General features: G+C 70.1%; 116 protein-coding genes and 2 tRNA genes (2 of these 118 cut by a window edge). 63 read left to right on the top strand and 55 right to left on the bottom strand.

Annotated features, from left to right (window positions below; genetic code table 11):
* Nucleotides 1–190, top strand: the end of a protein-coding gene (locus tag P9K36_RS04860) for a hypothetical protein (protein WP_236961565.1). Its footprint begins 524 nt before the window's first position; only the last 190 of its 714 coding nucleotides appear in the window; the start codon falls outside the window, past its left edge; the stop codon is at nt 188–190.
* Nucleotides 191–657: 467 nt separating this feature from the next.
* The gene (locus P9K36_RS04855) at nt 658–936 is read left to right on the top strand and encodes a hypothetical protein (protein WP_043755794.1); all 279 of its coding nucleotides are present in this window, start codon (nt 658–660) and stop codon (nt 934–936) included.
* On the opposite strand, the gene P9K36_RS04850 is transcribed toward P9K36_RS04855, so the two are convergent.
* Nucleotides 887–1,093, bottom strand: a complete 207-nt coding sequence (locus P9K36_RS04850; RefSeq protein ID WP_100793908.1) for a hypothetical protein — start codon at nt 1,091–1,093, stop codon at nt 887–889. The genes P9K36_RS04855 and P9K36_RS04850 overlap by 50 nt on opposite strands.
* A gap of 92 nt (nt 1,094–1,185) precedes the next feature.
* On the opposite strand from P9K36_RS04850, the gene P9K36_RS04845 reads away from it, so the two are divergent.
* From P9K36_RS04845 to P9K36_RS04835, 3 genes are all read left to right on the top strand, one after another.
* Nucleotides 1,186–1,521 carry a hypothetical protein gene (locus P9K36_RS04845; RefSeq protein WP_148311215.1) on the top strand — a complete coding sequence of 112 codons (336 nt, stop codon included), beginning with the start codon at nt 1,186–1,188 and terminating at the stop codon, nt 1,519–1,521.
* A 93-nt stretch (nt 1,522–1,614) separates the two neighbouring features.
* Complete coding sequence (locus P9K36_RS04840) at nt 1,615–1,986, top strand: hypothetical protein (RefSeq protein WP_043351972.1); 372 nt, start codon at nt 1,615–1,617, stop codon at nt 1,984–1,986.
* 140 nt (nt 1,987–2,126) lie between these two features.
* The gene (locus P9K36_RS04835; protein WP_043351974.1) at nt 2,127–2,324 is read left to right on the top strand and encodes a hypothetical protein; all 198 of its coding nucleotides are present in this window, start codon (nt 2,127–2,129) and stop codon (nt 2,322–2,324) included.
* 8 nt (nt 2,325–2,332) lie between these two features.
* On the opposite strand, the gene P9K36_RS04830 is transcribed toward P9K36_RS04835, so the two are convergent.
* Nucleotides 2,333–2,749 carry a hypothetical protein gene (locus tag P9K36_RS04830; protein WP_043755792.1) on the bottom strand — a complete coding sequence of 139 codons (417 nt, stop codon included), beginning with the start codon at nt 2,747–2,749 and terminating at the stop codon, nt 2,333–2,335.
* 346 nt (nt 2,750–3,095) lie between these two features.
* Here P9K36_RS04830 and P9K36_RS04825 point away from each other — a divergent pair, with 346 nt between their 5' ends.
* A complete protein-coding gene (locus P9K36_RS04825) occupies nt 3,096–3,566 on the top strand; it encodes a hypothetical protein (protein ID WP_043755790.1) in 471 nt (156 codons plus the stop codon).
* Between the two features lie 112 nt (nt 3,567–3,678).
* Here the strand turns inward: P9K36_RS04825 and P9K36_RS04820 are convergent, their stop codons facing one another.
* The 4 genes from P9K36_RS04820 to P9K36_RS04805 all read right to left on the bottom strand — a co-directional run bounded on the left by P9K36_RS04820 (nt 3,679) and on the right by P9K36_RS04805 (nt 7,928).
* On the bottom strand, nt 3,679–5,157 hold the full coding sequence (locus tag P9K36_RS04820) for a PAS domain-containing methyl-accepting chemotaxis protein (RefSeq protein WP_043755788.1): 1,479 nt from the start codon (nt 5,155–5,157) through the stop codon (nt 3,679–3,681).
* An 808-nt stretch (nt 5,158–5,965) separates the two neighbouring features.
* Nucleotides 5,966–6,041 (bottom strand) — tRNA-Thr (locus P9K36_RS04815).
* Nucleotides 6,042–6,151: 110 nt separating this feature from the next.
* Entirely contained in the window at nt 6,152–7,297 is a 1,146-nt protein-coding gene (gene aroB, locus P9K36_RS04810; protein WP_111474209.1) for a 3-dehydroquinate synthase, read from the bottom strand.
* Nucleotides 7,298–7,316: 19 nt separating this feature from the next.
* Nucleotides 7,317–7,928, bottom strand: coding sequence for a shikimate kinase (locus tag P9K36_RS04805; RefSeq protein WP_051044824.1), 612 nt, complete (start codon nt 7,926–7,928; stop codon nt 7,317–7,319).
* Nucleotides 7,929–8,183: 255 nt separating this feature from the next.
* On the opposite strand from P9K36_RS04805, the gene P9K36_RS04800 reads away from it, so the two are divergent.
* The 3 genes from P9K36_RS04800 (at nt 8,184) to P9K36_RS04790 (ending at nt 9,924) form a co-directional block, all read left to right on the top strand.
* Nucleotides 8,184–8,336 carry a hypothetical protein gene (locus P9K36_RS04800; RefSeq protein ID WP_043351982.1) on the top strand — a complete coding sequence of 51 codons (153 nt, stop codon included), beginning with the start codon at nt 8,184–8,186 and terminating at the stop codon, nt 8,334–8,336.
* Between the two features lie 65 nt (nt 8,337–8,401).
* Nucleotides 8,402–9,277, top strand: coding sequence for a site-specific tyrosine recombinase XerD (locus tag P9K36_RS04795; RefSeq protein WP_051044825.1), 876 nt, complete (start codon nt 8,402–8,404; stop codon nt 9,275–9,277).
* Nucleotides 9,278–9,405: 128 nt separating this feature from the next.
* Nucleotides 9,406–9,924, top strand: a complete 519-nt coding sequence (locus P9K36_RS04790) for a MarR family transcriptional regulator (protein WP_043383865.1) — start codon at nt 9,406–9,408, stop codon at nt 9,922–9,924.
* Between the two features lie 66 nt (nt 9,925–9,990).
* Here P9K36_RS04790 and P9K36_RS04785 read toward each other — a convergent pair whose 3' ends face one another.
* Together P9K36_RS04785 and P9K36_RS04780 are read right to left on the bottom strand one after the other, a co-directional pair.
* Nucleotides 9,991–10,356, bottom strand: coding sequence for a cytochrome c family protein (locus P9K36_RS04785; protein WP_024831013.1), 366 nt, complete (start codon nt 10,354–10,356; stop codon nt 9,991–9,993).
* A 246-nt stretch (nt 10,357–10,602) separates the two neighbouring features.
* Nucleotides 10,603–11,619: an NAD-dependent epimerase gene (locus tag P9K36_RS04780; RefSeq protein ID WP_111474210.1), complete on the bottom strand. Its 1,017-nt coding sequence runs from the start codon at nt 11,617–11,619 to the stop codon at nt 10,603–10,605.
* Nucleotides 11,620–12,158: 539 nt separating this feature from the next.
* Here P9K36_RS04780 and P9K36_RS04775 point away from each other — a divergent pair.
* The 6 genes from P9K36_RS04775 (at nt 12,159) to xseA (ending at nt 17,797) form a co-directional block, all read left to right on the top strand.
* Nucleotides 12,159–12,422, top strand: coding sequence for a hypothetical protein (locus tag P9K36_RS04775; RefSeq protein WP_043351989.1), 264 nt, complete (start codon nt 12,159–12,161; stop codon nt 12,420–12,422).
* Between the two features lie 109 nt (nt 12,423–12,531).
* Entirely contained in the window at nt 12,532–12,789 is a 258-nt protein-coding gene (locus tag P9K36_RS04770; RefSeq protein ID WP_043351991.1) for a hypothetical protein, read from the top strand.
* 67 nt (nt 12,790–12,856) lie between these two features.
* Complete coding sequence (locus P9K36_RS04765) at nt 12,857–13,063, top strand: hypothetical protein (protein WP_043755776.1); 207 nt, start codon at nt 12,857–12,859, stop codon at nt 13,061–13,063.
* Nucleotides 13,063–14,379, top strand: coding sequence for an MFS transporter (locus P9K36_RS04760; RefSeq protein WP_043383873.1), 1,317 nt, complete (start codon nt 13,063–13,065; stop codon nt 14,377–14,379). The genes P9K36_RS04765 and P9K36_RS04760 overlap by 1 nt, the downstream gene beginning before the upstream one ends.
* Before the next feature lie 164 nt (nt 14,380–14,543).
* Entirely contained in the window at nt 14,544–16,016 is a 1,473-nt protein-coding gene (locus P9K36_RS04755; protein ID WP_043351996.1) for an MDR family MFS transporter, read from the top strand.
* A gap of 80 nt (nt 16,017–16,096) precedes the next feature.
* Nucleotides 16,097–17,797, top strand: coding sequence for an exodeoxyribonuclease VII large subunit (xseA, locus tag P9K36_RS04750; RefSeq protein ID WP_111474213.1), 1,701 nt, complete (start codon nt 16,097–16,099; stop codon nt 17,795–17,797).
* Nucleotides 17,798–17,846: 49 nt separating this feature from the next.
* Here xseA and P9K36_RS04745 read toward each other — a convergent pair whose 3' ends face one another.
* Nucleotides 17,847–18,599, bottom strand: a complete 753-nt coding sequence (locus P9K36_RS04745; RefSeq protein ID WP_043755771.1) for a GNAT family N-acetyltransferase — start codon at nt 18,597–18,599, stop codon at nt 17,847–17,849.
* A gap of 125 nt (nt 18,600–18,724) precedes the next feature.
* On the opposite strand from P9K36_RS04745, the gene P9K36_RS04740 reads away from it, so the two are divergent.
* Nucleotides 18,725–20,152, top strand: a complete 1,428-nt coding sequence (locus P9K36_RS04740; protein ID WP_043755769.1) for an alpha/beta hydrolase — start codon at nt 18,725–18,727, stop codon at nt 20,150–20,152.
* Complete coding sequence (locus P9K36_RS04735) at nt 20,149–21,696, top strand: GMC family oxidoreductase (protein ID WP_043755767.1); 1,548 nt, start codon at nt 20,149–20,151, stop codon at nt 21,694–21,696. Before P9K36_RS04740 ends, P9K36_RS04735 begins: the two co-directional genes overlap by 4 nt.
* Before the next feature lie 7 nt (nt 21,697–21,703).
* On the opposite strand, the gene P9K36_RS04730 is transcribed toward P9K36_RS04735, so the two are convergent.
* Together P9K36_RS04730 and P9K36_RS04725 are read right to left on the bottom strand one after the other, a co-directional pair.
* Nucleotides 21,704–22,420: a GNAT family protein gene (locus tag P9K36_RS04730; protein WP_043755764.1), complete on the bottom strand. Its 717-nt coding sequence runs from the start codon at nt 22,418–22,420 to the stop codon at nt 21,704–21,706.
* Entirely contained in the window at nt 22,417–23,043 is a 627-nt protein-coding gene (locus P9K36_RS04725) for an FMN-binding negative transcriptional regulator (protein WP_043755763.1), read from the bottom strand. The genes P9K36_RS04730 and P9K36_RS04725 overlap by 4 nt, the downstream gene beginning before the upstream one ends.
* Nucleotides 23,044–23,141: 98 nt before the next feature.
* Here P9K36_RS04725 and P9K36_RS04720 point away from each other — a divergent pair, with 98 nt between their 5' ends.
* Nucleotides 23,142–24,647: a PLP-dependent aminotransferase family protein gene (locus P9K36_RS04720; protein ID WP_043755761.1), complete on the top strand. Its 1,506-nt coding sequence runs from the start codon at nt 23,142–23,144 to the stop codon at nt 24,645–24,647.
* Here the strand turns inward: P9K36_RS04720 and P9K36_RS04715 are convergent.
* The 10 genes from P9K36_RS04715 to P9K36_RS04670 all read right to left on the bottom strand — a co-directional run bounded on the left by P9K36_RS04715 (nt 24,622) and on the right by P9K36_RS04670 (nt 34,526).
* A complete protein-coding gene (locus P9K36_RS04715; protein ID WP_043755759.1) occupies nt 24,622–24,927 on the bottom strand; it encodes a hypothetical protein in 306 nt (101 codons plus the stop codon). The two genes, P9K36_RS04720 and P9K36_RS04715, sit on opposite strands and share 26 nt — an antisense overlap.
* Nucleotides 24,928–25,214: 287 nt before the next feature.
* Nucleotides 25,215–26,474 (bottom strand): hypothetical protein, encoded by a 1,260-nt coding sequence (locus tag P9K36_RS04710; protein ID WP_043755758.1) that lies wholly within the window; start codon nt 26,472–26,474, stop codon nt 25,215–25,217.
* Between the two features lie 88 nt (nt 26,475–26,562).
* Complete coding sequence (locus tag P9K36_RS04705) at nt 26,563–27,600, bottom strand: ABC transporter ATP-binding protein (protein ID WP_043351393.1); 1,038 nt, start codon at nt 27,598–27,600, stop codon at nt 26,563–26,565.
* An 8-nt stretch (nt 27,601–27,608) separates the two neighbouring features.
* Nucleotides 27,609–28,664 carry an ABC transporter ATP-binding protein gene (locus P9K36_RS04700; RefSeq protein ID WP_043755754.1) on the bottom strand — a complete coding sequence of 352 codons (1,056 nt, stop codon included), beginning with the start codon at nt 28,662–28,664 and terminating at the stop codon, nt 27,609–27,611.
* The gene (locus P9K36_RS04695; RefSeq protein WP_043351394.1) at nt 28,661–29,596 is read right to left on the bottom strand and encodes an ABC transporter permease; all 936 of its coding nucleotides are present in this window, start codon (nt 29,594–29,596) and stop codon (nt 28,661–28,663) included. The genes P9K36_RS04700 and P9K36_RS04695 overlap by 4 nt, the downstream gene beginning before the upstream one ends.
* Nucleotides 29,597–29,610: 14 nt before the next feature.
* On the bottom strand, nt 29,611–30,564 hold the full coding sequence (locus tag P9K36_RS04690) for an ABC transporter permease (RefSeq protein WP_043383901.1): 954 nt from the start codon (nt 30,562–30,564) through the stop codon (nt 29,611–29,613).
* 258 nt (nt 30,565–30,822) lie between these two features.
* Nucleotides 30,823–32,445: an ABC transporter substrate-binding protein gene (locus tag P9K36_RS04685; RefSeq protein WP_043755753.1), complete on the bottom strand. Its 1,623-nt coding sequence runs from the start codon at nt 32,443–32,445 to the stop codon at nt 30,823–30,825.
* A gap of 109 nt (nt 32,446–32,554) precedes the next feature.
* A complete protein-coding gene (hpxZ, locus tag P9K36_RS04680; protein WP_043351400.1) occupies nt 32,555–32,938 on the bottom strand; it encodes an oxalurate catabolism protein HpxZ in 384 nt (127 codons plus the stop codon).
* Entirely contained in the window at nt 32,938–34,335 is a 1,398-nt protein-coding gene (locus P9K36_RS04675) for an AtzE family amidohydrolase (RefSeq protein WP_043755752.1), read from the bottom strand. The genes hpxZ and P9K36_RS04675 overlap by 1 nt, the downstream gene beginning before the upstream one ends.
* On the bottom strand, nt 34,332–34,526 hold the full coding sequence (locus tag P9K36_RS04670; protein WP_043755751.1) for an AtzG-like protein: 195 nt from the start codon (nt 34,524–34,526) through the stop codon (nt 34,332–34,334). Before P9K36_RS04670 ends, P9K36_RS04675 begins: the two co-directional genes overlap by 4 nt.
* Nucleotides 34,527–35,355: 829 nt before the next feature.
* On the opposite strand from P9K36_RS04670, the gene P9K36_RS04665 reads away from it, so the two are divergent.
* The 3 genes from P9K36_RS04665 to P9K36_RS04655 all read left to right on the top strand — a co-directional run bounded on the left by P9K36_RS04665 (nt 35,356) and on the right by P9K36_RS04655 (nt 36,595).
* Entirely contained in the window at nt 35,356–35,736 is a 381-nt protein-coding gene (locus tag P9K36_RS04665) for a DUF6481 family protein (protein ID WP_043351405.1), read from the top strand.
* Between the two features lie 168 nt (nt 35,737–35,904).
* Nucleotides 35,905–36,198 (top strand): hypothetical protein, encoded by a 294-nt coding sequence (locus P9K36_RS04660; RefSeq protein WP_043351407.1) that lies wholly within the window; start codon nt 35,905–35,907, stop codon nt 36,196–36,198.
* A 109-nt stretch (nt 36,199–36,307) separates the two neighbouring features.
* Nucleotides 36,308–36,595 carry a hypothetical protein gene (locus P9K36_RS04655; RefSeq protein WP_043383910.1) on the top strand — a complete coding sequence of 96 codons (288 nt, stop codon included), beginning with the start codon at nt 36,308–36,310 and terminating at the stop codon, nt 36,593–36,595.
* A 15-nt stretch (nt 36,596–36,610) separates the two neighbouring features.
* Here P9K36_RS04655 and P9K36_RS04650 read toward each other — a convergent pair whose 3' ends face one another.
* The 4 genes from P9K36_RS04650 to P9K36_RS04635 form a co-directional block, all read right to left on the bottom strand.
* Nucleotides 36,611–36,817 carry a hypothetical protein gene (locus tag P9K36_RS04650; RefSeq protein ID WP_043351410.1) on the bottom strand — a complete coding sequence of 69 codons (207 nt, stop codon included), beginning with the start codon at nt 36,815–36,817 and terminating at the stop codon, nt 36,611–36,613.
* A 190-nt stretch (nt 36,818–37,007) separates the two neighbouring features.
* Nucleotides 37,008–37,673, bottom strand: coding sequence for an HAD family hydrolase (locus P9K36_RS04645; RefSeq protein WP_043755750.1), 666 nt, complete (start codon nt 37,671–37,673; stop codon nt 37,008–37,010).
* A gap of 169 nt (nt 37,674–37,842) precedes the next feature.
* Complete coding sequence (locus P9K36_RS04640; protein WP_043755748.1) at nt 37,843–38,250, bottom strand: DUF2934 domain-containing protein; 408 nt, start codon at nt 38,248–38,250, stop codon at nt 37,843–37,845.
* A 122-nt stretch (nt 38,251–38,372) separates the two neighbouring features.
* Entirely contained in the window at nt 38,373–38,831 is a 459-nt protein-coding gene (locus tag P9K36_RS04635) for an atp-dependent helicase (RefSeq protein ID WP_335633064.1), read from the bottom strand.
* Between the two features lie 186 nt (nt 38,832–39,017).
* Here P9K36_RS04635 and P9K36_RS04630 point away from each other — a divergent pair, with 186 nt between their 5' ends.
* The 4 genes from P9K36_RS04630 to P9K36_RS04615 all read left to right on the top strand — a co-directional run bounded on the left by P9K36_RS04630 (nt 39,018) and on the right by P9K36_RS04615 (nt 42,000).
* Nucleotides 39,018–39,584 (top strand): NifU family protein, encoded by a 567-nt coding sequence (locus P9K36_RS04630; RefSeq protein ID WP_043345741.1) that lies wholly within the window; start codon nt 39,018–39,020, stop codon nt 39,582–39,584.
* 355 nt (nt 39,585–39,939) lie between these two features.
* Nucleotides 39,940–40,614: a tRNA (adenosine(37)-N6)-threonylcarbamoyltransferase complex dimerization subunit type 1 TsaB gene (tsaB, locus tag P9K36_RS04625; RefSeq protein WP_043760775.1), complete on the top strand. Its 675-nt coding sequence runs from the start codon at nt 39,940–39,942 to the stop codon at nt 40,612–40,614.
* Nucleotides 40,611–41,126 (top strand): GNAT family N-acetyltransferase, encoded by a 516-nt coding sequence (locus tag P9K36_RS04620; RefSeq protein ID WP_043345740.1) that lies wholly within the window; start codon nt 40,611–40,613, stop codon nt 41,124–41,126. The genes tsaB and P9K36_RS04620 overlap by 4 nt, the downstream gene beginning before the upstream one ends.
* Before the next feature lie 4 nt (nt 41,127–41,130).
* On the top strand, nt 41,131–42,000 hold the full coding sequence (locus P9K36_RS04615; protein WP_043755745.1) for a lysophospholipid acyltransferase family protein: 870 nt from the start codon (nt 41,131–41,133) through the stop codon (nt 41,998–42,000).
* A gap of 123 nt (nt 42,001–42,123) precedes the next feature.
* Here the strand turns inward: P9K36_RS04615 and P9K36_RS04610 are convergent, their stop codons facing one another.
* Nucleotides 42,124–42,369: a pentapeptide MXKDX repeat protein gene (locus P9K36_RS04610; RefSeq protein WP_043755743.1), complete on the bottom strand. Its 246-nt coding sequence runs from the start codon at nt 42,367–42,369 to the stop codon at nt 42,124–42,126.
* A gap of 298 nt (nt 42,370–42,667) precedes the next feature.
* Between P9K36_RS04610 and P9K36_RS04605 the strand changes: the two genes are divergently transcribed.
* The 7 genes from P9K36_RS04605 (at nt 42,668) to P9K36_RS04575 (ending at nt 51,666) form a co-directional block, all read left to right on the top strand.
* Complete coding sequence (locus P9K36_RS04605) at nt 42,668–44,404, top strand: L-lactate permease (RefSeq protein ID WP_043383926.1); 1,737 nt, start codon at nt 42,668–42,670, stop codon at nt 44,402–44,404.
* A gap of 167 nt (nt 44,405–44,571) precedes the next feature.
* Entirely contained in the window at nt 44,572–45,909 is a 1,338-nt protein-coding gene (gene miaB / locus P9K36_RS04600; RefSeq protein ID WP_043755741.1) for a tRNA (N6-isopentenyl adenosine(37)-C2)-methylthiotransferase MiaB, read from the top strand.
* Nucleotides 45,910–46,006: 97 nt separating this feature from the next.
* Nucleotides 46,007–47,053: a PhoH family protein gene (locus P9K36_RS04595; protein WP_244447776.1), complete on the top strand. Its 1,047-nt coding sequence runs from the start codon at nt 46,007–46,009 to the stop codon at nt 47,051–47,053.
* Nucleotides 47,054–47,055: 2 nt separating this feature from the next.
* Nucleotides 47,056–47,535, top strand: a complete 480-nt coding sequence (gene ybeY / locus P9K36_RS04590; protein WP_043345720.1) for an rRNA maturation RNase YbeY — start codon at nt 47,056–47,058, stop codon at nt 47,533–47,535.
* Between the two features lie 36 nt (nt 47,536–47,571).
* Nucleotides 47,572–48,705 carry a hemolysin family protein gene (locus tag P9K36_RS04585; RefSeq protein ID WP_043383936.1) on the top strand — a complete coding sequence of 378 codons (1,134 nt, stop codon included), beginning with the start codon at nt 47,572–47,574 and terminating at the stop codon, nt 48,703–48,705.
* Nucleotides 48,706–48,769: 64 nt separating this feature from the next.
* Entirely contained in the window at nt 48,770–50,425 is a 1,656-nt protein-coding gene (gene lnt, locus P9K36_RS04580) for an apolipoprotein N-acyltransferase (protein WP_052083542.1), read from the top strand.
* The gene (locus tag P9K36_RS04575; protein ID WP_278306599.1) at nt 50,422–51,666 is read left to right on the top strand and encodes an MFS transporter; all 1,245 of its coding nucleotides are present in this window, start codon (nt 50,422–50,424) and stop codon (nt 51,664–51,666) included. Before lnt ends, P9K36_RS04575 begins: the two co-directional genes overlap by 4 nt.
* Here the strand turns inward: P9K36_RS04575 and P9K36_RS04570 are convergent.
* On the bottom strand, nt 51,618–52,094 hold the full coding sequence (locus P9K36_RS04570; protein ID WP_043755731.1) for a cupin domain-containing protein: 477 nt from the start codon (nt 52,092–52,094) through the stop codon (nt 51,618–51,620). The genes P9K36_RS04575 and P9K36_RS04570 overlap by 49 nt on opposite strands.
* 85 nt (nt 52,095–52,179) lie before the next feature.
* Nucleotides 52,180–53,769, bottom strand: a complete 1,590-nt coding sequence (locus tag P9K36_RS04565) for a catalase (protein ID WP_043356544.1) — start codon at nt 53,767–53,769, stop codon at nt 52,180–52,182.
* Between the two features lie 133 nt (nt 53,770–53,902).
* Between P9K36_RS04565 and P9K36_RS04560 the strand changes: the two genes are divergently transcribed.
* The 5 genes from P9K36_RS04560 to ilvA all read left to right on the top strand — a co-directional run bounded on the left by P9K36_RS04560 (nt 53,903) and on the right by ilvA (nt 59,552).
* Complete coding sequence (locus tag P9K36_RS04560) at nt 53,903–54,838, top strand: LysR substrate-binding domain-containing protein (protein ID WP_043755729.1); 936 nt, start codon at nt 53,903–53,905, stop codon at nt 54,836–54,838.
* Nucleotides 54,839–54,931: 93 nt separating this feature from the next.
* Nucleotides 54,932–56,422, top strand: a complete 1,491-nt coding sequence (locus P9K36_RS04555; protein ID WP_043755728.1) for an argininosuccinate lyase — start codon at nt 54,932–54,934, stop codon at nt 56,420–56,422.
* Between the two features lie 110 nt (nt 56,423–56,532).
* Nucleotides 56,533–57,591, top strand: a complete 1,059-nt coding sequence (locus P9K36_RS04550; RefSeq protein ID WP_043356540.1) for an AbrB family transcriptional regulator — start codon at nt 56,533–56,535, stop codon at nt 57,589–57,591.
* Nucleotides 57,588–57,935 carry a diacylglycerol kinase gene (locus tag P9K36_RS04545; RefSeq protein ID WP_043356538.1) on the top strand — a complete coding sequence of 116 codons (348 nt, stop codon included), beginning with the start codon at nt 57,588–57,590 and terminating at the stop codon, nt 57,933–57,935. The genes P9K36_RS04550 and P9K36_RS04545 overlap by 4 nt, the downstream gene beginning before the upstream one ends.
* Nucleotides 57,936–58,022: 87 nt before the next feature.
* Nucleotides 58,023–59,552: a threonine ammonia-lyase, biosynthetic gene (gene ilvA, locus P9K36_RS04540; protein ID WP_043383358.1), complete on the top strand. Its 1,530-nt coding sequence runs from the start codon at nt 58,023–58,025 to the stop codon at nt 59,550–59,552.
* A 93-nt stretch (nt 59,553–59,645) separates the two neighbouring features.
* Here the strand turns inward: ilvA and P9K36_RS04535 are convergent, their stop codons facing one another.
* From P9K36_RS04535 to P9K36_RS04525, 3 genes are all read right to left on the bottom strand, one after another.
* A complete protein-coding gene (locus P9K36_RS04535) occupies nt 59,646–60,305 on the bottom strand; it encodes an MgtC/SapB family protein (protein WP_083683302.1) in 660 nt (219 codons plus the stop codon).
* An 82-nt stretch (nt 60,306–60,387) separates the two neighbouring features.
* On the bottom strand, nt 60,388–61,326 hold the full coding sequence (locus P9K36_RS04530; protein WP_043356534.1) for an EcsC family protein: 939 nt from the start codon (nt 61,324–61,326) through the stop codon (nt 60,388–60,390).
* A gap of 25 nt (nt 61,327–61,351) precedes the next feature.
* On the bottom strand, nt 61,352–62,740 hold the full coding sequence (locus P9K36_RS04525; RefSeq protein WP_043383348.1) for an AmpG family muropeptide MFS transporter: 1,389 nt from the start codon (nt 62,738–62,740) through the stop codon (nt 61,352–61,354).
* Between the two features lie 276 nt (nt 62,741–63,016).
* On the opposite strand from P9K36_RS04525, the gene P9K36_RS04520 reads away from it, so the two are divergent.
* The gene (locus P9K36_RS04520; RefSeq protein WP_236952973.1) at nt 63,017–64,021 is read left to right on the top strand and encodes a histidine kinase dimerization/phosphoacceptor domain -containing protein; all 1,005 of its coding nucleotides are present in this window, start codon (nt 63,017–63,019) and stop codon (nt 64,019–64,021) included.
* Between the two features lie 57 nt (nt 64,022–64,078).
* Nucleotides 64,079–64,507, top strand: a complete 429-nt coding sequence (locus P9K36_RS04515) for a response regulator (RefSeq protein WP_043356529.1) — start codon at nt 64,079–64,081, stop codon at nt 64,505–64,507.
* A 37-nt stretch (nt 64,508–64,544) separates the two neighbouring features.
* Here the strand turns inward: P9K36_RS04515 and mutS are convergent, their stop codons facing one another.
* The 5 genes from mutS to P9K36_RS04490 form a co-directional block, all read right to left on the bottom strand.
* The gene (gene mutS, locus P9K36_RS04510) at nt 64,545–67,262 is read right to left on the bottom strand and encodes a DNA mismatch repair protein MutS (RefSeq protein ID WP_043356527.1); all 2,718 of its coding nucleotides are present in this window, start codon (nt 67,260–67,262) and stop codon (nt 64,545–64,547) included.
* A 130-nt stretch (nt 67,263–67,392) separates the two neighbouring features.
* Nucleotides 67,393–67,686, bottom strand: a complete 294-nt coding sequence (locus P9K36_RS04505) for a hypothetical protein (RefSeq protein WP_043755719.1) — start codon at nt 67,684–67,686, stop codon at nt 67,393–67,395.
* A gap of 262 nt (nt 67,687–67,948) precedes the next feature.
* Entirely contained in the window at nt 67,949–68,806 is an 858-nt protein-coding gene (locus P9K36_RS04500; RefSeq protein ID WP_111474220.1) for an alpha/beta hydrolase, read from the bottom strand.
* 70 nt (nt 68,807–68,876) lie between these two features.
* Nucleotides 68,877–69,080 carry a hypothetical protein gene (locus P9K36_RS04495; RefSeq protein WP_043356522.1) on the bottom strand — a complete coding sequence of 68 codons (204 nt, stop codon included), beginning with the start codon at nt 69,078–69,080 and terminating at the stop codon, nt 68,877–68,879.
* Between the two features lie 101 nt (nt 69,081–69,181).
* Complete coding sequence (locus P9K36_RS04490) at nt 69,182–70,915, bottom strand: patatin-like phospholipase family protein (protein ID WP_111474221.1); 1,734 nt, start codon at nt 70,913–70,915, stop codon at nt 69,182–69,184.
* Between the two features lie 217 nt (nt 70,916–71,132).
* On the opposite strand from P9K36_RS04490, the gene P9K36_RS04485 reads away from it, so the two are divergent.
* The 5 genes from P9K36_RS04485 (at nt 71,133) to mmsB (ending at nt 76,677) form a co-directional block, all read left to right on the top strand.
* A complete protein-coding gene (locus P9K36_RS04485; RefSeq protein WP_043356518.1) occupies nt 71,133–71,882 on the top strand; it encodes an SDR family oxidoreductase in 750 nt (249 codons plus the stop codon).
* Nucleotides 71,883–71,999: 117 nt separating this feature from the next.
* Entirely contained in the window at nt 72,000–72,224 is a 225-nt protein-coding gene (locus tag P9K36_RS04480; protein WP_043356509.1) for a hypothetical protein, read from the top strand.
* A 531-nt stretch (nt 72,225–72,755) separates the two neighbouring features.
* Nucleotides 72,756–73,817, top strand: coding sequence for a multiple monosaccharide ABC transporter substrate-binding protein (gene chvE, locus P9K36_RS04475; RefSeq protein ID WP_043760772.1), 1,062 nt, complete (start codon nt 72,756–72,758; stop codon nt 73,815–73,817).
* Between the two features lie 101 nt (nt 73,818–73,918).
* Nucleotides 73,919–75,454, top strand: a complete 1,536-nt coding sequence (gene mmsA / locus P9K36_RS04470; protein ID WP_043755711.1) for a multiple monosaccharide ABC transporter ATP-binding protein — start codon at nt 73,919–73,921, stop codon at nt 75,452–75,454.
* Nucleotides 75,455–75,549: 95 nt separating this feature from the next.
* Nucleotides 75,550–76,677, top strand: a complete 1,128-nt coding sequence (gene mmsB / locus P9K36_RS04465; protein WP_236962144.1) for a multiple monosaccharide ABC transporter permease — start codon at nt 75,550–75,552, stop codon at nt 76,675–76,677.
* A 298-nt stretch (nt 76,678–76,975) separates the two neighbouring features.
* On the opposite strand, the gene P9K36_RS04460 is transcribed toward mmsB, so the two are convergent.
* Nucleotides 76,976–77,947 (bottom strand): polyprenyl synthetase family protein, encoded by a 972-nt coding sequence (locus P9K36_RS04460; protein WP_043755707.1) that lies wholly within the window; start codon nt 77,945–77,947, stop codon nt 76,976–76,978.
* 160 nt (nt 77,948–78,107) lie between these two features.
* Between P9K36_RS04460 and mtgA the strand changes: the two genes are divergently transcribed.
* The gene (mtgA, locus tag P9K36_RS04455) at nt 78,108–78,752 is read left to right on the top strand and encodes a monofunctional biosynthetic peptidoglycan transglycosylase (protein ID WP_043356502.1); all 645 of its coding nucleotides are present in this window, start codon (nt 78,108–78,110) and stop codon (nt 78,750–78,752) included.
* Nucleotides 78,753–79,333: 581 nt separating this feature from the next.
* Here the strand turns inward: mtgA and P9K36_RS04450 are convergent.
* Nucleotides 79,334–79,567, bottom strand: a complete 234-nt coding sequence (locus tag P9K36_RS04450; protein ID WP_100793906.1) for an AbrB/MazE/SpoVT family DNA-binding domain-containing protein — start codon at nt 79,565–79,567, stop codon at nt 79,334–79,336.
* Nucleotides 79,568–79,722: 155 nt separating this feature from the next.
* Between P9K36_RS04450 and P9K36_RS04445 the strand changes: the two genes are divergently transcribed.
* Nucleotides 79,723–80,367: a hypothetical protein gene (locus P9K36_RS04445; protein WP_043356500.1), complete on the top strand. Its 645-nt coding sequence runs from the start codon at nt 79,723–79,725 to the stop codon at nt 80,365–80,367.
* 32 nt (nt 80,368–80,399) lie between these two features.
* On the opposite strand, the gene P9K36_RS04440 is transcribed toward P9K36_RS04445, so the two are convergent.
* Nucleotides 80,400–81,638: an argininosuccinate synthase gene (locus P9K36_RS04440; protein ID WP_043356498.1), complete on the bottom strand. Its 1,239-nt coding sequence runs from the start codon at nt 81,636–81,638 to the stop codon at nt 80,400–80,402.
* 201 nt (nt 81,639–81,839) lie between these two features.
* Between P9K36_RS04440 and P9K36_RS04435 the strand changes: the two genes are divergently transcribed.
* The 7 genes from P9K36_RS04435 (at nt 81,840) to P9K36_RS04405 (ending at nt 88,713) form a co-directional block, all read left to right on the top strand.
* The gene (locus P9K36_RS04435) at nt 81,840–82,466 is read left to right on the top strand and encodes a 2-hydroxychromene-2-carboxylate isomerase (protein ID WP_043755705.1); all 627 of its coding nucleotides are present in this window, start codon (nt 81,840–81,842) and stop codon (nt 82,464–82,466) included.
* A gap of 107 nt (nt 82,467–82,573) precedes the next feature.
* The gene (locus tag P9K36_RS04430; RefSeq protein ID WP_111474222.1) at nt 82,574–83,263 is read left to right on the top strand and encodes a DsbA family protein; all 690 of its coding nucleotides are present in this window, start codon (nt 82,574–82,576) and stop codon (nt 83,261–83,263) included.
* A gap of 217 nt (nt 83,264–83,480) precedes the next feature.
* Entirely contained in the window at nt 83,481–84,053 is a 573-nt protein-coding gene (locus P9K36_RS04425) for a F0F1 ATP synthase subunit delta (protein ID WP_043755699.1), read from the top strand.
* Nucleotides 84,054–84,107: 54 nt separating this feature from the next.
* Nucleotides 84,108–85,640, top strand: coding sequence for a F0F1 ATP synthase subunit alpha (gene atpA, locus P9K36_RS04420; protein WP_043383323.1), 1,533 nt, complete (start codon nt 84,108–84,110; stop codon nt 85,638–85,640).
* A gap of 134 nt (nt 85,641–85,774) precedes the next feature.
* A complete protein-coding gene (locus P9K36_RS04415; protein WP_043351709.1) occupies nt 85,775–86,665 on the top strand; it encodes a F0F1 ATP synthase subunit gamma in 891 nt (296 codons plus the stop codon).
* Nucleotides 86,666–86,707: 42 nt separating this feature from the next.
* Nucleotides 86,708–88,162 carry a F0F1 ATP synthase subunit beta gene (gene atpD / locus P9K36_RS04410; protein WP_043383320.1) on the top strand — a complete coding sequence of 485 codons (1,455 nt, stop codon included), beginning with the start codon at nt 86,708–86,710 and terminating at the stop codon, nt 88,160–88,162.
* 149 nt (nt 88,163–88,311) lie between these two features.
* Nucleotides 88,312–88,713 (top strand): F0F1 ATP synthase subunit epsilon, encoded by a 402-nt coding sequence (locus tag P9K36_RS04405; protein WP_043383318.1) that lies wholly within the window; start codon nt 88,312–88,314, stop codon nt 88,711–88,713.
* A gap of 7 nt (nt 88,714–88,720) precedes the next feature.
* Here P9K36_RS04405 and P9K36_RS04400 read toward each other — a convergent pair whose 3' ends face one another.
* The 7 genes from P9K36_RS04400 to hrpB form a co-directional block, all read right to left on the bottom strand.
* On the bottom strand, nt 88,721–89,959 hold the full coding sequence (locus P9K36_RS04400) for a CCA tRNA nucleotidyltransferase (protein WP_278306598.1): 1,239 nt from the start codon (nt 89,957–89,959) through the stop codon (nt 88,721–88,723).
* Nucleotides 89,956–90,213, bottom strand: a complete 258-nt coding sequence (locus P9K36_RS04395) for a DUF6111 family protein (protein ID WP_043755696.1) — start codon at nt 90,211–90,213, stop codon at nt 89,956–89,958. The genes P9K36_RS04400 and P9K36_RS04395 overlap by 4 nt, the downstream gene beginning before the upstream one ends.
* A 10-nt stretch (nt 90,214–90,223) precedes the next feature.
* Complete coding sequence (locus P9K36_RS04390; protein ID WP_278306597.1) at nt 90,224–90,895, bottom strand: CoA pyrophosphatase; 672 nt, start codon at nt 90,893–90,895, stop codon at nt 90,224–90,226.
* On the bottom strand, nt 90,892–91,476 hold the full coding sequence (locus P9K36_RS04385; RefSeq protein ID WP_043383315.1) for a DUF1285 domain-containing protein: 585 nt from the start codon (nt 91,474–91,476) through the stop codon (nt 90,892–90,894). The genes P9K36_RS04390 and P9K36_RS04385 overlap by 4 nt, the downstream gene beginning before the upstream one ends.
* A gap of 294 nt (nt 91,477–91,770) precedes the next feature.
* Nucleotides 91,771–92,988: an SMP-30/gluconolactonase/LRE family protein gene (locus P9K36_RS04380; RefSeq protein ID WP_278307259.1), complete on the bottom strand. Its 1,218-nt coding sequence runs from the start codon at nt 92,986–92,988 to the stop codon at nt 91,771–91,773.
* 79 nt (nt 92,989–93,067) lie between these two features.
* The gene (locus P9K36_RS04375) at nt 93,068–93,493 is read right to left on the bottom strand and encodes a PaaI family thioesterase (protein ID WP_278306596.1); all 426 of its coding nucleotides are present in this window, start codon (nt 93,491–93,493) and stop codon (nt 93,068–93,070) included.
* A gap of 47 nt (nt 93,494–93,540) precedes the next feature.
* Nucleotides 93,541–96,006 carry an ATP-dependent helicase HrpB gene (hrpB, locus tag P9K36_RS04370; RefSeq protein WP_278306595.1) on the bottom strand — a complete coding sequence of 822 codons (2,466 nt, stop codon included), beginning with the start codon at nt 96,004–96,006 and terminating at the stop codon, nt 93,541–93,543.
* 163 nt (nt 96,007–96,169) lie between these two features.
* On the opposite strand from hrpB, the gene P9K36_RS04365 reads away from it, so the two are divergent.
* The 4 genes from P9K36_RS04365 to P9K36_RS04350 all read left to right on the top strand — a co-directional run bounded on the left by P9K36_RS04365 (nt 96,170) and on the right by P9K36_RS04350 (nt 98,477).
* Nucleotides 96,170–96,805: a 4-carboxymuconolactone decarboxylase gene (locus P9K36_RS04365; protein WP_051976090.1), complete on the top strand. Its 636-nt coding sequence runs from the start codon at nt 96,170–96,172 to the stop codon at nt 96,803–96,805.
* Nucleotides 96,806–96,955: 150 nt separating this feature from the next.
* A complete protein-coding gene (locus tag P9K36_RS04360) occupies nt 96,956–97,189 on the top strand; it encodes a hypothetical protein (RefSeq protein WP_043755692.1) in 234 nt (77 codons plus the stop codon).
* Between the two features lie 106 nt (nt 97,190–97,295).
* Nucleotides 97,296–97,667, top strand: coding sequence for a hypothetical protein (locus tag P9K36_RS04355; protein WP_043755691.1), 372 nt, complete (start codon nt 97,296–97,298; stop codon nt 97,665–97,667).
* A gap of 111 nt (nt 97,668–97,778) precedes the next feature.
* Complete coding sequence (locus tag P9K36_RS04350; protein ID WP_043755689.1) at nt 97,779–98,477, top strand: YoaK family protein; 699 nt, start codon at nt 97,779–97,781, stop codon at nt 98,475–98,477.
* Here the strand turns inward: P9K36_RS04350 and P9K36_RS04345 are convergent.
* The 5 genes from P9K36_RS04345 to P9K36_RS04325 all read right to left on the bottom strand — a co-directional run bounded on the left by P9K36_RS04345 (nt 98,467) and on the right by P9K36_RS04325 (nt 100,673).
* The gene (locus P9K36_RS04345; RefSeq protein ID WP_043755687.1) at nt 98,467–98,715 is read right to left on the bottom strand and encodes a hypothetical protein; all 249 of its coding nucleotides are present in this window, start codon (nt 98,713–98,715) and stop codon (nt 98,467–98,469) included. The genes P9K36_RS04350 and P9K36_RS04345 overlap by 11 nt on opposite strands.
* 103 nt (nt 98,716–98,818) lie before the next feature.
* Nucleotides 98,819–99,037: a hypothetical protein gene (locus tag P9K36_RS04340; RefSeq protein ID WP_124263037.1), complete on the bottom strand. Its 219-nt coding sequence runs from the start codon at nt 99,035–99,037 to the stop codon at nt 98,819–98,821.
* Nucleotides 99,038–99,089: 52 nt separating this feature from the next.
* Nucleotides 99,090–99,176 (bottom strand) — tRNA-Leu (locus P9K36_RS04335).
* A 33-nt stretch (nt 99,177–99,209) separates the two neighbouring features.
* Entirely contained in the window at nt 99,210–100,403 is a 1,194-nt protein-coding gene (locus tag P9K36_RS04330) for an FAD-dependent monooxygenase (RefSeq protein WP_043755686.1), read from the bottom strand.
* 12 nt (nt 100,404–100,415) lie between these two features.
* Nucleotides 100,416–100,673, bottom strand: a complete 258-nt coding sequence (locus tag P9K36_RS04325) for a zinc-finger domain-containing protein (protein WP_043356067.1) — start codon at nt 100,671–100,673, stop codon at nt 100,416–100,418.
* A 199-nt stretch (nt 100,674–100,872) separates the two neighbouring features.
* Between P9K36_RS04325 and map the strand changes: the two genes are divergently transcribed.
* The 6 genes from map (at nt 100,873) to P9K36_RS04295 (ending at nt 106,642) form a co-directional block, all read left to right on the top strand.
* On the top strand, nt 100,873–101,700 hold the full coding sequence (map, locus tag P9K36_RS04320) for a type I methionyl aminopeptidase (RefSeq protein ID WP_043356063.1): 828 nt from the start codon (nt 100,873–100,875) through the stop codon (nt 101,698–101,700).
* A 6-nt stretch (nt 101,701–101,706) separates the two neighbouring features.
* Entirely contained in the window at nt 101,707–102,453 is a 747-nt protein-coding gene (gene radC, locus P9K36_RS04315) for a DNA repair protein RadC (protein WP_043356061.1), read from the top strand.
* Nucleotides 102,454–102,549: 96 nt separating this feature from the next.
* On the top strand, nt 102,550–103,983 hold the full coding sequence (locus P9K36_RS04310; protein ID WP_043383289.1) for a circularly permuted type 2 ATP-grasp protein: 1,434 nt from the start codon (nt 102,550–102,552) through the stop codon (nt 103,981–103,983).
* A 65-nt stretch (nt 103,984–104,048) separates the two neighbouring features.
* A complete protein-coding gene (locus P9K36_RS04305) occupies nt 104,049–104,996 on the top strand; it encodes an alpha-E domain-containing protein (RefSeq protein ID WP_043356057.1) in 948 nt (315 codons plus the stop codon).
* Between the two features lie 21 nt (nt 104,997–105,017).
* The gene (locus P9K36_RS04300; protein ID WP_278306594.1) at nt 105,018–105,845 is read left to right on the top strand and encodes a transglutaminase family protein; all 828 of its coding nucleotides are present in this window, start codon (nt 105,018–105,020) and stop codon (nt 105,843–105,845) included.
* Nucleotides 105,846–105,889: 44 nt separating this feature from the next.
* Nucleotides 105,890–106,642, top strand: coding sequence for a peptidase (locus P9K36_RS04295; RefSeq protein WP_043356054.1), 753 nt, complete (start codon nt 105,890–105,892; stop codon nt 106,640–106,642).
* Nucleotides 106,643–106,794: 152 nt separating this feature from the next.
* Here the strand turns inward: P9K36_RS04295 and P9K36_RS04290 are convergent, their stop codons facing one another.
* The 4 genes in view from P9K36_RS04290 to thiO are tightly spaced (at most 2 nt apart) and all read right to left on the bottom strand, a layout consistent with a single transcriptional unit that may run on beyond the window.
* Nucleotides 106,795–107,439 carry a thiamine phosphate synthase gene (locus P9K36_RS04290; RefSeq protein ID WP_278306593.1) on the bottom strand — a complete coding sequence of 215 codons (645 nt, stop codon included), beginning with the start codon at nt 107,437–107,439 and terminating at the stop codon, nt 106,795–106,797.
* Nucleotides 107,436–108,239, bottom strand: coding sequence for a thiazole synthase (locus P9K36_RS04285; protein WP_043383279.1), 804 nt, complete (start codon nt 108,237–108,239; stop codon nt 107,436–107,438). The genes P9K36_RS04290 and P9K36_RS04285 overlap by 4 nt, the downstream gene beginning before the upstream one ends.
* Before the next feature lie 2 nt (nt 108,240–108,241).
* Nucleotides 108,242–108,454 (bottom strand): sulfur carrier protein ThiS, encoded by a 213-nt coding sequence (gene thiS, locus P9K36_RS04280; protein ID WP_111474225.1) that lies wholly within the window; start codon nt 108,452–108,454, stop codon nt 108,242–108,244.
* Nucleotides 108,451–109,203: the 3' portion of a glycine oxidase ThiO gene (gene thiO / locus P9K36_RS04275; protein ID WP_278306592.1), read on the bottom strand. 471 nt of this gene lie beyond the right edge of the window; the window shows 753 of its 1,224 coding nt (coding positions 472–1,224); its start codon lies off the right edge, out of view; the stop codon is at nt 108,451–108,453. The genes thiS and thiO overlap by 4 nt, the downstream gene beginning before the upstream one ends.

Raw genomic sequence — 109,203 nt, 5'->3', positions numbered from 1 at the left:
CACGATGCAGCGGATGGTCGTGTTCGACGATGCGCGCGTCGGAGAGGGCCGCCTCGTCGCCCTGAACCGCCAGCTCACCGGGCGTGGAGCCGGGCTGCCGGACAGCTACGGTTTGGACCCCGACGCCCTCGCCGCTCTGCTCACGGCTTGGCGCCGTCGGGCGGTTCAGGACGAACCGATCGGACCGTGAGGAGTCTCCGCCGGAAACCGTCCGAGGGCATCGGAGCCAGCGCCGTGATCGACGCACTGTGCGCCTCACCGGATCCATCGTCGGCGCCGCCCGGACGGGCGGCGCGGGCCCGGCGCCGGTATCGCCGCGCCGATCCCGAGCATCGCCGATATCGAGCAGGCCCTCACGGCAGCGCTCCAGCCGCGGAACGCGATCAACATCGCGCCGAGGCGCAGGGCAACGACCGCTTCGCGCCGCGGATCCGGCTTTTCATCCCCCAGGGCGCGGATCCCGGAAGGGCCGCCCCGTCCGCGTTTATTCGTCAGCGATGATGCAGTGTGGTCATACGAGATAGGCGGTATTCGGCGATCCAGATCAATGCCGACCACGCATGACCGTGTAAAGGTGCGCCTATCGCTGGCAGATTGATTCGGGCGTCAGTGGCCGAGAGTAGAGCGTGCTCCCGCCCCTTTACTGTGGAGCGCCCCATGCCGCGGTACTTTTTCGATATCAGCAACCGAAGCTTCCATCGCGACGAGGAAGGCAGCGACTGCGCTAATTTTGAGGCGGCCCGCGCTCTCGCGATGCGAAGCCTGCCCGAGATCGCACGGTTCGCGATCCCGGGCGACGGGGACAACCAAGCCTTCGTTGTCCTGGTCCGCGATGAGGCTGGAACCGTCGTCTACACGGCGACGCTCACCTTCGCGGGAGTCCGGCTCAACGACGCCGCGAGTTCGCTCGGCCCTTGGCCTTCACCGGCGTCCTGATCTGTCCCACGGCGGCATCGAAATCGGTCTGATCCTCGCCGGCGCCAGCGTCACCCGCGGCTTCGATGCACCGGCGGCGCTGTAACTCGGGTGTCAGCGTCTTGGCCTCAAGCCGCTCGGCGTATGGGCATGGCTCATCGTTGGTGAGATCGGACACTCCCCCGTCCCGTGAGCAGATCGGGGCGGGGCCGCGCGGATCCTGACGGGATCGCCTTGGGGATCGGGCCATCGATCGTGAAGAGGACCGGGATGAGCTTCGCGCTCAACGTCCGATCTGTTCGCGAGCGGAAGCTGATGCGGCAGAGCTGTCACCAGCACACCGTCCGGCTCGGAAAATTCCACGACGAAGCGCGCACCATCATCATGCATGCTGACGATCGTGCCTTCCGTGCCCGCGGCGATGCGGTCGCCGTCATCGCTGATCGCGTCGACGCGCAGTACCACGTCATCGAGGTCCCGGAAGCTCGACGCAGGCTCGGTCTGCCGAGCACGATAGGCGTCCTCGAGCGACATCGACCAAATCTGGCGCACGAACGAGCCAAGCACAAACCACGCGATAAGCTCTTGTCAGAAGCTCAAGGTTAGCGCAGCGGCGCGATCACGACGTTCTTCTCCCTCCGTCTGCCATTCTCCGCCCGATGACGGTCTATTAAGTCTGCGCCCCTTAACCCGGCCGTCATGTCCGACCTCCCGCCCGCCGTCGCGTCCTGGCGCGACCAGATCGAGCGCCTGTCCGAGCACGCCTCGCCGTGCCGGTATCTCCTGCCGGCGAAGTGGGCGGCGATGCGGGCGAGCGCGCTGGCCTTCCTCGACCAGTTCGGCGCCGAGGCGCATCGGCTCGGCTGGACCGCGCCGCAACTGTTCGGGGTCCATCCGGAGCACGGATTCCTGCGCGTGGAATATGCCGGCGCCCTGATGGTCAACGACAGCCGGGTCACCGGCGTCGAGCCCGACCGGGTCGTGTTCGACCGCTTCTCCGGCTACCGGACCAAGCCGGGTCAGACCTGGGGACCGCCGGTCTGGGAGTTCGCGGCCAAGGGGCGCGGCTGATCCCGCCTGTGATCTGCGAGGATGTCGGGGGCAACCGCGCGGTTAGCCGACGCAGGTTGTTGCGCCGGCCAAGCCATTAACGCGTCAGGCCTTTTCGCGGCGCATGGTGCGGGCATGTCCCATTGCGCCACGAGCCTGCCATGCACTTCGAGATCCGCGCCACCGGCCGCCACCTCTGGACCTGGGTGTTGCTCGACGCGACGCAGATGACGGTCCTGGAATCGGACCGCACCTTTCCGTCCGAGACCCAGGCCTCGGCGGCCGCGCTGGCCTTCGCGAAGCTCGTGAACCGGGCTGGCCAGACGCTGACCGCGGGATCGTCAGGCGGCCTGATCTAGACGCGGACTCACTTTCGGCGCGGGCGGAGCGGCCCGTAGAACCCGCTCCATTCCAGGCCCAGGGCCTGCGCTCGCGCGGCCAACACGCCGGGCACCGACATCAGGCTCATCTCCGGCGACGCCAGGATGGCCGGGTCGTGCAGGAGAAGCCCGACCTGTCGTCCCCGCCACCAGAACAGCCCGAACAGCAGGGCGAGCGTCAGAAGCAAGCCCCAGGTCACGAGGCCTTGCCCGAAGATGGAGAGGCCATAGGGTGGTGCGAGGGCCGTACTGAGCCACGACAGGCCGATGCCGACGATCGGCAACAGGATGAGGAAGCCCAGCAGTTCCAGGTGCAGCCGCCGGACCACGCGGAGGGCGGCGTTCAGGTCCTCGACCGACACGGCGTCGAGGGAGAGCCGTTCATCGCTCGCAGCCTGCCTCATGGAGCCTCCTCCTTGGATGCTGCCTTCGACCGTGGGGCGGCATCGTTCTCGGACGCACTGGCTTGTGAGAGTCCCCGAGCCCCCCAGTTGCCGGACCGCCGGTCGGCGGCATGCTCGGCCACGTGCTGCTTCTTCGTGGCGGTCCGCAGGCCGAGACAGGCGATGGCCTGGGCGCGGGCCGATATCATCCGAGCGCGGTTCTCTCATAAGCCGATGCCCAGACAGCCGAAATCGGCCGCCATTCACATTCGTCCACCGGTTGCGAAGATCAGAAGCGCGGGCGCCTTGAAGCTTCCCCCCGCCTCAGGCTTGTTCTGCGTTCGTTCGCAAGCGGAGGAGCACCAGAATGGGGCGCCTGGGCAACGTCCAGCCTGGTCGGGTCTACGTCGACTGCGCGCCCTGCAAGCGCTCGGGACGCTACACCGTGGCCAGCCTGATCGATCGCTACGGCGCCGACGTCCCGACGGTGGATCTGCTCCGCCACCTGACGGCGTCGTGCCGCTACCAGCGCCGGCCCGGGGCTGCGCCCGCGCGGAAATACGAGCGCCTCTGCCTCGCCGCGATCACGCTGCCGCCGCCGGCGAAGCAGATCCCGCCGGTGCCGCCTGGGGTGCCCTACACGATCGAGGTCTGGCGCGACGCCGGCGGCAACGTCGCGCTGCACCTCGCCACCATCTACCCGCTGTCGATGGCGCTCGCCGCGTTCGAGGCTGCCTGCCGAGAATGGCCGACCCATGAGGTCACGCTGCGGGACCGGGCCCGGATCGTGCGGAAGCGTGAGGTGCCGCCACGGGTCGACGGCGCCTTACCGTCTTGAGCCTCCCGGTCCCGCGGTCGAACCGACTCGCGCGCTCCGCGACGGACGGCCTTACGGCGGCCCGCGCTGGAGCGGACGACCGCAGAGGCAGAAGCGGCAGCGACGGGCGGTGTTAAGCTACCATGGCCCGTGACGCCTCACGCACCAGCCGCGTTGAGGAGTCGACCTCCTGGGTCGAGGCGGCGATCACGCTCACATTGCGGCTGATCTCCCCTACGGCCTGGGTCATGGCCTGCATGTTGATGGACATCTCCTGGGCGACCGCAGCCTGCTGCTCAACGGCCGTCGAGATGGCCGAGGAGATCTCGTTGACCTCTCCGATCGTCTGCCCGATGCCCGCGATGGCGGTGGCGGCCTGATTCGCAGCGTCCTGCGTCTGCGCGATCTGGCTGCTGATGCTCTCGGTCGCCTTCGCGGTCTGGGCCGCGAGGGATTTCACCTCGGTGGCCACCACGGCGAAGCCCTTGCCGGCCTCGCCGGCTCGGGCGGCCTCGATCGTCGCGTTCAGCGCCAGCAGGTTCGTCTGCCCGGCGATCGTGTTGATCATCTCGACCACCTCGCCGATGCGCTGGGCGGCGGAGGCGAGGCCGGCGACCACTGTCGAGGTGGCGACCGCCTGCTCGACGGCCCGCCCCGTGACCTGCAGCGCGCGGTTCACCTGGGCGCTGATCTCGCCGACCGAGGCGGCAAGCTCCTCGGACCCGGCGGCGACACTCTGGGTGTTGCCTGAGGCCTGCGCGGCCGCGCTTGCCGCGCTCACCGCCTGCTGCGACGCATGAGAGATCGAGCCGCTGATGACGTCGAGGTCGCGGTCGACGCCCCGGTGGATTTCGGCCCGCCGCAGCCGCTCGGCCACGGCCTCGGTGATGTCGGTGGCGAACTTCACCACTTTCACGAGGCGGCCCGCGGCGTCGCGGACCGGGTTGTAGGTGGCCTGGATCCAGGCCTCGCGGCCGCCTTTGCCGATGCGCTTGTACTCCGCCTGCTGATACTCGCCGCTCCGGAGCCGGTCCCAGAAGGCCCGGTAGGCCGCGGTATCGCGGTCTGCCGCATCGACGAACATCGCATGGTGCTTGCCCTTCACCTCGTCGAGGCTGTAGCCGACCACCGCGAGGAAGTTCTCATTGGCGGTGATGATCGTCCCGTCGAGGTTGAATTCGATGATCCCTTGCGAGCGGTCGAGGGCGTTCAGCTTGCTCTCGAAATCGGCGTTGCGCAATTTCTGCGCTGTGATGTCCGTGGCGCATTTGAAGACGCCGTAGGGTTTGCCGTTGCGCCCGATGAGTGGGGTATAGCTCCCCTGAATCCAGACTTCGCGGCCGCCCTTGCCGATGCGCTTGTATTCAGATGTCTGATGTACACCGCTGCGCAGAGCGTCCCAGAACGCCTTGTAGGCTGCGCTCTCGCGCTCGACCGGGTCGACGAAGATGGAGTGATGCCGCCCCTTGATGTCGTCCAGTCGGTAGCCGAGGATCGACAGGAAGTTGGCGTTGGCGGTGACGACCTTTCCGTCGAGATCGAATTCGATCAGTGCGTGAGAGCTGTCGAGCGCATTCAATTTCGCGTGATGGCTGGGACGGAGAGACAGCATCTTAACCTGCTTTTAATATCGACGTTTCTATGCCAATTCTTTCATAAACTAATAAAATATCAGTAAACTTTCTTTAAGTGTAGACTTTTCGAGAAGGATTGAACTCCGCATTTTCTACTTTAAGTTGATTCGTCTCGTATTCTCGTATTGCTGCCGGCTGGCCATCTGCTGCTGGTTATGTAATTTCCGATCGCTTGCGGCTCAGAGAGATAAATTTCGATAACTATCCCCGCGAATTCGACGAGATCACCGCGGTCTGCAGTAGTAGATCCAGTCATTGAGATGCGCTGGCTCAAGACATGACGATGCCAGCTGGTCGCGAGATTGCGACTACGCGGCCGCCGGTCGCGCTGTGGTGCGAGGCGTCCATTCAACTGCCGCCCGCGCAGCCTTGATATTCTCCCGCGTGTCACCGAGGCGGGTCGAAAGCAGCCTTGTTACATGACGCCGCGGGGCTCGCATCAAGAGAGGCGGGAGCAGCCCTCGCGAAGCGCCACGGGATCGCGGTCCGCTGCTTCTGGCTGATGGCTGGGCCTTTGGCCTCCAGGCGCGCCGGCTTGTCGGCGATCAGCGCCTCGGTCGCCCAGGTGTGCGTACGGAGGGACGCGACGAGATCGGCGCCCAGCCTTCGCGAGCGGATACGATTCGGTGACGAGCTCGGCCGGCACCGCATCGACGGTGGCGTCGATGTCCTGGCCGCTGACCACGGCGGCCTAGCGCAGCTCGGAGATGGTCGAGTTGTTCGCCATGCTGCCTGCCATATGCATGCCGGGCCGGTCATTCGGTCAGCAAGCGCAGGGCTAAGTGGTGGTGCCGCAAGAGGGATTCGAACCCCCGACCCCCTCATTACGAATGAGGTGCTCTACCAGCTGAGCTATTGCGGCCCTGGTTCCGAGGAACCGTGACCGACGCACGCAGTGTGCGGCGCCGGACGTGGCAGGCTCATAGCGGCACGGCCTGCGTTAGGCAAGGCCACCGCCGACTATCGAGCACTTCAGAGGTCTCGATGCGACGCCAGTTCGTCTTCCAGGAAGGCCGCCACCGCCGCCCGGTCAATGCCCGGGGCGATGAAGCTCTGGCCGATCCCGCGGGCCAGGATAAAGGTCAGCGCGCCGTCGCGGACTTTCTTGTCCTGCGTCATCGCGTCGAGAATCGACCCGACGGTGCCGCATCCGCCCGGGACCGCCTGCAGACGGGTCGGCAGCCCGGCGAGGGCGAGATGGTTGGCGACGCGGCCGGCATCCTGCCCGCCGCAGAGCCCGAGCCGGGCCGAGAAGCGGAAGGCGAGCGCCATCCCGATCGCCACGCCCTCGCCATGCACCAGCCGGGCGGAATCGTAGCCCGTCAGGCGCTCCAGGGCGTGGCCGAAGGTGTGGCCGAGATTGAGCAGCGCCCGCTCCCCGTCCTCCCGCTCGTCCCGGGTGACCACCGCGGCCTTGGCCCGGCAGCAGGAGGCGACCGCCTGCTCGCGCTCCGGGCCGCCGGAGAAGATCCCGCGCCAGTTCGCCTCGCACCAGTCGAAGAAGCCCGGATCGGCGATCAGCCCGTACTTGGCGACCTCGGCATAGCCGGCGCGCATCTCGCGCTCGGAGAGGGTGTCGAGGGCGGCCGTATCGGCCAGGACGAGACGCGGCTGGTGGAAGGCGCCGATCAGGTTCTTGCCCAGCGGCGCATTGATGCCGGTCTTGCCGCCCACCGAGGAATCGACCTGGGCAAGGAGGCTCGTCGGCACCTGCACGAAGCGCACGCCCCGCCGCAGGGTGGCGGCCGCGAAGCCGGCGAGGTCACCGACCACGCCGCCGCCCAGGGCCACGACAAGGTCGCCGCGCTCGACCTTGAGGGCGAGCAGACCGTCGCAGACTTCCGCAAAGCCCGCATAGGACTTCGACGCCTCGCCCGGTGCCACCGTCACCACGCCCGCCTGAAGGCCGGCGCGCTCCAGGCTGGTGCGAAGCCGCGCGGCATAGAGGGCGCCGACGGTGGCGTCCGTCACGATGGCGGCGCGGCGTCCCCCGAGCGCGGCCACGGCGGCGCCGGCCGTGTCGATCAGCCCGCGGCCGATCAGGATGTCGTAGGCGCGGCCGGCGTCGAGGGGCACGTGGACGGTCAGGAGGTCCTGACGGGGCGTCGGCTCGGTCATGGGGCGGTTCGCTCGGGTCTCACTGGGCGGCAACGGGGACGGAGCCTTCGCCGCTGAGATGGGCGTCCAGCGCTTCCAGCACGTCCTGGACGACCCGGTCGTGCGACACCTCCCGGGAGATGACCATCACGTCGGCGGCGGCGTAGACCGGGTGGCGCACGGCCATCAGGTCCCGCATCGTCGCCTCCGGGTCCTCGGTCTGCAGCAGCGGACGGTTGCCGCGCTTGCGCACGCGCCGCATCAGCACGTCCAGATCGGCCTTCAGCCACACCGAGACCGCGGATTCGGCGATGCGGGCGCGCGTCGCCTCGCGAAGGTAGGCGCCGCCGCCGGTCGCCAGGACCAGCGGGCCGGCCCGGAGCAGCCGCGAGATCACCCGCTCCTCGCCGTCGCGGAAGCTCGGCTCGCCATAGATGGCGAAGATGTCGGGGATCGTCAGGCCGGCCGCCGCTTCGATCTCGATGTCGGCATCCTTGAAGATCAGCCCGAGGCGACTCGCCAGGCGCCGGCCGACGGTGCTCTTGCCCGCCCCCATGAGGCCGACGAGCACGATCGAGCGCAGGCCGAGCGCGCGGCGCAGACGCGCCTCGATCGGTTCACCCGCCGCCTCCTCGCTTATGGCCTCCTGCATCGACTCCTGCATCGCATCCGTGTGGCGTCCCCGCCTCCTCACCGGCCCCCGAGCGCCTGTCGCCGGGCTGCCTCCATCCTGCGGCAGGCTCTTAGCGCGATTCAAGCGGGCTGCGAAACGCATCGCTGTGTCGTTGTGGGCCTTGTCAGCGCCGCGTTCGCGTGGTCGAACCCGAGCACCCGCGGCGGCTCGGAGACAGCCCTCGCCCGTCCCCCTTCCCGCCGCCAGCGCCCGTCTGCCCGAGGTTCGACCGACGTGCCGACCCTATTCCGTTTCTTCGCCACCCTCGCGATCCTGGCGGGTCTGGTTTTCGCTGCGATGTTCGCCTTGGCGAATTTCGTCCAGCCGACGCCGCGGGAGATGACTGTTTCCATCCCCGCCTCGAAGCTCCAGCCCGGCAACCGTTGAGCGGGTCGGACGTCTCCGGCGATGCCGGCCGGGCGCTCTGCCCCGAGGCCGCCGACTATCTCGACATGCTGGCCGCCGAGCGCGGTGCCGGCCTCAACACCCTGACCGCCTACCGGCGCGATCTGGAGGATTATCTCGGTTACCTCGCCCGGTCGGGGACCGCGCTCGACGCCGTGGATTCCGGCACGCTCCGAGCCTTCCTGATCGATCTCGAGACCCGCGGCCTCAAGGCTTCCTCGGCAGCGCGGCGCCTGTCCTGCGTGCGCGGTTTCCACAAGTTCCTGTACGCCGAGGGGGGCGCCGAGAGCGATCCCAGCGTCGCGGTCTCCGGACCGCGCCGGGGACGGTCGCTGCCCAAGGTGCTCTCCATCGCGGAGGTCGACCGGTTGCTCGCCACCGCGCAGGCGGCCGCCGCCGCCGAGCAGCCGCCGGGGCCGGCCCGCCGGGCACGCCGGATGGTGTGCCTGCTCGAGTTGCTCTACGCCACGGGCCTGCGCGTCTCGGAGCTGGTCGCGCTGCCGCGCGCGGCGGGCGTGAGCCGCGAGCGCTACCTCTTCATCAAGGGCAAGGGCGGCCGCGAGCGCTTGGTCCCCCTGACCGAGGCGGCCTGCGCCGCCATGTCGGCCCATCTTCCGGCGGTGCCGGAGGACTCCGCGTGGCTGTTCCCCGCCGACAGCGACAGCGGCTATCTCACCCGGCAGGCCTTCGCCCGCGACCTGAAGACGCTCGCTGCGGCGGCCGGCCTGCATCCGGACCGCGTCAGCCCCCACGTGCTCCGTCACGCCTTCGCCAGCCATCTCCTGCAGAACGGGGCCGACCTGCGCATCGTCCAAGAGCTGCTCGGTCATGCCGACATTTCGACAACGCAGATCTACACGCACGTGCTCGATGAACGCCTGAAGGCGATGGTCCGCGATCTGCATCCGTTGATGGATGGCTGAGGATCACCGCACAGAACGCGTGGCAATCCTGGTCGATCGCCCCAATTGTATAGGTTATGCGAAATGCCTAAGAGGGGCCTTTCGCCATACCGGTACGCGAGCCAGCCTTTACCAGAGAGAGTTATCCTATGTCAGGCCCTTCGGCCTCGCAGATCGGCGCTGAGCTGGATCAGGCGGGGCACACGCGTGCCGATCAGCCTTCGCAGCAGGAGCGGCAGCGCCTCGACAATCAGCTGTGCTTCGCGGTCTACGCCGCCGCGCACGCCTTCGGTCGCGCCTACAGAAACCTTCTCGGGCGCTACGAGCTGACCTATCCGCAATACATCGTCCTGCTGGTGCTCTGGGAGCAGGACGGCCTTTCGGTGAAGGAGATCGGCAATCGTCTGTTCCTGGATTCAGGGACGCTGACGCCGCTCCTGAAGCGCCTCGAGGCCTCAGGCCGGGTTCGCCGTGCCCGCGACCGGGTCGACGAGCGTCAGGTCAGCATCTTCCTCACCCCGGCCGGCCTAGCCCTGCGCGACGAACTGGCCTGCATCCCCGACGAGGCGGGCGGCCTGACCGGCTTCGACATCCAGGGTCGCAAGGATCTCCTTCACGATCTCGTTACCCTCAGGTTGAGCCTTCAGGCAGGTCTCGCGTCCGACTAGGGACCGCACCCGGCCCGGGAGCGACCGCGCGGTCGCTCCCGGTTCTGGCTTGCGCGAATTCGCGTCTCAGGACTGCGTCTTGAGGTAGGCGATGACGTCGTTGATCTTCTTGTCGTCGGGATAGCCCTGGAAGATCATCTTGGTGCCCGGGACCTTCGCCTTCGGGTTCTTCAGCCACTCGTGCAGGTTGGCCTCGTCCCAGGTGATGCCCGAGTTCTTCAGGGCGGCGGAGTAGTTGTAACCCTCGTAGGTGCCCGCCTTGCGGCCGACGACACCCTTCAAATCAGGGCCCACGCCGTTCTTCTGGAAATTGTGGCACGCCTTGCAGGGAGCGAACGCCTTCTCGCCGGCGGCCGCATCCCCGGCCTCCTGGGCCTGTGCCGCGAGCGGCATGACAACGGCAAGGACGGCGCCGAAAACGAGTGAACGCATGGATTTCCTCCTGTTGGCCACCGTTGCGGCAGCGATGCGGGCAGAGCTTGCCTGCCTGGAATAGCTCTAAATGAATCTGCCCGGCGGGCGCAACGGCCTAGTCTGGCAAAGCCGTCGCCCGTGTTCAGATCGGCGGCCGACCCGGCGCGCCGCCTGCCTCAACACGGTGCGGCCGGTTTGGCTCCCCGGATGGCCGGAAGCCCCGTCCGGCCGCCGGCGGCCGGTCGCGCGCTCACCGCGCCTGTCTCAGACGCCGTGGTAGGTCCGATACCAATCGACGAAGTGCCCGATGCCCGTCTTCAACGGCGTGGCGGGGCGGAATCCGGTCTCGTGCACGAGATCGTCGATGTCGGCGTAGGTCGCCGGAACATCGCCCGGCTGCATAGGCAGCAGGATCTTCTCCGCCTTGCGGCCCAGGGCCGCCTCAAGGAGTGCAATCATCTCCAGAAGCGCCACCGGCTCGTTGTTGCCGATGTTGTAGATCCGGTAGGGGGCGGCGCTGGTCCCCGGATCCGGCTCGGCAGCGCTCCAGGCGGGGTTTGGCGTGGCCGGCCGTTCCGTCAAAGCCCGAATCCCCGCGACGATGTCGTCGATGTAGGTGAAGTCCCGGAGCATTTGCCCTTCGTTGAACACCCGGATCGGCTCGCCCGCCAGGATGGCGCGGGTGAACAGATACAGGGCCATGTCCGGCCGACCCCAGGGGCCGTAGACGGTGAAGAACCGCAGGCCGGTGGTCGGCAGCCCGTAGAGATGGCTGTAGCTGTGCGCCATCAGCTCGTTCGCCTTCTTGGTCGCGGCGTAGAGGCTGAGCGGATGGTCGACGTTCTGATGCACCGAGAAGGGCATGGTCGTGCCGCCGCCGTAGACGGAACTCGATGAGGCGTAGAGCAGATGCTCCACACCCCCGTGGCGGCAGGCCTCCAGAATGTTCAGGAAGCCGACGAGGTTGCTCGCCGCATAGGCATGGGGATCGGTGAGCGAATGACGCACGCCCGCCTGGGCTGCGAGGTGGATCACCGTCCGGAAGTCGTGACGGCGGAACAGCGCGTCGAGGCCGTCCCGGTCCGCGAGGTCGAGCCGCGTGAAGCTGTGGCCCTCGAAGCCCGCGAGACGGGAAAGCCGGGCCTCCTTGAGCCGCACGTCGTAATAGGCGTTGACGCTGTCGAGTCCGACGACCTGGCGGCCGGACTCGAGGAGACGCAAAGCGAGCTGGTTCCCGATGAAGCCGGCGACGCCGGTGATCAAGACAGGGGGCTGTGACATCCGCGGACCGACGGGCGGACAAGCCCGCCGAACGCGCGCTGTAGCATGGGGCCGGAAGCCGACAAATCGGATCGCAGCGGGCGCCGGGAGCGGCGATCCGGGATGCCCCTGCACGGCTTGTCGCCCCGGCTCTGAGCCCTGTAGGTTCGCGGGTGCCGTGCAGACAAACCCGCGACCGCTCCCGGACAGCCTGACGCGCCTGCTCGCCGTGCCGGAGCAGCGGGCGGTCGGAGCGCGTCCCGAGCCTTCGCGCAGGGGCGGCGTGTCACGAACACCGGATCGGCGCTCGGCGCACGCGGCGCTGGAGACAGCGATCCTCCGCGGGTTCGTGTTCGCCGTTTCGGGGGGCGTCTGGCTCGTCGTCCTGGCACTCTCCCTCCGGCACTTCGCACGGTAGGCGCTCCCCGCCGTGCCGCTGCGCCGGCTGCTGTGGATAGCGGGATTTCGTCGGGCCTTCTGCTTCTTCTAACCGTACGCGAACCGCCGAGTTCGCTATTGAGGCACCAAGACGGGGGCGGCTCTGCTGCAAGGATTGAGCGATGTCTCTGACGGGGCGTTTCTGGTTCCGAAAGACCTGGACGGGGCGACTGGTGTTGCTGGTCGAGGAAGAGCGTCCCCGCTGGTTCGGCCGCGGCTCCGGTAAGCCGCGCTGGCGCAACGCCAAGCTCCTCGACTTCGCCGAGCCGGAACTGCGTCCGCTCATGGCCATGGAGAAGCAGCACCGCGCGGCCGGCGTCACCGGCCAAGTGCGGGCCCTCCGCCCGGTCCCGTCCGCACCGGACAGACGCGCCGCGAACGGCTGAGGACGGGCGCGGCTGGGCGGCCTGCGCTGCGGTTTGGTCCAAGGACCGGCGATCCCCACCTATCGCGGATCGCTCCGCCCTGGCGGACGCCTCCGAGCCGGTAAAAGCCATGCCGCGGTACTTCTTCCATACGCATATCGGCGCGGATGTCGTCTCCGACCCGACCGGGACCGAGCTGCGCGATCCGGACGCGGCGTGGGAGATGGCCCAGGAGACGATCCGCGCCGCCCTGCGCAATCCGCAGAATCAGGCCCGGCTGATGACCGCATGCCTCGTGGTCATGGACGATGACGGCGAGGTCGTGCTGGAATTCCCGTTCAGCGAGGCCGTCGTGCTTCCGCCGTCGGAGGATCCGACGCGTCACTGAGAGCGACGACGCGCGCGATCCGCGCCCTACATCGCGGCGCAGCCTACCGATACGGAGCTGCGCCCGAATGGATTCGCCCCCGAACGATCTCGATGCCCGCGCGCTCGGCCGAGCCGCATCCGCCAAGGGCTCGGCCGCGAAAGCCCGCGCCTGCGCGCAGGGGACGGAAGCGCCCGCGCTCCGGCTGTCCGGTCATGACGAAGCCCTGGCGGATGGCGCAGAATCCGCGACCGGCGGTCTCGCCAAGCACCCGGTCGACGGATCGGCCCGCTGATGGACGCCCGGACCGCACCGCATCCCGGCGCACATCATCCTACGCTCGACCGCAAGTCGGTCGGGGCCGTCGTCCTGGGCAATGCTCTCGAGTTCTACGATTTCACGGTCTACGCCTTCTTCGCCAAGCCGATCGGCGAGGCCTTCTTCCCGGCAAACGATCCGACCCACAGCCTGCTGGCGTCGCTCGCCCTGTTCGGCATTGGCTACGTCATGCGGCCCATCGGCGGCGTGCTGATCGGCGCCTTCGCGGACCGTGCCGGCCGCAAGCCCGCGATGCTGATCACCATCGCGCTGATGGCGGTCGGCATGCTGATGCTGGCCGCCTGCCCCGCCTACGCGACGATCGGCGGCTGGGCACAGGTGATCGTCATCGCCGGACGGCTCGTGCAGGGGCTCGCCCTCGGCGGCGAGGTCGGCCCGTCCACCGCCTTCCTGCTGGAGGCGGCGCCGCCGGAGAAGCGCGGCTTCGTGACAAGTTGGCAGATCGCCAGCCAGGGCTGTGCGGCCCTGTTCGCCGGGATCTTCGCGACCGCCCTGGCGCTCGTCCTCGGCGACCAGGCCATGGCGCAATGGGGCTGGCGGCTGATGTTCGCCCTCGGCCTGTGCGTGGTGCCGGTCGGCCTCGTCATCCGCAGTCATCTGCCGGAGACGGCCGGCGCCGAGGAGGATCCGGACGCGGCCGCCTCGACCCTGGCGGTGGTCGGCCGGTTGCTGCGGGAGCATGGCCGGCTGCTGGGCCTGACCTTCCTGGTCATCGCCGCCTCCACCGTGTCGAACGCGGTCGGCACCAACATGCCGGTCTTCGCCGGCGCGACGCTCGGCTTGAGCGAGACGGCCGCCACGGCGGTGCCGATCGCGCTCGGGCTCGCCTCCGTGATCTTCCCGCTGCTCGGCGGCTGGCTCGCCGACCGGGTCGGCCGGCGGCCGGTGATGATCTGGCCGCGTGCGCTGATCCTGATCCTGGCGGTTCCGGCCTTCGCCTGGGTCGTGCAGGCGCCGAGCGCCGCCAGCGTCTACGCGGTCACCTTCCTGCTCTCGGCGCTGTCTTCCATCAACGCCGCCGCGGTGATCGTCGGCATTCCGGAGGCACTGCCGCGGGCCGTCCGCAGCGCCGGGCTGTCGATCGTCTACGCGGTCTCGGTCTCGGTGTTCGGCGGCAGCACCAACTACGTGGTGAACTGGTTGATCGCCACGACCGGCGACCGGCTCGCGCCGGCCTACTATCTCGCCGCGTTCAGCCTCGTCGGGACTGTTGCCGCCTTTTTGCTGCCGGAGACGCGCGGGCGGGACCTCGACGCCGACGCGGAGGCCTGAACAGACCGGCCGCATGCGCCCTGAGCATCGCGGCGCCATGCTCATGCATGCGCCGCGGGGCCAGGTGCCGGTGTATGTGCGCTCGCGCACGGCTCTCGCGGCCAGAGAACCGGTCTCCGGTTTCGAGGCTAGGTCGGCACGCTCGTGGGGCCTAGACCGGCGCCATGCCGAAGCCTTCCGAGACGCGCCGCCCGCTGGTCCTCGCCGCGGTGATGGCGGCGATGTTCATGATCGCCATCGAGGCGACGATCGTCTCGACGGCGATGCCGCAGATCGCCGGACAGCTCGGCGACCTCCACCTCTACGCCTGGGTGTTCGCCTCCTTCCTGCTGACCCAGACGGCCACCACGGTGGTGTTCGGCAAGCTGTCGGACCTCTACGGGCGCCGGCCGGTGCTGCTGTTCGGCATCGCGGTGTTCCTCGCAGGCTCCCTGCTGTGCGGGCTCGCGTGGTCGATGCCCTCGCTGATCCTGTTCCGCCTCGTGCAGGGCGTCGGCGCCGGGGCGATCCAGCCGGTGAGCCTGACCATCGTCGGCGACCTGTATTCGGCCCGCGAGCGCGGCCGGGTCCAAGGCTTCCTCGCCAGTGTCTGGGGGATCTCGTCGGTGGCCGGGCCGCTGGTCGGCGGCCTGATCATCGGCCATCTGAGCTGGCCGTGGATCTTCTGGATCAACCTGCCGATCGGCGTGATCGCGGCCGGCCTGTTCCTGCGCTTCCTCCACGAGGGCGTCGAGCGCCGCAGCCGCCAGATCGACGTGATCGGCGCGGCCCTGTTCACCGCGGCCATCGCGGCGCTGATGCTCGCGCTGACCGAGGCCGGTGAATCGGCCGAAGCCGCCCTGTGGCCGGCGCTGGCCTTCGTGGTGGCCGCGATCCTGTTCGTCGTCCAGGAGCGGCGCGCCCCGGATCCGATGCTCGACATCCGCCTGTGGATGCAGCGCCCCATCGCGACGGCCAACACCGCGACGCTGCTCTCCGGCATGACGGTGATCGGGCTCACGGCGTTCCTGCCGATGTACGTTCAGGGCGTTCTGCGGCAATCGCCCCTCATCGCCGGCCTGACGCTGACCCTGATGGTCCTCGGCTGGCCGATCGGCGCCACCACGGCGGCGCGCAGCTTCGTGCGGTTCGGCCTGCGCCCGATCCTGCTGGTCGGCGCGACCCTCCTGCCCCTCGGCGCGATCGCCTTCGTGGCGCTCGGGCCGGACACATCCCCCGTGGTGGCGGCCTGCGGCTCCGTGGTGATGGGGCTCGGCATGGGCTTCCTGTCCACCGCCGCCATCGTGATCATCCAGGACAGCGTCGCCTGGGCGCAGCGCGGGGCGGCGACGGCCTCGAACATCTTCTCGCGCAATCTCGGCTCGACCCTCGGCGCCACCGTGCTGGGCGCCGTGCTGAACTACCGGCTGGCGCACCCGTCGAGCGGCCCGGCGGTGAATTCCGACCAGCTCCGCCGCCTGCTCGACGATCCCGGCAGCCTCGGCGCCGGCGGCGAAGCCATCCGGCACGGGCTGCAGCACGCCCTGCACGGCACGTTCTGGACGGTTTTCGTCGTGGCGGTGCTGACGCTGCTCCTGTCGCTCCTCGTTCCGCGGGTGGCGATCTCGGACCGTCCGCGCGAACTCGCCGTGGAGTAGCGTCGCAGCGCTCCGGCCGAACGACCGCATCTCCACAGCGGACCTTTGACTGTCCTGCCGGAGCCCCCTAGCGTCCGGCCATGCCCCTCGTGCCGCCCCCGCGCCCCGCAGCCCAGCCCGCGGCGGATATCCCGCCGACCCGCGTGCTCAATGCCAACCAGCCCGAATGGTCGGTGGGCGAACTGGCCGGTGCCCTGAAACGCACGCTGGAGGACGCCTTCGGCCATGTCCGCCTGCGCGGCGAGATCTCGGGCTATCGCGGCCAGCACGGCTCGGGCCACGCCTATTTCTCCCTGAAGGACGGGCAGGCGCGGATCGACGCGGTGGTCTGGAAGGGTGTGTTCGGCCGCCTGCGCCAGCGCCCCCAGGAGGGGCTGGAGGTCGTCGCCACCGGTCGCATCACCACCTTTCCCGGGAAGTCTTCCTATCAGATCGTCATCGAGAACCTGGAGCCGGCGGGTCTCGGGGCCTGGATGGCTCTTCTGGAGGAGCGCAAGAAGCTGCTCGCCGCCGAGGGGCTGTTCGCCCCCGAGCACAAGCGGCCCATCCCCTACCTGCCGCAGGTCGTCGGCGTCGTCACTTCGCCGACCGGCGCGGTGATCCGCGACATCCTCCACAGGCTGGAGGACCGGTTCCCGCGGCCCGTCCTGGTCTGGCCGGTGCGGGTCCAGGGCGACGGCGCGGCCGAGGAGGTCGCGGCCGCGATCCGCGGCTTCAACGCGCTTCCGGCGGGCGGCGCGATCCCGCGCCCGGACGTGCTGATCGTCGCCCGTGGCGGCGGCTCCATCGAGGATCTCTGGGCCTTCAACGAGGAATGCGTCGTCCGCGCCGCCTTCGAGAGCGCGATCCCGCTGATCTCGGCGGTCGGGCACGAGACCGACACCACGCTGATCGACTACGTGTCCGACCGCCGGGCGCCGACCCCGACGGGCGCCGCCGAGATGGCGGTGCCGGTCCGCGCCGACCTGATCGCCACGGTGGCGGACCTCTCCGCCCGTGGCAGAGGGGCGGTCGGGCGCCGGATCGACCGCGACCGGTCGGATCTGCGCGCCCTCGGACGTGCTCTGCCCAGTGCCGACGCCCTGCTGGCGGCCAAGCGCCAGCGGCTCGACCTCGCCGAGGCGCGCCTCGCCCCGGCCCTCGCGGCGGGCGCCAGCCGCCATCGCGCGCGGCTCCAGCTCCTCCTCGACCGGATGGCCCGGCGCTCGCCCGACGTGGTCCTCGCCAACGCCCGCGCGCGGCTGGCGCGGATCGACCACCGGCCGCTCAATGCCCTGCGCAACGACGTCCAGCGCAAGGGCGAAGCCCTGATCCAGCTCGGGCGGCGCCTCGTCGTCGCGCGGGAGGCCGGCCTGGAACGGGCCCGGGCGCTGCAGGCGCGCCACACCGACCGCCTGCACGCGCTGTCGGAGCGCCTCGCCCAGGCCGGGGCGCGCAGTATCGAGCGCCGCCGCGACCGTCTGGACGGGCTGGCGGGCCTGCTCGGTTCGCTCAGCTACCGCGCCGTGCTCGACCGCGGCTACGTGCTGGTGCGCGATGCCGCGGGGCTGCCGATGCGCCGCGCCGCGGATGCGGCGGCGGCCACCCGCCTCAGTCTGCAATTCGCCGACGGGACCGTGACGGCCGTGCCCGACGGGACGGCCGATCCGTCCGGGACGTCCGATCCATCCCCGTCGGCGAAGCCCGCGCGTCGCGGCGGCGCGGCCTCGCCGGCAACGTCGGGCAGGCGGACCGGTACGCGCCCTGCCCCGACGCGGCAGGGCTCGCTCTTCGACGCCTGAGACGACGGCCGGAGCGGGTGCGGGACTGGGCCGCGATCCGGCTCGCGTCTCAGCCGGGCTCCGGACCGACCCGATAGTGATAGCGGTACAGTTCGCGCTCGAAGCCGAGGGCGCGGTAGAGCGCCCGCGCCGGCGTGTTCGCCGCGACGACCTGCAGGCAGGCCGCCCGGACGCCCTCCGCCCTCCCCCAGCGCAGCAGCGCGGCCACGGCGCGCCGGGCATGGCCGCGGCCGCGCAGGGGTTCGGGCGTGGCCACCGCCTCGATGACCAGACAACCACCGTCGAGCACCCCGAAGGCGATCGCGCCGATCCCGCCCTCGGCCGCGGCCGCCGCGAAGGCCCGCGGCAGGGACAGGGCGGCGACGGTGTCGCGGAAGACCTGCGCGGCTGCGGCGTCCGCGTGGTTCACGGCATCGCGCACCGCCAGCCAGTCCTCACCGGGGACGGCGGCGACCGTCGCTGCCGGCTCAGGCACCGCCGGCAGGTCATCGAGCGCGCGGAGCAGCGTGCAGGTCTCGTCCACGACGGCGAAGTCCGCGTGAGACAGGAGCGGCTCCATCTGCGGAGCGATCGCCGGAATCCGGAAGATCGCGCGCCGCCCCAGACGCTCGTAGATGGCGCGCGCGGCCTCGATGGCCGGTCCGGGCGCGCCGCTCCCCCGCATGGGGGTCACGGAATTCTGCCGCTTCGAACGCCCGCCCGCGGCGCGCAGCAGGTAGCCGTGGATCAGGAGTTCGCGCGGGCTCGGCCAGGCGTTGAGGCAGGCTTCTTCCACGCGCCAGGCCTGTTCAAGATCCGTCACCACGGTCTCCTCCGTATGCCCTGATCGCACGCCGTCCCGGCTTGACCGTTCGGTCCGGGGCAAAACGTCGGCCATGCGGCGTCGCGTACGCTTGAAGCACTCTGGCACCGCGCGATGTCTCCGCAATGTCCGAACCTGAAGTCCTGTTCTGCCTTCACTTCCTGGGGGGCAGCGCCCGAAGCTGGGAGCCTTTGGCGCGTGCCCTCGCGGGGACGCCGCTGACATGTGTGCCGGTCGACTTGCCGGGCTTCGGCGATGCCGCCGGCACGCCGGGCTATTCCGTCGCCGCGATGGCCGATCACGTGGCCGAAGCCATCCGCGCGCGGGCTCCGGCCCGGTTCGGGATCGCCGGTCACAGCATGGGGGCAAAGGTCGCCTTGGCCTTGGCGCGCCGGGCCGAGGATGGCGAAGCGGGCCTGACCGGCCTCACCGATCTCATCCTGGTCTCCGGCTCGCCGCCGAGCCCGGAGCCGATCCCGGAGGACCGGCGCGCCAAGATGCTCGCCTGGATCGATGCGGATCCCGAGACGCGGCGGCGCGAGGCTCAGGCCTTCATACGCGCGAATGTCGGCGACCGGCTGGACCCTGAGACCGAGGAACGGGCGGTAGCCGACGTCCTGCGGGCCGCGCCGGCCGCCTGGAAGGCTTGGCTCGAGGCGGGCGCCAACGAGGATTGGTGCCGCCGCGTCGGCGTCCTGCGCACCCCGGCGCTGATTCTGGCCGGATCCGAGGACGCCGACCTCGGACCCGACGCGCAGCAGGCCCTGACGGCGCCCCACCTCGCACATCATCGCCTCGTGACGGTCGACGGCGTCGGCCATCTCCTGCCGCTGGAGCGGCCGGCCGCCCTGGCCGACGGGCTGCGCGCCCATGTCGACGACCGGCCCCGCCGACCGGTTGAGGCAGCCCCGGCGGTGGCGCCGGACTACGCGGCGCTGATCGCCTCCGAGCGGGTCAACGGCCGCCTGCGCCAGGCGCTCGCGGAGCGCGCCGCGCCGGACGACCCCGCCTATCGACCGGCAGCCATCGACCCTGTGGAACTCGCGATCCTGCGGGCCGCCCTCGCCCGGGTGATGCCGGTGCCGCATCTCGATCTCGCAGCCCGCCTCGATCGGCGGCTGGCGTCCGGCGCCGGCGACGGCTGGCGCTTCTCGGCCCTACCGCCGGACGCGGACGCCTACCGCGCCGCCCTGCGCACCCTGGATGCCGCAGCCCGGGCCGCGCAGGGCCGCCCGTTCACAACCCTCGACGCGCCACGGCAGGACGCGCTGCTCACCCTTTGCCAGCGTGGGGATCTGACGGTCACGGACGCCCTCGGAGGCCGGCTCGACGCCGACCGGATGCGGTTCTGGTTCGAGGATCTCCGCGCCGACGCGGTGCGGCTCTGGCTCGGCCACCCGGCTGCGCTGGCCCGGATCGGCTTCTCGGGCATCGGTGCCGGCGGCGACCGGCCGGGAGAAATCGCCGACGGCCTGCCGGGCTTCCACGCGGTCGGGCTCGACGCGCCGGAACCCTGGGAGCCCCAAGCGCTGCAGACGGAGGCAGGACGATGAATCTCGCGGGCATGCGGACCTACCGCGCGGACGACGTCGTCGATGCGGTCGTGGTGGGGACTGGCGCGGGCGGCGCGCCGCTCCTCGCGCGCCTCGCCGCCGCGGGCCTCAGGGTCGTGGCTCTGGAGGCTGGACCGAACTTCACGCCGGAGCGCTTCGCCTTCGACGAGACGCTGGCGGACGAGATCTACTGGACCGAGGAGCGGCTGAGCGGCGGCGCGACCCCGGAGGCCTTCGGGGCGAACAACAGCGGCACGGGTGTCGGCGGCTCGACGCTGCACTGGGGTGCCTTCGTGCCCCGGGCCGACACCCGCGACCTCCGGCTCCATACGGAGACCGGCGAAGGCGTCGACTGGCCGCTGACCTACGAGGACCTGCTTCCGTTCTACGAGCGGGTGGAGCGGTTTCTCGGCGTGTCGGGCGCGCCGAGCTATCCGTGGGATGCCGGCCGGCGCTATCCCCTGCCCCCGGTCCCGCGGAATGGCCCGGCCGACATCATGGCGCGGGCCTGCGAGGCCCGCGGCATCCGGTGGGCGGATGCGCCCGCCGCCGTGGTCTCCCAGGATTTCCAGTCCGAGGACGGACCCCGCCGCAACGCCTGCATCAATTGTGGCTTCTGCCACCAGGGCTGCCGCACGGGCGCCAAGGCGAGCATGGACGTGACCTACCTGCCGTACGCGGTGGCCCACGGTGCCGAGATCCGGGCCGAGGCCTTCGTCCACGGCCTGGAGCGCGCTGCCGACGGCCGGGTCACCGGCGTGGTCTACCGCCAGGACGGCGAGGATCGCCGGCAGCGGTGCGGCGCCGTTTTCCTCTGTGCCGGGGCCGTCGAGACTCCGCGCCTGCTGCTCAATCTCGGGCTCGCCAATTCCAGCGGCCAGATCGGGCGCAACTACATGGGGCACGTGGCGACCCAGGTCTGGGGCACCTTCGACAACGAGGTCCGGATGAACCGGGGCTATCCGTCCTCGCTGATCACCGAGGATTTCATCCGCGCCGGCGCCGACTTCGCCGGCGGTTACCTCATCCAGAGCCTCGGCGTGGTGCCGGTGACCTTCGGCAATGCGGTGGCGCGGGGGCGCGGCCTGTGGGGGAAGCCGCTCCTCGACTACCTCGACCGCTACAACCGCCTCGCCGGCATCGGCATCAACGGCGAGACCCTGCCCTGCGACGCCAACGTGCTGACCCTCGCCGACGAGACCGACGCGCACGGGATGCGCAAGGCCCATATCAGCTTCGGCTACGGCACCAACGAGGACCGCCTCAACGCGCATGCCACGAAGGTCATGCGCGGGCTCTGGGAGGAGGCGGGGGCCGAGGACATCTGGGTGCTGGAGCGCGTCGCCCACACGCTCGGGACCTGCCGGATGGGCCGCGACGGGTCGAGCGCCGTCGTCGATCCGCACGGCCGCAGCTTCGACATCGACAACCTGTGGATCTGCGACGGCTCGACCTTCCCGAGTTCGCTCGCGGCGAACCCGGCGCTGACCATCATGGCGCTCAGCCTGCGCAGTGCGGAGGCGTTCCTGGCCGGTCGGGCCTGAGGATGCCTCAGCCCGAAGCGGCGCGCAGGTCCGCGAGCCCGTGCCGCTGCCGGCCCTCCCCGTCGAAATTCGACGGGTCCAGCCATGCGGCGAAGCCGGCGCGGACCCGCGGCCACTCGGCGGCGGTGATCGAGAACCACGCCGTGTCGCGGGAGCGGCCCTTCACCACGACGGCGTTGCGGAAGATGCCCTCGAAGGTGAAGCCCAGCCGCAGTGCCGCCGCCCGGGACGGGGCGTTGAGGCTGTCGCACTTCCACTCGTAGCGCCGGTAGCCGAGTTCTTCGAAGGCCCGGGTCATCATCAGCGCCATCGCCTCCGTGGCGGCGGGCGAGCGCTGCAGACGCGGCCCGAAATGGAGATGGCCAACCTCGATCACGCCGTTACCCGGATCGATCCGGAGATACGAGGCGATCCCGAGCGCGTCGCCGCGCGCGGGATCGAGGATCGCGTAGAACAGCGGATCCTCGCTTGTCTGCTGGGTTTCCAGCCGCGCCCGGTAGGCCGCCGCGCTCTTTGGCATCTCGTCGCCGAGGTAGGTCCAGCCGCGCGTGTCGGGGGCAGCGCTGTAGGTCTCGAACAGGGCCCCGCCATGGGCGGCGGCGTCGAGCGGGACGAGCCGGCAGGTGCGGCCCTCCATGGGCGTCCGCGGCGGGCGCGGACGCGGGCTCCAGTCCGGCAGCGCCGGGCCGATGGGTTGGCCGAAGGCGTTGAAGCGCGCGCTCACAGGCCGCTCCGCTCGGCGACCAGCCCGGCGAGACCCGCCTCGCCCTCGGCGCGCAACCCCGCGATGACCCCGTGTCGGTCGGCCTCGGGCCTGTTCTGGCTCATCTTCCACTTCCCCTCGATCCGCGTGATCGGAATCTCGATGCCGATGATTCCCCGGACCTGGGCGGCCACAAAGGGCTCCGGCGCGTCGGCCACCGCCCACGGCTCGGCCCGCGGCAACTCGCGCAGGGCGGTGAGGTCGGCGACCTGGCGCCCGAGCCACTCCACATCCTCGATCATCTGCGGCCGGCCCCAGGCATGGACGGTGGCGTAGTTCCAGGTCGGGACGACGCGGCCGTGCTCGCGCTTGCTCGCGTACCAGCTCGGGGTGACGTAGCCCTGCGGCCCCTGGAACACGATCAGGCATTCCTCCACCGCGGCGAGATCCAGGCCCTGCGGGTTGGCGCGGGCGATATGCGCCCGCAGCACGCCGTGCGGCCCGGCCTCATCCAGCAGGAACGGGATCGGGTTCGCCGTCAGGCCGCCCGAGCCGGCCGTGATCAGCAGGCCGAGGGGATAGGCGCGGATCAGCGCGTGCTGAGCGGCGCGCGAATCGTCCCGGAAGTGAGGCGGCTGGTACATGGGTCCGTCCTGCGGCGGTGATGCCCACGCGTGCTTGACCGTTCGGCGGTCCAGGCGAAAGGTCCAATTCTCGAACTGCAACTGGACCAGTTTGCGCCATGTCCCGAAGCCCCCTGCCGCTGACGCTGGCCTTGGATGCCGCTGCCTCGACGCCGCTGCACGCGCAGCTCCGGGAGGGCCTGCGCGCCGCGATCCTCGACCGCCGCCTGCCGCGCGGGGCCCGGCTTCCGGCCTCGCGGGTCCTGGCGGCCGATCTCGGCTGCGCGCGCGGAACCGTGGTCCTGGCGCTGGAGCAGCTGACCGCCGAGGGCTACCTGACGGCGCGGCCGGGCTCGGCGACGCGCGTCGCCGCGACCCTTCCCGACGACGCGCTCCCCGCGCCAGGCCCGATCCGGCGACCGGGCGCCGAGCCGGCGCCGAACCTGTCGGGCCGCGGCGCCCGCCTCGTCTCCGCTCCGGCACGGCGCTACATGGCGGGGCCGGGCGTGCCCGACGCCTTCGCCCTCGGCCGGCCTGCGCAGGACGCCTTCCCGTTCGAGGTCTGGGCTCGCCTGCTCCAGGCCGAGTGGCGCCACGGTCCGACGGAGAAGCCCGACCCGCGCGGATCGCCGGCCCTGCGCGGCGCCATCGCCGCCTATCTGGCACAGGCCCGCGGCGTCGCCTGCGAGCCCGAGGACGTCATCGTCACGGCGGGCATCCGCCAGAGCCTGCGCCTGCTCGCCGAGCTGCTGCTCGATCCCGGCGAGACCGCCCTGGTCGAGGAGCCGGGTTTCCCCGGCATCGCGCAGGCCCTCGCCAGCGCCGGCCTGCGCCCGGTGCCCGTCCCGGTCGGTCCAGGCGGCCTGTCGGTGGCCCTGGCCGCCGCGCCGGCGGCGGAGGCGCGGCTCGCGGTGGTGACGCCGGCCCACCATTACCCCCTCGGGTACGCCATGAGCCTGGAGAACCGCCTCGACCTCCTGGCCTGGGCCGAGGCGGTCTCGGGCTGGATCGTCGAGGACGACTACGACGGAGCCTATCGCTATGCCGGGCGTCCGCTGGCGCCCTTGCGGGCCCTCGATCGCGGTGGACGGGTGATCTATGTCGGCAGCTTCTCCAAGCTGCTGCTCCCCGCACTGGGCTTGAGCTATCTCGTGCTGCCGCGCGGGCTCGTGGCGCCGGTGAATCAGGCCCTCGCGGAGACGGGGCCCGCCCCGCCCGGGATCGGTCAGTGGGCGCTGGCCCGGTTCATCGAGGACGGACACCTCGCCGGCCATCTCCGCCGGACGCGACGCCTCTACGCCCTGCGCCAGGAGGCGCTGATCGAGGCCGCGCGCCGCCATGCCGGGGATGTCGCCGTAATCGCCCCCATGGAGGGCGGGATGCACGTCATCGCCCGGCCGGGGCCAGCCTGGGCCGCAGCCCTCACCGACGTGGCCGCCGCAGCCGCACTCGGCCGGGCGGGAATCTCCGCGGTCGCGCTCTCGGCCTATCATGCCGGGCCGGCGGAGCCGGGCTTGCTGCTCGGCTATGCCGCTGTGCCGGAGCGGGCGATCGACCCGGCCGTGCTGCGCCTGGCGGAGACCCTGCGCGCCGTCCCGATCACTCCGGTCGCGGTGTCAGCGTGACGACGGTGCGCCCCTGGTCGGCCCGCACGTCCAGGCTCCGCAGGGCCTTCATCCGGACGGTCGCGCCGCGGTCCGGTGCGACGCGCACGATGCGTTCCCCGTCGATGCGCAGGCTGAAGGCGGTCTCCCCCGTGACCCGCAGCAGCCTTGCGCCCCGGAAGGGCGCGAGGGTCACAGGCGTCCAGCCGGCCTGAGCCGTGATCCGGACCGGCGCGGGACGCCCCGCCCGCCTGCCCTGCGCGAGCCACGCGAGCGCGCCGATGGTGAAGAGCGCCAGCACGACCCGGCGGGGCCGCGGCGCGCGGCGGTCGATGCAATGGAGGCGCTGGGGGAAGCAGGGCTTCCGGGGCGGACGGCGCCGTCGCGCGCGCGGGTCGGTCCAATTCCGGTGACGGCACCAGCAGGACGTGGACCGCGGGGACGGGCCCGTCATCCGGGCCGGACCGCGGCAGCTCCTGGGCGGCGCCGCAGAAGGGGCAGAACCGGACGGCGATGTAGTGGCCGCGCCCGCAGGTGGTGCAATGGCGGTCCGGCGACAGAGGGGCTGCGGTCACGGTCGGAGTGCCGTCAGTGCACGATCGCGCCCGTTTCCATGAACCGGGCCAGGCGCACGATCAGCGGGGCGACCATCACCCGGTCGAGCTGCGGCAGCAATCCGGTTCGGGCATGGGCGACATTGGCTTCAGCCTGCTCCCGGGCCAGACGATGCCAGCGCGCCCGGTCGCCCCGACACGTCGCCCAGGCCCGCTCGATCGACCGGAACACGAGCGGCAGGCGCTCGGCCGGGTCGGCCGCGAGATCGTAATGGTGGTCGATCAGGCCGCCGAAGGTCTGGAAGCCGAGTTCGGACAGCCGCTCGACGGCGCGCGGCGCGCCCACCATCACGAAGGGCAGGCCCGTCGCCGCCGCCTTGATGGATTTCTCGGTGATGCGCTCGACACCCAGCTCGAAGAAGTCGGTCTCCGAGATGACGGTCAGGTCGCACTCCGCGTAGGCGCCGGTGTCGAGGGTCATGACCATGTCGGTGCCCTGATCGGCATCGATCCGCCGCGCCCGGCGCGGGATCCAGCTGCCGACATCGGCGAGCAGAGGGCCGAAAGCCGCCTCGATCTCCGGCGGGGCGTGGAAGACGTTGATGCCGCCCGCCTTCGGGTTGTCCTCGCCGATGCCGTGGAAGGAGATCAGCCCGTCCCTGTCCAGCCCGTTGAGCTGGAACCACCGGTAGAGCAGCACTCGGTGCCAGCGCAAAGCCGCGTTCTGGCAGAGGAAGCGGGCCGGGCCGGAGGCGCGGGCGAAGGGCGTGTAGCCGGTGCGATCGAGGGCATGCTGGGGGAAGAGCCGCGGACCCGCCTCGGCGTCCAGCCAGAGGGCAACCTGGAGCGGGAAGAACTCGAAGGTCCAGAACCGCAGGCCCTCGCCGTAGAGCCGCTCGTAATCGAGCCGCAGCAGCCGGTTCTGCGTGACTAGGATCACCCGATCGCGCGGGATGCCGAGCCCCGCGAGGTTGCGGTGAAGCGCCTCGAAGGTCGGCGCGTGCAGGCCCGGCCCCTCGTTGGAGAGATCGAGGAGGAGCGCGGCGCGCCCGGCGCGGAGGTTCTCGGCGTCTCCCGGTTCGAGGAGGTCGAGGCGGCCGTTCGCCTCCGGAAAGCCGAGGCGCACGAAATCGAGGACGGGGAGGCAGAGGACGTGATTCGCCGTGCCGGGCTGGGCCGTGACGGTGATCCGCTTGCCCAGCCAGCCGAGGGCCGCCGTCAGGAAGTGCCCGGCCTCGCCCCGGGGAACGAGCAGGATCTCGGACGAGACTGGCTCGGAGAGGACTTGGCTCATCGTGACGCCCGCGCGGCCGGATCGGACGCGGTCCGCCACCGCGGGACCGCGCCGAGCCGGATAAAGCCTCGGCGCGGGGGCGTCGAGGTCAGGCCGGGACCGGCTCGGCGGCGCGCACGGGCGTCGGGCCGGCCCGGTAGGCCGCCGAGGCCTCCTCGGTCCGCCAGCAGGCGACGCGGTGGCCGGGGGCGATCTCGGCGACCGGCGGCATCTCCCGGCGGCAGCGCTCCTCGGCCAGGAAGCAGCGCGGCGCGAAGGGGCAGCCCGGCGGGCGGTTCGCGAGGTCGGGCGGGCTGCCCGGGATGGTCTCGAGCCGGGAGCCCTTGGCCAGCGCCCCTTCCGCCCGGCTGCGCAGAAGGCCGATCGTGTAGGGGTGGTGCGGGTCCAGGACCACCTGATGCGCGGTGCCGGTCTCGACGATCTTGCCCGCGTACATCACGGCAATCCGGTCGGCGACCTCCACGGCCGCGCCGAGATCGTGGGTGACGATGATGATCGACAGGCCGAGGTCGCGCTGGAGCTCGCGCAGGAGCAGCAGCACCTGGATCTGCACCGTGGCGTCCAGCGCCGTGGTCGGCTCGTCGGCGAGCAGCACCTGCGGCCGGCAGGCCAGCGCCAGCGCGATCATCGCTCTCTGGCGCATGCCGCCCGACATCTCGTGCGGGTAGTTGTCGAGCCGCCGCTCCGGGCTCGGGATCCGCACCCGCTCGAACAGGGCCAGCGCCCGCTTCCGGGCTTCGTCCTTGGAGATCGTTTCGTGGCGCAGGATCGCCTCGGTGATCTGCCGGCCCACGGTGTAGACCGGGTCGAAGGCGAGCAGCGGCTCCTGGAAGATCATCGAGACGTCGCCGCCGCGGAAATCGGCGAGCTGACGCTTGGTGAGCGCCTGTACGTCCCTGCCGGCGGCCAGGATCCGGCCCTCGATGCGGCTGCGCCCTTCCGGGAACAGCCGCAGGATCGCGCGGAGCGTGACGCTCTTGCCGGAACCGGATTCGCCGATCAGCGCCATCGCCTGACCACGCTCCACGGTGAGGTCGACGCCGTCGACCACCTGAACCTTGCCGAAGGCGACGCGCAGGTCCTTGAGGACGACTGCGGGTTCTGAGGAAGAGATCGGCGTGCTCATGGGCATGCTCATGCGGCGAGCGCGTCTGCGCGGGCCGCGGAATGGCCCGATCCGGGCTGACGGGCGAGGCAGGCGACACGGTGCAGGGGCCGGATTGCGTCGAGGGGCGGTTCCTTCTGGCTGCACACGCCCTCCGCCAGGGCGCAGCGCGGGTGGAAGCGGCAGCCCGGGGGCGGGTCGATCGGGTTCGGCGGGTCGCCGGCCAGCAGCGCGGCCTGGGTGCGGTTGTCGGGATCGAGCGACGGCATCGAGGCGAGCAGCGCCTCGGTGTAGGGATGCGCCGGTGCGTCGAGCACCGTGTCGGACGGCCCGATCTCCGCAACCCGGCCGAGATACATCACCATCACCCGGTCGGAGATGAAGCGCACGACGTTCAGGTCGTGGCTGATGAAGATGTAGGTCAGGCCGAACTCGGCCTTGAGGTCGAGCAGCAGGTTCAGGACCTGCGCCTCCACGGACTTGTCGAGCGCCGAGACCGCCTCGTCGAGCAGCACGAGCCGCGGCTCCAGGGCGAGGGAGCGGGCGATGTTGACCCGCTGGCGCTGGCCGCCGGAGATCTCGTGCGGGTAGCGCCCGGCGAAGCGCTTCGGCTCCAGGCCGACCCGGGCGAGCAGCGCGCGGGCGCGCTCCACCGCCTCCCGGCCGGGCACGCCGTTCACCTTCGGGCCGAAGGCGATCGACTGCTCCACGGTCATGCGCGGATTGAGCGAGGCGTAGCTGTCCTGGAAGACCATCTGGACCTGACGGCGGTAGGCCCGCCACGGCATGGCGCGCTCGCCGATGGCCTGACCGTCGTACAACATCTGGCCGGAATCGCGCTCGATCAGGCCCATCAGCAGCTTGGCGGTGGTCGACTTCCCGCAGCCGGATTCGCCGACGATGCCCAGCGTCTCGCCCTTGAGCACGTCGAAATCGACGCCGTCGACGGCGCGGACCACCTGCTTTTTTCCGCCGGCCTTGCGGACCGGGAAGTGTTTGATGAGGCCCGAGACCGACAGGAGCGGCTGGGCGGGTCCGCCGCGGTCGCGGGCGAACGGGTCGGGGGCGTCCGGGATGACGCTCACTGGCGAATCTCCATGGCGGACCGGAGCCCGTCCGAGAACAGGTTGAAGGCGATCGAGACGATGAAGATGCAGACGCCCGGGAGGGCGGCCACGACCGGGTTGACGTAGATCGCGGTGCGCAGGGTGTTCAGCATCAGGCCCCATTCGGGCTCGGGCGGGCGCACGCCGAGGCCGAGGAACGACAGGCCGGAGGCCAGGATCATCGAGACCGAGATCAGGCTGGTCGCGTAGACGAAGATCGGCCCGACGACGTTGCCCAGCACCTGCACGCGCATGATCGTCAGCGCCGAGGCGCCCGACAGCTTGGCGGCGTCGATGTAATCGCGCTTGCGGATGCCCGTGGTGACGCTCTCCGCCACCCGGGCGATCTGGGGCACGAAAACGCAGGTCAGCGAGACGATCGAGTTGAAGATGCCGGCGCCGAGCGCCCCGGACAGCGCGATCGCGAGGAGCACGGACGGAAACGCGAAGAAGACGTCGATGGTGCGCATCAGGATCGTGTTGGTCCAGCCTCCGACATAGCCCGCCAGGATGCCGATGCCGGAGCCGATCACGAAGGCGATCAGCACCGGGGTGACGCCGATGAACAGCGACAGCCGCGAGCCCAGCATCAGCCGGCTGATCATGTCGCGGCCGAGCTCGTCCGAGCCCAGCCAGTAGGTGGCGTCGCCGACATGCTTCAGGCGGCGCAGCATGGAGCCCTTGTAGGGATCCATCGGGGTGATCCACGGCGAGAGGATCGCGATGAGCACGACGATCAGGATCACGGCGCCGGCGCCCATGGCGACGGGGTCGCGCACCAGACGGTGGCCGACATGGCCCCAGAAGCCCCGCGACGGGGCGAAGGCGGCCTCCGGCCCGTGGGTCACGTCCTCGGCGGCAAGCACGCCGCCGTCGAGGGCCACGGAGGCCGCGGTGACGGGAGCAGTCATCATCGGGCTCCGGGTCAGGCGCGCTCGATGCGCGGGTCGAGGGCGGTCTGCATCACGTCCACCAGCAGGTTGAGGGCCACGAAGAACATCGCCAGCACGAGGATCGAGCCCTGCAGCAGGGGCAGGTCCCGCTGGAAGATCGCGGCGTTGAGGAGGAAGCCGGTGCCCGGCCACGCGAACACGGTCTCGACCAGGATCGAGCCGCCCAGCAGGTAGCCGAGCTGCAGGCCCATGATGGCCAGCGCCGTCGGGGCGGCGTTGCGCACGACATGCCGGAACACGCCGCGCTCATCCATGCCCTTGGCGCGCAGGGCCTCGACGAAGTCCTGGGACAGGATGTCGGCTACCAGCGCCCGGACGGTGCGGGCGATGATCCCCATCGGGATCACCGACATCGTGATCGCCGGCAGGATCAGGTAACGCAGGTGCTCGAAGTCGGGCCGCCAGTTGCCGGAGCCGTCGGGCCCGGCGCCGGTGGGCGGAAGCCAGCCGAGATTGGCCGAGAACACGATCACTAGGACCATGCCGAGCCAGTAATGCGGCACGCTCACGCCGAAGACCGAGACGGCGGAGGCGGCCCGGTCGGCCAGCGAGTTGCGGTGGTAGCCCGCCACGAAGCCGAACAGGGTGCCGAAGGTGAACCCGATCACGGTCGCCACCGAGGCGAGGATCAGCGAGTTCACCACGGCGCGGCTAACCTCGCCGAGCACCGGCCGGCCCGTGGCGATGGAGGTGCCGAGATCGCCGTGCAGCACGTGCCACAGCCAGATCAGGTACTGGACCGGCAGGGGCTTATCGAACCCGTAGGCGGCCCGCATCTCGTCGATGGTCGCCTGGGTGGCGTCGGCGGGCAGGACCGCGCTCAGGGGATCGCCCGGCGCGAGATGGACGAGGAGGAAGCAGACGACGCTGACCCCGAACGCCACGGGCGTCACGTAGACCAGCCGTTTGAGGATGTAGAGCAGCATTATTCGCCTTTTGGCCCACCGATATTTTGTCGCCGTCCGGTCGCCCCCGCCGTGGAGAGCCTTCGAAGATCACGCTTCGGTCCTTGCGAGGCGCGACAATCCCCCCTCTCCCGTGCGGGAGAGGGTTGGGGTGAGGGATCAGGTCCATCCAGAGAGGTCGCACCCCGCACCCTGTCCCTCTCCCGCATAGGAGAGGGAACCCGCCCCTCCAGAAAACCCGCTCCGTGCCTCCGATAGCTCGCAGGCACGACGGCGGCGCTACCGCCCCGCCGTCGCCATCGTAATCTTCGAGAAGTCCTGGAACCAGTTCTGCGCCTGGACGAAGCCCTTGACCTTGGGGCTCATCGCCCGCGGATTGACGTCGTGCGTGATCATGATGAACAGCGCGTCGTCGACATACTTCTCGTGGATCTTTTCCAAGACCTTGGTCTGCTCGGTCTTGTCGAAGGTGTTGCGGACCTGATCGAACAGCTTGTCCATCGCAGGGTCGCAATAATAGCCCCAGTTCGTGCCGTTCGGCGGGGCGAAGTTGCACTGCAGATGGCGGATGAAGCCGGTGAACGGATCCTGGATGAAGTACGAGTAGTTGATCGCCGAGACGCCGCGGGAGATGTCGGCCTTGGCGCCGGCCCGCCAGATGTTGATGAGCGTGTTCCACTCGACCACCTCGTAATCGACCTGGATGCCCACGTCGGCGAGGTTCTGCTGGACGAATTCGTTCATCGGCAGCGGCTGCATCTGGCCCGAGCCCGAGGCCGAGATCGCCACCTTCAGCTTCAGCGGCTTCGCGGGGCTGTAGCCGGCTTCGGCGAGCAGCTTCTTGGCGGCGTCGGGGTCATATTTCACATCGAAGGTCGGATGGCCGAACCATTGATGGCCGGGCGGCATGAAGCCCTTGGCGGGGATCGCGAGGCCGCCGAGCAGTTCCTTCAGACCGTCGCGATCGATGGCGAGATTCGCCGCCTTGCGCACGCGGATGTCGTTCCAGGGCGAGCCCTCGACGCGCGAGAGGTGCCACGTCCAGTTATGCGGGTAGGCGTTGGTGACGACGGTGAAGCCGGCGCTCTTCAGCGACGCCACCGAGTCCGGAGCGGGCGCCTCGATCCAGTCCACCTGACCGGAGCGGAGCGCTGCGGTCCGGGCATTGGCCTCCGGCAGCGGGATCAGCACGAGCTTGTCGAGCTTCGGGACGCGGTTCGCGTCCCAGTATTCCTTGAACGGCACCATCTCGGCGCGCTCGCGCGGGGCGAACAGGGTCAGCTTCCACGGGCCGGTGCCCGAGGGCTGCTTGGCGAAGGCGTCCCAGGACTTGCCGAGCTTCTCCCACTGGGCGGGCGAGGACATCATGATCCAGGCGATCTGGTAGGGCAGCGTCGCGTCGGGGGCCTTGGTGGTGATCTCGACGGTCAGCGGGTCGACCACCCGGTAGCTCGCCACCGCTGGGATGCGGGTCTTGCCCTGGGCGGATTGGCGCGGGTCGTATTGCGGCGCGTCGGCCTTCAGGAGCTTGTCGAGGTTCCAAACCACCGCGTCGGCGGTGAAGTCCGAGCCGTCGTGGAATTTCACGCCCGGCCGGAGCTTGAAGGTCCACTTGGTCTTGTCGGTGGCGTCGACGCCCCAGCTGGTGGCGAGGCCCGGCACGAGGTCGGAGGCCAGTTCGGCGCTCGACAGGTCCCAATTGATCAGGCCGTCATAGACCGTGTAGCCCATGAACCGCATGCCCTCGCCGCCATTGTCGGTCTGGCCGGTGGTCAGCGGGATGTCGGAGGCGGTCATGCCGATCCGCAGCGTCCCCTGCGCGAGGGCAGCGGTGCTCGCGGAGAGCACCAGGGCGCCGGCCAGCGCCGCACGGGCGCCGAGTTTTCTCAGACGGGACAGCATCTTGCGTCGGGTGCTCACGTTGGCCCGAGCCTGAGGGCCCGGGATACGCTCGACCTTATGCAAGCCTGCGGCCAGACGGATCGTCCTGCATGCAGGGAGCGTGTCGTGGCTATTGCGCGTCGATCAGGCTTACATGGGCGGCGACCACCCGCCAGCCTTCGGGGAAGCGCGCCCAGGTCTGGCTCTGGCGGCCGATCTTGCCCGGCGCGCTGGCGCGGGCGAACAGCGTCATCGCGGTGGCGAAGTCGCGCCCGTAGGTGGTGATCTGCGTCTGCGCCAGGGTGCGCTCCAGGCCCACCGGCGATCGGGCCCGGCGGAAGGCGCGGATCGCGTCCATGCCGTAGAGATTCTCGCCGATGCCGTAGCGGATGGTCAGCGGATCGTCCCGGAACAGGGCCTCGAGGGTCGGGACGTCGTTGGTCGTCAGTGCCGTCTCGTAGGCCCGGAACGCGGCCTCGACCTCGGCTTTCACGGCGGGATCGTCGATGATCATCAGGCAAGCTCCGCGATCGGCGACGTGCTGACGCCGGTTCGTTCGAGGTGACGCGCCACGCGCAGGACGAGATCCTCGCGCCAGGGCGCGGCGATCACCTGGACCCCCAGGGGCAATCCCGCGTCGAGCCGGATCGGTGCCGCCACCACCGGCAGGCCGATGAACGAGATCGGCTGCGTGAACACGCCGATATTGGCGCGCACCGGCAGCGTGACGCCGTCGAGGACGAAGTGCGTCTGTCCGCCCTTCGGCGCCCGGCAGGGCGTGGCCGGGGCCAGGATCACGTCGACGGTCTCGAACAGCTCCAGCACCCGCGCCCGGTACCAGCGGCGGAACCGCTGCGCCCGCTCCACATGGGGGGCCGGGATCATGGCCCCGGCGATCAACCGGTCCCGCACCGCCGGATCGAAATCCTGCGGGCGCGTCCGCAGCCGGTCGAGGTGCAGCGTCGCGCCCTCCGCGGCGGTGATCAGGTAGGCGGCCGCGCGGGCGCGGTGCGCTTCCGGCAACTCGACCGTGCCGCGCGCACCCAGGACCTCGGCGGCGCGCGCAACCGCCGCGAAGGCGTCCGGGTCGCCGCCGCGCGCGAAATGGCCGCCGGCCACCGCGATGCGCAGGCCATCGATCCCCGCATCGAGATGCGGAAGGACCGGCTCCGCCGGCCGGAGCGTCGCCACCGGATCGTCCGGATCGGGGCCCTGCATCACGTCATAGGCGAGCGCGAGGTCGGTCACGCTCCGGGCCAGGGGCCCGAGATGATCGAGGCTCCCCACGAAGGGGAAGCTGCCCGCGCGGGTCAGCCGGCCGTAGGTCGGCTTGAGGCCGAAGCAGCCGCAGAAGGCGGCGGGGACGCGGATCGATCCGTTGGTGTCCGAGCCCAGCGTCAGGGGCACCATGCCGGCGGCGAGGGCCGCGCCTGAGCCGCCGGACGAGCCGCCGGTCATGTGATCGAGGGCGTGCGGATTGTGGGCGTCGCCGTCGTGGACGTTCTCGCCTGTGAAGTCGTAGGCGTATTCGCCCATGTTGAGGGCGCCCACGAGGATGGCTCCCGCCGCCTCCAGGCGCCGCAACAGGGCACCGTCCCTCTCGGCCGGAGGCCGCTCGCGATTGATCTTCGATCCGGCGCGGGTGGGCAGGCCCGCGATGTCGATCAGGTTCTTCACCGCGAACGGCACGCCGGTCAGCGGTCCCGGCTTCGCTCCGCCGCTCAGCGCGGCATCCTGGGCGTCGGCTCTGGCCAGGGCGCGGGCAGCCACCACGTCGGTGAAGGCGCCGACCCGGCCGTCCAGCCGCTCGATCCGGTCGAGAGCCGCCGTGACGACCTGCCGTGCGGTGGTGTGGCCGTCGGTGATGGCCGCGGCGACCGCGACGGCCGTCGAAAGCTCGTATGCGCTCACGCTTCGAACCTCGGCGCCGCATCGATCTCGTCGGCGAGGGGGAACGCCTCCACCAACGCGGCCGCTGCGGCCAGGACACGGAGATTGGCCGTGATCGGCCCCATCCAGGCGGGATCGAGCGGGAGGCCGAGCAGCGCTGCCGTGACGGCGGCATAGCTCTCGGGATCGAAGGGCGGGCAGGTCTCGGGCATCGCTGCTTTCGGTGTGATGTCGATTCAGGCAGGTCTCGCGGGGGAAGCAGGCCTTGTGCCGCGCAGGCCGCGACAGATCTGCCGATCGGCATCCGATTGTGCCTAAATGTTGAGCATATCGACGAACGCGACGCGGCATCCGGGGGCGGCGCGGTCAGTTGCCCGCGCTTTGGGCGCCGCGTCGTAAGCAGGACCGGGATTCGGGCGCGCCCGGTCTCCGGTCGAGGTGGCTTCGGTGGCCGTTGCACGTGGCCGGTTAGCCAAGACCTCCTATAGACTGCCGATTTTGCAGGTCTGCTTTGCGATCGAAGAATGCTCCGCCCGGAAGCAAGACCGCGCAGGTATAGCCTGAGACGGCGTCGCCTTGGCCCGGCTGTCCATGTGTCGGTGGATTGCGAACGTTCAATCCTTGTTCTCAGCGCGCACGCGACCTACCTACATCATCCACAGTCAGACCTGCAGGATGACGGGAGCCACACGCGGGCGTGCCGACCTTGCGGCCCGGCCCTCGGCTTGAGGTTTTTCCGCATCGCCGGACGAAACTCTTACAGAGACGGCGTGGATTGTCGCTTTGTCGCCCGCCTGCGCAGGTTCCGACGATTGCATCGTGTGGGGAGCTCTGGTTAAGGGCTCTGCGATCTTCGAAACAATGGTTCGACCCGAGCGTTCAGACGCACGCCGAGCGTTCGGGTCGGACCATCGGTACAGCCGATGGATCGGTGCGGTTCCGGGGCGCGGGGACGGCGTTGGAACCGGCAGACTCCGTACGTGCCCGGCCCCGCCGGATGTCCCCGCGACACGCGAGACGTACCCAACTGAGAAAGGTCAGATGAGCGCATTCGACTACAGGAATTTCGACGACCGTCGTCAGAACTCCCAGAACGCCAAGGCCGCCTTGCTGGCCAAGTTCAAGGCCCGTCCGCCGGCCGATGATCCGGAGGTGATCGCCAAGGCGAAGGCCCGCGCGGAGATCGCCAAGGCCCGCGAGGAGCGTTCCCGCGAGCGCGAGGCGGCCCGGATCGCCGCCGAGCGGCAGGCCGCCGAAGAGAAGCGTCAGCGGGAGGAGGCGGAACTCGCCGCCCAGCTCGCCCGCGAGGCCGCCGAGTTGGCCGCGGCGCAGGAGCGCAAGTCGGCCGAACTGGCTGCCAAGAAGGCCCAGCGCGATGCGCGCTACGCGGCCCGCAAGGCAAAGGTCAAGACCAAGCGCTGAACGCGCACCGACGGCTCCTTCACGCCACGGAAACCGAAGACGTCCGCCCGCCAGGCGGGCGTCTTCGCGTTTTGGGTCATGCCCGCTCGGCAACCGCTGCGTGTGCCCGCGCGTTGGGGCCGGTCGAACCCGCGACGTCCTCGCTCGGCGGGCGCAGCCGAGGTCGCGATGCAATCCTGGACGAGACTGGCCCTCATCGTCGGCGCTCTGCCGATCCTCCTCGCCGCCGAACAGGCCCACGCGCAGGATTCGGAGACGGTGACCGCCTGCGAGACGCTGATCTCCGCACGCCGGATCGATGCTGCCGCGGGTGCCGAGCGTCAAGCGCTTGGGGAGACCGGTTGCCGCCGCATCCCGCGCAGCGCCATCGGCGCCGTCGAGCAACGGGCCTTGATCGGCGGGGCGCCTTACGAGTGCATGAGTGTTGCCGATGCGGGGCGGTGTCTCTGGGTTGTCCCGTAAGCCGGGCACGCCCTCGTTTTTCGGTCAGGCCAGCACTCTGACGAAGCTTCACGGCTCAGCAAGACGCGCTATTTCTCACGTCTTGAGCGTGTGAGCCCTGAACATCAGTATGCCGCGTATCCTCGAAAGCACCCGCGTGTCGATGTTCGCCGCGGTCTGGATCGCATCGGCGCTGAGCTGTGGAACGGCCCGCGCAGAGCCTCCGATTCGGAGCCCCGAGGATGCGGCATGCCGCCTTGAGGCCCGCGCCAAGGTGTTCTCCACGCCGAACCCTCAGGGTTTGGAACTCGAGGAGATCGGGCGGCGAATCTATTTCGCCTGCATGAAGCGCGTCGCACAGGTGACCGCGCCGGCGGCCCGGCGCGGTGGTCGGCGGCATCGCAGCCGACGCCGCTGAGCGGCGGCGGCGCTGTCAGGCGTCGAGCGGCGCGCCGATCCGCGCGCGGAGGCGGAGGCGCAGGGCCTCGTTGCCACCCTCGGCATCGAGCGCGGCCATCAGGCGCAGCAAGTGGCTGAGCGGGGTCGAACGACACGCAACGGCGTCGGCGATCTGCTCCGGCAGGGACTTGGCGGCCGGAACGTAGCGCGGTGCCGGGCCGGCCTGATGAGTCTGGGGCATGCGAGGCGCTCGTCCTTCGAAAGAGTCCAGATTGGCGGGCGGGTCGCTACGCCTTTCGATCGACGGACACCAGCCCCTTTCGCGCGATTACGTAGCCGGCATCAGTCTCCGTCACCGTGGGGCAACAGCGCGGCGGTAAAGTGTGGACGACTCGGGCTGAGAGTCCGAATCGGCTTGCCCGATCGCGATTTCAGGTGCCGGCCAGCGGCGAGGACGCGAACCCGGCGAGCAGGTCCTGGGAATCTCGATAGATCGCCACGCAGCCCGCAGCGGTCAGATCCGCTTCCGGGAAGCCGCCGCAGAGCAGGCCGATCGTGGGCAGTCCCGCCTTTGCAGCGGCCTCGGCATCGTAGGGCGTGTCCCCGACGACGTGCGCCGCGTCCGGCGCCACGCCGTCGAGCTTCCGCAAGGCGGCCTGGAAGATGTCAGGATGCGGCTTCGAGCGGTCGGCATCGTCCGCACTGGTGGCGACGTCCACGAGATCGCCGATCCCGAGGATCTCGGTGTAGCGATCCACCTCGGTACGCTTACCGGACGAGGCCAGGGCGATGGTCAGGCCGGCCTCGTGGATGCGCTCGAACAGCGGGCGGACACCGGGGAAGGGCCGCACATCCGGCAGGTAGCGCCGCTTGAACAGGTCCGAGCGGTACGCCTCGATCGCTTCGCCCTCGCGCCTGATCCGCTCTTGCGACAGGAAGACGGGCATCAACTCGTCGCCGCCCTTGCCGATCTGTCGCCGCACTTCCGCCGGGTCGGTCGTCACCCCGAAATGCGCGAAGGCCTCCACCCAGGCCCGGGCATGCAGATCGACGCTGTCGAGCAGCGTTCCGTCGATGTCGAAAATCGCCGCGCGCATCGCGAGCCCCCTCGCGGTGCCCGGCGCCCGCGTTCGGCCGGACAACCGGGCCGGGGCCAGCCTGTTCCGCGAGGCCGGATTCGCGGAGCCGGATGCTTGCACGACGGAAGCCCGCCTCCCCTCGGGAAGCGGGCTCCTGAAACGTCATCGGCGCGGCGGCGCCGGCCCGTCAGTGCATCGAGGCTGCGGTCCGGGCAGGCTTCGCCTTGGCGGCGAGGCCGGCGGTCACCGCCGCCTTGGACGCGCGAACGGTCTTCGGGGCCACCGGCTTCGCGGCGGCCTTCACGGCCGCGGGCTTGGCAGCGGTCGGCTTGGCGGCGGTCGGCTTAGCGGAGGCCGACTTCGTGGTCGCAGGCTTGGCGGCCGCGGGCTTGGCTGAAGCGGTCTTCGCAGCGGCGGCCTTGGTGGCCTTCGGAGCTTCGACCGTCTTGGAGGCGACGCCGGCCGCCAGCATCGCGTTGGCGCGCAGCTCGGCTTCGGCGCGGATCCAGTGGGCGGCCGCATGGCCGTGAATCCGGCCCTCGTTCTCCCAGATGTAGTAGGCGCATTCGCGCACCTGGTGCTCGCTGATCAGCATGCAGTCGATCTCCTGTCCGTCCCGGGATCGACGATGGGAGAGTCAGGTTAAGCGTCGGTTAACCCTGCCCGCCGGGGCCGGGAGCCGGACGCGGCCCCTCTCCGAGCGAACGTGCCCGCGGCCTATTCGGCGATCCCGAGCACCCGCCGCGCCTCGGTCAGGAGTACCGCGTGGCGAGCCGCACCGGGTCCCTGATCCGGCGCCTCGCGTCCGGCCCGGGCGATCATCTCCTGGAACCGGCGCCGGTCGAGGGCGCGCTGGCCGATGCTCGCGAGGACGGCCGACAGCACGGTCCGGACCGCCTCGGTGCGCTCGTCGGCCATCGCCACGGCTTCGGCCGACGCGGTGTTCTCCCGCGCCGCGTCCTGCTCGGTGGCCGCCTTCGTGCGCGCCTCCGCGTCTTCGAGCGCGGCCGCCAGGCGCCGCCCGTCCTGCCAGGCCTGGTCGTGCTGATGGGTGCGCAACGCCAGCAGCACCTTGAGCGACGCCGCCTCCGTCCGCGCGGCTTCCAGCTTGATCTGTGTCTCGCGCAGATCCTTCAGCAATTCCTGCGCGAGGGTCTGGTCCGCGGTCACGTCCACTGCCGGCTCCTCTGGCATCCCGATTCCGCCCGTCCTGTCGCGCCGCTGCAGGAATGTCCACTCTCGTCGATGGGCGCGGACGCCACGACCGGTTGAGAAAATCCGCTTGCCGGTCCACATGGAAGGCGGTGCCTCGCGGCGCCTGTCCCGGCCGGCCTTGAACCGGCGCAGCGGAGTGATCCCACCATGTTCATCCAGACCGAAGCCACGCCGAACCCGGCCACCCTGAAGTTCCTGCCCGGCCGTGTCGTCCTTCCGGAATCGACCTTCGAGGCGCGGGATCCCGAGGCCGCCGCCCGGTCGCCCCTGGCTGCGGCGCTGTTCACCGTCCCGGGTGTGGCGGGCGTCTATTTCGGGCACGACTTCATCTCCGTGACCAAGGCCGAGGACGGCTCGGAGTGGGCGCAGGTGAAGCCGGCGGTGCTCGGTGCGATCATGGAGCACTTCCAGTCCGGCGTGCCCGTGATGGCCGAGGGCAGCCACGGCGAGATCGAGCCCAGCGACGAGTTCTACGACGAGGCCGACCACGACACCGTCGTGACCATCAAGGACCTGCTCGAGACCCGGGTGCGCCCGGCGGTGGCGGGCGACGGCGGCGACATCACCTTCCGCGGCTACAAGGAGGGCGTGGTCTACCTGGAAATGAAGGGCGCCTGCTCGGGCTGTCCGTCCTCCACGGCGACCCTGCGGCACGGCGTGCAGAACCTGTTCCGGCACTTCCTGCCGGAGATCCGCGAAGTCCAGGCGATCTGACGATCCGTTTCCGCGGTATAGCTCGAGGATCCTGCCGGCCGGCATCGCCCTCGAGCTTTCCCAAGGCCGTCGACGCCGCGTTTCAAGCGGGTGACGCGCGTCGTCGCCGGCGCCAGAGGGCGTGATCCGTGCCGCGGCCGCGCGCCGAGCGAAGGCGTCCGACCTTGGTGCGGCCTTGGGGCCTCCCAGTGTGCAGGCCGAGCGGCGCAAGCCGGCAACACTCGACCGCCGAAGAGCCGGCTCGGTCTCCCCCGCCGCTGACGAAGCGGCGGTTTTGCTCTAACGCTTGAGACTCTTCGCGTCCGTCGTGACGCAGGAGGAAGCGGCCGGTTCGGACCGTCCTGTGGGAGTGAGCGTGCGTATCCTGGCCATCGACACAGCGCTGGACACCTGCGCCGCCTGCGTCATGGCGGAGGAGTCCGAGGCGCCCCTCGCCGCCGAGGCGCTGCCGATGGCGCGCGGCCACGCGGAATCCCTGCTGCCGCTGATCGAGCGGGTAATCGCCCGGGTCGAGGGCGGATTTGAGGCGATCGACCGCGTCGCCGTGACGGTCGGGCCGGGCAGCTACACCGGGCTGCGGGTCGGCCTGTCGGCGGCCCGGGCCATCGGACTCGCCACCGGAAAGCCGGTCGTCGGCGTCGGCACCCTCTCGGCTCTCCTCGCTCCCCTCCTGGCGGAGACCGTCGAGGGCACGATCGCGGCGGTGATCGATGCCCGCCACGGCGCCGTCTACGTCCAGGCCCTCGGTCCCGGCGACGGCCTCGCCCCCGCGCACCTCGCCGTCGAGGCAGCGGCCGAGCAGCTGGGTTCCGGCCCGGTGGTGCTCACGGGCTCCGGTGCGCCGATGCTGGCCACGGCGCTCGCCGAACGCGGCGTCGCGGCGCGCGTCGCCAACGTCTCCGGCCCGGATATCGCGTCGGTGGCCTCCCTCGGTCTCGTCGCAGACCCGGCGCAGGCGCTGGCACGGCCTCTCTACCTGCGCGGGCCGGATGCCCGGCCGCAGGATCATGCGCGGATCGCACGGCGATGACCCGCCCGCTGCCTTTCTGGCCCTTCGACTGGTGGTTCGCGTGGTGGGACGCGCTGACCCCGGAGCCTTACGTCGCCCCGCTCCGCGACGCGGCGCAGGCCCCTGCCCTCGCCCGGCTCCACGCGACCGCCTTCGCGCGGCCCTGGGAGGCCCACGAATTCGAGCGCATGCTCTGCGAGCGTTCGACCCAGGCGCACGCCCTGTGGCGTGCGGGCACGCTCCACGGCTTCGTGCTCTCGCGCCGGGCGGCCGACGAGGCGGAGATCCTGACGGTGGTCCTGTCCCCGGCGCTGCGCGGCGGCGGCCACAGCCGCAAGCTGCTCCGCGAGCACCTGTCGAGCCTCGCCCTCGCCGGGGTTGCCCGGGTGCATCTGGAGGTCGACGAGGGCAACGCCCCCGCCCTGCGGCTCTACGCGCGCCACGGCTTCCGACAGGTGGGCTCGCGCACCGGCTACTATCTCAAGGCCGACGGCAGCCGTGCGACTGCGCTGACGATGAGCGCCGATCTGTGACGCCGTGAGCCGCCTCGGTATCGCTTGGCGCGTCGCGGCTCTCGGCCTCGCCTTCGCGGTGCTGGGGCCTCCGCACTGGATCGCCCTGCGGCTGCTGCGTCGCCGCGCGGCCCTGGCGCCGGTCCTGTTCCACCGTGCTTTCCTGCGCCTGTTCGGGGTGCGGGTCATGCAGAGCGGAACACCCCCTGCCCCCGGCGAGGCGGCCCTGGTGCTCGCCAATCACGTCTCGTGGCTGGATATCATCGCGGTGGGGTCGCTGCGGCCGCTCTCCTTCGTGGCGAAGTCCGAGATCGCCGGCTGGCCGCTGATCGGCGCCCTCGCGGGGCTGCAGCGGACGATCTACATCGACCGGCAGCGGCGCGGGGCAACCGCCACCGTCAGCACCGCCATGGGCCATCGGCTGGCCGAAGGGGAGCTCGTCGTTCTGTTCGCGGAGGGGACCACCGGCGACGGAACCCGGCTCCTGCCGTTCCGCTCCTCCCTGGTCGGCGCAGCCCGGGCGGCATTGCAAGCCGAGGCCGGGCGCGGCCGGGTGCGCCTCCAGCCGCTGGCCATCACCTATCCCCGTCGCAACGGCCTGCCGGTGACGCGGGCCGAGCGCGCTGAGATCGCCTGGTACGGGGACATGGAGTTGGCCCCCCACCTCGCCGCCTTCGTGCAGGGCGGCCCCATCGACGTGCACGTCGTCTGGGGGGCGCCGATCGTCTTCGAGGCGACAACCGACCGGAAGGCCGCCACGGCCGCCGCGGAGGCCGAGGTGCGCGCGGCCCTGCGGGGCATCGGCGCGGGCGGCGACGGGGTCGCGCCCGCGCCGAATGTCCGGCCAGCGGCCAGCGATCTCGGCCTCCAGGGTCAGGAGATTGCGACGGTCTGAGCGGAGCCGTTCGACCGCGGGCTCGGCAGGTGGTCCCCGGCGCCGCGGTCCCGGACAGCGCGGTTCGAGACGCGCGACGGATCTGCCGATCCCGGCCGGTCTCCGCCGCGCGTCTGCCGTGCTCTACCGCTTCGGTGCGTCACTCCGGCTCATCGCACCCTTGTCCATGGCATCGGTTTTTCCCATGGGAGCCGACTTTTCCATGGCTCCCTTATGCATGGAGTCCTTGGCCATGCTGTCCTTGGCCATGCTGTCCTTGGCCATGGAATTCTTGCTCATCGCATCCTTGTTCATGGTCTCCGCTACGGCCGGAGCCGCGGCCAGCGCGGCGGCGAAGAAGGCGGCGGAGAGCTGTAATCCGTTGCGCATGTCGAAACCTCGCGAACTGTGCTGATCATGCAGCACATCCGGACGTTCGGCCGTCTTCGGCCCGCGGTTACGGGGCTGCAGAAAACGTTCGTCGGGCGAGTGTGTTAGCGCCCGAACAGGCCCGTTCCGGCGTCGGACCCGCGCCGACGTCAGGCGGGATGCGAGATCTTGGGGCCTCAGATCTCCGAAGCTCCAGAGGCACGACCCCGGAATACATGATGCAACGCATTGAGCGGGTCGAACCCGTCTGCTAGCTAGGCCGCAACCCGGAACAGTCGGGATTTGTGGAGGACGCCCGTTGCAAACCTGGAATCAGGTTTACGATCCGTTCGGGAGCGCTTGGCTCTCGACGCTCGCCGCTTCAGTGCCGGTCATCGCACTGCTCGCCATGATCGCCAGCGGGCGCGTGAAGGCCCATATTGCGGCCGTCATCGCCCTCGGCCTCGCCATGCTGGTGGCCATCGTCGGCTTCGGCATGCCGACCGATCTCGCCAGCCGGGCGGCCATCCTCGGGATGGTCACGGGCTTCTTCCCGATCGGCTGGATCATCCTCAACGTCATCTTCCTCTACCGGCTGACGGTGGAGAAGGGCTGGTTCGCGATTCTGCAGCAATCGGTGGCCGGCATCACGGCCGACCGGCGCCTGCAGCTCTTGCTGGTGGCCTTCGCGTTCGGCGCCTTCTTCGAGGGCGCGGGCGGCTTCGGCACCCCGGTCGCCGTCACCGGCGCGATCCTGATCGGCCTCGGCTTCTCGCCGCTCGCCGCTTCGGGCCTGTCGCTCATCGCCAACACCGCGCCGGTGGCCTTCGGGGCGCTCGGCGCGCCGATCCAGGGACTCGCCTCGGTGACCGGCTACCCGCCGGAGATCCTCGGCGCGATGATCGGCCGGCAGCTGCCGCTGTTCTCGCTGATCGTGCCGTTCTGGCTGATCTGGGTGTTCGCGGGCTTCCGCGGCATGATCCGGGTATGGCCGCCGATCCTGGTCTGCGGCGCCTCCTTCGCGGTCGCGCAGTTCCTGATCTCGAACTACGTCAATCCCTGGATCGTCGATATCGGCGCCTCGATCGCCTCGATGCTGGCCCTGGTCCTGTTCCTGAAGGTCTGGCAGCCCCGCGAGATCTGGACGTCGCCGGCGCTGCGCGGGCACGATCCGTCGCTCGCCGTGGCCGGTCCGCGCCCGGTGGCGCTCGGCGCCGGCGTGCCCGGCACGCCCCCGGTCCATATCGGCGCACGCACGGCGTCCCAGGGCGAAATCCTCTGGGCTTGGGTGCCGTGGGTCATCCTGTCCGTGGTCGTCGCCATCTGGGGAACCGGCTGGTTCAAGGGCATCGTCAACCCGATCTTCACCTGGAAGTACGAGGTGCCGGGCCTGCACAACGTGATCATGAAGGTGCCCCCGGTGGTGGCCAAGCCGGTGCCCGAGGGTGCGGTCTTCCTGTTCACCTACATGTCCTACACCGGTACGGGCGTGCTGATCGCCGCGATCATCTCCGGCCTGATCATGCGGTTCTCGCCGGTGCGCCTCGTGACGGCGTATTTCGAGACCATCTGGGCCTTGCGGTACTCGCTGATCACGATCTCGGCGATGCTCGCGCTCGGCGTCCTCACCCGCTACGCGGGCGTCGATGCGACCCTCGGCCTCGCCTTCGCCGGAACCGGCATCCTCTACCCGTTCTTCGGGACGCTCCTCGGCTGGCTCGGCGTGGCGCTCACCGGGTCGGACACGGCCTCGAACGTGCTGTTCGGCGGCCTCCAGAGGATCACGGCCGAGCAGCTCGGCCTGTCCGGCGTGCTGATGGCGGCGGCGAACTCGTCCGGCGGCGTCATGGGCAAGATGATCGACGCCCAGTCGATCGTCGTCGCCTCCACGGCCACGGGCTATTTCGGCCAGGAAGGCAAGATCCTGCGCTTCGTGTTCTGGCACTCGATCGCGCTCGCCTGCCTGGTCGGCCTGTTCGTGATGCTGCAGGCCTACGTGCCCTTCTTCCAGCAGATGGTCATTGACCTGCCCGCCGCCGCGCCGGCGGCCCACTGAGGCCGGCGGAGGAATCCTCCGCCGCACCGTTGCACCGGCCGCCTTCGGGCGGCCGGTCGCGTTTTGGCGCCGCGACGGGCCGCGCGATCCGTGCTACAGGCCACGCGCCGGCCCGCGTCGCGGGACGGGCGTGGGGATTGAAGCGGATTGGTTCAGGACGGCGCGCGTTGAAGAAGGCCTACGTCAAATCCTACGGTTGCCAGATGAACGCCTACGATGCGGCCCGCATGGCCGACGTCCTGGGCGCCGAGGGCTACACGGCGACCGACTCGGTCGAGGACGCCGATGTCGTGGTCCTCAACACCTGCCATATCCGCGAGAAGGCTGCCGAGAAGGTCTATTCCGAACTCGGGCGGCTGCGCGTCCTGAAAGGTGAACGGAAGGCGAAAGGCCTCGACACCCGCATCGTCGTGGCCGGCTGCGTCGCCCAGGCCGAGGGCGCCGAGATCCAGGCGCGGCAGCCCGCTGTCGACGTGGTGGTCGGGCCGCAGAGCTATCACCGCCTGCCCGATCTCCTGACACGGTCCCGCGAGCGCCGCGTCGTCGACACCGAATTTCCCGTCGAGGACAAGTTCGACCACCTGCCCCGTCGGCGGACCCTCGGGGCCTCGGCCTTCCTGACCGTGCAGGAGGGCTGCGACAAATTCTGCGCTTTCTGCGTGGTGCCCTACACACGGGGTGCGGAGGTCTCGCGGTCCGTGGCGGCCGTGCTCGCCGAGGCCGAGAAGCTCGCCGAAGGGGGCGTGCGCGAGATCACCCTCATCGGTCAGAACGTCAACGCCTATCACGGCGACGGGCCCGACGGCGCGCCCGTGGGTCTTGCCGGGCTGGTGCGGGCGGTGGCCAGCATCCCCGGCATCGCGCGGATCCGCTACACGACGAGCCATCCGAACGACTTCGACGAGGCCCTGATCCGGGCCCATGCCGAGGTGCCGGCCCTGATGCCCTACCTGCACCTGCCGGTGCAGTCGGGGTCGGACCGGATCCTCGCCGCCATGAACCGGAAGCACACCGGCGATGCTTATCGCCGGTTGATCGACCGGATCCGGACCGTGCGGCCGGACATCGCCCTGTCCTCCGATTTCATCGTCGGCTTCCCCGGCGAGACCGATGCGGATTTCGCCGAGACTTTGCGGCTCGTGCGCGACGTCGGGTTCGAGAGCGCATTCTCGTTCAAGTACAGCCCCCGTCCCGGGACGCCGGCCGCAGACCGCACCGATCAGGTGTCTGAGGCCGTGATGGCCGCGCGGCTCGCCGAGCTGCAGGCGCTCCTCGACAGCCAGCGGCACGCCTATCAGCGGGCGGCCGAGGGCCGGGTCTTCGACGTGCTGGTGGAGAAGCCGGGACGGCACCCGGGTCAGGTCGCGGGCAAGACGCCGCACCTGCTGGCCGTCCAGTTCGACGCCGCGCCGCACCATATCGGACAGGTGGTGCCGGTGCGGATCACCGAGGCGGGCGCCAACAGCCTGTTCGGGGAACTCGTCTCGGAGGCTGCGGCGGCGTGAGGATCGGAACGGTCGGACGGATGGCGAGGATGACGGATTGAGCGCGTCGGACGGTGGGGGTGCGCGCGGCGCGCTCCGGGGTCGCGGCCCGGCGGCGCTGCCGGCCGGATCGGACGAGGCGGTCGAGGTGCCGCTGACTTTCGACGACAACCGCCTCGCGAGCCTCGTCTTCGGCCAATACGACCAGAACGTCGCCCATATCGAGCGCCGGCTAAATGTGACCGCCACGGCGCTCGGCAACCATCTCGTCATCAAGGGCCCCGCAGACGCCGTCGAGACGGCGCGGCGGGTGTTCCAGAAACTCTACGCCCGAGTGCGGACCGGCGGCAGCACCCTCAGCCTCGGCGACGTCGACGGCGCCATCCGCGAAGCCACCGCCCAGGCAACCCTGTTCCCGGCGGCGGCGATCGCCGCCGAGGCCGACACGCCGCATTTCGAGCAGATCGCAACGCGCAAGCGCGGCGCCGTGCGGGCCCGCAATCCGGCACAGGACGAGTACATCAAGCTCCTGCGCACCAATGAGCTGGTCTTCGCCGAGGGGCCCGCCGGGACCGGCAAGACCTGGCTCGCGGTCGGCCACGCCGTATCGCTCCTGGAGCAGGGCCATGCCGAGCGGCTGATCCTGTCGCGTCCGGCGGTCGAGGCCGGGGAGCGCCTGGGCTTCCTGCCCGGCGACATGCGCGAGAAGGTCGATCCCTACCTGCGGCCGATCTATGACGCCCTCTACGACTTCATGGAGGCGCGTCACGTCGACCGCGGCCTGCAGACCGGCACGATCGAGATCGCGCCGCTGGCCTTCATGCGTGGCCGCACCCTCACCAACGCCGTGGTGCTCCTCGACGAGGCGCAGAACACGACCTCCATGCAGATGAAGATGTTCCTCACCCGCCTGGGCGAGGGCTCCCGCATGATCATCACGGGCGATCCCAGCCAGATCGATTTGCCGCCGGGCCAGAAATCCGGCCTCGTGGAAGCGGTCGGCGTCCTGGACGGCGTCGAGGGGATCGGGCGCGTGCGGTTCAAGGATGTCGACGTGGTCCGCCACGACCTCGTGCGCCGGATCGTCACCGCCTACGAGCGCGCCGCCCACGGCAGCGCCGAGGCCGACCGCAATCCCAATCCCCGCCGACGGCCGCTGGCGTGAGCATGCCGCACGCGATCGATCTCGCCGTCGAGGACGCGCGCTGGGAGACGGCGATCCCGGACCTCGAAGCCTGGGTCACGCGCGCCGTGGAAGCCGGCCTCGCCATCGCCCCCGACCGGCCGGACGGACCTGTCGAGGTCAGCATCCTGCTGGCCGACGATGCCGCGGTGCAGGACCTCAACCGGACCTGGCGCGGCAAGGACAAGCCGACCAACGTCCTGTCCTTCCCCGCCGCCCCGCAGCCGGTGCATCCCGGCGTTCCGACGCCCCTCGGCGACGTGGTCCTTGCTTACGAGACCCTGGTGCGCGAAAGTGCGGAGCAGTCGAAGCCGCTCCAGAATCACCTCGCCCATCTGCTCGTCCATGGCATCCTGCATTGTCTCGGTCAGGACCACGAGATCGGCGAGGCCGAGGCCGATGCCATGGAAGCCCTTGAGGTCGCGGCTCTCGCGACGCTGGGCATCCCGGATCCCTATGCCTGAGCGCGCGACGCCCGATCGACCCCAGACCCGAGAGACATGAGCAACGATCGAAGTCGCGGCGCGGCCCTGGCCGCGCCCAGTTCCACCGAGGGTGAATCCCCGCATCGGGAGCCCTGGTACGACCGCCTGCTCCAGGCACTTCATCTCAAGCCGCGCGATTCGCTGCGCGAGGGTCTTGAGGAGGCGCTGGCGGAGCCGGATGCCGGCGAGAGCGGCCTCACGCCGCTTGAGCGTGTCATGCTCAAGAATGTCCTCGGCCTGCATAAGGTGCGCGTCGACGACGTGATGGTCCCCCGGGCCGACATCGTCGCCGTGTCGAACGACACGAGTCTCGGCGACTTGCTCAAACTGTTCCGCACGGCCGGTCATTCCCGGCTGCCGGTCTATGGCGAGACCCTCGACGACCCCCGCGGCATGGTCCACATCCGCGACCTCGTCGATCACATCGCCGCCAAGGCCGAGCCGGCCCGGCGCAGTGCCGCCGCGGTCGTGAAGCCCGCAGAGACCGTGGTCGACGGTACCGCGGATGCGGCGGCCGCACCGCGGCCGCGCCGGCCGGCTCCGCGGGTGCCGCGGGGCCTGGACCTCGGAAAGGTCGACCTGACGACGACCCTGGCGGCGACGCGCATCCAGCGGCCGGTCCTGTTCGTCCCGCCCTCCATGCCGGCGATCGACCTGCTGGTGCGCATGCAGGCGACCCGCACCCATATGGCGCTCGTCATCGACGAGTATGGCGGCACCGACGGGCTGATCTCCATCGAGGACCTGATCGAGGTCGTGGTCGGCGACATCGAGGACGAGCACGACGTCGCGGAGGACAGTTTCGTCCAGCGCGTCGACGGCGAGGGCGAGGTCTTCGTGGCCGACGCGCGCACGCCGCTGGCCGAGGTCTCCGAGGTGACGGGCGTGGACCTCGTGGCGGCGGTCGGCGAGATGGCCGAGGAGATCGATACGCTCGGCGGCATGATCGTGACGCTGGCGGGCCGCGTCCCGTCGCGGGGCGAGCTGATCGCCGGTCCGGGCGATCTCGAATTCGAGGTGCTCGACGCCGATCCGCGGCGTCTGAAGCGCCTGCGGTTCCACAAGGGCGCGGCGCGGATCGGGACCGTCGTGCCGCTCGCCCTGCCCCCGCCATCGAGCCCCCCGGTCGCCGAGACGCCGCACCCGTGACGGTCGTGGCGTGACGGGTCTGGCAGACGGTTTCGCCCGGTCGCCCGCAGCGGCCGGTGCATCCATGCGCGGGCCGATGCGGGATCCCCTGCCCGATCCGGAGCGCGCGCATGTGCCGGGCGCTGTGCTGGCGATCACGCATCTGACCGGCTGGCGCCGCCTTGGGCTGGCGTGGTTCGCGGGCGCGCTCGGCGCGCTGGCCATGCCGCCCTACGGGATCCTGCCGGCCCTTGCCCTGTCCCTGACGGTCGCGGTCTGGCTGCAGGACGGGGCCGCCTCCGGGCGGACCACCCTCCGGCGGTTCTGGCCCTGCTTTCTGGTCGGATGGGCCTGGGGCTTCGGCTACCTCACCGCCGGACTCTGGTGGCTGGGCCAGGCCTTCCTGGTGGAGGCCGACGAGTTCCTCTGGGCCCTGCCCTTGGGCGTTGTCGGTCTGCCCTTCGCCCTCGGCCTGTTCTACGGCGCCGGGTTCGGCGCCGCGGGCCTGCTGTGGAGCCGGGGCGCGGCGCGGATCGCCGCCCTCGCCTTCGGGCTCGGCGCCGCCGACTGGCTGCGCGGCCACGTGTTCACGGGCTTTCCCTGGAACACCCTCGGGATGGCGCTGGCCCAGAATCTCTGGCTGATGCAATGGGCTGCCGTGATCGGGCTCTACGGCCTGTGCATCCTGGCCGTGCTCGTCTGCGCCGCACCCGCGACCCTCGCCAACGGCGGGGGGCTCCGCGGCCGGTTCGGGCCGAGCGCCGTGGCCGCCATCCTGCTCGCCGGCCTGGCGCTTTACGGGGCCGAGCGTCTCGGCCCGCCCGATCCGGTGGTGGCCGGTGTCCGGTTGCGACTCGTCCAGCCCAACCTGCCTCAGGATGCCAAGTTCAGGCCGGAGAACCGGACCGACATCGTCGACCGCTACATCGAGCTGAGCCAGCGTCCGACGGAGGCCGGAGCGCCGGAGCCGACCCACATCGTCTGGCCGGAATCCGCCTTCCCGTTCCTCATCCAGCGCGATCCCGACGCCCTGGCCAAGGTCGCGGCGGGGCTGAAGCCTGGGCAGGAGCTGATCACCGGCGCGGCCCGCGCCGAGGAGCCGCTGCCGGGCGAGCGCCTGCGCTACTTCAACGCCGTCATGGTGATCGGGTCCGACGGCAAGATCTCCGACAGCTACGACAAGGTCCACCTCGTCCCCTTCGGTGAGTACCTTCCGGCGCCCCTCGACGCCGCCCTGCGGGCCGTGGGGTTGCGCCAGTTCGTGGCGATACCCGGCGGGTTCTCGGCCGGGACGCTCGCCGGGCAGCGGATCCTGACGGTTCCGGGTCTGCCGCCGGTGGCGGCGACCATCTGCTACGAAGCGATCTTCCCGGGCGCGATCCTACCGGCCGGGCGTGCCGCGCCGTCGCCGCAGCCGCCGGGGCTGATCCTGAACGTCACCAACGACGCGTGGTTCGGCGACACGCCCGGTCCGCGCCAGCACCTCGCCCAGGCGCGCCTGCGCGCCGTCGAGGAGGGAATGCCCCTCGTGCGGGATGCCAACACCGGGATTTCCGCCGTGATCGATCCGCATGGCCGCATCGTCGCCCGCACCCGGCTGGACGAGGAGACGTGGCTCGACGCAGATCTGCCCGCCCGCATCGTCGGCGGCACGCTCTACGGTCGATTCGGCGATGCCGCCTTCGCGCTGATGCTCGCCGCCTGCCTCGGCGGTGCCGTGGTCGCGCGGCGGCGGCCGTGAGCGCGGAGCGCGCCACCGCGAACCGGTTCCTGCTCGGTCTCGCGCTGATGCTGGTGGCGTTCAACCTGCGTCCGGCGCTCAGCACGGTCGGCCCCCTGCTGGCGACGATCCGGGACGGGACGGGCCTCGGTGCCGGGGGCGCCGCCATCCTCACCACGCTGCCGGTCCTGTGCCTGGGCATCGCCTGTGCGCTGGCTGCGCCTTTGATCCGCCGGATCGGGCCCGACCTCGCCGTGCTCGCGGGCTCGACGATCCTGGTCGCCGGCTTGGCGCTTCGCGGCCTGGGCGGTCTCGTGCCGCTCTTCGCCGGAACGGCGCTGGCCGCGATCGGGATCGGCCTCGACAACGTCCTGCTGCCGGCCCTGGTGAAGCGTTCTTTCGCTGCCAGCGGCGGCCTGATGACCGGCCTCTACACGATGACCCTGTGCCTCGGCGCGGCCGCGGGCGCCGGGGCGGCGGTGCCGGTGGAGCACGCCCTCGGGGGCGGCTGGCCTTCCGCCCTGGCGATCTGGTCCCTGCCGGCGCTCGCCGCCGCCTTCGTGTGGATCCCCTTCGCCCGCCGGACGACCTCGACCGCCGCGCCCTCCGCCGGGCGGTTGCTCCGCGACCCGCTGGCGTGGTGGGTGACGGGCTTCATGGGCCTGCAATCGTCGCTCGCCTACATCCTGTTCGGATGGCTGCCGCTGCTGCTGCAGGGCCGTGGTCTCACGCCGCTGGATGCAGGGCTTTACGCCTCGCTGACAACCCTGGTTCAGGCGCCCGGCGCGCTCCTGACCGCCATGCTGGCCGCCCGCGCCCGCGATCAGCGGGCCTGGATCGTCGCCATCCCGGGCCTCACCGTCGTGGCGTTCCTGGTCCTCGCCTTCGGCGCGGAATCGTTGCGCATTCCCGCTGCCGGCGCCCTTGGCTTCGGGATCGGGGGCTGCTTCGGCCTGGGTCTCACCCTGATCGTCCTGCGCGCCGCCGACGCGGCGAGCGCCGCAGGACTCTCGGCCATGGCGCAGGGCATCGGCTATACGGGCGCCTGCCTGGGGCCGCTGGTCTTCGGCCTGGCCCATGAGGCCACGGGCGGCTGGGGCGTGCCGGGTGCCCTGTTCGTCGCCATCGCCGTCGCGGCGATCCTGATCGGTCAAGCCGCCGGCCGCGACCGCAAGGTCTGCGCGGGCGAACCCCCGGCGCGGAACATTGCGGCTCAGCCGCTGACCTCGCTCCAGGCCGCGAAACCGGCCAGCGGTTCCTGATCGTAGCGCGCCATCAGTTCGGCCATTGCCGCTCGATCCGAGAGACGCCCCGCCGCGGCCAGCCGGGCCAGCCCCTCGAAGAAGCCTTCGCGGCCCAGCGCCGGCGCGAAGCTCAGCGTGAAGCGCACCGGCCGGTCGCTGCGATTGGCGAAGGCGTGGGCAATGCCGGGCGGGATCAGCGCGAAGTCGCCCGGCCCGAGGTCGTGATCCGCGCCGTCGACATGAAGGGCGAGCCGGGCCGCCTCGACCGAGAAGGTCTCGGTCAACCGGGCGTGGCGGTGCAGCCCGGCTCCCGGCGTCCGTGGATCCATCTCGACCCGATAGACACCCATGTCGTCGGCCGTCTCGTCGCTGCGCGCCAGATAGAAGATCCGCATGCCGCCGATGACGGCGTTCGGGCCAAGCCCTCGGTGCACGACACTCGCCATCGCCGTCCCCGCCGGAGGTTCAAACAAGAACCCCGCGCGGCCGGATGACCGCGCGGGGCTTCGATGGGCGGCGGATCCGCGACGCTTACTCCGCGGCGACCCGGTGGGCCTGCGACCCGTCCGTGTAGGTCTCGGACTGCAGGCGCTTGCCGGGAGCAGCACGCCCCGGCAGCGGCGGAAGCGCCTTGGCCTTCTCCAGGTCGATCCCGGCGCCCTCGGCGACGCGGCGGCCGTAATCCTCGTCGGCGTGCCAGAAGTGCCAGACCATCCGCAGCTGGATCGGCTCCGGGCACTGCTTCATGTCGGCGACGAGGTTGGCGATCAGGTCGTCGCGCTCCCAATCCGCGAAGGAGCGGTAGCGCACGCCGGCCTGCGTGTAGTCGTCCTCGGTGCGCGAGGTCTGGTAGCGGCCGAGATTGCCCTGGACCGGCTGGTGATAGTCCTTGGCGGGCTTCGGCGCCTCGCGCAGGCCTTCGGCCAGGGTCGAGGGCTCGTAGTTGATGTGCTTGTTCGGGCCCGTCCCGTCCACTGTGTAGGCCATCTGGCCGTCGCGCTGGTTCGAGTAGACCTTCACGCCGGGCTGCGGCGCGTTGATCGGCAACTGGAGGTAGTTGGCCCCGACTCGGTAGCGCTGCGTGTCGGAGTAGGACAGCGTCCGGCCCTGCAGCATCTTGTCGTCCGAGAAGTCGACGCCGTCGACGAGGACGCCGGTGCCGAAGGCCGACTGCTCGACCTCAGCGAAGAAGTTGTCCGGCACGCGGTCGAGCACCATCCGGCCGCAGGGCAGCAGCGGGAACTGGTCCACCGGCCACAGCTTCGTGTCGTCCAGCGGGTCGAACGACAGGTGGTCGTTCGGGCCGTCCGGCATGATCTGCACGGCGAATTCCCACTCGGGGAAGTTGCCGGCCTTGATGTTGTCGTACAGGTCGCGGGTCGCGTGGCCGACATCCTTGGCCTGGATCTCGGAGGCCTGCTGCGAGGTCAGGTTCCGGACGCCCTGCTTGGGGATCCAGTGGAACTTGCAGAGCACCGCCTCGCCCTGGTCGTTGACCAGCTTGTAGGTGTTGACGCCCGAGCCTTCCATCTCGCGGTAATTGGCCGGGATGCCCCAGGGCGACTTCAGGTGCGTCACCATGTGGATCGACTCGGGGTGCTGGGCCACGAAGTCGAAGAAGCGCCACGCCTCTTGGCGGTTCGTCACCGGATCCGGCTTGAACGCGTGGATCATGTCGGGGAACTTGATCGCGTCGCGGATGAAGAAGACCTTGAGGTTGTTGCCCACGAGGTCCCAGTTGCCGTCGACGGTCTTGAACTTCACCGCGAAGCCGCGCGGGTCGCGCTCGGTCTCCGGGCTCTCCTTGGCTCCGGCGACGGTGGAGAAGCGCACGAACATCGGCGTCTTCACGCCGGTCTCGGTGAGCACGCGGGCGCGGGTGTATTTGGAGGCCGGCTCGTCGCCGATCTTACCGTAGGCCTCGAACCAGCCGTGGGCACCGGCGCCGCGGGCGTGGACGACGCGCTCGGGGATACGCTCGCGGTCGAAGTGCGTGATCTTCTCGATGAACTGGTAGTTCTCGAGCGTCGCCGGGCCGCGCTCACCGACCGTCCGGGTGCTCTGGTTGTCCCGGACCGGATGGCCCTGGCGGGTGGTCAGGATCGGGCGTTGATCGCTCATGCGTATCGTCTCTCCGTTCAGCGAAGGCTCTCGGAGGCCGAGGCCAGCCTGGAACCGTTCTGGAAAAAGGTTATGACCCCGGCATGACCCCGAGGCAAATGCATCGTCACAAAGGTTCTGATAGATACAGCCTATGAATCTGGCTGGCCTCTCCCTCCGGGATCTCGAATATGTCGTCGCGGTGGCCGACGAGGGGCATTTCGGCCGGGCCGCCGAACGCTGCAATGTCAGCCAGCCGACGCTGAGCGTGCAGATCCGCAAGCTGGAAACCGCGCTCGGCCTGACTTTGTTCGAGCGGTCGAACCGGCGGATCCTGCTGACCGAGGCGGGCCAAGCCATCATCCGGCAGGCACGCGTCGTCCTGGCGGAGGCGCAGCGGCTTCTGGCGCTCGCCAGGGAGGGCCGCGGCTCGCCGCTCACCGGGCGCCTCATCCTGGCGGCGATCCAGACGCTCGGTCCCTATTTCTTCCCGCTGGTGCTGCGACCGCTGCGCGAGCAGTACCCGCTGCTGACGCTCTCTCTGTCGGAATCGCGGACCGCCGACATCGTCGAGGGCCTGCGCGACGGCCGCATCGACGCGGCCCTGGTCTCGCTTCCGCTGCCCTCCAACGGTCTCGCGGTCTCGCCGCTGTTCGTCGAGCCGTTCTGGCTCGCCTGCCCGGCCGAGCACGCCCTGGCCCGGGGCGGCGCGCTCTCGGCGACCGAGATCGCAGGGCCGGACCTGCTGCTGCTCGATGAGGGCAACTGTCTGCGCGACCAGACGATCGCGGCCTGCGGCGCCGGCTCGTCGGTCGGCCGCCATGCCACCAGCCTGGAGACGCTTCGCTCGATGGTGGCCGCCGGCGCCGGCTACACGCTGCTTCCGGCCCTCGCGGTTCCCGCCAGCCCCGATCCCAGCGGCCTGACGGTCACCCGGGCCTTCGATGTCGACGGTCCCGGCCGGACCATCGCGCTGGTCTGGCGGGCGAGCGATCCCCGCGCCGCGGGACTGGCGAACCTCGCCGCCTTCTTCCGGGCGCACGCGCCGCCCGGAACCGCGGCCTGCCGGGGCGACGACGCGGTGGCGTGAGCGGCGGTGTCGCGGGCACCTGGCCCCGCGGTGATGAAGACGGTCGCGCTTGGCGCGTCTATCAGGACTGATCAGGGCATGAGGAACGGGCCGATGCGGCGCAGGATGATCGGGGCAATTCTGGCGCTGCTCGCCCCCCTCGGCGCCCACGCCGCGCCGACGGACAGCTTCGCCCGGATCGATCAGATCAACCGGGCCTCCCTGGTGATGACCGCCGAGACCGGTATCGTCCCGCGCCCCCTGGCCGCGACCATCGCCCGCGCGCTCGATCAGGTCGCCGCCGACGCCGCCAAGCCCGGCGCGGAACGGCCGGACGACTATCTCCGGATCGAGCCGCTGATCACCGCCATTGCCGGCCCGGAGGCCACCCGGATGCATTCGGGGCGCAGCCGCCAGGACATCATCCCGACGGTGCTGAAGCTTGAGCAGCGCGACCGCCTCCTCGCCCTCGCCCAAGCCCTGGACGAGACCCGGGGGGCCTTGCTGGCCGTGGCCGACCGCGAGGCCAACACGATCGTCCCGGCCTATACAAACGGCGTGCAGGCCCAGCCAACGACGCTCGGCCACCTCTATCTCGGCTACGCGGCCGTCCTTGCCCGCGATGCGCAGCGCCTCCGCGAGGCCTGGGCGCGGCTCAACCTGTCACCCCTGGGCGCGGCCGCCCTCGGGACGTCGAGCTTCCCGGTGGACCGCAAGCGCCTGGCCGAGCTGCTCGGATTCGATGCGCCCGTGGAGAACAGCTACGATGCCGGCCAGCTCGCGCCGATGGATATGGGCCTGGAATTGACCGGGCTTTCCGCGACACTCGCCACCACGGCCGGCAGCTTCGCGCAGGACCTCTACGCCCAGTATCACCAGACCCGGCCGTGGATCCTGCTGCGGGAGGGGGCGCTGACCGGGCCGAGCAGCATCATGCCGCAGAAGCGCAATCCCGTCGCCCTCTACGGCCTGCGCATGAAGGCGAGCGACGTGGTCGGGGCCGCGCAGGCCTTCGTCATCATGGCGCACAACGTCGATTCCGGGATGCCGGACTACAAGCGCAACCAGGCCGAGCCGCCGGGCCGGACGCTCGCCGAGGCCGCCGAGCTGTGCCGGCGCTGGACCCGCGTCCTCGACGGGCTGGTCGTGGACCGGGCGCGGGCCGCCGAGGAGGTCGCCGCCGACTATTCGACCACCACAGAACTCGCCGACACGCTTCAGCGCGAGGCGGACGTGCCGTTCCGGCTCGGCCACCACTTCGCCTCCGAGCTGGTGAGCTACGGCCGCAGCCACGATCTGCGACCCGCCGATCTCCCGTTCGCGGAGGTGCGGCGGATCTACGCCGAGGCCGCCGCCGGGACGGGCCTGAAGCCGGACCTGCCCCTCGACGAGGCGCGCTTCCGGGCGGCCTTGTCGGCCCGGGGCATGATCGACGCGGCTGCGGGCCTCGGCGGCCCGCAGCCCGCGGAGGTCCGGCGCATGCTGGCCCGCGCCCGGGAGCGGCTTGAGGCCGATCGGGCATGGCGCGATGACCGCCGCAAGGGCCTGGCCGACGCCCGGGCACGCCTCGACACCGCCTTCGCCGCCCTGACCCACGAGCCCTGACGATTGCGCGGGGCGGCCGTGTCGAAACTCTGCCGTGACAGGGCCAATATTGCGCTATAGCGCGCGCCTGACGCCTGCCGTCTGAAGCGGGCCTCTCCCGATCGGTCGCCTTGCTCCCTCTCCGCATCCTCGGCCTCTGGGCCGCCCTCGCCGCCGCGTCCGCGGCCGTCTCATACGGCCTGATGCAGGCGCAGTTCCCGGCCGCGTTGCTGCTCGGGCCGATGATCGCGGCCATCGCGTTCGGGGTCGGCGGTTCGCGCCTCCGCGTGCCCCGGGCCGCCTTCCAGGCCTCCCAGGCGGCGATCGGCTGCCTCGTGGCGCATGCGGTCACCGGGCAGATCGCCCAGACCCTGGTGGAGGACGGGCCGCTCATCGTCGCGGTCGTGCTGGTCACCGTCGCGGTCAGCGGCTTGGTCGGCTGGATCCTGACCCGCCTGCGCGTGCTGCCCGGGACCACCGCGGCTTGGGGATCGTCCCCCGGCGGCGCCTCCGCCATGGTCGCCATGGCCGAGGATTTCGGTGCCGATCCCCGCCTCGTGGCCTTCATGCAATACGTGCGCGTCGCGGCCGTGGTGTTCTCGGCCTCGCTGGCCGCCCGCTTCCTGATGGAGACGCCGGTTCCCGGGGCCTCGGCTGGCGTCGCCGAGGTGACCGGGCCACTCTCCGTCTTCGCGACGCTGGCCGTCGCCATCGTGGGCGCGGGCGCGGCGCTCGCCCTGCGGGTGCCGGCCGGCGCGCAGATCGGCCCGATGGTGCTCGGCAGCCTCCTCCACGCCACCGGGCTCGTGCGCATGGCGCTGCCGGTGCCCCTCCTCGAACTCGCCTATGCCTGCATCGGCATCTATGTCGGCCTGCGCTTCACCCGGGAGACGCTGCGCCTGACATTCACCGCCCTGCCCGGCATCCTGGCGGCGACCTTCTCGGTCATCGCCCTCTGCGCGGCCTGGGGCTGGGGGCTGACGCTGCTGCTGCCCATCGACCTGCTCACCGCAGTCCTCGCCACGAGTCCCGGCGGCCTCGATTCGGTGGCGATCATCGCCGTCGGCTCGAAGGCGGACGTCTCCTTCGTGCTGGCGGTCCAGACCCTGCGCCTGTTCGTAGTGCTGCTCACCGGTCCGCTGCTCGCCAAGTGGATCAGCCGGTCCGTGCCGGAGACCGCCATCCGATGAACGCCCTGGTTCTCGCCTTTCTGAATTCCTGGCGCGGCCTGCGCCACGGCGCGCGCACCGAGCGGGCCGTGCGGCAGGAACTCCTGCTCCTGGCTCTCGGCGTGCCGGTCGCCCTGTTCCTCGGCGCGACACTCTGGGTGCGGGTCGCCCTGATGGTCAGCCTGCTGCTGATGCTGGCCGCCGAATTCCTCAACACCGCCGTCGAGAAGCTCTGCGACCACGTCCATCCGGGGCATCACCCGATGATCGGTACGGTGAAGGACCTCGCCTCCGCCGGCACCTTCATGGCCCAGATGGCGGCGCTGCTCGTGTGGGTGGCGGCGCTGGTCGAGCGGCTGGGCTGACCTGCCGCGCGTGGGCGCGCTCGCATCCGCGGGCCGGAGGGTCTATCTGGCCGGCACAGCCCCGCGCATCGGCCGAGACTCCACACCGTGACGGACTACATCCGCAAGATCCTCACCGCCCGCGTCTACGACGTGGCGATCGAGAGCCCACTCGACCCGATGCCCCGGCTGACGCAGCGGCTCGGGCGGCCGGTCCTGCTGAAGCGCGAGGATCTCCAGCCGGTCTTCTCGTTCAAGCTGCGCGGCGCCTACAACAAGATGTCCGGCCTCAGTCCGGACCAGATCGCCCGCGGCGTCGTCTGCGCCTCGGCGGGCAACCACGCGCAGGGCGTGGCGCTGGCCGCCGCCAAGCTCGGGGCGCGCGCCGTGATCGTGATGCCGCGCACCACCCCGTCGATCAAGGTCGATGCCTGCCGGGCCCGGGGGGCCGAGGTCGTTCTGCACGGCGACGCCTTCGACGAGGCGCTCGCACAGGCCAAGACCCTCGAGGCCGAGCAGGGCCTGACCTTCCTGCACCCCTTCGACGATCCCGACGTGATCGCCGGCCAGGGCACCATCGGCAAGGAGATCCTGGAGCAGCATACCGGCGCGATCGAGGCGATCTTCGTGCCGGTGGGCGGCGGCGGGCTCGCTGCCGGCGTCGCCACCTTCGTGAAGTATCTGCGGCCGGGCACCAAGGTGATCGGTGTCGAGCCGGAGGACGCCGCCTGCATGGCCGCGGCACTGGCGGCCGACACGCGGGTCAGCCTGCCCAGTGTCGGCCTGTTCGCCGACGGCGTCGCCGTGCGTCAGGCCGGCGAGGAGACCTTCCGGCTCTGCCGCGCGCATCTCGACGAGGTCATCACCGTCGATACCGACGCCATGTGCGCGGCGATCAAGGACATCTTCGACGACACCCGCGCGGTGTCGGAACCCTCCGGGGCGCTGAGCCTCGCCGGCGCCAAGCTGTATGCCGAGCGCGAGGGCGGTGACGGCACGCTGATCGCCATCTCCTCGGGGGCGAACCTGAATTTCGACCGCCTGCGCCACATCGCCGAGCGCGCCGAGATCGGCGAGCAGCGCGAGGTCCTGATCGGCGTGACGATCCCCGAGCGCCCCGGCGCCTACCGCGCCTTCATCAACGCCCTCGGACCGCGGGCGATCACGGAATTCAACTACCGCCATGCGCCGGGCTCGGAGGCGCAGATCTTCGTCGGCATCAACGTCAGCGGCGGCAAGCGCGAGAAGCAGGCGCTGATCGCTTCGCTGCGCGAGGCCGGCTATCGCGTCCTCGACATGAGCGACAACGAGATGGCCAAGGTCCATGTCCGCTACATGGTCGGCGGCCGTGCCGTCGGGGTCGCGCACGAGCGGCTGTTCCGCTTCCAGTTCCCGGAGCGGCCCGGTGCGCTGATGAAGTTCCTCGACGCCCTCGGGCCGGATTTCGACATCACGCTGTTCCACTACCGCAACCACGGCGCCGATTACGGCCGGGTGCTCGCCGGGATCGCGGTGCCGCCGCCCGAGCGCGCCCGGTTCGACGCCGCCATCGACGCCCTCGGTTACCCGGCCACCGACGAGACCGAGAACCCGGCCTACCGCCTGTTCCTTGACGGCGAGGGCGCCGGGGCGGCCTGAGCCCCCTCAGCCCAGGCTGTCCCTGGGGGCTCTCGTCGCGCGCCTTCAAGTCACGTCGCTGTTCTCATGATCGAGGGGCAGCGTCGGGCGCGGTCATTCTTCGGCCACCTCCACCGACGCGACATCGGGCATCGCCCGAAGCTTTGCCGCGATGGCCTCGAAGCTCGTCCGGGACAGACGCACGAACGTGATCGTCACTTCCTCGTGGTCCGCATCAGGACCCGGATGGACCGTGAAGGTCCGGACCCGTGAGGCCCGCTCGCCCGTCGCCGCCTGCACGGTGTCGATCGACATCGCGCCTTTTCGGGCGGTCAGCCGAAGGGTCTGGGCGCGCATCCGGTCGCGCCAGCGCTGCTCGAAGGGCTTCACACCCGCCAGGATGCCGACGATGAGTGCCGTCGCGGCCAGGGCCGGCACGTAGAGGCCGCTGCCGATCGCCAGCCCGATCGCCGCCACGCCCCAGAGACTGGCCGCCGTGGTGAGACCCTTCACCACCTCGCCGCGCAACAGGATCGTCCCCGCTCCGAGGAAGCCGATGCCGGAGACCACCTGCGCGGCGATCCGGGAGGGGTCGAGCACCACGTGGGCGGTGCCCAGCACGTCGGCGAATCCGAAGGCCGAGACCAGCATGATCAGGCAGGAGCCGACGCAGACCAGCATGTGGGTCCGCAGGCCTGCGGCCCAGAGCAGGCGCTCGCGCTCCAGGCCAATCACGCTGCCGAACAGGGCCGCCAACGCCAGCCGGGCCACCATCTCGCCGTTGCCGATCAGAGCCGCCTCCGTTTCTCCGCCCCGTGCGGATGGCGCGGATCCTTGCGGCTTTGCCGTGGGCGGATCAAGCGATCCCGAGGGCCGCCTTCTCGACTTCGTAAGCGGCCCGCACCGTGGCGGCCCCGTAGGACCGCTCCAGGCGCCGCACCGTGAAATGCGCGCGGGCGGTCGACTGGAAATGGTTCATGAAGGCCGTGTTGACCGCCGCCCCGCCGAAGGCGCCGAGGATCGGCACCGCCTGCGCGGCGACCTTCTGGGACACGACCAGACCGAAGCGCGCGGCGATCTGTGCGGTGAAGCGGATCAGCGCCGGGGCCGACTGGTCGAGGAGCGTTTTGCTGCCGGCATAGCGGGCCGCCTCCGACAGCGTCTTGGCCAGGGCCGCGCGGACGGCGAAGTAGCCGCTCTCGGTGAGCGCCGCGCCCGCCTCGGTCTCGGCCGTGGCCCGGCCGCCGAGGGCGAAGACCTGGACGCAGGCGAGCGCCCCCTCGGGGGTCTCGAGATCCTCGCCCTCCTCCCGGGCGATCTCGGCGATGGAGCGCAGCATCAGCGTGGTCGAGACCGGAAGCTCGACGGCCAGCGTCGCGAGGCCGAACGCGCCTCCGACCGCGCCGGACAGTGCCGCCATCGCCTTGTGCTTGGCGTCGCCCGAGCCGAGGAGCTGCGCGAACCGGCTCTCGGCCTTGGCGGCGACGGAACCGAGGCCCTCCCCTTCGGCCGGAACGAGTTCCCGGCGCGGCAGCGTCGCCAGGGCGACGCGCAGCGCCCCCCGCATGGCCGCCTCGGTGCTGCGGCTGACGGCTTCGGTGACCGGAGCCGGCAGCGATCGGCCGATGATGTCGAGGGGCGCGCCGGCCGCCGCGGAGAGCCGCCCCGCGAGGCTCGGACGCTCCAGCACCTGCACGGCGCGGCGCAGGGCGGCGAGGTCCGCGTCGCTCAGCGTCTTTTCTGGAGTCGCCGCCGGCAGCGTCTCGCCGGCTAAGGTGAGGTCGCTCGTGCTCATCCGTGAATCCCTGGATCTGTCGTGCTCACGCCGCCCCTGGCGCGCGCGCCGTGGTAGGAAGCTCGGGCCCCGGGATGCGGTTCCCCGCCTCCTGCGCATCCCGCGCCGGTGCCGCCGCGGCCTCCGCCTGCCCGGTCCTGCGCCCGACCGCGACGCAGAGCACCAGGACCGGGATACCCACGAGGGAGGTCATGACGAAGAAGGCCGGATAGCCGATCGCCGCGACCACGAAACCCGACGAGCCCGCGATCAGCTTGCCCGGCAGCGCGTAGAGCGAGGAGAACAGCGCGTACTGCGTCGCCGCGTAGGCCGGGCTGGTGAGGCTCGACATGTAGGCGATGAGCACGATGCCGGCGAAGGAGCCGCAGAAATTCTCGATTGAGATGGCGACCGTCAGGCGCCAGATCTCGGGCGCGCCGGCCGCCAGCCACGCGAAGGCGAGGTGCGAGGACGCGGCCAGGAAGGCGCCCAGCAGCAGCGTGGGGAACAGGCCGAGCCGGGCCAGGGCCCATCCGCCCGCGAACCCGCCCGCGATGCCGACCCAGATGCCGTAGAGCTTGGTGACGGTGGCGATCTCCTTCAGGTCGAAGCCCAGCGTCCGGTAGAGCGGGCTCGCCATCACGCCGGACAGGAAATCGGGGAGCCGGAACAAGGCCACCAGCAGGAGGATGCCCCAGAGCGCGCCGCCGAACCGGCCGTGCAGCTCGGTGAGCGGCTCCAGCACGGCGCGGCGCATCGACCAGAACCGGGAGCGGCCGGGCGTCTCCGCCTGAACCGTGCGAGGCCTGTCGAAGGCCGGGGCCAGCAGGGCGGCGATCATCCCGACCAGCATGAGCGCCGCCATGATCAGGTAGGCCAGCGTCCAGCCCCCCGCCGAGGCGATGAACAGCGCGCCCGCGCCGGCGGTGATCAGGCCGAGGCGGTAACCGAGGTTCGAGGTCGCCGCCAGGATACCCTGGAAGTCGCTGCCGGCGGCGTCGATGCGCCAGCCGTCGATCACCACATCCTGGCTCGCCGCGCAGAAGGCCACCAGGAAGGCCCCGAGTCCCAGGAGCGCGAGGTTGGTCTTCGGATCCGAGAAGGCCATCAGGGTCAGGCACAGGGCGACCGCGGCCTGCGTGGTCACCATCCAGGCCCGGCGGCGCCCGAGGCGGGCACTCAGCACCGGAACGTTCAGCCTGTCGATCGCGGGCGCCCAGAGGAACTTCAGCGAGTAAGGCAGCGCCACGTAGCTGAACAGGCCGATCGCCCGCACGTCGATGTCCGAGAAGGCGAGGCGGAGCGTGAAGGTGCCGAGGACCAGGAGCAGCGGCAGGCCCGAGGAGAATCCGAGAGCCAGCATGAGCACGATCCGCCGGTCCTCGACGATGTCGCGGAGCCGGAAGCGACGCATCGCCTGTGGCTGGTTCGCCATGGCATGGAACTCCTGAGCCTTCGTGGCCTTGATCTCGCGAAATCGTGGCAGCCTTACGCCGCACCGGTTTTCGCTGGATCGTGATGTGTTGCGCCTCAATCTTGGTAGAAGCTTGCTTAACGCGGTGTCCACGTCCCACGGATCGCGGCGTGTTGGAGGCGCCGCCGGACGAACGGGCACGCCGCCCAGTCGTGGAATGATGCGTTGAGTCTCCGATCCGAGTCCGCTCCGCCGTTGGCGACGCTCGTCGACGCGTTCGCGCGCAGCCCGTCGCCCATGGTGATCACCGATGCCCGCGCTCCGGACAACCCGATCGCCTGGGCGAACGACGCATTCCTGCAGGTGACAGGCTACACCGCTGACGAGATCGTCGGGCGCAACTGCCGGATGCTGCAGGGTCCGGCCACCGACCGTTTCACGGTCGAGCGGATCCGCTCGGCCGTACAGGCCGCGGAGCCGATCTCCGTCGAGCTGCTCAACTACCGGAAGGACGGGACGACCTTCTGGAACGCGATGACCATCACGCCGGTGAACGACGCCGAGGGTCTCGCCTTCTTCTATGCCGCCCAGGCGGACATGACCTATGTCCACCAGATGGAAGTGTCGATGCGCGGCACCAACGACGAGCTGGAGCGCCTCGTCAACGCGCGGACCCAGGATCTGACCACCGCCCTTGAGCAGAAGACGGCCCTGCTGCACGAGGTTGATCACCGGGTTAAGAACAATCTTCAGGTGATTTCCTCGCTGATGCTGCTGAAGGCCCGGCGAACGCCCGAGGGCGAGGCGCGGGACGCGCTCCAAGGCATGGCCGAGCGGATCGGCGCGCTCTCGACAGCCCATCGGATGCTGTATTCCGAGGGCGACTGCACGCATTTCAACCTCGGCGACTTCGCGGCCGAGTTCCTGGCCGACATGAATGCCGGCCTGGATCCGGAGCGGCGCCGGGTCGAGGCCGACGTCGAGTCGATCGCCGTAGCTGCCGCGATGGCGGCGCCCCTGGCCCTGATGATCCACGAACTCACGGCAAACGCCCTGCGCCACGCCTTCCCGGGCGAGCGGGAGGGACGCGTGTCGATCGTCGCCCGCCGCACCGAGAGAGGGATGCATATGACGATTCGCGACGACGGCGTCGGTGTCGCCGCGGCGGCTCCGAATCCGGCCGGCTTCGGGCGAAATCTGGTGGAGATGGTGGTCCGGCAGATGCGCGGGACCATCGCCTGGGCGGATGCCGGTCCGGGCACGACCGTCGACATCGATATCCCGCTCCAGCAGCCGGCTTGAGAAATCGACGTGCAGGCTTCAAGCTCGGCGGCCACGGGGCCGGAGGACGATGAACGCATGGGGACCGGGAACGCCGCCGCGCTCCGCATCCTCGTGGTGGAGGACGAGGCCCTGATCGCCCTCGAGCTGGAATGCCTGCTGGACGATCTCGGGCATGTCACGGTCGGTGTCGCCGGCAACGCCACCGAGGCGATCGCCATGGGCCGCTCCACCGCGCCCGACGTTGCGCTCGTGGACATCCACCTCGTCGACGGTCCGACCGGAATCGACGTCGCCAGGGCGCTCTCGGCCGACCGACGCACCACGGTGGTGTTCATGACCGCCAACGCCAAGCGCATTCCGGCGGATTTCGCCGGGGCGATCGGCGTGATCGCGAAACCCTATTCCGAGCGCGTCGTGGCCAGCACCCTCGACTACGTGGCCGATCGCCGGGCCGGTCGCCACGGGCCGGCCTGTCCGGACGGGTTCTCGCCCGCGCCCGTCTGACGCGCGTCGAGGCGCGTCGCTACGGGGCTTCGCCGTCTCAGCTTCGCGTCGCTCGCTCGCGCTTCAACCGGTAGAGCGCATCCAGCGCTTCCCGCGGCGTCAGGGCGTCGGGGTCGATGGCGTCGAGGAGCGCGCCCAGCGGGTCCTCCTGCGGCGGCTCCGGCGGCGGTGGTGGCGCCAGGGCGGCAAAGAGCGGCAGGTCGTCGATCCGCGCGCGCGCGGGGCGGCCCATCTCGGCCTTCTCGAGACTCTTGAGGATCGCCCCGGCCCGGGTCACGACGCTGCCCGGCAGACCTGCGAGCCGCGCCACCTGCAGGCCGTAGCTGCGCTCGGCGACGCCGGGCACGACCTCGTGCAGAAACACGACGCCGTCCCGATGCTCGGCCACCTTCAGGGTCGCATTGTCCAGCCGCGCCAGCCGGTCACCGAGGGCGGTCAACTCGTGGAAATGCGTCGCGAAGAGCGCCCGACAGGCATTCACCTCGTGGAGATGCTCCAGGCACGCCCAGGCGATCGACAGGCCGTCGAAGGTCGCGGTGCCGCGGCCGATCTCGTCCAGGATCACCAGGGAGCGCCGGGTCGCCTGATTCAGGATCGCGGCGGTCTCGACCATCTCGACCATGAACGTCGACTGGCCACGGGCGAGGTCGTCCGCGGCGCCGACCCGGGAGAACAGCCGGTCGACCCGGCCGATGCGCGCCTCCGCAGCCGGCACGAAGGCGCCCATCTGGGCGAGCACGGCGATCAGCGCGTTCTGGCGCAGGAAGGTCGATTTGCCGCCCATGTTCGGGCCGGTGATCAGGCGGATCCGGCCGCGGGTATCGCCCGACAGGTCGCAATCATTGGCGATGAACGGCTCGCCCGCCCGGCGCAGAGCCGCCTCGACCACCGGATGGCGCCCGCCGACCACGACGAAGCTCAAGGACTCATCGACGACGGGCCGGCGCCAGTCGAGTTCGACGGCGAGTTCGGCGTGGCTCGCCGCCACATCGAGACCCGCGAGGGCCTCGGCCACCTCGGCGATGGCCTCGGCCTGAGCCAAGACGCGGGCCGCGAGGTCGTCGAAGACGGCCGCTTCCAGGGCGAGCGCCCGGTCGGAGGCGCCCGAGATCTTCGACTCGAGTTCGCCCAGTTCGACGCTGGTGAAGCGCATGGCGTCCACCATGGTCTGGCGGTGGACGAACTCGCTCTGGAGACCCTTCAGGCAGGCCTCGCCGACGGATTGCGGAACCTCGATGAAAAAGCCCAGGAGGTTGTTGTGCTTGATCCGCAGGGTGCGGCAGCCGGTCTGCTCGGCGTAGCGTGCCTGCAAGGCGGCGATCACCTTGCGGGAATCCTGACCCAGGGTCCGCGCCTCGTCGATCTCCGGATGATACCCCGCCCGCACGAAGCCGCCGTCGCGCCGGCTCAGCGGCAGATCGTCGGCCAGCGCCGCCGCCAGGGTGGCGATGAGGTCCGGGTTGGCCTCCGCCAAATGCTCGGCCAGCCGGGCGAGATCCTCCGGGAGGTCGGGAATCGCAGCGAGTCGGGCGCCGAGATCCGCCGCCACGGCGAGGCCGTCGCGGATGGCCGCGAGGTCGCGCGGTCCCGCACGGCCGAGGCCGGTTCGCGACAGCGCCCGGGCGAGGTCGGGGGCCCGCGCAAGGGCGTCGCGCAGGCTGCCGCGCAGGCGGCCGTCCTCGACCAGATGGGCCACCGCCGCGTGCCGCCGGGTAATGGCGTCGAGATGGGTGAGCGGGCCGGCCAAGTGCTCGGCCAGCAGCCGGGCACCATTTGCCGTCACGGTCCGGTCGATCGTGGCGAGCAGGCTTCCCGTCCGCTCGCCCGACAGGGTGCGGGTGAGTTCGAGATTGGCGCGCGTCGCCGCATCGATCGCCAGGGTCGCGCCGCCATCCTCGCGGGTCGGAACCGTGAGCGGTGGTCGCGCGGCGAGCTGCGTGCGGCCGATGTAGAGCAGCGCGGCCCCGGCCGCCGCGATCTCGGCCCGGGTGAATTGGCCGAACCCCTCCAGGGTCGAGACCCCGTACTGCTCGCGCAGGCGCCGCTCGGCGGCCGCGGGCTCAAGCTCGGCCTGGGCCAGGGGCACGATCGCGGCGCGGCTCTCCTGCCAGATCCGCGCGAGGGCCGGATCGGCGTGGATCGCCTCCGACAGGACGATCTCCCGCGGGTCGTGCCGGGCAATGGCACCGGACAGGTCGCCGCCCGCGACCTCGCTCAAGGAGAAGCGGCCGGTGGAGATGTCCACCGCGGCGAGGCCGTAGGCGACGGCACCCTCACCGGTCTTCCGGCGGCCGATCGCCAGGAGCAGGTTCGCCCGGGCCGGGTCGAGGAGCCGATCCTCGGTGATCGTGCCGGGGGTGACGAGCCGCACGACCTCGCGGCGGACCACGGATTTCGGCCCACGCTTCTTGGCCTCGGCCGGATCCTCGGTCTGCTCACAGACCGCCACCCGGTGACCGAGGGCGATGAGGCGATTCAGATAGTCGTCGGACCGGTCGACCGGCACGCCGCACATCGGGATCTCGCTGCCCGCGTGCTTGCCGCGCTTCGTCAGGACGATGCCGAGCGCCCGGGACGCGATCTCCGCATCCTCGAAGAACAGCTCGTAGAAGTCGCCCATCCTGTAGAACAGGAGACAGTCCGGATTCGCAGCCTTGATCTCGATGTATTGCGCCATCATCGGCGTGGCGCCGGCCGGGTCCAGACCGGGCGTGGGCGTCGTATCGGCGGCGGGGCGGACGGCGGTTCGGGCCATGCCGCCTCTTAGCAGAGCGTCGACGGCGAATCAGGCCGCTCAAGCCGACGCAGCTGGGGAGAAGGCGTATCGCCGGTGGATGGCGCCCGGATCCGACGCACGCAGCGCGGGTCCGAGCGCCGTTAGGAACTCAGTGGCGCGGGCCGCCCGTGGTGTTGCCGAGCTGCTGCTGGTAGCCGGGGCGCGACGGATTGCGGGCGTTCGGGTCGCCGTGGCGCATCGTGTTCATGCGCCGCATCCGGCGGTGGTGCCGGGCCGAGTGATGGCGGTGCATGCGGTAATGCCGATGCATCGCAACGGTCTCGACCATATCAGATCCCGCCAGACCGGGCTGCGCCATCGCCGGCGCGGCCTGCGACGCGACGGTTCCGGCCAGAAGGCCACCGAAGACCACACCCGCGGTTAGAAAAGAACGAACAGACATCGTGGAGTAGCTCCGATCAGCTTCTATGAGCCACCAGCTAAGAAACAAGTGATCGTAATGTTCCGGATCAGGGCGTTAAAAATAATACCCGTTCTTTGGACGGCGTGCGGACCGATGCGGCAGCCGTCGCGTCTCCGGGCGGGACGGTGCCGGGATCGGCGATACCCGTCCGTGCATTGATTTCGGCTCTCACCTCAGCCCGGGCGGCGGGCGAGAAGCCGTGTTCGCTCGGTGGTTCAGAACACGGGTTCAGCACAGGGGTTCAGCACAGGAAGGTGCGGAGGTCGGCGCTGACCGAAGCGGGTTCCTCATGCGCCAGCCAGTGACTGGCCTGCGCGTACCATTGGATGCGCCCCGCGTCGCAGAGAGCGAGACTGGCTTCCGCCAAGCCGGATTGCAGCGCGGTGTCCCGTCGCCCCCAGAGGATCAACGCCGGGACGCGGACCCGGGGCGGCCGCTCCCGGGGAAGTCGCACCAGGGCCCGGTACCAGTTCAGCATGCCGGTCATCGCGTCCGGCTGCAGCCACGCCTCGACGTAGCGGTCGAGGTCGGCCTGCGCGAAGGCGCCGGGGCGGCTTGTGGTCGTCAGCGCGCGGCGCAGGGCCCGGCAGCGATCGGCCGTGAGCAGCCGTTCGGGCAGGTGCGGGATCTGGAACAGGCCGACATAGGTGCTGCGCAGCCATTGGCCCGGATGGTGCCGCATGTAGGTGCCGACCACGGCGGGATGCGGCGCGTTGAGGATCGCCAGCCGGTCGATCCGCTCGGGATGGCGGCTCGCCACCCACCACGCGACGAGGCCGCCCCAATCATGTCCGACCAGGCGGACCGTGGGAGCGCCATAGGCGTCAGCCAGGGCCAGAACGTCGCCTGCCAGACGATCCAGGTGATAGGCGGCGATCCCCGCGGGCTTGTCGCTGAGGCCGTAGCCGCGCTGGTCCGGCGCGATCACCCGCAGACCCGCCTCGGCGAGAGGCCCGATCTGATGGCGCCAGCCGAACCAGAATTCGGGAAAACCGTGCAGCAGGATGGTCGGCGGTCCTGTCTCGGGACCCGCCTCGGCCACGTTCAGGCCCACCTCCGGCAACTCGACCCGGCGCAACCTCACACCCGCGACGGTCATGTTCTCGTGCGCTCCGTCCTGCCCGCCTTGCCGGCGGCGGGAAACGCCTCCGCGTCCAGATCCGATCCGCTCAGAAGCCGAGCGCGCCGCAGGTTTCCGCCTCAGGCGAGAGCTGGTCGCGCAGGCGCTCCGGCGCAGTCCGGGTCCAGAGGCACAGGAGGACGAAGGCGGCCCCGTGCAGGAGGGCGTGCGGTGCGGAGCGATCGTCCGGAGCGGTCCGGTCCCGCTCGGAACCGGTCACGGTGTCGGTCGGAGGCGTCGCAGTGTGGGGCATGGCTCTGATCTCCAAAGGACATCCTGCAGGAGACATCGTCACCGAATGCCCGGAGTTACAGGGCCGAGGGACCCGCGCGTGCGCCGCCGCACGCGGACATCTCAGCGCACCGGGTCCAGCCAGCGCGCGAGCCTCCCGGTCGCAAGGCCGGCGCGGGTTTCCCGGTAGCCGAGTTCCGCCGATTCGCGGAAGCGCGACCAGGCGCGCAGATCGATGCCGGAGAGCTGGGGCTTGAGCACGGCGGTCGCGTGCGCCGCCGCCATCAGGCTCTGGGCGTCGCTCGACACGGTGGCGGCGCGCAGCAGCAGCGGTGCCAGACCCGGCATCGCCAGCGGCGAGCCGATCAGCTTGCGTACGAGCCGGCCGCTCCAGCCGCGCTGCGGCATGTCCTGGAACGCCCGGTCGGTCCCGACATCGACGGCCAGAACCGGTCCGCGCTCCAGCCCGGCGGCGACATCCGCCGGCAGGTTGTTCATCATGCCGCCATCGACCAGGACGCCCTCGTCGCAGAGCACCGGCGGCAGGAGGCCGGGAATCGCGATGCTGGCCCGCAGGGCTTTCGGCAGGTCGCCCGAGCGATGCACCATGGTGCTGCCGGTGGTCAGGTTCGACGAGACGCAGAAGAACGGCAGCCAGAGATCCTCGATACACACCCCCCCGTAACGCGCCGCGAGACCGGTATCGACCTTGGCGCCGCGGGTCAGGGCGTGCAGCGGCAGCGTGTAGTCGTTGATCGGATTGCTGGTGGCGAAGAACGCCTCGATCTGCGCCTGGATCTCCGCGACGTTCCAGCCCATGGCGAGGCTCGCCGCGATGATCGCGCCCATGCTGGTCCCGCCGACGAAATCCGGCGTGCAGGCGACCTCGTCGAGGGCCTTCAGCACCCCGAGATGGGCCAGCCCGCGCGCTCCGCCCCCGCCGAGGACGAGGCCCCGTGCGGCGCCGCTGGCGAGCCGGGCGAGGCGATGCAGATCGCCCCGATTGCCGTCTCGGAGCTGGATTCGCATCGCCGCAGGCAGGGCGGCGACCTCCGGATGCAGGGGCTTCGGGCGCCGGGCCGCCGGATCCTGGCGGACGACGAGATCCATCCGGATCCAATCGGAGCGGACCCGGTCGAGATAGGCCGCCGCGCTGGGCCGCGGCGGCGCGCCGGGCTCGGCCAGGAGCAGGACGTGGTCGCCGCGCCGCTGGCTCTGCCGGCACCAGGGGCAGTCGATGTCGTGCGCTGCGAAGATCGTGCGCGCATGGCCGCCCTCGAAGGCCTGGAACCAGGCCTCGTCAGCCCCCTCCGGCCAGTCGGTGAGACAGCCGGTTGCGCCGGGCAGCAGGGCGTCGAAGGCGCCGGCGAGTTGCCGCGCAACATGGGCCGGATCGGGCCCCTCCGTCACGGCCAGGATCGTGAAGATTCGCGGCGCATGGTGGACCGAATGGCCGTCGTAGATCGCCCGCAGGCGGTCGGCGAGCATCCGGGCGAAGTAGAGGAGCGTATGCGGATGCTCGGCGATGACCGCCTCGAAGGCATCCCGGGTGAGCCGCAGGAGATGCGAATCGCGCAGGGCCACCACGGTGGCCGCCCGCGGAGCGTCCGACAGCAGGGCCATCTCGCCGAAGGTTTCGGGCGGGCGCAGGCGCGCGATCCGGGTCGGCCGCCCGGCGTGGTCGCGGGTGGAGACGCCGACCACGCCGGAGACGAGCGTGTAGAGGGCGTTTCCGGTCTCGCCCTGCTCGAACAGGATCCGGCCACCCGGAACCGCAACCGGCACCATGCGGGCCCGAACGGCCGCGACCGCCGCCGCGTCGAGCCCGGCCAGGAACGGGATCTCGGGGGCGCTCACCCTGCCACCGCCGCGGCGATCGTCTGGCGCAGCCCTGGCGACACATTGAGCCCCATCGTTCCGTCCCCCCTCCCCGTCCGGCGCGCGACGCGCCACCATAGAGCAGGCGTCCCGTCGCTCCGCACCGTGACCGCGGCGCGCATCTGAAACGCTGATCTCTTCGCGCCGCGCCGGCCATCCGCTACAGGCGGAGCAACGCCGGAACCGGGAGGAACGCATGTCGACGGCTGAGCGAATCGCGATCGTGACCGGGGCTGGGACGGGGGTCGGCAAGGCTGCCGCCCTGGCCCTCGCCGGCGCCGGATGGCGCGTCGTGCTTTCGGGGCGGCGTCGGGAGCCCCTGGACGACGTCGCGGCGCAGATCGGCGACGGGGCTCTCGCGGTGCCCACCGACGTGACCGATCCCGACTCGATCGCCGCCCTGTTCGCCCGCACGCGGGCGGAATTCGGCCGCCTCGACCTGCTGTTCAACAATGCCGGCATCGGCGCCCCGGCGGTTCCGCTGGAGGATCTGCCGCTCGAGACTTGGCGGCAGGTGGTCGATACCAACCTCACCGCCCTGTTCCTGTGCACGCAGCATGCCTTTCGGATCATGCGCGATCAGAATCCCCGGGGCGGGCGGATCATCAATAACGGCTCGATCTCGGCGCACGCGCCCCGGCCGAATTCCATCGCCTACACGGCGACCAAGCACGCCGTGACGGGGCTGACCAAGGCGACTTCCCTCGATGGGCGCGCCTATGACATCGCCTGCGGACAGATCGACATCGGCAATGCCGACACGCCCATGGGCGGAAAGATGAAGGCCGGTGTCCCGCAGGCGGACGGCTCCCTGCGTGCCGAGGCGGTGATGGATCCCGACCATGTGGGTCAGGCGGTGCTCTCGATGGCGAGCCTGCCGCTGGAGGCGAACGTGCAGTTCATGACGATCATGGCCACCAAGATGCCGTTCGTCGGGCGCGGCTGAGCCGCCCCGGATTCGCGACGGTCGGCCGCCGTCGATGGGCGGCCCCGGTCATGCCGGTGCTGTCCAGGTACGCCTCCTGCGGTGCGTTTGCAGCGCTACGCCCGGAACCGACCGGACATGGTCGCGCCGGTCGCTCCGCGGCCCCATGGTCGAGCCTCGTTCCAGGGGCGGATCGCGATCGCGGCCGCCGGAACGTCGCTGATCGCGCGAAGCACGCACAGCGCGTTGCGCATGAAGGCGAACCCTGAATCGATCCGGCGAGCCGGCCGGGCCGATCACGTCGTCGCAATCTTCTCCTGTCCGATCGGGATGCCGCCCAGCACGGCGACAGCGAAGCGGTGACCCCGACAGGCGACCTCGTCGTGTCCGATGGTCGCCCGATCGCGGCCGAGAGGCGGCCGTCAGCGCCCTGATACTCGACCTGCCGCGCAAGGCTCTCGCGCCCGGCACAGCCACGTATTTTTGACGCGCAAAGCCAGGCGGGCCGATTGACGGCCCAATTCATAACTCATACAAATCGGTCACGAAAAACGGGTTGGATGCAGCCAATTCCATAGGAGAGGAGATCGCGCGTCTCGCGCGCTGACGTCGGCGGTTCCGGGAGGCGACCTTTTGAAGAGCCCGATGTCCAGTTAAAAAGTCTCAATGGGCCCGGCGAATAGATATGTGCAGCCGTTTCTCGCGCCACATGTCGGCTGTATCGCAGTGGACGTCCGGTTGCATCGGCGTTTGTGACAATAAAACGGTTCGTTGAGTTCGTATTTCGCGATCTCGGCAAAGCGAGATCGTCAATTTGATCGGATAAATATAATGATAAGAAGGGGGAAAATCATGATCGTCAAGCAGTGGATTTCCGGGATAGCCAAGAAGAAATTGCGCTCCGGACCGTCAATCCTGAGTGCTGCGCTTCTGGGGGCGCTCGCCGTGACATCGGCACAGGCCGCGGGCAGCGATCCCATCGGTGTCGCCATGCCGACGAAATCCTCCCAGCGCTGGATCGACGACGGCAACAACATCGTCCGATTGCTGAAGGCCAAAGGCTACAAACCCGACCTGCAATACGCGGACGACGACATCCCGACGCAGCTCGCCCAGATCGAGAACATGCTCACCAAGGGGGCAAAGATCTTGGTGGTCGCCTCCATCGACGGCACGACCCTGAGTGATGTCCTGGCCAAGGCGCATGAACGGGGCGTCACCGTCATCGCCTATGACCGGCTGATCAAGGGAACGCCGAACGTTGATTACTATGCGACTTTCGACAACTATAAGGTAGGCGTTCAGCAGGCCACGTCGATTGTCGACGCCCTCGGACTGAAGGAGGGCAAGGGGCCCTTCAACATCGAGCTGTTCGGCGGTTCGCCCGACGACAATAACGCATACTTTTTCTACGACGGCGCCCTGTCGGTGCTGAAACCCTACCTGGATTCGAAGAAGCTCGTGGTCCGCTCGGGCCAGTTCGGCATGGACAAGGTCTCGATCCTGCGGTGGGATCCGGCGACTGCCCAGGCCCGGATGGATAACCTGCTCTCGGCCTATTACGGCACCGCGCATCTCGATGCCGTGCTGTCGCCCTATGACGGCATCTCCACGGCCATCCTCTCCTCGGTCAAGAGCGTGGGCTACGGGTCCGGCGGTGTGACGTTGCCGGTGGTCAGCGGCCAGGATGCCGAGCTGCAATCGGTCAAGTCGATCATCGCGGGCGAGCAGACGGCCACGATCTTCAAGGACACCCGGGATCTGGCGAAAGTGACGGTGGCGATGATCGACGCCATCGAGGCTGTCCAGCAGCCCGAGGTCAACGACGTGAAGACCTACAACAACGGCAAGAAGATCGTCCCGTCCTACCTGCTGACGCCGGTGATCGTCACCAAGGCCAACTGGAAATCGGCCCTCGTCGATACGGGCTACTACAGCCTCGACCAGCTCAAGTGATCGAAGCCTGGCCGGAGCCCGCCGGCTCCGGCGATTCCCATCCTCGCGCCGCACGAGCCGGCGCGGGGGCCGAAGGTGCAGTCCGAGCTGGTAGGCGTCGCATGCAGCCCGTCCTCGAAATGCGGGGAATCTCCAAGACCTTCCCCGGCGTGAAGGCCCTCGACGACGTCAACCTCACCGTCGAGCCCGCCGAGATCCTCGCCCTCGTCGGCGAGAACGGTGCCGGGAAATCGACGCTGATGAAGGTTCTGAGCGGCGTCTATCCCCACGGATCCTACGCGGGCTGCATCACCTATGAGGGCCGGCCCGGCCAGTTCCGGAACATCTCCGACAGCGAGCGCCTCGGAATCGTCATCATCCACCAGGAACTGGCCCTGGTCCCCTATCTGTCGATCGCCGAGAACATCTTCCTCGGCAACGAGCCGGCCCGCTTCGGGATCATCGACCGGGGCCGGGTTTCCGCTCGGGCGCGTGAGCTGATGGCGATGGTGGGCCTCGATGAGAGCCCCGACACCCTTGTCACCCATCTCGGTGTCGGCAAGCAGCAACTCGTGGAGATCGCCAAGGCGCTCTCCAAGGAGGTCAAGCTGCTGATCCTCGATGAGCCGACCGCGAGCCTCAGCGAGACGGACAGCGAAGCCCTGCTGCAGCTTCTGCTGCGCTTCAAGGCGCAGGGCATCGCCTCGATCCTGATCTCCCACAAGCTCAACGAGATCGCGAAGGTGGCCGACCGGATTACCGTCCTGCGCGACGGCACCACCGTCGAGACCCTCGACTGCCGCAGCGGCGCTGTCGATGAGGACCGCATCATCCGGGCCATGGTCGGTCGCACGCTGGAGAACCGCTATCCGGTGCGGACGCCGCGGATCGGCGACCTGCTGATCGAGGTCTGCGGCTGGACCGTTCACCACCCGCTTCACGGCGATCGCGCGGTGGTGCGCGACGTCAGCCTGACCCTGCGCAGGGGCGAGATCGTCGGGATCGCCGGCCTGATGGGCGCGGGCCGAACGGAACTCGCCATGAGCCTCTTCGGCCGCTCCTACGGTCAGGGCATCCGCGGCACCGTCCGGATCGCTGGCGCCGAAGTCGACGTCTCGACGATCGACCGGGCGATCGCTGCGGGCATCGCCTACGTGACCGAGGACCGCAAGCAGCTCGGGCTCGTGCTGGGCGAGGACATCGCCCGGAACACGACCTTGGCGAACCTTCCGGGAATCTCCACCGCGACGGTGATCGACGAGGAGGCCGAGCAGCGGGTCGCCGGCGGCTATCGCACCAAGATGCGCATCCGCTCCTTCGGGGTGACGCAGCAGACCGTCAATCTGTCCGGCGGCAACCAGCAGAAGGTCGTGCTGAGCAAGTGGCTGTTCACCCAGCCCAAGGTGCTGATCCTCGACGAGCCAACCCGGGGCATCGATGTCGGCGCCAAGTACGAAATCTACAGCATCATCAACGAACTGGCCGAAGACGGGCGCGGTGTCCTGATGATCTCTTCGGAGATGCCGGAGCTGCTCGGCCTCTGCGACCGCATCTACGTCATGAACGAGGGACGCTTCGTCGCCGAGTTCTCGCGCGCCGAGGCCAGCCAGGAAGCGATCATGCGCGCGATCATGCGCTCCAAGGGCCTGAACGGATGACCGACATCACGATGAGCAAGTCCATGCTTCCCGGCGGCGACGTTGGCGGCGACACGGCCGCAAGCGAGCCGCGGGGCCGACCCGGCCGGCTGCCGATGGCGCAGTTGCGGACCTACGGGCTGCTCTTCGCGCTGGCGGTGATCACGGTGTTCTTCGAAGTCGCCACCGGCGGCGTCCTGTTCCAGCCGCTGAACCTGACCAACCTCATCCTGCAGAACAGCTACGTCGTCGTGATGGCGCTCGGGATGCTGCTCGTCATCGTGGCCGGCCACATCGATCTGTCGATCGGATCCGTGGTCGGCTTCGTCGGCGCGCTCGCGGCGCTGCTGATGGTCCGCTTCGGTTTCGACCCGCTCTCCGCCTCCCTTCTGTGCCTCGCGGTCGGCGCGGTCATCGGCGGATTGCAGGGCTACTTCGTGGCCTATCTCGCCATACCGAGCTTCATCGTCACCCTGTCCGGAATGATGGTGTTCCGAGGCCTGACCCAGGTGCTGCTGCAGGGCACCTCCATCGGCCCCTTTCCGGAAGTGTTCCAGCTGCTGGCCAAGGGCTTCCTCTCCAACTTCGCCGGACCTGCGACGTCCCTCCTGATCGCGCTTGTCTTCGTCGCCTCGCTGGTCGGTTTGAACTGGCGGCGGCGGCAGGCGCAGGTGAGGACCGGAGAGGCGGCGCAGAGCTTGGCGAGCTTCATCGGCCGCAACGGTGTCACCGCCGTCCTCATCCTTGCCTTCGCGTGGCAGATGAGTGCCTATCGGGGCCTGCCCAACGTCCTGCTCGTCCTGCTGGCGCTGGTGATGCTCTACGGCTTCGTCACCACGCGGACGACGATCGGGCGCCGGATCTATGCGTTGGGCGGCAATATCAAGGCGGCCCGCCTCTCCGGCATCAAGACCGAGCGCCTCACCTTCCTGACCTTTGCCAATATGGGTGCGCTCGCCGGCCTCGCCGGCATGATCTTCGTCGCCCGGCTCAACACCGCGAACTCGAAGGCCGGCGTCGGCTTGGAGCTCGACGTGATCGCGGCTTGCTTCATCGGCGGCGCCTCCGCGGCCGGCGGCATCGGCAAGGTGTCGGGCGTGGTGATCGGCGCGTTCATCATCGGCATCATGAACAACGGCATGTCGATCCTGGGAATCGGCGTCGACTGGCAGCAGGTGATCAAGGGCGTCGTACTGCTCGCCGCCGTGTGCCTGGATGTCCACAACAAAAACAACCGGCTCTGAACAGCCGGTCCGCGCCGCGACAGACCGAGACCGGACCACGTCCGCGCAAGCGGCCCGCGCGGGTCCGCTTCCCCCGGATCCGAATGGAACGGTGCCGATCTGTGCCGATGCGCTGCGGGCGCAAGGCCCGCAGCCCCGCGGGCGCCCATGTCCCGCAGGCCAGCGCCGCCCTGCGGCTCTCGCGGCGGCGCACCGGACCCACGAAGCCGCCGCGCCTGATCCGGGCGGCTTCACCCGTCCGGCCTTCCTCCGCCCCCCACCGGATCGACGCCGATAGGGGACGGCACTGCCGAAACGCTCAGGTCTTGCGCGCCACCGTGAAGCGGGCGGCGTCACGCAGGATGCGCGCGCCCTCGCCCCAGGACGAGACCGCGTCCTCGCAGACGCCGACGAGGCGGTCGCATTCGGCGCGCGCGCCGTCGATGCCGAGACGATCGACCAGCGTCGCCTTGCCGGCATCCTTGTCCTTGCCGGTGGCCTTGCCCATGGCCTCCGGCGAGGCCTCCCGGTCGAGGATGTCGTCGGCGATCTGGAAGGCCTGGCCCAGGGCGAGGCCGTAGCGCAGCAGGGCGGCCCGCTGGCTCTCGTCGGCTCCGCCGACGATTGCGCCGGCCTCGACCGAGAAGGCCAGGATCGCCCCGGTCTTCATCGCCTGCATCCGCAGGGTGTCGTCCACGTCCATGTTGGCAACGCCGAACCGGCCCTCGGCGGTGAGGTCGAGAAGCTGGCCGCCGACCATGCCGCCCAGGCCCGAGGCACGGGCAAGGCCGAGGACGAGGTCGGCGCGGATCCGCGCCTCCGGCTGCCAGGTCGGATCGGCCACGATCTCGAAGGCCAAAGTCTGCAGAGCGTCGCCGACCAGGATGGCGGTGGCTTCGTCATAGGCCTTGTGCACCGTCGGTTTGCCGCGGCGCATGTCGTCATCGTCCATGGCCGGCAGATCGTCGTGGACGAGACTGTAGCAATGGATCAACTCGACCCCCGCACCGGCCGCGAGGGCCGCAGCTTCGGAGCCGCCCAGCATCCGCGCCGTCTCGATGGCGAGGAACGGCCGCAGACGCTTGCCGCCGCCGAGCACCGCGTGGCGCATGGCCTCCATCAGGCGGGACGGCCGTGCGATCTCGCCGGGGCCGACGTCCGGTCCGAGGCGCCCGACCAGGAAGGTCTCGACCTTCCCGGCGACCTCCGTCAACCTGTGGGTAAAATCGACAGCTGGCGTGCCTGCCTTGACCGAACCGGTCGGTGCCTGCGTTGAGGGGGTCGGGGTCATCGGGCGCTACGTCCGGTCCTGGCCTTAGAAACCAATCGAGCGTCAGTTGAGCGGGAACGAACTCACGGTGGATGGGGCGGGACGCAGGCGAGAGACGGCAGGTCGTGACCTTCCGCTCGCGCGCCCGCGGCGCTCCCGCCCGGTCCGCCGGATCGTCGGGATGCTGCTCCTGCTCCCCGCGATCGGATTCGTCCTCACGCTGACGTTGGCGCTCGTCTATAGCGCGGTGATGCCGCCGTCGACCCTGATGCTCGGGCGGTGGTTGACGCTTCAACCGGTGAGCCGCGATCCGGTCCCGCTCTCGGGCATCGCGCCCGTCCTGCCGCTGGCGGTGATCGCCTCCGAGGATCAGCGCTTCTGCCTCGATCACGGCGTCGATTTCGGGGCGATCCGCGACGTGGTCGACGATGAGGATTCGCCGAGCCGCGGCGCCTCGACCATCGCCATGCAGACGGTCAAGAACGTCTTCCTGTGGCCGGGCCGGTCCTACATCCGCAAGGCGGTCGAGATCCCGCTGGCTCTGGCGCTCGACACGCTCTGGGGCAAGCGCCGGATGATGGAGATCTACCTCAACGTCGCCGAGTGGGGCGACGGTATCTACGGGGCGCAGGCGGCGAGCCGGCACTGGTTCGGCAAGGACGCGAGCCGGCTGACCCGGAACGAGGCCGCCCTCCTCGCCGCCGTCCTGCCCAATCCGATCACCCGCAGCGCCGGTCGCCCCTCTCCGGGCGTGCGCCGCCGCGCAGCGCGGATCCAGGCCATGATGGGTCAGATCGATGGGCTCACCGGCTGCGTGCGGCGATAGCGGCCCGGTCCCGGTCAGGGTCGCGATCGTCGGCTGTTTCGGGGCCGCCGCTGACGGGATGGATGCCTGGCCAACAGCGGGTGAGCTACAGTCGTGCGGATCCGGCTGAGTCCAGAGCCCCGGACCGAGCGTTGCGGCATCGTCCGTGCCGTGCGCCCTGACAGCCGCGCCGTCCGCAATCCGGTTTTCAGCGGCGGCGGATCGAACCATAGCCGATCCCGATTTCAATCCGGGCGCGCTGCGTGCCCGTTTGAAGTCTGAAGGGTTCGCGCCGGGCGCGTCACTTTGTGTAAAGTACGCGTTGCGGGGCGTGCCGCCCCGCTGCAGCTCGGCGCGAACGTGTCCACAATCGGCCGTTGCCTTGTCGGCGAAGGGCGCTGCCTCGCGCCGAGCACTGAAATGCGTGATCGCCGTCGGACTCTCAGCTTGGCGTAAGAATTTCCCTGCGTCGCAAGGGTGCTTCCTCGGCTTAAGCTCAAGAAAAGGAATTACTATGCCATTATATTAAGTCGATATTCTGCGGCGAGCAATATGACATTGCGGATTTAATGCAAATATTTGTATCGTATATATCTCAAAAATCAGAAAATCTTACGCCAATTCGTGGGCAATTTATCGGGTTCTGTAATCGATTCGTCGCCGGCGCGCGGCTCATTTCGAAACAGATCTTTCCACTGGTGCCCCTCCGGCACAATCGCCCGCGAACGCCCGATCTCCACGATATCGGCTGGATGGACGTCGGCCGGAACTGTGCCCGCTTTCACGAGGCGAACGGCGTGGCTGCGATCGCTGGTGAGGACCGGTGAGCGGATCATACGCGGAGCCGCCTTCGCAGAGTTGGGAGAGCCGCTTGGTACATCCCTCGGCCGGGCCTGCTCACTCAAAGAGCATCGGAGTCGGCAGCGGTAGCAACGGCCGAATCCGGTCTGTAAGAGGAGCGTCACCCCCTGAGGACGCGGACCCACACACGATGAGCGATGCCGTCTACGACCTGAGCCTGGAGCGCATCGCCCTCATCCGCCGGATGGTCGTTGCCTGGGATGGCGCCGAGCCCGGGGCGCCGACCGTTCACCCGGCGGCGCCCTATGGCAGCCTGGATCGCGACGGCGACATCGCCAACGTCACCGGGGACGACGAGGGCGCCGAGGAGGAGCACCGGTCGCTCGAGGACGGCCTCGCCGTCTTCGTTCAGAACGCGCAGCTGAAGCCGGGTCGATACCAGTACCACAATGGCTTGGCGAAGCTCGATCCGGGCGCGGTCGGCGACGTTTTCCGGGATGCGGCGACCGGCGAGACGCCGGACGTCATCACCTTCGCGGTGACTCCGGAGCACCTGGCCTTGATCCCCCGGCTCAATGTCGGCTGGAACGCGGCACAGGGTGTTCCGCACGTCGACCCGCAGCGGCCCTACGGCGAAGACGCCTCCTACACCGCCGCCATGACACGCCATCTCGCCGCGGTGGCCGGGGCGGCCGCGAACGACGACGACGATTCGGAGGCGCGGCTGGTGCGCCTCCATCGCGAGCTGCAGCCGGCCCTGCAGATCTTCCTGCGCTACGCCGATCTCGGGCCCGGCGCCTTCCGGCGGTCGGCTGCGGGCTGGCAGCCCGCCTGACGCGCTGCGGCGTCGGCGGGCCCCGGCGAGCCTCAGCCCTCGCGCTTCTTGCGCTGTGCCAGGGTGCGCAGCCGGAGCGCGTTGAGCTTGATGAAGCCCGCCGCGTCGCGGTGGTCGTAGGCGACGGCGCCTTCCTCGAAGGTCACGAGATCCTGGTCGTAGAGCGAGTGCGGGCTCTCACGGCCGATCACGTGGACGCCGCCCTTGTAGAGCTTCAGCCGCACCGTACCGGTGACCTTTTCCTGGCTCTTGTCGATCAGCGCCTGGAGCATCTCGCGCTCCGGCGAGAACCAGAAGCCGTTGTAGATCAGCTCCGCGTATTGCGGCATGAGCTGGTCCTTCAGGTGCGCGGCGCCGCGATCGAGGGTGATCGATTCGATGGCGCGGTGCGCCGGCAGCAGGATCGTACCGCCCGGTGTCTCGTACATGCCGCGGCTCTTCATGCCGACGAAGCGGTTCTCCACGAGGTCGAGCCGGCCGATGCCGTTGGCGCGGCCGAGTTCGTTGAGCTTCGCCAGCAGGTTCGCGGGCGACAGCGCCTCCCCGTCGATCGAGACCGCGTCGCCGCGCTCGAAGCCGATCGTGACGACGGTCGGCTGGTCGGGGGCCTCCTCGGGGGAGAGGGTGCGCGAGTAGACGTAGTCTGGCACCTCGATCGCCGGATCCTCCAGCACCTTGCCCTCGGATGAGGCGTGCAGGAGGTTCGCGTCCACCGAGAAGGGGCTCTCGCCGCGCTTGTCCTTGGCAATCGGGATCTGGTGCTGCTCGGCGAAAGCGATGAGCTGCTCACGGGAGCGCAGGTCCCACTCGCGCCAGGGCGCGATGACCGTGACATCCGGCTTCAGGGCGTAATAGCCGAGTTCGAAGCGGACCTGATCGTTCCCCTTCCCGGTCGCTCCGTGGCATACCGCGTCGGCCCCGACCCTCTCGGCGATCTCGATCTGCTTCTTGGCGATCAGCGGCCGGGCGATCGAAGTGCCGAGCAGGTAGACGCCTTCGTAGACGGCGTTCGCCCGGAACATCGGGAAGACGTAATCGCGGACGAACTCCTCGCGCAGATCCTCGATGAAGATGTTCTCGGGCTTGATGCCCAGCAGCTCCGCCTTGCGGCGGGCCGGCTCCAGCTCCTCCCCCTGGCCGAGATCGGCCGTGAAGGTCACGACCTCGCAGCCGTAGGTGGTCTGCAGCCACTTCAGGATGATCGATGTGTCGAGGCCGCCGGAATAGGCCAGCACGACCTTCTTCACGGGGCTCTTCGCGGGAACGGACATGCGACTTCCGGAACTGAGGCGGGGCGTCAGCGGCTTATCGCGGGTGTCACCGGCCTGCAACCGGCGCGCCGTCTCGCGCGTAGCTCTGATGGCGAGAGATCGGCCGCGTTTCGCCTCACGGTGGCCTTGCGGCCGTGCGAGAAATGGCGCGGGCGTTGCCAGTCGTCATCGCCGCAAGAGTGCATCGGAGAAGCGAAGTCTATGGCGCGCCAGCCAATTTTGGAGTTCTGGTACGAATTCGCCTCCACCTACTCCTACCTCGCCGCGATGCGCGTCGAGGCGGCGGCGTCCGAGGCGGGCGTGGCGATCCGGTGGCGCCCGTTCCTGGTCGGGCCGCTCTTCGCGGCGCAGGGCTGGACGACCTCGCCCTTCAATCTCTACCCGGCCAAGGGCAAGAACATGTGGCGGGACGTCGAGCGCGAGGCTGCACGGCTCGGCCTGCCGCCGGTGACGCGCCCCGCGCAGTTTCCGCAGAACAGCCTCAGTGCCGTGCGGGTGGCGATCCTGGGCCAGGACCAGGACTGGCTCGTGCCGTTCTCGAAGGCGGTGTTCACCGCGAGTTTCGCCGAGGGCCGCTCGATCGCGGAGCCCGCGGCCGTGACCCAGATCGTCGATTCGCTCGGGCTCGACGGGACCCAGACCGTGCGCGCCGCCGCCGCGGAGGCCAACAAGACGAAGCTGCGGGTCAGCGTCGAGGAGGCGCGGTCCCGTGGGATCTACGGGGCGCCCACGTTCCTGGCCGATGACGGCGAGTTGTTCTGGGGCAATGACCGCCTGGAGCAGGCGCTGGCCTGGGCGACCGGCGACCGGCCGAAGGGGCTGCGGTAGCGCCACCGTCACGCCGATACGCCATCAAACCGACTCGCCTCCCTGATTCTGGTCCGGCTTCGCTTCGGCGCGACCGGAGCGGAACCCCGATGCTTTGGACGTGTCCCATGCCTGTTTCCCGTCGCCTGATCCTCGCCGCCGCCGGCATCCTGCTGGGTTCGGGTTTCGGACGGGCGGCTGCGCAATCCTATGGCCAGCGCGTCGCGGTCACGGGCGATGACGGCAAGGCGGTGGCGAACTCGATCCTGCCGGGCGAGATCACCGGGCAGATTCCGGCCTTGCGCGGGGTCACCTATGTGGGACCGCGGGACGCCGCGACCACGCTCTACGAATTCTTCGACTTCAACTGCCCGTATTGCCGGAAGGCCGCCGCCGACGTGGTCGCCCTGCATGCCGGCGATGCGGACCTGCGCATCGGGCTTGTCCACAACCCGATCCTGTCGCCGCAATCGGCTCAGGCCGCCAAGGTGATGCTGGCCGTGCAGCGCAAGCTCGGCTCGGACGCCGCCTGGCGCTTCTATCAGACGCTGCTCGCCAAGCCCGGCCGCATCGACGGGCCCGGGGCGCTCGCCGCCGCGGCCGCGCTGGGGATCCCGCAGGCGGAGGTCGAGGCGATCGCCGACAGCGAGGAGGTGCGCGCGGCGCTCAAGAGCCAGATGCGCATGGCGGCGGATCTCGGCCTCTACGCGACGCCCTCCTACGTGCTCGGTAACAACGGCATCCTGGGCCATCCGGGCGCGCGCGCCATGGCGCAGATGATCGCGAGCGTCCGGCGCTGCGACCGGCTCGCCTGCTGAGGCAGCTCCGGCGTCACACTTCCGCCGTCGTCACGCGCTGCGCGGTGCGCCTGCCGTGTTGCGTGCGGCCATGCTGGCATGCTAGGCGGTCGCCGCGCCGCGAGGACAGGTCTTGACCCTGTCCGTTGCCGGCACGATCCCACGTCCCGAACGGTCACGCACCGCGCTCCTGCCGGAGCGCGCGGAGCGGGCGGGCAACCAGAGAAGAGAGCGACGGGTGGCGCAGAACGGTTCCGAGGCTGGTCCCCTGGTCGCAGGCGTGGCGGGCCGGTACGCTTCCGCCCTGTTCGAGCTCGCGCGCGACGAGCGCCAGGTCGACGCGGTCGCCCAATCCCTCAATCAATTCGACACGCTGCTGAAGGAGAGCGCGGATCTCCGCCGCCTCATCCGCAGCCCGGTCTTCAGCGCCGAGGAGCAGGCAGCCGCCATCGGCGCCGTGCTCGACAAGGCGGAAATCGGCGGTCTCGCCGGCAACTTCATCCGCCTCGCGGCCGCGAACCGGCGGCTCTTCGCCCTCCCGGACATGATCAGCGCCTTCCGGAGCCTGGTTCAGGATTCGAAGGGGATCGTCCGCGCTCAGGTGCGGGTGGCCGAGAAGCCCTCCGACGCGGTGATCGAGGAGATCAAGGCGTCGCTGCGCGACATCGCGAAGGCCGAGGTCGACGTTGATCTCGTGGTCGATCCCAGCCTGATCGGCGGCCTCGTCGTGAAGATGGGCTCGCGCATGGTCGACGCCTCCCTCAAGACCAAGCTCAACGGTATCCGCCTCGCGATGCGGGCCGCGCGCTAAGCGCCCCCATCCGAACCGAACACGCATAGACGCATCAGCGACAGAGGCCCGAGTATGGACATCCGCGCCGCCGAGATCTCCGCGATCCTGAAAGAGCAGATCAAGAACTTCGGCGAGGAAGCCGAGGTCTCCGAGGTCGGGCAGGTCCTGTCCGTCGGCGACGGCATCGCCCGCGCCTACGGCCTCGACAACGTCCAGGCCGGCGAGATGGTCGAGTTCGAGTCGGGCGTGCGCGGCATGGCCCTGAACCTCGAGCAGGACAACGTCGGCATCGTGATCTTCGGCTCCGACCGCGAGATCAAGGAAGGCCAGACCGTCAAGCGGACTGGCGCCATCGTGGACGTGCCGGTGGGCAAGGGCCTGCTCGGCCGCGTGGTCGACGCCCTCGGTAACCCGATCGACGGCAAGGGCCCGATCGTCTCCACCGAGCGTCGCCGCGTCGACGTGAAGGCTCCGGGCATCATCCCGCGCAAGTCGGTGCACGAGCCGATGGCCACGGGCCTGAAGGCGATCGACGCCCTGATCCCGGTGGGCCGCGGCCAGCGCGAGCTGATCATCGGCGACCGCCAGACCGGCAAGACCGCCATCGCCCTGGACACGATCCTGAACCAGAAGCCCGGCCATGCCGCCGGCGGCGACGAGAAGGCCAAGCTCTTCTGCATCTACGTCGCCATCGGCCAGAAGCGCTCGACGGTGGCCCAGTTCGTGAAGGTGCTGGAGGACCAGGGTGCCCTGGAATACTCCATCGTCATCGCAGCCACGGCGTCCGATGCGGCCCCGATGCAGTTCATCGCGCCGTTCGCCGGCTGCGCCATGGGCGAGTACTTCCGCGACAACGGCATGCACGCCGTGATCGTGTATGACGATCTCTCCAAGCAGGCCGTGGCCTACCGCCAGATGTCGCTGCTGCTCCGCCGCCCGCCGGGCCGCGAGGCCTATCCGGGCGACGTGTTCTACCTCCACAGCCGCCTGCTGGAGCGCGCCGCCAAGATGGGTGACGCCGCCGGCAACGGCTCGCTGACCGCGCTGCCGGTCATCGAGACCCAGGCCAACGACGTGTCGGCCTACATCCCGACCAACGTGATCTCGATCACCGACGGTCAGATCTTCCTCGAGACCGACCTGTTCTACCAGGGCATCCGCCCGGCGGTGAACGTCGGCCTCTCGGTGTCGCGGGTGGGCTCCTCGGCCCAGACCAAGGCGATGAAGAAGGTCGCTGGCAAGATCAAGGGCGAGCTCGCGCAGTACCGCGAGATGGCCGCCTTCGCGCAGTTCGGCTCGGATCTCGACGCCTCCACCCAGGCGCTCCTGAACCGCGGCTCGCGGCTCACCGAGCTCCTGAAGCAGCCGCAGTTCTCGCCGCTGAAGATGGAAGAGCAGGTCGCGGTGATCTACGCCGGCGTGAACGGCTATCTGGACAAGATGCCGGTCAGCAAGGTCCGCCCGTTCGAGGACGCGCTGCTCAGCACTCTCCGCTCGAAGCACAAGGACCTGCTGGATTCGATCGCCGCCTCCAAGGACCTGTCGGACGAGAACGCCGGCAAGCTGAAGAGCGTCGTCGAGAGCGTCGCCAAGTCGATCGGCTGATGTGAGGCCCCTCCCCGCGGGGAGGGATCTTGGGTGGTGCAGGGGGATTGCGATCCGCGCTGCACCGCCCGAACTTCCGGCTCCTTCCCGCCGAGGGAAGGAGAGGCCCATAGAACGGACCTGGACCTCACCCGATGGCGAGTTTGAAGGACCTGCGCAACCGCATCACCTCGGTGAAGGCGACGCAGAAGATCACCAAGGCCATGCAGATGGTCGCCGCCGCCAAGCTGCGCCGTGCGCAGATGGCCGCCGAGGCGGGCCGTCCCTATGCCGAGAAGATGTCGGCCGTGCTCGGCAATCTCGCGGGTAATCTCGTCGGCGGCGTCGGCGCCCCGCGGCTCCTGTCCGGGACCGGCTCCGAGCAGACGCACCTGCTCGTCGTGTGCACGGGCGACCGCGGCCTCGCCGGCGCCTTCAACTCGTCGATCGTCCGCCTCGCGGTGCGCGAATACGCGCAGAAGCTCGCCGCCGAGGGCAAGACCGTCAAGATCATGACGGTCGGCAAGAAGGGCCTCGACGCGCTGCGGCGGCAGTACCGCGACCAGATCGTCGAGAGCATGGACATCCGTGGCAATCGCCCGGTGGATTACGAGTTCGCGGCCGGGATCGCCGACAAGATCCTGACCCGCTTCGAGAACGGCGAGTTCGACGTCGCGACCCTGTTCTACTCCGAGTTCCGCTCGGTCATCTCGCAGATCCCGACCGCGCAGCGCCTGATCCCCGCGGAGCTGCCCGCGGTCGACACGACCGCGAAGGCTGCGGCCGGCAACGCCGCGCTGGAGTTCGAGCCCTCCGAGGAGGCGATCCTCGAGACGCTGCTGCCGAAGAACCTGACGGTGCAGATCTACCGGGCGCTCCTGGAGAACGCCGCCTCCGAGCAGGGCGCGCGCATGAGCGCCATGGATTCGGCCACCCGCAACGCGGGCGAGATGATCAAGAAGCAGACGCTGATCTACAACCGGACGCGTCAGGCCATGATCACCAAGGAACTCATCGAGATCATCTCGGGTGCGGAAGCCCTCTGAGGCTCCGCCACCTGAACGCACAGCTTGAAGGGTAGGTTAACGATGGCGAACACCGCACTCCCCGGCGCCGGCTCCAACAAGGTCGGCAAGATCACCCAGGTTATCGGCCCTGTGGTCGACGTGCAGTTCGAGGGCCACCTGCCCGAGATCCTGAACGCCCTCGAGACCAAGAACAACGGCGCCCGCCTCGTCCTCGAGGTCGCCCAGCAGCTCGGCGAGCACACTGTCCGCTGCATCGCCATGGACACGTCCGAGGGCCTGACCCGCGGTCAGGAATGCACGGACACCGGCGAGCCGATCAAGGTTCCGGTGGGCATGAACACGCTCGGCCGCATCATGAACGTCATCGGCGAGCCGATCGATGAGGCCGGTCCGGTCCAGGCCGACACCTACCGCGCCATCCACCAGCCGGCCCCCTCCTATGCCGAGCAGTCGACCGAGGCGCAGATCCTCGTCACCGGCATCAAGGTGGTGGACCTGCTCGCCCCTTACGCGAAGGGCGGCAAGATCGGCCTGTTCGGCGGCGCCGGCGTCGGCAAGACCGTGCTGATCATGGAGCTGATCAACAACATCGCCAAAGTGCACTCGGGCTACTCGGTGTTCGCCGGCGTGGGTGAGCGCACCCGCGAGGGCAACGATCTCTATCACGAGATGATCGAGTCCAAGGTGAACGTGGACCCGAAGGAGCATGGCTCCGCCGAGGGCTCCAAGTGCGCCCTGGTCTATGGCCAGATGAACGAGTCGCCCGGCGCCCGGTCGCGCGTCGCCCTGACCGGCCTGACCATCGCCGAGCAGTTCCGCGACGACGGCCAGGACGTGCTGTTCTTCGTCGACAACATCTTCCGCTTCACGCAGGCGGGCTCCGAGGTGTCGGCGCTTCTCGGCCGCATCCCGTCGGCGGTGGGCTACCAGCCGACGCTGGCCACCGACATGGGCGCCCTGCAGGAGCGCATCACCACCACGACCAAGGGCTCGATCACCTCGGTGCAGGCCATCTACGTGCCGGCCGACGATCTGACCGACCCGGCGCCCGCCGCCTCGTTCGCCCACCTCGACGCCACGACCGTGCTGTCGCGCTCGATCGCCGAGAAGGGCATCTATCCGGCGGTGGATCCGCTGGACTCGACCTCGCGCATGCTGTCGCCGACCATCCTCGGCGAGGAGCACTATGACGTCGCCCGCCGGGTGCAGCAGACCCTGCAGCGCTACAAGGCCCTCCAGGACATCATCGCGATCCTGGGCATGGACGAGCTGTCCGAGGAGGACAAGCTGACCGTGGCCCGCGCCCGCAAGATCGAGCGCTTCTTCTCGCAGCCCTTCTCGGTGGCCGAGGTGTTCACCGGCTCGCCGGGCAAGCAGGTCGCCCTCGAGGACACCATCAAGGGCTTCAAGGGCCTTGTGAACGGCGACTACGACGACCTCCCGGAGGCGGCCTTCTACATGGTCGGCACCATCGAGGAGGCCCAGGAGAAGGCCAAGAAGATGAAGGCCGCGTAAGACGACGCCCTCCCCTCCCCCTCGCGGGGAGGGATCGGGGGTGGGGATGGTGCAGGCGAAGCCGCTGCGCTCCATCCTGAACCACCCCCACCTCCAACTCCTCCCCGCACGGGGAGGAGAGCTTGTTGCGGATCCGGGATCGTCCTGAGATGGCCACCTTCCACTTCGATTTCGTCGGCCCCGAGCGGACGCTGTATTCCGGCGAGGTGAGCGCCGTGCAGTTGCCCGGCGTCGAGGGCGAGATGACGGTGCTGCCGGGCCACGCGCCCGTGCTGACCTCTCTGCGGGTCGGCGTCATCGTGGTCACCGAGAGCCAGGGCAGCGGCAAGCGGATCTACGTTCGCGGCGGCTTCGCCGATATCGGCCCGACGGCCGTGACCGTGCTCGCCGAGCGTGCTGCGCCGATCGAGGAGCTGACGCACGAATCCCTCGACCGCGACATCGAGGCCATCGAGATGCAGCGTGACGCCACCGAGGACCTGCAGAAGCGCGAGGAGCTGAACGGCCAGATCGTCCAGCTCCAGGAGACCAAGGCGCTCCTGAAGCTCTGAGCCTCGTTCAGCGGGCGCCCTCCAGCGCCCGCGCCAGGAGGTCGGCCCGCGCCTCGGCATCCGTCGGGCAGCCCAACTCCAGCCAGACTTTCCGCGCCGTGGCCAGCCCACGCCCGATCGCGGGACCCGGCGCCACGCCGGCCGCGACCAGATCCGCCCCCGCCAGGGGAAAGGCCGGCGACGCCCCCTCCCCCTTGAGGGTTTCAAAGGCGCTGATCGCCGTCTCCGTTACGGCAGGCCTCGGCTCTCCGGCCAGGATCGCCAGCACCTCTGCCAGCCGCGACAGGCCGTGCCCGGCCGCAAGCGCCCGCGCCGCGACCCCATCCAGCCCCGCACGTCCGTGGAGATCGGCCAGCGCTTCCGCGTAGCCGATGAGCTGTCCGTGCTCGCTCTTCGAGAGACGCAGCCGCTCGCGCAGCCGATCCGCGTCGTGCCGAGCCCCGACCGAGAGGGCCGCGAGGCGCATCACCGGAGACAATCCCGCAGCGGCGGCGCGCTCCAGCCGCCCGAGTTCACCGACGCCGCCGGTGATCCGCTGCAGCAGGCCGGTCGCACTCAGCGTCGCCACCATGGCCGGACCGCCGGAGGCCGCCAGCAGCTTCAGGAACTCCGCCCGCACGCGCTCGCGGGAGAGCCGGTCCAGACTGTCCCGCGCGGCCACACAGGCGGCGAGCGCCGCCGCATCGGGCGCCCCGGCGCCGAAACGCGCCTGAAACCGGAAGAAGCGCAGGATCCGCAGGGCGTCCTCGCGAATGCGGGTCGCCGGATCGCCGATGAAGCGCACCCGCCCGGCTTCGAGATCGGGCAGCCCGCCCACCGGATCGTGCGGCGTTCCGTCTGCACCGAGCGAGAGCGCGTTGATCGTGAAGTCCCGGCGCTCGGCATCGCGGAGGAAGTCCGTGCCAAAGCGGACGACGGCGTACCGTCCGTCGGTCTCGACGTCTTCGCGCAGGGTCGTGACCTCGATGGGCCCGTCTTCGGTCACCAGGGTGATCGTCCCGTGCTCGATCCCGGTCGGCACCGCCTTGAGGCCGCGCGTCCGCTGCGCCGCATGCATCACCGCCTCGGGCAGCAGGGTGGTCGCCATATCGATGTCGGCGGTCTGCACGCCGAGCAGCGCGTCGCGCACGCAGCCGCCGACCAGGCGGGTCTCGGCACCGGGGGCATCCAGGGCCGCGAGCACGCGGCGCACGCCCGGGCGGTCGAGCAGGGCCATGAGACCGGCTTGGTCGAGCGCGCGGTTCACCGGAATCCACCGGGCACGAGGCGGCCGTTCTCCATGTGGGTGGGTACGTAGCCCGCCGGGCGACGCTCGGAGAACAACCCCTCGTAGACGAGCGTGCCGATCACCACCGCCAGTCCGGCCAGGACGAGGCGGAACAGGTGCGGGTCCCAGTGCACCCGGCGCAGAGGGTTGCGGCCGGACAGCAGCAGGTAGACCAGGAAGAGGGCGAAGGGGACGAGGAAGAGGCCAAACTCTTCGAGGACGCGGCGCAGCATGCCTGGCAGCCTATCGCGCCGGGCGACCGACGTCGCCCGACTCCGTTTCCGGATAGAGCCGTTCCCGGAGATTGTTCAGGATCCCGGCGGTGACACCCCAGATCAGCCGCTCGCCGTAGGTCAAGGCATAGAACCAGCGCTCGCGGCCCTGCCAGGCGCGGGAGCGCAGGCGATAGCGTTCCGGATCCATGACAATCGGGAATGGCACCTCGAAGACGTCGGCCACTTCGGCAGGGTTCGGCGTCAGGATTACCTCGGAATCGACCAAGCCGATCACCGGGGTCACGAGAAATCCGGTGCCCGAGAGGTACGGGTCGAGATAGCCGAGCAGGCGCACGGCCGCGGGCAGCAGCCCGATCTCCTCGAAGGCCTCCCGCAGGGCCGCATCCGCGGGGCCGGGATCGGTGGGATCGATCTTACCCCCCGGCAGCGCGACCTGTCCGGAATGGTCGCGCAGGTTGGCCGCCCGCATGGTGAGGATGAGGCTCGGACCGTCCGCGCGGCGCACGACCGGGACGAGGACCGCGGCCCGGCGATGGGGCGGCGGCGGCATCACGGCCGTGCCATCCGGATCGAGGCTGTGGTCGCCGCGGGGATTGGAGGTCGGATCGTCCGGTCCCGGCGGATCCGGCGACAGGCCGGCCGCAGCGCGGGCGAGAAACTCGGCGAGCGGGTCGCTCACGCGGCGGCGACCGGTGCGATGGTGTGGAAGGTGCCGCCGGCCCACAGGCCGAGCCAGGGCCTCCCGTCGACGAGGCGTTCCTCGGCGAGATCCACGAGGTCGTAGGTGAGCGCCCGGGTCACGAGCGCCCACAGCCCGCGGCGGACATGGAGGTAGGGCTTCAGGGCCCCGTCCGGCCCCTCCTCGAAGCGCAGGGCGTGCTCCGCGTCGACGCTCACCAGATCGTCGACATTGGTACGGAAGGAGAGGCGCCGGTCCGCTCCCGTGCCGTCGACGGCCATCTCGACGGCCACGAAGGCCGCATCCTCGACGGTGATCCCGACGCTTTCCACCGGCGTGACCAGGACAGTCCGGCCATCCGGCTCGCGCCGCAGGATGCTGGCGAACAGCTTGACCAGCTTGTCCCGCCGGATCGGCGAACCGTTGTGGTGCCACGTTCCATCGGCGGCGATGCGGATGTCGATGGCGCCGCAATAGGGCGGGTCCCAGCGTTCCACGGGCGGCAGGCCGCGCTTGGGAAGGTCCCCGAGGGCCGCGCTGAGGCGGCTCAAGGTCGGGTCGGGGGCGGGATCCACGCTCATACCCATGACAGATAGCGTGCCGGTGCGCCGTCAGCCATGGCCGGCCGAAGGATCCCGCCGGATCCGGTCCCGATCGCAGGGCCGCGTTGTCCGGCCCGACGCACGCATGCGCGAAGGCCGGCTCACCGATCCGCGCCCTCGTCCTGAGGCCCCGGCGGGGATGCCTCGACGGAGGGCTTCTGGGATCACACGCGGGCTGTTCGTTCGAGGCCCACTGCCGCGGGCACCCCAGCGAGAGGGCGTGAGAGGTGGGTCGCCTGCCGCCGCGGAGCGCTGCGGGGCGCGACCGAATCCTCAGGCCGGCCCTGCACCCTGCGTGTTCACCGTCAGCGCATAGAGCGACTGGCTGGCCGCCATGAACAGGCGGTTGCGCTTCGGGCCGCCGAAGGTGAGGTTCCCGCACACCTCCGGCAGGCGGATCCGTCCGATGAGCTTGCCCTTCGGCGACCAGACGGTGACGCCGTTGTAGCCCACGGCCCGGCCGGCATTGCTCGAGACCCAGAGATTGCCGTCGACATCGGCCCGCAGGCCGTCGGGGCCGCATTTCACGCCGTCCACGATGCAATCCGAGAACAGGCGCTTGTTCGAGAGTAAGGCCCCGCCTCCGACATCGAAGGCGTAGATCTCGCCCTTGCCGCCGGGCCCCGTATCCCCCGGCCCCTTCCCCGTGGAGCAGACGTAGAGCGTCCGGTGATCGGGCGAGAAGCACAAGCCGTTCGGATCGGGCACCTCATCGTCGGTGAGCACCCGGTCGATCCGCCCCGACGGGTCGATGCGGTAGACCGCATTGGGCAGCACCCGCCGCCGGGGCGCTGTCCCGGCCGGCTGGCCGAGCCGCGGGTCGAGATGGCCCTGCGGATTGCTCGGGCCGCCCGCCGCGTCCGGCAGCCCCTCGTAGAGCAGCGCGCCGTAGGGCGGATCGGTGAACCAGTAGGCGCCGTCCGGATGCTGGACCACATCGTTGGGCGAGTTGAGCGGCTTGCCGTCGAACGCATCGGCCAGGATCGTCGCCGCCCCGTCGAGTTCGTAGCGCACGACCCGACCGGTGGCGTGCTCGCAGCTGATCTGCCGCCCCTGATGATCGAAGCTGTTGCCGTTCGCGTTGTTGCTCGGCATCCGGAAGACGGAGACGTGCCCGTCTTCCTCCAGCCAGCGCATCTGCCGGTTGTTGGGGATATCGCTCCAGACGAGGTAGCGGCCGACGGCGTTCCAGGCCGGCCCCTCCGCCCAGAGGGCGCCGGTCCAGAGCCGGCGGATGGCGCTGTTCGGCACGATGTAGGGTTCGAAGGCCGGGTCGACCGCGACGACGTCCGGATCGGTGAAGTAGGTGGTGGGGGCCGCGCCGGGCCGGAAGTCGCGCGGCGGATTGGTCACCGTGCTGGGCGGCTTAGGTTGCGCCTCCGCTCCGTCGGGCGTTGCGGCGAAGGCCGCCAACCCCGCGAGGATCGCGCGTCGAGAGGGTCGAGCCGGACCGCGCTTCGCCTCGACGCCGGATGATCGGTCTGCGACGATCGCATGCGATCCTCCATTGCGCCCCCGGTCGGAACGCCGCGACGCGCGGCGGCAAGCTAGGACAGATGTCCTGAGATGGTCAATCCGGGCGGCGGCGCAGGATCTTCCACACGCCGTCCGCCGAGGCCAGGAGGCGCGTGTCGTCGCGGACGTCGCCACGCATGAACACGAGGGAGCCGGTGCGCTTGACCACCTGCGGCCGGATCTCGATCCAGTCGCCGAGGCGGCCGACATCGATGAACTTCATCTCCAGCTGAATCGTCACGCAATTGGCGCCGCCCGCGGCCTGCATCGCGGTCTCGCCCAGCGCGCGGTCGGCGAAGCTCATGAGCATGCCGCCATGGACCACGCCGATCAGGTTGGCGTGCTTCTGCTCGGCCCGAAACGCGTAGGCGCCGTCGGTGCCGCGGACATGAACCGGACCGACATGGGCGATGAAGCCCTTGTCCTCCACCAGCGCCCAGCCGGCGGCTGCGGGGTCGAAAGCGGTCGTGTCCGTGGTCATCGCGTCCGATCCGTTGGTGTCGATGCGGAGGAAGGGCGTTGCGGCCGTCAGGTTCCGCGCGGCTTGGCCCGGCGCGTCGGCGCCTCGCTGAGCGGATCCTCCGGCCAGGGATGGCGCGGATAGCGGCCGCGCATCTCGGACCGCACCGCCGCCCAGGATCCGCGCCAGAACCCGGGCAGATCGCGGGTGATCTGGATCGGCCGCTGGGCCGGCGACAGCAGGTGCAGGACGAGCGGGCGTCCACCGGCGCGGGGATGCCGGTCGAGGCCGAAGAGCTCCTGGACCCGGACGGCCAGGGCCGGTTCCTCGGCCGTGTAATCCACTGGGATGCGCGAGCCGGTCGGGACCTCCACGTGGGTCGGCGCCTCCGCGTCCAGCCGGGCGCGCAGCGCCCAGGGCACCAGGCTCTGGAGGGCGCCGGCGAGATCGTCCGCGGTGACCGACGCGAGGGTGGCGCGCCCCACGAGGGACGGCGCCAGCCACGTCTCCGCGGTTCCGGCCAGCACCGCGTCCGACAGGTCCGGCCAGGTGTCGCCCTCGGCGGCGTGGAGGAAAATCACCCGGGCGCGCCATTGCGCCAGGGCCGGCGTCCACGGCAGTCGCTCGATCCCGAGATCGGCGATGCCCCGCGCCAGGATCTCGGCGCTCTCCGGATCGGACGGCACCGGCAGCGGCCGTGACCCGAGACTGACCGCGCCGAGTCGCCGGACCGCCCGCGCCCGCAGGGCGGCGGCCTGCGGGTCGAAGGCAATCTCGGTGCGCGACTCGATCCGGTCGGCGAAGAGGCGCTCGATCGCCTCGGCCCCGATCGCCGCCGCAGCCAGGATCCGGGCGCTCGCGGCCGATCCCGCCAGATCGGCGATCACCAGATAGGTTTCGCGGGCGAGCGGGCTCGCCGGGTCGAGGCGACCGGCCCGTCCGCTCGCCATCACGAACTCGCCGTCGCGGCCGCGCGCCCGGGCCACCCGGTCGGGATAGGCGAGCGCCAGGAGCGGGCCGGCGGCGACCGGGCCGGCATCCGGGAGCGCGGAATTGCCTGCCCCGGCGATCCGGGCCCAGCCGTCGGCGAGCCGGCGCATGTCGGCGGCGCGTCCGCCGCGGTCGCGGCGGAACCGCTCGACCCGCTCGTCGAGGTCGAGACTGTCCCCCCCGAGGCCGCGCTCCACCAGCACGGCGGCGAGGTCGGCGGCGGCCCGTGCGTGGCCGTTTCCGGCCGCGACCGTCACCATACGGGCGAGCCGCGGCGGAAGCGGCAGGGCTCGCAGGCGCGCGCCGACCGGCGTCAGGCGCCCATCGGCATCGAGCGCCCCCAGTTCGGTCAGCAGGGCGCGGGCCTCCGTCAGGGCCGGCGCGGGGGGCGGGTCGAGGAAGGCGAGCGTGCCCGGATCGGTCACGCCCCAGGCGGCGCAGTCGAGGAGCAGCCCGGCGAGGTCGGCGGACAGGATCTCCGGCCGCGTGAACGGTTCGAGGGCGTTGGTGCCGGCCTCGGACCAGAGGCGCCAGCACAGGCCCGGCTCGGTGCGGCCGGCGCGGCCGCGGCGCTGGTCCACCGAGGCGCGGGAGGCGCGGGCCGTGACCAGACGGGTCAGGCCCAGGCCCGGCTCGTAGACCGGAACCCGAGCCAGTCCCGAATCGACCACGATCCGGACGCCCTCGATGGTCAGCGAGGTCTCGGCGATACTGGTCGCGAGAACGACCTTCCGGGTTCCGGCGGCCGCCGGGGCGACGGCGCGGTCCTGCTCGGCGGGTGTCAGCGCCCCGTAGAGGGGCGCGAGCTGCACGTCCGGTCCGACCTTCTCGGCCAGCAGGTCGACGGTCCGGCGGATCTCCGCCTGTCCGGGCAGGAACACCAGGATCGAACCGGGATCTGCCCGCAGGGCCCTCAGCGTCACCTCGGCGATCGAATCCTCGATCCGCCGGTTCGGATCGCGCTCCGCGTATCGGGTCTCCACCGGAAAGGCGCGGCCCTCGGAGGCGACCACGGGCGCGTCGTCCAGCAGCCGCGCGACCCGGGCGCCGTCGAGGGTCGCCGACATGACGAGGATCCGCAGATCCTCCCGAAGGCCGGCCTGCGCGTCGAGCGCCAGCGCGAGGCCCAGGTCGGCGTCCAGGGAGCGCTCGTGGAACTCGTCGAACAGGACCGCGCCGATCCCGGAGAGTTCCGGATCGTCCAGGATCATGCGGGTGAAGACGCCCTCGGTGACCACCTCGATCCGCGTCCGCGCCGAGATCTTCGAGCCGAGGCGGACCCGAAGGCCGACGGTCCCGCCGACCGGCTCGCCGAGCGTCTGCGCCATCCGGGCGGCCGCTGCCCGGGCGGCGAGTCGGCGCGGCTCGAGCAGGATGATCCTGCGCCCGCCGAGCCAGGGCGCCCCCAGCAGGTCCAGGGGCACGCGGGTCGTCTTGCCGGCTCCGGGAGGGGCTACCAGGACGGCGGCATTCCGCGCGGCGAGCGCGCGACGCAGATCGGGGAGCGCCGCCTCGATCGGCAGCATGGATGCGGAGCCGGCCATCGCGGCCGCTGATGGCGCGGCGCGGCGTCGAGCGCAACCGGCTTGGCCGGTCCGTGACGCCGCGCGGGTTTCGACACGGTCTTCGCCGTGCGGACCCTGGCATATGGACGGCGCTGCCGCGATCGTGCGGCCTGACGGCACAACACCCAGAATGAGAGAACCGATGAACCCCTTCCGCCGCGCGCTGACGCTCGCTGCCCTCTCCCTGGCCCTGCCGCTGGCGACGGCCGCCGCGCAGGCGCAGGACCGGCTGCCGACCATCCCGCCGAAGGACTACAGCCCCGAGCAGAAGCAGGCGGCCGAGGCCTTCGCGCAGGCCCGGGGCAAGCCGCCCTTCGGGCCGTTCGAACCGCTCATGTATTCCCCGGAGGTGATGACGCTGGCCCGGTCGATGGGCGACTACCTGCGCTTCAAGCCGAAGATCGGCACCACGCTCTCGGAACTGGTGATCCTGATGACCGCCCGCCGCTGGACGCAGGATTACGAATGGTACGTCCACGCGCCGATCGCCGAGAAGGCCGGTATCGCCCCCGAGATCATCGCGGCGATCCGCGACGGCCGCCGGCCTGCGAAGATGAGCGACGACGAGACCATCGTCTACGACTTCACCGCGGAACTGCAGGACACCAAGCGCGTCTCCGACGCCACCTTCGCGCGGGCCGAGGCCCGGTTCGGCAAGCCCGGTGTCGTCGATCTGGCGGCGATCTCGGGCTACTACACGTTCCTGGCCATGGAGCTGAACGCGGCGCGCTATGCGATTCCCGCGGACGGCAAGCCCCTGCCGCGCCTGCCCGAGTGATCCGGCTTATCCACAGCCCGTCAGCTGGAAAATCGGTGTTTTCCACAGGGTTCGGAGGGCGTTGCGCGAACGGCCGGGGCGACGTTGACGGAACGTTAACCCTTATGGCTTGTTCTCTTTTCGTTCCCGGACGCAACGAAGGAGAACCCGATGCTGACCCAGGTCCTGGCCCAGCGCGATGATCACGTGTGCCCCGTCGAGGTGATCAGCACCGCGTATCTCGGCTTTGCCGGCGGCGATGCCGGCATCGCCCTGCGTTGCGCGATCGCCGACGCTCTGTCCGACCTGATGGAGGCCGAGCGGCGCACCCGCGAGCGCAGCCGCCTGATCTCCCGCGGGTACATCCGGACCGCCCCGGATCCGGAGGGCGCGCCGACAAGCTGAACAGTTGCTGCAGGGCGGCTTCAGCTTCGGTGCAGCGCGGGTCTGGCACTGTCTCTCTCGTGATCCGGGACGCCGCAGGCGGTCCCCGGTTTTCTGGAGACAGGTCATGACACGCATCGCTCTGCTCTCGGCCGCCGCGCTGATCGGCGCGGGCTCCCTGGCCTCCACGACCGCCGAAGCCCGCGGCGGCGGTGCCATCGCGGCGGGCATCATCGGCGGCCTCGCGGCCGGCGCGCTGATCGGCGCCGCAACTCAGGCCCATGCGGCGCCCGGTTACGGCTATGGCTATGCCGATTACGGCTACGCCCCCGCCCCGGTGGCGGTACGGCCGGCCCCGGTCTACCGCGTCTACGAGGAGGATGCGCCGGTCTACGCCACACGCCGGACCGTGACGTACGAGCGGGTTCCTGTCGGCTACGGCCCCGCCCGCCACTGGCACGGTGACTGGGATGGCGGCTACGGTTATCGCGGCTGGTGAGTTTTAGTGAGCCCAGGGGCGCTCCGGGTGCCGTGACGGCGCCCGGGCGCGTGGCTTAAGACGGCGGCGGCATCGGGCCGATTCGGCCTGCGACACTCAACCGACGCTTCCATGCTGGTCCACGAAGGCGAGACGCGCAGCCCGGCGGCCGACAGGGCGCTCGCCCTGTCGCTCGCGGGTGTGGCCGGCGCGCTGAACACCGCCGGGTTCGACGCGGTCGGCCTCTACGCCTCGAACATGACCGGGAACGTCTCGGCGATCTCCGACCGCACAGGCACGGGCGATCTCGTCCTCGCCGCGCAGGCCTGCCTGCTCGTGGTCCTGTTCGTGCTCGGGGCAACGACCTCGACGTTGATGATCCGGTGCCGCCGCCGGAAGGCCGGTCCCGGCGCATATGCCTACAGCGTCTGCGCGGAGGCGTTCCTCCTCGTCGCCGTGGGCCTGCTCGTCCTGCCGCTTGCCGAGCCGGTCCGGAGCCACACCCTGGTCCTCGGCCTGAGCTTCATCCTGGGTCTCCAGAATGCGGCGGTGACCAAGATCTCCGAGGCGCGGGTACGGACCACGCACGTGACCGGCATGATCACCGATATCGGGATCGAGCTCGCGCGTTGGCTGGACCGCGACGCATCCGCGTCCGATCGGCTGAAGCCGCATGATCCGGTGCGGCTACGGCTGTATCTGCTGACCGTCGGCGCCTTCCTGGGCGGCGGCTTGGTGGGTGTGGTCGCCTATCGGCTCGTCGGCGTGGCGCTGCTGTTCGCGGCGGCCGCGATCCTGGCCTGCCTCGCCCTGCCCGCCCTCAGGCGCTGATATCGAGAAGCTGGCCCATCATGCGGTCGGCGGTGCGCGCCACCGCGGCATTGAGCGCGAAGGCCGATTTGGACCCGACCAGATCCGCGGCGGCACTCGTGAGATCCACCTGGGCGGCGGGCGGCAGAGCCGTGTCGCCGACCGGGGCACCGCTCGCCGCGATGGTCTCGGCCGCCTTCCCGAGCCGGTCGGTGGCCCGGGTCATGCCGGTCGTGGCGGTCTGAAGGGCGTCGATCATGCCGGAATCTCCCCGCGGGCGATCCTGGCAGGGAGACGACAAGAGCCGGTTTCGGTGATCGCTCAAATGCGAACGATCCCGGCCGACCCGCGCCGCAGGCGTCTCAACCCCGCGGCGCACACACGGTGACCGGGGAGGCCCCGCCATAGGGCCGCTCCGCTTCGGCGATCTGCTTCGCGGCGGCCTCGCAGGCCTGCTTGCTGTTGAACTCGACCGATCCGATCGCGGAGCCCGAGCCGGCGAGCATGATGATGAGCACGTAGACCACGCCATTCTCCTCCGGCGCGCCGGTCCGACGGGCGGTGCGCGGGCTGGGTTTCACGGGGCTGCGAACCGGTTGCGACCGCACGGACGGGCGCGTCGCGATGGCGGGGTGGTGCGGACGGCGGGACTCGAACCCGCACGGCCTTGCGGCCGCAAGATTTTAAGTCTCGTGCGTCTACCGGTTCCGCCACGTCCGCATGCGCCCTCGGTAGCGGGGGCGGCGGGCCCGATCAAGCGGGGGGCGTCCAGCCGTAGAGCCAGGCGTAGCGGTCGCGCATGCCGTCCGGGCCGAGCCGGGCGATCACGGCGTTGCGCACGAGCGCCACCACGCCGCCGGCATGATAGGTGCGGCCGTTGCTCCGTGCCGCCTTCTGGACGCGTCGCACCCGGCCGGTCCGCGCGCCCGAGAATGCGGCGAGCGCCGCCGGCACATCCGCATGGTCCGCGAGGGCACGCGTCAGGACTGCGGAATCCTCGATCGCCAGGGCCGCCCCCTGCGCGAGGTAGGGCAGGACCGGATGGGCGGCGTCGCCGATCAGCGCGACCCGGTCGCGAGCGAGCGGACGCGCCACGGCCCGGTCGGCGAGCGACCAGACCAGCCAGGAATCCGGAAGGCTCAGAAGGTCGCGCAGCGGCCCGGCACAGCCGCGCAGATGCCCGCGCAGGACGGCCGGCTCCCCGAGGCGGCCCCAGCCCTCGTCGCTCACCGCCTCGGGAACGACCGCCACGACATTGAGGAACTGGCCGTCCCGCACCGGGTAATGCACCACGTGCCGGCCGCGGCCGAGCCAGAGCCCGGTCGCGGCGCCGCGCAACTCCTCCGGTACCGCCTCCGTGGGGATCAGTGCCCGCCACGCTGCGGCCTGGCTCGGGCGAAGCGGCGCCGAATCGAGATGGGCGCGCAGGCGCGACCGAATCCCGTCCGCACCGATCGCGAGGTCGAAGGCGACATCCTGGGCACCGCTCGCGCCCTCGACGGTGAGGGCGGCCTCGGACGGTGTCTGGGCGACGGCCGTCACGGTGCGGCCCATCATCAGTCGGATCGCCGAACGACTGCGCAGCGCGTCGAGGAGCAGGGTCTGCAGGTCTGCGCGGTGGATGACGTAGTAGGGCGCGCCGAAGCGCGCCTGCGCCTGCGCGCCGAGCGCCACGCTGCCGATGCGGCGGCCGCTGTCGAGGGCCCGGATCTCCACCGACGGCGGCTCGCTCGCCGCCCGGCGCAGGGCGGCCGAGAGACCGAGGCCGGCCAGAACCCGGCTCGCATTGGGCGAGATCTGAATCCCGGCCCCGACCTCGCTGAAGCCGGTCCGGCGCTCGATTACCGTCACGGCATGGCCGGCATCCGACAGCGCCAAAGCCGCCGTCAGCCCGCCGATCCCGGCACCGACGATCCCGATCCGCAGAGATGGCCTGTCAGAGGGCACGGGGGGCGGCGCCTACTCCGCCGCGAGCTTGGCGTCGTCCCGCCACACGCAGGCCTGCGGCTCCGCCTCGTCGGCCTTCAGGCCGGCCCGGTAGCGATAGAGCGTCGAGCAGTACTGGCAGATGATCTCGTTGTCGGCGCCCATGTCGAGGAACACGTGCGGGTGGTCGAACGGCGGCAGCGCGCCGATGCACATGAACTCCTTCACGCCCACGGTGATCACCGGCACGCCCGGCTCGTTGTGGAAGTGCGGTACCGCCTTGCCTGCCATCCGGCCCTCGCCTGCCCCGTGACCGATCGCGCGGCGAATCTGCCCGCGCGCGCCCGGGCGCCTCGCGGCCGCTTATGCCGCCAGCCCCGCAGCCGGCGCAAGCCTCGCTCCTCCTGCATCGGACGCGGCTTGGCCTCCAGCGCGCCGCACCGTACATAGAGCGACGCCCGATTGACGACGCCGCGAAAAAGTCCCGACCATGCAGCAGGAACAGGCCAGTGCGCAGGGTGCGCGCCGCGCCCCGGAACCGCCGATTCACGGTCCCGAGGGCTTCGAGGGCATGCGCCGGGCCGGGCGCCTTACCGCCGAGGCCCTCGACCTGCTCATGGAGGCGACGCAGCCCGGCGTCACCACCGAGGAACTCGACAAGCTCGCCTACACCTTCGCCATGGATCACGGCGCCTATCCGGCCTCGCTGCTCTATCGCGGCTATCCGAAGTCGATCTGCACCTCGATCAACCACGTGGTCTGCCACGGCATCCCCAACGACAAGCCCCTGCGCGAGGGCGATATCGTCAATCTCGACATCTGCCTGATCCTCGACGGCTGGCACGGTGATTCGAGCCGAATGGCCTATGTCGGCGAGGTGCCGCGCAAGGCCCAGCGCTTGTGCGAGATCACCTACGAGGCGCTGATGCGCGGCGTCGCGGCGGTGAAGCCCGGCGGCTCGACCAACGACATCGGCCGGGCGATCCAATCTTTTGCCGAGAGCGAGCGGTGCTCGGTGGTGCGCGACTTCTGCGGACACGGGCTCGGACGCACCTATCACGACGCGCCCACGATCCTGCACTACGTCGAGGCGAGCTACGACGTGCCGTTCAAGCCCGGCCAGTTCTTCACGATCGAGCCGATGATCAATCTCGGGCGCCCCGCCGTGAAGGTGCTGGGCGACGGCTGGACCGCCGTGACCCGCGACCGTTCGCTCTCCGCCCAGTTCGAGCACACCGTCGGCGTCACCGAGACCGGCGTCGAGATCTTCACGGTCTCGCCGAAGGGGCTGCACCAGCCCGTCAACCCGGCGGCCTGACCGGCCGTGGCGCCGGGGCCGGACGAGGGTGAGGCGGGGCTGTTCGCTGACAGTGCCGTCCCGTCGTCCGTGGAGAAGGAGCCGCCGCACTACCACGGCCACCGGGACCGCCTGCGGGAGAAGTTCGCGACGGTCGGCGGCGACGCGCTCCCCGATTACGAATTGCTGGAACTCGTCCTGTTCCGGGCGATCCCGCGGCGCGACGTGAAGCCGCTCGCCAAGGCGCTGGTCGCCCGGTTCGGCAGCTTCGCCGAGGTGGTCAGCGCCGAGCCGGCGCGGCTCCTGGAGGTGGAAGGGGTGAGCGCCGGGGTCGCCTCGGACCTCAAGGTGATCGAGGCCGCGGGCCGGCGGCTTGCCCGCGGTGCGATCCGCGAGCGCGCGCTTCTGGCATCGTGGAGCGCGCTGCATGAGTACCTGCGCGCCACCATGGCGTTCGCGCCGCGCGAGGAATTCCGCATCCTGTTCCTCGACAAGCGCAACCACCTCATCGCGGACGAGGTGCAGGGGCGCGGCACCGTCGACCACACGCCGGTCTATCCCCGCGAGGTCGCCCGCCGGGCGCTGGAACTGTCGGCGACTGCGATCATCCTGGCCCACAATCATCCGTCCGGCGATCCGGCCCCGTCCGCCGCCGACGTGGCGATGACCCGCGAGATCGTGACCGTCCTGGCGCCGCTGAAGATCGTGGTGCACGATCACGTGATCCTCGGCCGCAACGGTCACGCTAGCCTGAAAGGCCTGAAGCTCATCTGATCCTCCGGCCGCCTTGAGCGTTATCGCCTGCGGATATAGCCATGAATGAATGGCGCGCCTCTTGCCTCAGAAGCGGGAGCGTACGGGAGGAGTGAGATGGCGGTGACGGCCTTCGACGAGATGAACGGGATCGGCGCGTCCGATCCGGCTGCCGTCCGTGACGCCTATGGCCAGCTCAAGGCCTGGCTGGAATCCACGCCGCCCGAGCATTTCAACACCCGTCGCAGCCAGGCCGAGCTTCTGTTCCGCCGGATCGGCATCACCTTCGCGGTCTACGGCGACAACGAATCGACCGAGCGCCTGATCCCGTTCGATATCATTCCCCGAGTGATCACCAAGCCGGAATGGGCCTTCCTGGAGCGTGGGCTGAAGCAGCGGGTCACCGCCATCAACCTGTTCCTGAAGGATATCTACGGCGCCCAGGAGTGCATCAAGGCCGGCATCATCCCGGCCGATCTCGTCTACCGGAACGCCCATTACCGCATGGAGATGCGGTCCTTCCGGGTCCCCCACGACCTCTACGTCCACATCGCCGGCATCGACATCGTGCGGACCGGCGAGAACGACTTCTTCGTCCTGGAGGACAATGCCCGGATCCCGTCGGGCGTCTCCTACATGCTGGAGAACCGGGAGGTGATGCTGCGCCTGTTCCCGGACCTGTTCTCCAAGCACCGGGTCGCGCCGGTGGAGAACTACCCGGACTCCCTGCTCGCAACCCTGCGCAGCCTCGCGCCGGGCTCGACGACCCGAGACCCCACGGTCGTGCTGCTGACGCCAGGCCGCTACAATTCTGCGTTCTACGAACACTCGTTCCTGGCCGATAAGCTCGGCGTCGAGCTGGTGGAGGCATCCGACCTCTTCACCAAGGACGACGTGGTCTACATGCGCACCACCGAGGGGCCGCGAAAGGTCGATGTGATCTACCGCCGCCTAGACGACGATTTCCTCGACCCGCTGGTCTTCCGGCCCGATTCGGTGCTCGGCGTGCCCGGCCTGATGAACGCCTACGAGCGCGGCTCCGTCACCTTGGCGAACGCGGTCGGCACCGGCATCTCGGACGACAAGGCCGTCTACAGCTACATGCCGGAGATCGTGAAATTCTTCACCGGCGAGGAGCCGATCCTGCACAACGTGCCGACCTATCGCTGCCGCGAGAAGGACGCTTTCGCGTACGTGATGGACAACCTCTCCGAGTTGGTGGTCAAGGAAGTCAACGGTTCGGGCGGCTACGGCATGCTGGTCGGCCCGCACGCCAGCAAGCGCGAGCTGGACGACTTCGCCCGAAAGCTCAAGCACGCGCCCGACGGGTTCATCGCCCAGCCGACTCTCTCGCTCTCCACCTGCCCGACCTTCGTGGCCTCCGGCGTTGCGCCCCGTCACGTCGACCTGAGGCCCTTCGTGCTGTGCGGGGCGGACAAGATCCGGATCGTGCCGGGCGGTCTGACCCGGGTGGCGCTGAAGGAAGGGTCCCTGGTGGTCAATTCCAGCCAGGGCGGTGGCACGAAGGACACCTGGGTGCTCGACGCCTAAGGTCCGCGACGTCCGGACGTTCCGAGGCGCGGACACCGTGGTCCGCACGACTTGGCTGAAGACCGATGCTTTCCAGGACTGCCGACAATCTCTTCTGGCTCTCGCGCTACGTGGAGCGGGCCGACTTCGTCGCCCGTATCCTCGATGCGGCCCACCGTTTCGCCTCGCTGCCGACGAGCTACGGCGGCGGCGGGAGCAACGAGTGGGAATCCGCCCTCGCCTCTGCCGGCGACCCGGACGCGTTCAAGACGCACTACAGTGCGGTGAACGCCGACACGGTCTGCGATTTTCTGGCCTTCAGCCCGCACAACCCGTCCTCGATCCGCTCTTGCATCGAGGCGGCCCGCGAGAATGCCCGCTCGGTGCGCACGGCGCTCACCACCGAGATGTGGGACGCGATCAACGGCGCGTGGCTGGAGCTGCGCAACTACGCCGGCAAGGACCTCAACCGCGACGAGTTCGGCCGCTTCCTCGACTGGGTGAAGACCGTCTCGCTGACCTTCGACGGCTCGGCCTTCCGGACGATGCTGCGCAACGACGCCTTCTGGTTCACACGGCTCGGCACGGCGATCGAGCGGGCCGACAACACCGCCCGCATCCTCGACGTGAAGTACCAGATCCTGCTGCCGCACGACGAGACGGTGGGCGGCAGCCTCGACTACTTCCAGTGGACCACGATCCTGCGCGAAGTCTCGGCGTTCAATGCCTATCACTGGGTGTATCGCGAGAGCGTCAAGCCGCTGCTGGTGGCCGACCTGCTGATGCTCAACAAGCAGATGCCGCGCTCCTTCGCCAATTGTTACGGCGTGATCGTCGAGTACCTGGATCTCATCGCCGACGCCTACGGGCGCCGGGGCCCGAGCCAGCGGCTCGCCGGCAACATGCTGGCGAAACTGGAAGGCGAGGATATCAACCGAGTCTTCGCCTCAGGGCTGCACGAATTCGTCGAAGCGTTCATTGCCGAGAACAACAGGGTGGGCGAGGCGATCGCCAAGCAGTATCTGGTCGGCTGAACGAGACGGACAGGACAGCGCATGCGCATCCGCGTGGTTCACGAGACCATCTACACCTACGAGCAGCCGGCCCGCGGGCTCGTGCAGGTCCTGAGGCTGACGCCCCGGGATCATGACGGCCAATACGTCCGCACGTGGCGGATCGACACCACCATCGACGGGCGGCTCACCGCCCGCGAGGACGGGTTCGGCAATGTCGTCCATTGGTTCACCCCGGACGAGCCGGCCGACGCCCTCACCATCCGCGTGACCGGCGAGGTCGATACCGATGACACGAACGGTGTCGTGCGCGGCACTGTGGAGCGCCTGCCGGATCAGTTCTTCCTGCGCGACACGGACCTGTGCGCGGCGAGCCCCGAGCTGCACGCCTTCGCGGAACGCGTCGCCGCGGAGGGCGACGGTGCGGTTCTGGCTCTCCTTCACAGGCTGATGGGCGCCGTCCGCGGCGCGGTGACCTGCGAGCCCGGCCCCGCCTCCAGTGCGGTTCCAGCCGCCAAGGCCTTCGCGGCCGGGAGCGGCGTCTGCCAGGATCTCGCCCACGTCTTCCTCGCCGCCGCCCGCCACATCGGCATCCCGGCCCGCTACGTGGCCGGTTACCGGGCCCGGGACGACGGGCAGGCGGATGTCGAGGCGCCCCATGGCTGGGTCGAGGCCCTGGTGCCGGATCTCGGCTGGGTGGCGTTCGATCCGTGCTACGACGTCAGCCCCTCGGACAATTACATCCGCGTCGCAACGGGCCTGGACTATCTCGGCGCAGCCCCGATCCGCGGCAGCCGCACGGGGGGTGGCACCGAAACACTGGACGTGAAGCTCCGGGTCGAGCAAGGCAGGACCGCCGCCCAATCCTGATCGTTCAGACACCGGTCCGCCGGCCGTAGGAGAATCCGAAGACAATGACCTACTGCGTCGGTGTCCTGGTCGAGGAAGGGCTGGTGATGGTCGCCGACACCCGTACCAATGCGGGGCTCGACGATATCTCGACCTACCGAAAGCTGCACCATTTCAACGTGCCGGGCGAGCGGGTGATGATGCTCGCCTCGGCCGGTAACCTCTCGATCACCCAGTCTGTCCTCAGCATGCTCCAGGAGGGCGTGCCCGGCGAGGAGGACGACGAGCCGCCGCAGAAGCTCGTCGAAGCGCCGACCATGTTCCAGGCCGCGCAGCTGATCGGCCGGGCCATCCGACGGGTGCGGGCGATCGAGAAGGACGGGTTCGAGGCGGCCAACATCCGGTTCTCGATCTCGCTGCTGTTCGGCGGCCAGATCGGGAATGGCGAGATGCGCCTGTACCTGATCTATTCGGCCGGCAATTTCATCGAGTGCAGCACCGATGCGCCCTTCCTTCAGATCGGCGAGCACAAGTACGGCAAGCCGATCCTCGACCGGGCGGTGAGATACACGACCGAGCTGTACGACGCCCTCAAGGTCAGCCTCGTCTCGATGGATTCGACCATGCGGTCGAATCTCGGCGTGGGGCTGCCGATCGACATCGCCCTGGTTCGCCGGAACGCGCTGACGCTGGAAGTGAATCACCGGATCGAGGCTGGTGAGGGCTACTTCCACGACCTGCGCGAGCGCTGGTCGGCGGCGCTCCGGGCCGCGCATCGGGCCATCCCGCGGCCGCCTTACGGGCCGGCGGACAAATAGGGCTTGCGCGTAGGGCTTGCGCGAGGATCCAATCCGGCGCCGTGTCCGCGCGGACTCGCGGCTGATATCGCCCCGCCCGTCGTTCCGAGCGGAGCAAAGGGCCCCGGGTCCGTGCCGGTCGCGAGGCCCGTGCGCCGACCAGGTTGCGCCCCTCACGCGGGGGCGCGATGGGCCAAGCTCCAGGCCTTCAGGACGGCCTGCGCGGCCTCGGCCGGCTCGCGCGCTCGCATCAGCCCACCCATGATGGCGACCGCCGCCGCCCCGGCGGCCCGGCATCCGCCGATTCGGTCCGCGTCGAGACCGCCGAGCGCCACGATCGGAAGCTCGCGATTGCAGGCCGCCGCGAGCCCCGCGAGGCCGAGCGCCGGGCCGTAGCCCGGCTTGCTGGCGGTCGCATAGATCGGGCTGAGGGTGGCGTAATCGGCACCGGCCGACGCCGCCTGGGCAACCTCGTGCGCCGCATGGGCCGACACGCCGATCAGCGCCCGCTCTCCCAGCGCCGCCCGCGCCGCCGCGATGGCCTCCGGTCCCGAGCCGCCGCCGAGATGGACGCCGTCGGCCCCGAGGGCGCGCGCCAACGCGACGTCACCGCCGACCGTCAGGACGCCCTTCGCGGCGCGCACGCGCTCTGCCACGGCCTCGCCGAGGTGCCGACGGGCGTCCGTTTCAAGATCGCGATCCCGGAACCAGATCCAGCGCCCGCCGCCATCGAGGATCGCCTGCACCGTCTCGGCGAGCGGCCGTGGATGTCCGTGCCGGTCCGTCACCGCGAGCAGCGGCGACGGCAGCGCCCTCACGAGCCGACGAGGCCGAGCTGCGGGCTCGATGGCTCGGCCCGGCCGCGGCGGGGAATGCGCCCGGCGCAATACGCGTCGCGTCCGGCCTCCACCGCCCGGCCCATGGCGCGGGCCATGCGCACGGGATCGTCGGCCTTGGCCACCGCGGTGTTGATCAGGCAGGCGGCGGCGCCGAGTTCCATGGCGATCACCGCATCCGAGGCGGTGCCGATCCCGGCATCGACCACGACCGGCACCTTCGCCCTGCGGCAGATCAGTTCGAGATTGGCCGGGTTGGCGATGCCCATCCCGGACCCGATCAGCGAGCCCATGGGCATCACGGCGGCGCAGCCGATATCCTCCAGGCGCTGGCATACGATCGGGTCGTCGTTGCAGTAGGGCAGCACCACGAAGCCGTCATCGACGAGATGGCGGCAGGCCTCGATCAGCTCCATCACGTCCGGGTAGAGCGTCTCCCGGTCACCGATCACCTCGACCTTGATCCAGTTGGTGTCGAGCGCCTCACGGGCGAGTTCGGCGGTCATGATCGCGTCGCGGGCCGTCTCGCAGCCGGCGGTATTCGGCAGGAAGCGCTTGCCCTTCAAGATCTTGACCGTGTCCGAGCCGTGGCCCTGCAGCGAGACCCTGCGGATCGAGGCGGTGACCACCTCGGCGCCGCTCGCCTGGACGGCGTCGCGCATGATCGCCTGCGTCGGATAGCCGGCGGTGCCGATGAACAGTCGCGACGACAGGCTCACGCCGGCGATGGTCAGGCTGTCATCCCCACCTTCGGGACGCAGCGGCGTATGGGTCTGATCCATGCTCAACCTCCCTGCATGGCGCGAACGATCTCGACGCGGTCGCCCTCCGCGATCCGGGTTTCCTCCCAGTCGCGGCGGCGCAGCACCCGGCCGTTCAGCGCGATGGCGACGCCCTGCGGGCTCTCGATGCCGCTCTCCGCGGCCTCGAGGCGGAACAGCGCGTCCACCGTCTCGGCCGCGCAGTCGCGCGGCTCACCGTTGACGACGAGCTTCATGCCGAGGCCCTCAGCGCGTCCGGCTGGCCGAAGCGCAGGCGGGTGAAGGTACGGGCGACCTCGGGCAGCGCGCCGTGCAACACCAGCGCGGCGATCGCCTCGGCGGTGACCGGGGCGAGCAGGTAGCCGTTGCGGTGATGCCCCGTGGCGGCGACGAGGCCCGGTGCGATGGTGTCGAGGATCGGCGCGTCGTCGTCCGAGGTCGGGCGGTAGCCGCTCCAGACGGCCTCGATTTCCATCTCCTCGATACCGGGCAGCACCCGGCGGGCGCCCTCCAGCAGCGCGTAGAGCCCGCCCGCGGTGACGCCGGGCCGGAAGCCGCAATCCTCCACGGTCGCGCCGACGATGAGCTGGCCGTCGCTTTTCGGCGCCATGTGGACCTGCTCGGTCCAGACCATCCGCGCGAGGGTGCCGGTGCGGGCGGTGGTGCGCAGCGCCAGGGACTGGCCCTTCAGCGGGCGGACCGGAAGGGCGAGCGCGTCGGGGAGCAGACCGCCCTCCCCGCTCCATGCGCCGGAGGCCAGGATGACGGTCTCCGCGGCGACGACGCGGTCGGCGGCGCGGATCCCGGTCACGCGGCCGCCCGACCAGTCGAGGGTGGTGACGGCGGTCCGCTCCACCAGGATCACGCCGGCCCGGCGACAAGCCTCGTTGAGGGCCTCCATGACCAGACGGGGATCGACCTGATGGTCCAGCGGGCAGTGGATCCCGGCGGTGACGGAGGGGCGCAGGCCGGGCTCCAGGCGCCG

This window comes from Methylobacterium sp. 391_Methyba4, from assembly GCF_029691625.1.
Lineage (GTDB): Bacteria > Pseudomonadota > Alphaproteobacteria > Rhizobiales > Beijerinckiaceae > Methylobacterium > Methylobacterium fujisawaense.
Note: the sequence above shows the minus strand (reverse complement) of the source record. Positions and strands in the feature narration are given on the sequence as shown.

Excerpts from the sequence above, each read along its gene's own strand:
- P9K36_RS04855 (WP_043755794.1), top strand. The coding sequence starts at position 658 with ATGCCGCGGTACTTTTTCGATATCAGCAACCGAAGCTTCCATCGCGAC.
- P9K36_RS04845 (WP_148311215.1), top strand. The coding sequence starts at position 1,186 with ATGAGCTTCGCGCTCAACGTCCGATCTGTTCGCGAGCGGAAGCTGATG.
- P9K36_RS04840 (WP_043351972.1), top strand. The coding sequence starts at position 1,615 with ATGTCCGACCTCCCGCCCGCCGTCGCGTCCTGGCGCGACCAGATCGAG.
- P9K36_RS04835 (WP_043351974.1), top strand. The coding sequence starts at position 2,127 with ATGCACTTCGAGATCCGCGCCACCGGCCGCCACCTCTGGACCTGGGTG.
- P9K36_RS04830 (WP_043755792.1), bottom strand. The coding sequence starts at position 2,749 with ATGAGGCAGGCTGCGAGCGATGAACGGCTCTCCCTCGACGCCGTGTCG.
- P9K36_RS04825 (WP_043755790.1), top strand. The coding sequence starts at position 3,096 with ATGGGGCGCCTGGGCAACGTCCAGCCTGGTCGGGTCTACGTCGACTGC.
- P9K36_RS04820 (WP_043755788.1), bottom strand. The coding sequence starts at position 5,157 with ATGCTGTCTCTCCGTCCCAGCCATCACGCGAAATTGAATGCGCTCGAC.
- aroB (WP_111474209.1), bottom strand. The coding sequence starts at position 7,297 with ATGACCGAGCCGACGCCCCGTCAGGACCTCCTGACCGTCCACGTGCCC.
- P9K36_RS04805 (WP_051044824.1), bottom strand. The coding sequence starts at position 7,928 with ATGCAGGAGGCCATAAGCGAGGAGGCGGCGGGTGAACCGATCGAGGCG.
- P9K36_RS04795 (WP_051044825.1), top strand. The coding sequence starts at position 8,402 with ATGCTGGCCGCCGAGCGCGGTGCCGGCCTCAACACCCTGACCGCCTAC.
- P9K36_RS04790 (WP_043383865.1), top strand. The coding sequence starts at position 9,406 with ATGTCAGGCCCTTCGGCCTCGCAGATCGGCGCTGAGCTGGATCAGGCG.
- P9K36_RS04785 (WP_024831013.1), bottom strand. The coding sequence starts at position 10,356 with ATGCGTTCACTCGTTTTCGGCGCCGTCCTTGCCGTTGTCATGCCGCTC.
- P9K36_RS04780 (WP_111474210.1), bottom strand. The coding sequence starts at position 11,619 with ATGTCACAGCCCCCTGTCTTGATCACCGGCGTCGCCGGCTTCATCGGG.
- P9K36_RS04775 (WP_043351989.1), top strand. The coding sequence starts at position 12,159 with ATGTCTCTGACGGGGCGTTTCTGGTTCCGAAAGACCTGGACGGGGCGA.
- P9K36_RS04770 (WP_043351991.1), top strand. The coding sequence starts at position 12,532 with ATGCCGCGGTACTTCTTCCATACGCATATCGGCGCGGATGTCGTCTCC.
- P9K36_RS04765 (WP_043755776.1), top strand. The coding sequence starts at position 12,857 with ATGGATTCGCCCCCGAACGATCTCGATGCCCGCGCGCTCGGCCGAGCC.
- P9K36_RS04760 (WP_043383873.1), top strand. The coding sequence starts at position 13,063 with ATGGACGCCCGGACCGCACCGCATCCCGGCGCACATCATCCTACGCTC.
- P9K36_RS04755 (WP_043351996.1), top strand. The coding sequence starts at position 14,544 with ATGCCGAAGCCTTCCGAGACGCGCCGCCCGCTGGTCCTCGCCGCGGTG.
- xseA (WP_111474213.1), top strand. The coding sequence starts at position 16,097 with ATGCCCCTCGTGCCGCCCCCGCGCCCCGCAGCCCAGCCCGCGGCGGAT.
- P9K36_RS04740 (WP_043755769.1), top strand. The coding sequence starts at position 18,725 with ATGTCCGAACCTGAAGTCCTGTTCTGCCTTCACTTCCTGGGGGGCAGC.
- P9K36_RS04735 (WP_043755767.1), top strand. The coding sequence starts at position 20,149 with ATGAATCTCGCGGGCATGCGGACCTACCGCGCGGACGACGTCGTCGAT.
- P9K36_RS04725 (WP_043755763.1), bottom strand. The coding sequence starts at position 23,043 with ATGTACCAGCCGCCTCACTTCCGGGACGATTCGCGCGCCGCTCAGCAC.
- P9K36_RS04720 (WP_043755761.1), top strand. The coding sequence starts at position 23,142 with ATGTCCCGAAGCCCCCTGCCGCTGACGCTGGCCTTGGATGCCGCTGCC.
- P9K36_RS04710 (WP_043755758.1), bottom strand. The coding sequence starts at position 26,474 with ATGAGCCAAGTCCTCTCCGAGCCAGTCTCGTCCGAGATCCTGCTCGTT.
- P9K36_RS04705 (WP_043351393.1), bottom strand. The coding sequence starts at position 27,600 with ATGAGCACGCCGATCTCTTCCTCAGAACCCGCAGTCGTCCTCAAGGAC.
- P9K36_RS04695 (WP_043351394.1), bottom strand. The coding sequence starts at position 29,596 with ATGACTGCTCCCGTCACCGCGGCCTCCGTGGCCCTCGACGGCGGCGTG.
- P9K36_RS04690 (WP_043383901.1), bottom strand. The coding sequence starts at position 30,564 with ATGCTGCTCTACATCCTCAAACGGCTGGTCTACGTGACGCCCGTGGCG.
- P9K36_RS04685 (WP_043755753.1), bottom strand. The coding sequence starts at position 32,445 with ATGCTGTCCCGTCTGAGAAAACTCGGCGCCCGTGCGGCGCTGGCCGGC.
- hpxZ (WP_043351400.1), bottom strand. The coding sequence starts at position 32,938 with ATGATCATCGACGATCCCGCCGTGAAAGCCGAGGTCGAGGCCGCGTTC.
- P9K36_RS04670 (WP_043755751.1), bottom strand. The coding sequence starts at position 34,526 with ATGCCCGAGACCTGCCCGCCCTTCGATCCCGAGAGCTATGCCGCCGTC.
- P9K36_RS04665 (WP_043351405.1), top strand. The coding sequence starts at position 35,356 with ATGAGCGCATTCGACTACAGGAATTTCGACGACCGTCGTCAGAACTCC.
- P9K36_RS04660 (WP_043351407.1), top strand. The coding sequence starts at position 35,905 with ATGCAATCCTGGACGAGACTGGCCCTCATCGTCGGCGCTCTGCCGATC.
- P9K36_RS04655 (WP_043383910.1), top strand. The coding sequence starts at position 36,308 with ATGCCGCGTATCCTCGAAAGCACCCGCGTGTCGATGTTCGCCGCGGTC.
- P9K36_RS04650 (WP_043351410.1), bottom strand. The coding sequence starts at position 36,817 with ATGCCCCAGACTCATCAGGCCGGCCCGGCACCGCGCTACGTTCCGGCC.
- P9K36_RS04645 (WP_043755750.1), bottom strand. The coding sequence starts at position 37,673 with ATGCGCGCGGCGATTTTCGACATCGACGGAACGCTGCTCGACAGCGTC.
- P9K36_RS04640 (WP_043755748.1), bottom strand. The coding sequence starts at position 38,250 with ATGCTGATCAGCGAGCACCAGGTGCGCGAATGCGCCTACTACATCTGG.
- P9K36_RS04630 (WP_043345741.1), top strand. The coding sequence starts at position 39,018 with ATGTTCATCCAGACCGAAGCCACGCCGAACCCGGCCACCCTGAAGTTC.
- P9K36_RS04620 (WP_043345740.1), top strand. The coding sequence starts at position 40,611 with ATGACCCGCCCGCTGCCTTTCTGGCCCTTCGACTGGTGGTTCGCGTGG.
- P9K36_RS04610 (WP_043755743.1), bottom strand. The coding sequence starts at position 42,369 with ATGCGCAACGGATTACAGCTCTCCGCCGCCTTCTTCGCCGCCGCGCTG.
- ybeY (WP_043345720.1), top strand. The coding sequence starts at position 47,056 with ATGCCGCACGCGATCGATCTCGCCGTCGAGGACGCGCGCTGGGAGACG.
- P9K36_RS04585 (WP_043383936.1), top strand. The coding sequence starts at position 47,572 with ATGAGCAACGATCGAAGTCGCGGCGCGGCCCTGGCCGCGCCCAGTTCC.
- lnt (WP_052083542.1), top strand. The coding sequence starts at position 48,770 with ATGCGCGGGCCGATGCGGGATCCCCTGCCCGATCCGGAGCGCGCGCAT.
- P9K36_RS04570 (WP_043755731.1), bottom strand. The coding sequence starts at position 52,094 with ATGGCGAGTGTCGTGCACCGAGGGCTTGGCCCGAACGCCGTCATCGGC.
- P9K36_RS04565 (WP_043356544.1), bottom strand. The coding sequence starts at position 53,769 with ATGAGCGATCAACGCCCGATCCTGACCACCCGCCAGGGCCATCCGGTC.
- P9K36_RS04560 (WP_043755729.1), top strand. The coding sequence starts at position 53,903 with ATGAATCTGGCTGGCCTCTCCCTCCGGGATCTCGAATATGTCGTCGCG.
- P9K36_RS04555 (WP_043755728.1), top strand. The coding sequence starts at position 54,932 with ATGCGGCGCAGGATGATCGGGGCAATTCTGGCGCTGCTCGCCCCCCTC.
- P9K36_RS04545 (WP_043356538.1), top strand. The coding sequence starts at position 57,588 with ATGAACGCCCTGGTTCTCGCCTTTCTGAATTCCTGGCGCGGCCTGCGC.
- P9K36_RS04535 (WP_083683302.1), bottom strand. The coding sequence starts at position 60,305 with ATGGTGGCCCGGCTGGCGTTGGCGGCCCTGTTCGGCAGCGTGATTGGC.
- P9K36_RS04530 (WP_043356534.1), bottom strand. The coding sequence starts at position 61,326 with ATGAGCACGAGCGACCTCACCTTAGCCGGCGAGACGCTGCCGGCGGCG.
- P9K36_RS04525 (WP_043383348.1), bottom strand. The coding sequence starts at position 62,740 with ATGGCGAACCAGCCACAGGCGATGCGTCGCTTCCGGCTCCGCGACATC.
- P9K36_RS04520 (WP_236952973.1), top strand. The coding sequence starts at position 63,017 with ATGGTGATCACCGATGCCCGCGCTCCGGACAACCCGATCGCCTGGGCG.
- P9K36_RS04515 (WP_043356529.1), top strand. The coding sequence starts at position 64,079 with ATGGGGACCGGGAACGCCGCCGCGCTCCGCATCCTCGTGGTGGAGGAC.
- mutS (WP_043356527.1), bottom strand. The coding sequence starts at position 67,262 with ATGGCCCGAACCGCCGTCCGCCCCGCCGCCGATACGACGCCCACGCCC.
- P9K36_RS04505 (WP_043755719.1), bottom strand. The coding sequence starts at position 67,686 with ATGTCTGTTCGTTCTTTTCTAACCGCGGGTGTGGTCTTCGGTGGCCTT.
- P9K36_RS04500 (WP_111474220.1), bottom strand. The coding sequence starts at position 68,806 with ATGACCGTCGCGGGTGTGAGGTTGCGCCGGGTCGAGTTGCCGGAGGTG.
- P9K36_RS04495 (WP_043356522.1), bottom strand. The coding sequence starts at position 69,080 with ATGCCCCACACTGCGACGCCTCCGACCGACACCGTGACCGGTTCCGAG.
- P9K36_RS04485 (WP_043356518.1), top strand. The coding sequence starts at position 71,133 with ATGTCGACGGCTGAGCGAATCGCGATCGTGACCGGGGCTGGGACGGGG.
- P9K36_RS04480 (WP_043356509.1), top strand. The coding sequence starts at position 72,000 with ATGGTCGCGCCGGTCGCTCCGCGGCCCCATGGTCGAGCCTCGTTCCAG.
- mmsA (WP_043755711.1), top strand. The coding sequence starts at position 73,919 with ATGCAGCCCGTCCTCGAAATGCGGGGAATCTCCAAGACCTTCCCCGGC.
- mmsB (WP_236962144.1), top strand. The coding sequence starts at position 75,550 with ATGGCGCAGTTGCGGACCTACGGGCTGCTCTTCGCGCTGGCGGTGATC.
- P9K36_RS04460 (WP_043755707.1), bottom strand. The coding sequence starts at position 77,947 with ATGACCCCGACCCCCTCAACGCAGGCACCGACCGGTTCGGTCAAGGCA.
- mtgA (WP_043356502.1), top strand. The coding sequence starts at position 78,108 with ATGCTGCTCCTGCTCCCCGCGATCGGATTCGTCCTCACGCTGACGTTG.
- P9K36_RS04450 (WP_100793906.1), bottom strand. The coding sequence starts at position 79,567 with ATGATCCGCTCACCGGTCCTCACCAGCGATCGCAGCCACGCCGTTCGC.
- P9K36_RS04445 (WP_043356500.1), top strand. The coding sequence starts at position 79,723 with ATGAGCGATGCCGTCTACGACCTGAGCCTGGAGCGCATCGCCCTCATC.
- P9K36_RS04440 (WP_043356498.1), bottom strand. The coding sequence starts at position 81,638 with ATGTCCGTTCCCGCGAAGAGCCCCGTGAAGAAGGTCGTGCTGGCCTAT.
- P9K36_RS04435 (WP_043755705.1), top strand. The coding sequence starts at position 81,840 with ATGGCGCGCCAGCCAATTTTGGAGTTCTGGTACGAATTCGCCTCCACC.
- P9K36_RS04430 (WP_111474222.1), top strand. The coding sequence starts at position 82,574 with ATGCCTGTTTCCCGTCGCCTGATCCTCGCCGCCGCCGGCATCCTGCTG.
- atpA (WP_043383323.1), top strand. The coding sequence starts at position 84,108 with ATGGACATCCGCGCCGCCGAGATCTCCGCGATCCTGAAAGAGCAGATC.
- P9K36_RS04415 (WP_043351709.1), top strand. The coding sequence starts at position 85,775 with ATGGCGAGTTTGAAGGACCTGCGCAACCGCATCACCTCGGTGAAGGCG.
- atpD (WP_043383320.1), top strand. The coding sequence starts at position 86,708 with ATGGCGAACACCGCACTCCCCGGCGCCGGCTCCAACAAGGTCGGCAAG.
- P9K36_RS04405 (WP_043383318.1), top strand. The coding sequence starts at position 88,312 with ATGGCCACCTTCCACTTCGATTTCGTCGGCCCCGAGCGGACGCTGTAT.
- P9K36_RS04395 (WP_043755696.1), bottom strand. The coding sequence starts at position 90,213 with ATGCTGCGCCGCGTCCTCGAAGAGTTTGGCCTCTTCCTCGTCCCCTTC.
- P9K36_RS04385 (WP_043383315.1), bottom strand. The coding sequence starts at position 91,476 with ATGAGCGTGGATCCCGCCCCCGACCCGACCTTGAGCCGCCTCAGCGCG.
- P9K36_RS04375 (WP_278306596.1), bottom strand. The coding sequence starts at position 93,493 with ATGACCACGGACACGACCGCTTTCGACCCCGCAGCCGCCGGCTGGGCG.
- hrpB (WP_278306595.1), bottom strand. The coding sequence starts at position 96,006 with ATGGCCGGCTCCGCATCCATGCTGCCGATCGAGGCGGCGCTCCCCGAT.
- P9K36_RS04365 (WP_051976090.1), top strand. The coding sequence starts at position 96,170 with ATGAACCCCTTCCGCCGCGCGCTGACGCTCGCTGCCCTCTCCCTGGCC.
- P9K36_RS04360 (WP_043755692.1), top strand. The coding sequence starts at position 96,956 with ATGCTGACCCAGGTCCTGGCCCAGCGCGATGATCACGTGTGCCCCGTC.
- P9K36_RS04355 (WP_043755691.1), top strand. The coding sequence starts at position 97,296 with ATGACACGCATCGCTCTGCTCTCGGCCGCCGCGCTGATCGGCGCGGGC.
- P9K36_RS04350 (WP_043755689.1), top strand. The coding sequence starts at position 97,779 with ATGCTGGTCCACGAAGGCGAGACGCGCAGCCCGGCGGCCGACAGGGCG.
- P9K36_RS04345 (WP_043755687.1), bottom strand. The coding sequence starts at position 98,715 with ATGATCGACGCCCTTCAGACCGCCACGACCGGCATGACCCGGGCCACC.
- P9K36_RS04325 (WP_043356067.1), bottom strand. The coding sequence starts at position 100,673 with ATGGCAGGCAAGGCGGTACCGCACTTCCACAACGAGCCGGGCGTGCCG.
- map (WP_043356063.1), top strand. The coding sequence starts at position 100,873 with ATGCAGCAGGAACAGGCCAGTGCGCAGGGTGCGCGCCGCGCCCCGGAA.
- P9K36_RS04310 (WP_043383289.1), top strand. The coding sequence starts at position 102,550 with ATGGCGGTGACGGCCTTCGACGAGATGAACGGGATCGGCGCGTCCGAT.
- P9K36_RS04305 (WP_043356057.1), top strand. The coding sequence starts at position 104,049 with ATGCTTTCCAGGACTGCCGACAATCTCTTCTGGCTCTCGCGCTACGTG.
- P9K36_RS04300 (WP_278306594.1), top strand. The coding sequence starts at position 105,018 with ATGCGCATCCGCGTGGTTCACGAGACCATCTACACCTACGAGCAGCCG.
- P9K36_RS04295 (WP_043356054.1), top strand. The coding sequence starts at position 105,890 with ATGACCTACTGCGTCGGTGTCCTGGTCGAGGAAGGGCTGGTGATGGTC.
- P9K36_RS04285 (WP_043383279.1), bottom strand. The coding sequence starts at position 108,239 with ATGGATCAGACCCATACGCCGCTGCGTCCCGAAGGTGGGGATGACAGC.
- thiS (WP_111474225.1), bottom strand. The coding sequence starts at position 108,454 with ATGAAGCTCGTCGTCAACGGTGAGCCGCGCGACTGCGCGGCCGAGACG.